This is a genomic window from Bacillus sp. ok061, from assembly GCF_900108285.1.
GTDB classification, from domain to species: Bacteria; Bacillota; Bacilli; order Bacillales; family Bacillaceae_G; genus Bacillus_A; species Bacillus_A thuringiensis_S.
This window is the reverse complement of the sequence record NZ_FNUW01000014.1, coordinates 1-115,343: the sequence shown is the minus strand read 5'-3', so window position 1 is coordinate 115,343 and position 115,343 is coordinate 1. Positions and strand designations below refer to the sequence as shown.

Below are 115,343 nucleotides of genomic sequence, written 5' to 3'. Positions count from 1 at the left end.
TCGTTAAAGTAATCGTTTCGGCACTTATTATCGGCGTTATCACTGAAGTCGCTAAACACTACAGTACGATAGGTGGCTTTATTGCTGCCCTTCCTCTCGTGAGTTTACTTAGTCTATTTTGGATTTCATTCGAAGGCGGAAATAAACAAGAATTGAGTCAATTTGCTTTAGGGGTATTATATGGATTCCCCGCATCAGCACTACTATTATTTATCGTCTATATTGGTTTGAAAAATTCATTTACACTTAGTACCTCTGTCTTACTCGGTATAGGTGTTTGGTGTATCGTTTTTGCTTTTCAAAAATTATTTCAAGCTTAGGAGGAATTAACATTCATAAATTTGTAGAAATAATGGGGCGAAATATAGAAGTACATATAAAAGGAAGTGGTAAACAAACTGTAGTCATTCAAACCGGAATGAGTTGCTCATTTTATGATTGGTTTCCTATTATAGAAAAGCTTTCAGAGCACTTTACAGTCGTTTCATACCATCGCCCAGGTTACGGAAAAAGTGATTTAGGCAATCAGCCGCGTACAATAAGGCAAGTTACAAAAGAGCTATATATGTTAATAAACAAACTAGCTATTCAAGAGCCACTTATTCTAATCGGTCATTCCTATGGAGGATTATGTGCACAACATTTTGCGATGTTACATGAAGATAAGCTGCAAGCACTTATTTTAGTTGATTCTACTTCGATGAACTTACACCGTTTAGATGAACTTCATTTACCAATTTCTGATCAAACTGATTCTGATGATGTTTGGTTTCAAAAATATAATATATATTCCAAAATGGATGTAGACACACTTTATAATGAACTAAAACCTATTCTCACCGATCAATCAAAACAGCAAATTGAATTCTCTACCTCGCCTTCATTATATAAAGCGACAGCTTCTGAACTATCGGAGTGGAAAAACTGTGCTCTCTCACTAAAAGAGCTATGTAAAACATTAGAAATACCATTAATCGTTATCGGTAGAGATCCTCAATATTCTATTACTCAATTGACTAATGGCGGCATGCCAAAAGAGGAAGCAACACAACTTGAAGCAATGTGGCAAGAACTAATTCACGAACAATTACACCTCTCAACTAACAACCAATATATTCTTGCCGAACATGCTAGTCACGGTATAGAAAATGATCGACCAGATATTATTATTGAGGCAATTCATTTCTTACAAATAAAAAAAGGAAGCAACTAAAGCTGCTTCCTTACTTATCTATTCATAATCTTCTTCATCATCGATTTCTTCGTAATATGAACTTCCATTACTTACATATATAGGGCCATTCGCAACATCAATACGTAGTACCCACGCCCATGGCACAGCTAAACGTTTATGTATCGCTCGCCAAAAGCTCATTGATTTTCTTTCGTACTCCTGGAACTCCTGAAGTAACTCTTTGTAGGAGGAACCGTCTAACTGAATATTTGCTTCTAACAAACGAGAATGGGCATAGTACTGTAACTCTAGTTCAGCAGCAATTTCCATTTCTTCTTCCGTTGCCATACCAATAATTGTTCCATCTTCTGGTGCAATTTCATATACGTTTTGAACTTCAATAAGCCCTTCTTTCTCTTTCTCAAACATGTAAACAGCCTCCTTTAACATATATTTTTTATGTTACAAAGTCATACTTCTACAATAACTTCTCTCTTTCCTCTTTTTTTGATAAACTTTTACAAAATATTTAACCGATGACCTGTTTTCTCTATTCTTTCAGCAGAAATGAAACGATTTTTATCAAAATTTAATTGATACACATCAGGCATATGAAGTGTTTTCCAAAACTCAAAGTCATATTTCGAATTAAAATAATTCATGAGTAATACCATAATATTTCCATGCGTACCTATTACAATATTCTTACCTTCATATTGTTTTAATATATTTTGCATACATATTACAGCGCGCCTTTGTGCGACATCATTCGATTCTCCGCCTTCGTATGCAAAACTCCAATCTTCCCACACATTCTGCATAGCATCATTAAAATTTGATACCGGCTCTGTGCTCAATAATCTTTCACGCAAATCTTCTTCTGTTTGTATTGATAATTTATATGTATGCGCAATTCCTTGTACAGTTTGGATTGCTCTTTTATACGGGCTAGAAATCACAACCTCAATATGTTTATCTTTTAATAAGCGTGTTACATTCTCTGCATCTAAGTACCCTTTTTCAGATAAAGGTCGCTCCCGTTCTTCTTTTGTATAGGTAGAATGGGCATGGCGAACGAAATAGATTGTTGTCATTTTTCAACCTTCTTTCTTATTTTCAATTTATATTCAATAACAAGATTGGAAAATCCTGTATTAAAAAAGAGCACTTTGCATAAGCGCTCTTTTGTTTACATAATAAAATTATTTCATTATAATTTATTTCTGAATTCCTCACTTATGGCAATATCTCGAATAAAGTAATCCATATTACTTAGAAGTTTTTCAAATGCTTTTTCACTCAAATTGTTCATCATAAAGACAATCTCAATCTTATTCCCTTTTTTATCAGTACCATAGAAACTATTTGTTAATACAAATGCCGTAGAACCACCTTTCTGTCCAGCAAATTCGAACATACCCTCTCCTACGGTTCCTTTAAATATATTCTCAATCTCACCTTGCATTTGTGGTGTAAAATAATTTCTGCTATTTATCTTTTCCAGTAAACTCATGTAATCCTTCGCATTTGCACCTATAAACCGATCTGACCAAATACGTTGAAAGTCCATATCGGCTTTTAACGATATCTCGCGTTTTGTCCATTCTTTCTCGTCTTTCATCCATTCATGTATTTGCCATACATGCTTAACATATTCATCATTAGACATATTACGTAGCTTGTCCAATGCTTTATTTTGAGGAATATGCAGTTCTTTTTCAACATAGCCCCTCATATATAATGCCCCTGTATACGTTGGATAAAATTCATCGTGACTATTTAAGCCTAACTCTTTCAAACTTTCATTTATCCGCGCTGCTCCAAGCTTGTCCAATAAATATGATGTATTCGCATTCGAACTATAATGGATCATTCCTTTCACTACTTCTTCTAAAGAAGTTTGACCACCCTTCACTAACTCTTTAACTTTTACATCATCTAGCCATGCAGGGTGTGCACCACCATCAGTATTTTTCACATAGTATTTTTCTAATTCTTTCAATGAAATTTGCTCGTCTTTTCTTATTTTCCCTTCAGCTACTTGCTTAGCATATTCAATTGCTATAACGATTTTCGACATACTTGCTAGCGGTAGTTTTTCTTTTTCATTTATTGATGTCAATGTTTCACCATTTCTTTTAACAATTAAAGAAGTTGTTTTATCATCCTTATGTTCTTTTATGTAATTTAGCACATAATTAGAGTCTTCTTTGGAATTGACATATTCCTTCACTGAAAAGAAAGCTATACAGCCTACTATAGTAATTCCAGCTATAATTCCAACAACTTTTAATCCCCTCATGATACTCCCCCTAAAATAAACATATTATATATTATACTAAATAAATTTCCCTTTTTAAGTAATAATTAGATTATTTATACAAAAAAACACTTCTTTTCTTAAACAACAAAAAAACATGCTTTCATGATGAGAGCATGTTTTGTGATATTATTCACATTGTTTAGTTGAAAAATTTTACTTACCATGATGTAACATTAAATCACTAAGTTCTTCTTCAATGTGATTTAATTTCGCAACGCCTTCTTTCCATTTATGAATATAACGTGAGACCCCAACGAAAAACAAAACAATAATTGTGGAAAGAATAATACCATATACGATTGCTACAGTACTCATAGTTACACTTCCTTATAATTAGTAATGTGGTTATTAGTTATATTTTTATTATAAACCTTTTTCTTTTAAAATACTTCAATTTCAACTTTTTGTAACAAAATTGATTTTTCTAACATTTCGTTCGTAAAAATGGCATATTTTTCACAAATTATACAAAACTTCACCATATGTACTATTACCATATGAGTTATATTATTAAATAGAATAAAGGGGATGATATACTATGACGACTTGGTTTATTGTGATGTTAGTTGTATTTGGAGCATTTAAAATTATCGTTTCTAGCCTTCCTAACACTGTTATTGAATCCATTATTAGCAAGTACGAAACACATCCACAACTTGACGAAGAGAATGTGACTATTACAATTCACGGAAATAACGTAGAAGGCGAAAAGAAATCAAAAATTATTCATGATTTTAACGAAGGTTTATTTTTAGATCGCTATTATGCACCACCCCATAATGAAGGCACTCCTTTAATTATCAATGCAAAACGTGGTAAAAAAGATTTCACATTTTATATTTACAGTCATGAAGAGCATGTTGATGTTGTAAAACAATATAAAAAGAAGGTAGTTGCTTATAGTTTACGCTCTAAAAATCTTCAAAACAGTGATATGTTCGTATCAGCTGATTTGTATAGTGATAATAAAGTTATTGAATTTTGACTAAAAAAGATAAGAGCCTTACTACATTCTATATGCAGCAAGGCTCTTTAAAGTTGTTTCAAATTATATCCATCTGCTTATGTAATGCTTAAAAAATGAATAATAAAGTTGTTTACTTCTTATTAAACTAACGCCCCCGTTAGTTTAAGTGTAACTCTTCACAATTATTTGATATTATATAGATAAATAGAAATATAAATCAGAATTTAGTTTATAGTTATAAAAATAAGTTATTTATACCCTTATAATTCTTCAGAAAGGAGAGTGTATGAAAAAGACTATTGTTTTTGTATTAACGATATTTATATTATTCTCAGGATTCGCAACACAAAGTTATGCGTTGTCAGATTCGAAATCTGTGGCAATACAAGCATTGCTAGATGATGCCTGTCGTACGTCAGGTGTGCCTGGAATGTCACTCTCAATACTTGCTGATGGTGAAGTGTTCTACTTTTCTTCTGGGTATGCAGATCTTGAAAAGGGACTGTCTGCAAGTGAAAATACACTCTATGAGTTGGCCTCGGTGAGTAAAGCTTTTACTGGTATGGGGATTTTGCTATTGGAAGAGCAAGGGCTGCTATCAATGACTGACCCTATCCAAAAATATTTACCTTGGTTTACGTTAAAGTATCAAGGTAAACCTGTTGATATGCAAAACCTTACACTAAATAACTTTCTTCACCATACCAGCGGCCTAACAAATATTAGACATCTTCAAAATATTCCACAAGGTAATACGCCTGATATGTTGCAAAAGACCGTGGAAACGCTGGTAGATGCAGAATTGGCGTTCTCTCCCGGTGAACAATATAACTATGGAACCGTTAATTATGACGTATTGGGTTTGGTTATTGAGATTGTATCACGACAAAGCTATGAAGACTTTATGAAGGAGCAGGTATTTATACCCTTAGGTCTTCACCAGACGTATGTTTATAAAGAAGATGCTCAAGCCACTGGACAGTTAGCACAGGGCTACCGTTCTTCCTTTTTTATAACAACTCCATTTAACGCTCCGGATTATGCTGGGAATAAACCTGCCGGCTATATCATTTCTAATACAAAAGATATGGCGCGTTGGATGGGCATACAGATGGGTATTGTGCAGGACATACCCGAAATATTTCACAGGGCTATCGAAAAATCACATAGGGGTGATATGTCTGTTTCGGCTGTCAATGATATGTATTATGCGGCAGGTTGGTCGGTAAACGCCGAACAAACGTTTATAGAACACACTGGGGGTAATCCAAATTTTAGTACCAAAGTAGCCATACTGCCAAATGAAAGAACAGCCATCTGCTTACTGAGCAACGGCGCAAATACCAATATAAACCTGGTACTAAAAGTTAAAAATATATTAAACGGCAATCTAACTCAGTCATATGAGATAAGCGGCACACAGCTTTTGGACATCATTTTGTCGTCTACCACAATTATTCTTTGCCTATTAGCCGTTCTGTTATTTTTCTTAGGATTAAGAAAAAGGAAAACGAATGAGCAGCAGCCAATGACAAAAAAGAGAACAATCGTAACAATTATTTTCCTAATCGCTACGATTGCCCAGTGTATAATGTTTTTTGCCCTCGATTGGTCAACGATACTTATTTGGCAAACATATAGTGTTCTTACAGCTTTAATTTCGTCAACATTATTAACAGCAAGCATTACTTGGTTTGTATATACTCACCGATTAGATGCCTCGGTCCGAAAATAAGTATAATGTTAAGTAAATAAATCCTAATTTATCGATATTTTTAATTTAAAAAACAGAAGACACCTCGGTGTCTTCTTTAATGTCATCGACACTTCTCCTAGTTAAACCCACTTGCTATTTCTTCCACTAACCTGCCTCGTTAGTAGAAGAAGGATTTTTAAACAACTATATTATTTTTTAAATGACTTTATTGTAAATTAAACAACTTTATTATCTCTGTACATGATTTAGCTTAATACTCATATATAAAAAGGAATCCACGAAATATGGATTCCTTTTTTCTCATTTACTGAAAAATAAGCTCTGTCTTTAAACTATCTTTCGGTAACAACCAGTCTTTTTTCTCTAAACTCCCCATTAATAATTCCCTTTGTTTTGTCGCAATACTTTCTTCATTTGTTTTAAATGACACTTCTATTACGAAGTCATCTTCTAATTTTCCGGTATTACTTAATGGCCAAATTTCAATATTTGCTTTTATGTTTTCAAACTCTCCTGTATATCGTTTCATTAATACAGGACCATAAATACGGGAATTCTTTAACATCTCTTCTCCCCAATTTGTATACAACCATTTGTTCATTTTCCCTGGTAACTTTTCTATTAACATGTTTTGAGCAGCTTGTTCATTTGGTAAATCAAGTACCCCATATCCTTTAGCACTGTAGCTTTTCTTATTTGAAATGCTTAATGTTTTCTTCTCAAATCCCCAATCTATTTCCGCCTCATAACTATCCGTATTACTATCGAATCCTTCTTTTTTAGCTACTTCTAGTGCATCTTGAATTACACCATTTTGAATAGGGTATCTTTTTTTATATGTTAGTTCAAAATCTTTACTAAGTTCTTTTTTTCGAATTCTAGCAAACCAACCTTCATCACTTAAACTTTTATTCGCAGTATCTAAAAATTGCACTTGTATTCTTTCATATTTTGTACCAACCTGGAAATGTTCTAGCACCTCTTGCTTCATCTCTTTGTTATAACCTAATACTTGTTCTGGCTTCAATAATAACTTTACTTCAAAACTAGGTTTCATTGGACTAGCAGCAAACCCTTCCTTAACGTTATAAAGAAAACAACAAAAGAAAATACTTACGAATACAAATACTTTTTTCATATACCTATCCCCTTTACATTTTAACTGACTTCTATACGTTCCATTGCAAGTGAATATACATTTTCATATCCTGCTGTACTTAGCTTTTGTTGTAATCGATCCGTATCCTCTTTCAAAGCGTGCACTAGCACCGTATGTTCCGGTAATAATGTATTTAACATCTTTTTAACGTCTCTTATACTTTGGTGAACTTTATACGAAACTCGATTCACCCTACATGTACTCCTTACATGTTCTTTCATAACTCTTTCTGCAAAACTCCCTTTAGCAATATGCCCAGTAAAAATAACGGAATTCCGTTTTTCATTCCGAAGCTGTTCATAGTATAACTGTGCTCGTTTCGTTTGCATATTCGCATCACTCATTACAACTATTCCGTAACTATTTTGCATACAAATGTCATTATCCATAACTATTATGTTTCTTTTTAGACTCTTCATAACCCATTTAAGTTCTTCATTATTTTTTATCCAATCTTTGTATACGAACATCTCTTCAAATCCAGCCAAAATTTCTTTATCTACTATAATTGGAAACTCTTTATACCTTTCATATAAATACAATACGATATCTTGTGCCCTACCAAGCGCGGGCAATGGTAGTAATGCTATTCCTTTATTTTGCACAACTCGTTCAATTTCTGCACATAGTTCGTTGACACGTTCATTTTGCGAAACATCATCTGTGTGATAAGCGGCATCTACAATTGCGACTTTTATATTGTGGCCCAATTTCTCAGGTAAATTAGCTCGTAGTATATTAGACTCTGCTGAATAGTCGCCTGAATAAAATACGTATGTATTACACATATCAACTAAAAACCAAACAGCTCCTAATACATGCCCACTATATCCCCATTGAAACCGCAATGTAGGAGTAATTTGTATCCATTCATTTGGATTACTAATCTCATCAATACATACATAATTTAAATCTTTTATATTTTGGTCGATATAAGGTAAATTCCATCCTTTCATCACATTATAGTTTCTCCATTTTTCATAATATAACGGCAGTTGCTCCTTCGTATAACGAGTCGTCCAAATTTTTTTCTTATATCCATACTTCGCTAATAAAGGTAAACCCATCGTATGATCTTCATGAATATGTGATAAAAATACCGCATCTAAAAACGGAACAGCTTCTCTCTCTATTTTTGGATAACTATTCTCATATGATCGATTAATACCACAATCAAATACTATTTTCGCCTCTTTATTTTTTACAAAATAGCAGGAGCGACCGTATTCTCCTGCTCCTCCCCATACTTCCACTCTCATCATGCTACCCCTTTTCGTTTTTGCTCCATATGTTGCAGCAGTAATAAGCATATTGTTGTAAGTCCAACAGAAACAACGGCCATCGCCATTCCTATAGATACTTCACCCTGTTCAAATTGAGCAAAAATAAATGTTGCTGACGTTTCTACTGATGGAGGTAATACGAGAAGCGATGCTACTAACTCTCTTATCGAAATTGTAAATGTCATCGCCCATCCAGCAAGAATACCCGGGATAATAAGGGGCAATATTATTTTTCTAAAAATATAAATATAATTTCCAGAAAAAATACTTCCGGCCTGCATGAGAGAATCATCAATTTGTCCAAGTGATGATTTTACATATTGCACCGTGTAAGGTAAAAACAGAACAACATACGTTACGATAACCATGATTGGTGTATTGTAAATTGACAGGGGCATATATGGTGAATTCCAAAACAAAATAAGACCTACCACCATAACGATTCCTGGTACCATATTCGGTAACATACCGCACATATCAAGCCACTTTTCAGAGGATTTTTTCCCCTTTCGAATCATAAGTGCGAAAAAGACTCCAATAATTACCGCAATAATCGCTGTTACGAGCGAAAAAAGAAAACTATTCCATAAAGCCTCTAATCCCGGAGATCCCATCGTAAACAATGCCTCATAATGGCTTGTTGTTAAGTTATTTACATGTAATCCGCCGCCTCTTAATTTTGACAAAGAAGCAATAAGTATAGAAAAGTATGGAATTCCAATTGATACGATTAATAAACCAATTACATACATCCATGCTACAACGCGCGTAAATATAGACAAAGTATATCTTTTAGATTTCACACCTTTTCCACTAACCATTGCATATGAATACTTTCGATTCAATACATTTTGCATATACCAAATGAGCATACAAGCACTAAGTAATAAAGAAGATAATGCTGTTGCACTACTAAAATCAATTGGCCAACTCGAAATAAATTTATGAATTTCTGATGTTAATACGTGAAATCCTATTCTACGTCCGAATGTAGCCGGTGTTCCAAATTCAGCAATCGTCTTTACGAAAATGAGTAAAGCACCCATTACATAACTTGATACTAATAACGGCAATATTATTTTTCTTAAACGATAGAAAAAACTTCCGCCATGAACTGCTGCAGCTTCTTCTTTACTACTCCCAATCTGAAGTAACGTATTTTTCAGCATGAAATAAAGGAATGGGAATAAATGCAGGCTCATAATTAAGACCATACCTCCTAAACTAAAAAACGATGATGAAATCGTCTTTAGCATCGGAAGAAATTGTTCAAAATAGCCGTTAGGTTGCATGAACAAAATCCAGCCCATCGATCCAATATACGGCGGTGTCATAAATGGAATCATAAAAACAATATCTAACTTACTATACTTTCCTACATCTGTTTTGCTCATAATAAACGCCAATGGAAATGCAAATATTGTAGCTCCTATTACAACGAGTACACCTAGAAGCATCGAATTTAGAAAAATCCCAGCTAATCCACCACTCTGTATCACTTCAAAAGGCTTTAAAAAATTCCAACTGCTATTTTCATATACACTAGAAAATAAAATAAGAAAAAGTGGAATGACGATTAACATCACCACAAGTAATAACGCTACCGTCATTCCAACTTGTCTTACTGATACGAATCGATTTACCATGGAATCACCATCTTATTGAAATACTTTCTTAAATTGTTTTCCTATTTCATCTTGCTCTTTCTCAACTGTTTTCCAATCAATATTTAATACTGGAATCTCTTCTACATTTGGTCTATTTTCAGCTTTTATATCTGTTCTACCAGGCAATAAATACGCTTTAGCAACTTGTTTTTGTACATCATCGGATAATAAATAATCAATAAACTCTTTTGCACCTTCAACATTTTTACTATCCTTCATAATCCCCGCTGCACGTGGGCTAATAACTGTTCCGCTTTTTGGATATACGATATCAACAGGTTCCCCCTTTGCTTTTGCGCTGTACGTCATATAATCAACACCCGCAATTACCATATCTTTCGCACCTGTTACAACTGGATCTAACGCTTCCTGATTTGCTCCTGCTACTGTAACTTCATTTTTCTTAAGCTGCTCAAATAAATTCCATCCATCTTGTCCATTCTTTTTCACGTATCCTGTTACAAAATCTAATGCTGAACCTGAAAGTGCTGGATCTGGAAGATTCGCTTTCCCTTTCCATTCTCCTTTCGTTATATCGCTCCAATCTTCAGGTGCTGTCTTCACATTTTTTGTATTGTACACAATCCCTAATGCTGAAGCACTATACCCGAAATAATGCCCTTTATCATCTGACCATTCAGAACGCAGCTTATCAGCTTGTTTCGCCTCTTTATAAGCTAACGTTTGACCCTCTTTCTTTAATCCTTCCATCGCTGGTAAGGAAGCGAGTACGACAACGTCAACGACTGGATTTTTCTTTTCAGCTTCCATTCTCGCTAAAATTTTACCAGTTGTCCCTTGAAACATTTCTACCTTTATACCAGTTTTCTTTTCAAAGTCTTTTTGAATTTTTTCTGCTAACCCTTTTGGCCCTGCACTATATACAACAATTTTCTTTTCATTCGTATTTGTACTTTTTGCATCTGCATTACCTGTCTTTGAACTACAACCTGTTACTACAGTAGAAAATAGTAAAGTACATACAAATAAAGACTTAAGCGAACTGAATTTCTTCATACGATTCTCCCCCTATATGATGAATACATTTTTTTGGTACATATAACGATACTGGTTTCCCGATGCTTAGCTTACTATTGTTATAGGCTGTCCAGATGCCTAAATTCCCCATATTTATTTTCACTTCATAACGTTCCCCTACATATGTAACGTGCTTAATTTCACCTGTATACATTTCGCACACTTCATTTTTCGTCCAGCTTACATGCTCTGGACGAACCATTTTTTTACCCTCTACAAGCCAATTCGCCTTACCAACAAATTTGGCAACAAATTCATGAGACGGTTTCACATAAATATCTTCCGGTGTTCCTTTTTGTAATACTTCTCCTTGTTTCATGACAATAATTTGGTCTGACATTGACATTGCTTCTGTTTGGTCGTGAGTGACATACAGTGCAGTTAAACCAATGGAATGAACGATATCCATAAGCTCTATTCTCATTTCTTCTCGCAAAATTGCATCGAGTGCACTTAGTGGTTCATCAAACAAAATAAAATGAGGTTTTGTTACAATTGCTCTAGCGAATGCGACACGTTGTTGCTGTCCACCAGAAAGTTCGTGTGGATACCTTTTCTCCATACCTTGCAAGCGAACTCGCTTTATCGCATCTTCTACTTTTTCTCGTAAATGATTCGTTTGCTTTGTAGCCCTTAAACCAAATGCAACATTTTCAAAAACAGTCATGTGCGGCCATAAAGCAAAATCTTGAAATACCATACCGATATTCCGTTCATGAGGAGATGTCTTTATCTTTTTTGTAGCAGAATACATGCACTGGTCTCCAAAATATATTTCTCCCTTATCCGGTTCTTCAAGCCCTGCTATCATTCTAAGTAAAGTCGTTTTCCCACACCCCGAAGGCCCTAAAAGTGTAGTGAATTCCCCTTGTTTCATTACAATCTGCAACGGCTTTAACGCCTGTGTTTTTCCAAATGTCTTTTCTAATCCACTAATTGTAATATCCATTGCTTCACCTCTCTCCCCTCATTCTTAACCTGCTTTCATTCTATATGGAAGATTTATACTGAATGTTAATGTACTGTAAAGATTAAATTAAAAAACTTCTAATAAACTATTTATTTCTATAGATTTTTTCTATAGTTAAAATAAAAAAGGCGGCAATTCATAATGAATCTCTTAAAATTAGAAATTGTAGTACTTATTAAGAAATACAAAAAGCTTACAATCGTTGCAGAAAAACTTGGCGTTAAACAACCAACTATTACATTTCATATAAAAAGCTTAGAAGAAGAACTCGGTGTGTCTTTATTCGAATTACGTTCTGGAAGGTATTTCTTAACAGAAGCTGGTGAGGCTTTGCATCATTATGCTTCTAAAATAGATGCACTTATGAAAGAAGCTAGACGTGTCACGCAAGAGTTTAAAGATTTTCATAAAGGTGCTATAACAATCGGCGCTAGTTATGTACCAGCGACTTATCTTTTGCCAGAAGTCGTTCATGAATTTCAATGTGAATTTCCCAATATAAAAATAACGCTACTAGTTAAAACAGCCCCTGAAATTCGAATGATGCTACAAAATCACGAAATCGATCTTGGGATAATTTCCGCTGCTCCATTTGATGAACCACTTTTAAAACAAACGAATATAATACCTGATACACTTGTTCTTGCCTTTTCCAAAGAACATCATTTTTCAAAGAAAGAAAATGTATCGTTACAAAATATCGAAAAGGAACGCATACTATTGCATCGTAATCCATCTACAACGAGAGATTTACTTACAAAATGGATGTCAGTTCATAACATTACATTCCAATCAGAAATTGAATTAGACTCATTAGAAACGATGAAACAAATTTTAAAATATGGTAATGGAATTGCCTTTATTTCTAAACTTGCTATTGAGCAAGAAATACAACGAAATGAGCTATGCTATATACCAATCCCAGAATTTGAATTTCAGCGTAATATTTATACGATTCATCATGAGGACAGATGGAATTCTAAAATCATTTCTTTTTTACTACAGAGCATCCATTCATTTGCAACAAAAAATTAAAAGGCTGTCGTTATGCACGACAGCCTTTTACACTATAAATCTATTTATTTTTCTTTGCCTCAATTTTTGCTTGCGCCTCTTCAGCCTTATCTAATGCTTCTGATACTTTCTTCTCTTTTTCTTTCACTTCATCTATACTATCGACAGCTTTAATAATTTTATCGATTCCTTCTTCTTCTACCTTTCTACGCTTTGCTACTCTTTCATTCACTTTCTCTTCTACATCTTTTGCTTTTTGAAGCATATTCTCTGCATTTGATGTTACAGCTTTTTCAAGTGCATCATCTTTTTTCTTTTGTAACACTTCATTTGCAATGTCTTTCGCTTCTAAATACTTACCGTCTTTTAATGCTGTTGCCCCGTGATCCATTTTCTCAGCAACTTCTTTATATGATTTCGCTTCATTTCCTGATTTCTCTTTTTCTGCTTTTTCGAACCACATTGTTGCATCACTATACTTTTCATCTTTCAATGATTGCATACCTGTTTCAATATATGTGTCATAATTGCTACATCCAGCCATTACGATTAATAGAAAAAGCATAACAAAACTTAATTTTTTCATGCTGTTGTCTCCTTTTCTTTGCAAGCTCACTTTACTTTAACATACATGAAAAAGAGTTTCAAAAACTAAAATACCAATTTAGTCATTTTTATAATAATAAGTCAAATTTTTATTATTTTCTTATTTTTAAGCGGACACATCTACTTGTTTTTTCGCCATATGTTGCTTTACTCCAACTAATACAACTAACAATAAACCTCCGCCTATTGTCATCATAACAATGCTAGTCGGCAACATATCTAATAGTAGTCCATATACAATCATACCAAGTGGTGCGATTGCAGTCGCAATTGTTTCAAGTAGGCCAAACACACGCCCTAGGTAGCTCGGGTCTGTCGTTTTTTGCATATGTACTTGCATTGGAATGTTTACAATCATAATTGCTATACCAGTTAACATCATAAAAGCAATATAGTAAATAAAACTTGCTAATTTTGGAATGATAACTAACAACGGAAAGACTGTACATAAACTTAAACCTGCAAACAAAAACAGTCCAGTATAAATAGAACGAAACGGATTATTCACTTCTTTACGCACTGATAAAGCAATCGCTCCCATTAGCATCCCGACTGCTAACATTCCCTCTACAGTACCGAGTTGCTTTGAAGATAAATGCAATGTATGGACGATAATGTATGGAAGTGCAACTGTTAGACCACACGCAAAAAAGTTTACCCACAATGCTATTTTCATTAAACCATATATTTCACGTTGTCTTTTTACATATAAAAAACCTTCTTTTATACTCGTCAAGAAATGCTCTGTACTCTCAACCACTTCTTTTTTATATAAATCAAATACGATAAATAATTGCAAAATAACTGCTAAAAAGAACGTAATACTATTTAATAGGAAAAACGATTTAATTGAAAAGAAACCATATACAACTCCGCCAATAATCGGCCCTAAAATATTTGATAAAGAAGCCGCCGTTTGATTTAAAGCACTCGCTTTTTGAATACGTCCTTCATCTACTAAACTCGGAATAGACGAAGTTAATGCAACGGAATAAAAACTTGCACAAATTGATAATAATGCTGCTGAAATATAAATAAAAAGAAGTGATGGTCCAAATATAGTAGCAAGAATAAACATACTAAGCATCGTTAAACTACTTAATAAATCAGTACCAATGACAAGCCATTTTCGATTCACACGGTCTGCTACAGCACCAGCAATTGGACCACAGATCATCCTTGGAAGTGATCCGCAAACGAGCGTAATTGCAAACCCCATCCCTGAACCAGTAGTCTTTAATACGTATAATCCCATTGCAAACGTATAAATACCCGCTCCTAACAAGGACGTCATTTTTCCAATCATCATTAAAATAATATTTCTCGTTGCAATCTTCATTTTCCAATCATTTTGACCTATATTTACATCCCCCATTATGACACTCTCCCCTTAAAAGTTAAATTGTGTTAAACTTATTATATAATTAACTTTCCAATTTTTACAACAAAAAGTTTAATTGTATTTAACTTCAAAATTATAAAGGAGCATATAATGGCTACTCTCGGTGCAAAAATTAAAACGTTACGAAAAGAAAAAAAGCTTACTCAAACTGATTTAGCAGGTTCAGTACTAACAAAAAGTATGCTTAGTCAAATTGAAAATGGAAAAGCTACGCCTTCCATGAAAACATTACAATATATTGCTGAAAAACTTGGATGTGAAACGAGTTTTTTATTAGAAGAAGATGATGTAGAAATTGTAGCACTCATTCAAAAAATGGAGCCATTAATAAAAGCAAATAAATGCGATGAAGTATATGAAACTTTACTACCTATCGTTCAAAAAGAACTACCCCTTACTTTAAACACAGCACGTTTATATAAACAGTTCATAACTGGAGCGGCCATTATGAACGATTACAATATTGAATATTACGTTGAAACAGCTGTTTCTATATTTGAAAAATATACTTTGTATCGTGAAAGTACTGAAACGAAACTACTGTTTTACTATATGCTCTACAAACGGAAAAAATATAAAGAATGTTTACAGTTGATTAGCAGAATTCGCGATGAATATAAAACGAAGAATTTAGAAATGGATCTTATTACACATATACAATTATATTTAAAAGAAGCAATTATTTTACTCGCATATGGTAATTATGAAAAATGTGAAAAAATCATTTTAGATGCACTTGCATTTTCAAAAAAACATCAAGTGTATTATAAAACAGATGAATTTTACCGTATTTTATCTTATCAAAAAATCATTACAACCGATAAAGAACGATATTTATATTACATAAAAAAATCGGAGCAATTTGCCATTTTTACAGAAGATACTTTATCCGCTGCAAATATAGATATATTAAAAGCTTATTACTACAATACCGTTACGAATGAATATACAATTGCATTAGAACATTTAGAACAATTCCGAGAAAAACTAAAAGATGTACCGATTTTTCAAGACGATGGATTGTATTATCTTGAAAAAGGAAAATCTCTGTATGGTTTAAAACGTTACGAGGAAGCTTTGGAAACATTAAAACGTGCTAACATTCCAGATTATATGAGTCATCCACTTGATCAGTCATGGTTATTAACAGCTGGATCATATCGTGCCCTGTGTCATATAGAACTTCAAGATAAAACGGCTGCTCTGAAAGAAGCAAAAGAAGCAGTTCAAACGATGGATGGTTATCCTAATTCCATCTTTTCTTCATTTATTAAAGAAACATTACAAATAATACAAAAACTTTAAGAATATCTCTAAATGGTATATTATTCCTCTTTTTTAGCAAAGATAATAATGATGGGAGGAATATAAATGAATATACAACGTGCAATAGAGCTTTCTGTGTCAGCGGAACAAGCCAATGTCAGTTTTCAAGGCATGCCTGTTATGATTCAACACGTCGATGAAAGCAATGAAACCGCCCGCATATATGAAGTAAAAAACCCAGGACGCGAATTAACTGTTCCAGTTAATAGCTTAGAGGAAATATAAGAAATGCCACTTCTCTTTTGAAGTGGCATTTTTCTTATGAATCAAAAATACAACTATTATTTCTTCTAATTTTTTAAGCTTATAATAAGAAAATGTAAATTTTATACTCTAAACCTATATTTTGTGATATTGTACAATCTGAAAATAATTAAATCTTTATAGATGAATAACATAAAGTTTTTTCTATTTCCAACTCTATACATAAAGGAGGAATTGTATGAGCCTCTCTATATACGAAGGTTTAGGTATTATTTTTTTCGTAATCATTATTACTTACGCCCTTGCACACAAATATTTATGGTCAAAAAAATTACTTATTATTCTATTTCTCATTTGTAATGCTATTTATCTTATTTGGCGAACTTTTTATTCGTTACCAACTATTAATCTCATAAGTATTATCGCTGGTATTATATTGTTAATTACAGAATGGGCTGGTTACTTACAATCTATCGTTTTTAGCATTGTTTCATGGAAACCATATAAACGGAAAGAAGTACCATTATCCACTTTTGAAAAACTACCTACTGTCGACATATTTATTGCCACTTACAATGAACCGATCGATTTGTTAAAACGTACTGTAGTTGGTTGTACGTTGATTACTTATCCGAAAGAGTTACTAAACATTTATATTTGTGACGACGGGCGCCGTGAAAGTGTAAAGCAACTTGCGGCAGATTTTTCTGTTCATCACATAACTCGCACCGAAAACAAGCATGCAAAAGCTGGAAATTTAAATCATGCGATGCTTCATTCAAAAGGTGATATTATCGTAACAATGGATGCCGATATGATACCACGAGCTAACTTTTTAGAGCGAACGATTGGTTATTTTTCTAAAAATAATGTTGTATTCGTTCAAGCACCACAAGTTTTTTATAATGCTGATCCTTTCCAATATAATTTGTTTTTTGAAGATAACATCGCCAATGAACAAGATTTCTTTATGCGCCAGTTAGAAGAAGGGAAAGATCGCTTTAATGCTACGATGTATGTTGGTAGTAACGCCCTATTTCGCCGCACCGCGCTTGAAGAAATTGGAGGATTTGCGACTGGAGTTATTACTGAAGATATGGCAACTGGTATGCTACTACAAGCTAACAAATGGGAAACTATATTTGTCAATGAAACACTAGCTGTTGGATTATCCCCAGAAACATTTAGTGATTTATTAAAACAACGGGACCGCTGGTGTAGAGGGAACATTCAAGTCGTAAAAAAATGGAATCCTTTCACTATAAAAGGATTATCTTTTATGCAGCGTCTTTTATATGCAGATGGAATTCATTATTGGTTTTTCGGTGTTTATAAAATGATATTTTTACTAGCACCGCTATTATTTTTAGTATTTGATATTTATAGTTTAGAAATTAATTTCATGCACTTATTTATGTTCTGGGCACCTGCCTTTTTAACATCACAGCTTATTTTCAAAGCTGTTTCTAATAAAAAACGAACAACTACGTGGAGTCATGTGTACGAAGTTGCTATGGCTCCTTATATGGGATTTGCTATTTTATCAGAAACTTTCTTACATAAGAAGTTTCAATTTCATGTGACAAGAAAGGGAGTTCAAAATAATACAAGGCATTTTTTATGGATTGCAAGCATGCCTCATCTCATATTACTCATTTTAACAATTATTGCACTTATTCGAGCAACACTTATGCTCTTATACCCTGAGCAATATCATATTGAAAGAGAGAGCTTATATATTAATATTTTCTGGGTACTATACAACGGGATAGCTATTGTCACTTCACTATTTGTAGCATTTGAAAGACCGCGTTTTCGAAATTCAGAACGTTTCGTAGTAAATTTACCAGGTACTTTATATGCCGAAGATATGATCATTTCTTGCAATGTCCTTGATATTAGTGAAACGGGGGCACGTTTTGAATTAGATTCCTCCATTCCATTTGAAACTTTATCAAGTCTATCTTCCTATATGCTATCTTTTGGCGAGGTAGAAAAGATTCATAGTACAAAAAAATGGATTCGGAGACAAGAAAATTCTGTACAAGTTGGTGTATCATTTGATGATGTATCCCATGAGCAATATTGTAAACTTATTCTTCATCTATTTAGTAAACCGGTTAATGACCGGGTGGAAAAGGTGTACGATAAAGCATTTCTTACACTAGCAATTGCATCTTTCATAAAAAACACAAAAAAAGCACCAAGACAATTTCGCAGACAACATATACGTGAGCAACTGATGTCCCCTGGAATATTGCATATGAATGGGATGCCAATTGAAGCGACCATTATCGACTATAGTACAGGTGGGTGCCAAGTACAAACGAACATCCCACTTGTAATTGACCAAATTATACAAGTAACAATGGAAGAGCGTAATATTCAAAAGAGAAATGCACAAGTGTGTTGGATTCAAAAAAAGGGTCGTAAAATATATGCTGGATTAAAATTCACAGCGTAAAAAAGAAAAGAAGCGTCATGCTTCTTTTCTTTTTTTTACATGCTAAAATACTTATTAAAGGGGGAATTTATATGGAAAATGCTTCACAAAAGGCGAATCATTATTATGCCGTGATATTCACTTCTAATTTATCAAATGATACAACAGACTATAATACCGTTGCCGAAAAAATGGAGGAGCTTGCAAAGCAACAACCTGGATTTTTAGGTGTAGAAAGTGCACGAGGTAATTCTGGGCTCGGAATAACAATTTCTTATTGGGAATCACTTGATGCAATTGAAAATTGGAAGAAGAACGCCTTACATAAAGAAGCGAAAAAAAGAGGTCGTGAGCAATGGTATGAAAACTTCCATCTGCGTATTTGCCTTGTTGAGAAAGAATTTAAGTTTCAAAGAGGCACAATATAACTATGAAGGAAAAATTAGCTCTCGTTATTGTTCATGAAATATATGGTGTGAACGACCATATGCATCATGTTACCCAGCACTTTACTTCATCTCATATAGACGTATTCTGTCCTAATCTTCTACACTTACAACATGCATTTCATTATCGTGATGAAGAAAAAGCATATCAACATTTTGTAAATCATATTGGATTTGATTATGGAAAAAAGCAAATTGAAGAATTCATTTCTCATCTTTCTAGTAGTTATACACATATTGGACTTATCGGCTTTAGTGTTGGAGCTACCATCTCATGGCTATGTAGTAACAATCCGAAAATAGATTTTATTATCGGATGTTACGGTTCTCGTATACGCGACTATGTTCACATAAAGCCTACATGCGCTACACTACTTATATTTCCTGAAAAAGAAGTTAGTTTTTCAGTATCCTCTTTAATTCAAACATTGCAGCAACAAAAAAATCATTTACTAGAAATACAACAACTACACGGTGAACATGGATTTCTAAATCCGTACACTGAAAAATATAGCGAGAACTCTACAAAACAAGCATACAATGTAATAGATTCATTTCTTGTAAAGTGAAACTTTATTAGTTTTTTATTTGGGTTATTTTTGTTAATTCTTTCGGGGATGTAATAGAAGAAGGAAGAAAAGCCAACTTTCACCTTTTCTTCCTTCTATGTTTACCTTTAGCTTTCACTGTCACTGATTCACAAGGTGTATAATATATTTGAGGTGTCGCCCTATCAACAAACATCATAAATGTAATAAAGCCGATAATAAAGAAAATAAATAACGTTAATAATATTGCTCCTATCGTTAAAAGTATCATAACACCACCCCTATACAATTTATATTATTATACCTTTCGCTATTATATGAACGTAATCCTTTTTAGAAAAAGAAACGTAACAAAATAATCACAACCACTCCCGTTAATACTGTACCTAATAAACTACGAGTATATATTGCAACAAGAAATGTTGGAATTGCTGCGATAAGGTAATCCCACTGCATCGTCTCATGCATAAATAAAACTTGTGCTAAAAGCGCTGCTAATATCGCAATTGGTATGTAATTTAACCATTTTAAACCCCAGTCAGGAATTTGTAGTTTGCTAAATACGAGTAGAGGTAAAATACGTGGCACGAGTGTAACAGCTCCTGCTGCTAGTAAAAGTAATAATACATCTAATCTCATTTCCATTTTTCAATCACCACTCCAATCGTCGCAGCTAGTAAGGTTGCGATAATAACCGCTATACTATCTGGCATAAATAGGTGTGAAACGTATGCGATGATAATCGCTACAATTGCAACACTTAAATGAATTGCTAGTTTTGGTTTACTACTTATGAGCTGAAGAACAAATAATCCAATAAACATCGCTGGTAATGCATAATCCATCCCGTATGTATGTGGATCTGGTATCCACTCACCAAACAGCCCACCAATAATAGTAGCAAGAATCCAATTTAAATACGCTGTTACGTTAAGCCCGATCATCCATCTTTCACCTAAATATCCTTTTTGCGCCGCGTGTTGCACTGCAACGCCGAAAGTTTCATCTGTAATTTGCGAACCGATGATTAAGTTTTTAAATAGAGGAATTTTCGTAAAGTACGGCGCGAGTGCAGCACTCATAAGAAGGTGGCGCAAGTTAACAAAAAATACAGTAAAAATAATTGCGGAAGCAGGAGCACCGGCTGCATACATACCAGCTAATATAAATTGGGCAGAACCTGCATAAATTAAAGTGGACATAAATGCAATTTCAATGATAGAAAAACCTGCTGTTTTTGCAATTACACCAGCTGCTATACCGATGCTCAAGTAACCAAATACAGTTGGTAAACAATCTTTTACTCCTTGCTGAAATGTATCATCGCTCTGCAAAGCTACATGTGCCTGAGCTTTACTCATCTCTATCATCCTCCATTCCTTCTAAAGTTCGTTTTCCTGTTACGACATGAACTAAATCTATATTTTCACGCCATAACGTATCTAACTTATCAGCCCCAAATTCCTTCGTGATTTCTTCAACCATAATATCGTGCCGCACATACTCTGTAGCAACGAGAACTAGCGCTGGGTCATACGTTGTAACGGCCCATGAAGTGCTATCATTTGAGAAGTTCGCAATTAATACTTCCTCTCCATCACGCGCAATAACAGTTAAATGACCACCCATTCTCTTTTCAACAACGTGAGGCGTCATATAATTATGGTGAAACGTCGCTCCTATTTTTGTTTCTGGAGCTCCAAATAAGATTGAAAATATATGTACGCCTTCCTCTTCCTTTTGATGAATGTATGGCTCAATTTCATGCACTTGGTCTTCCCATACAGAAATCCATAATTCTTCCTTTGCCCTATTAATTATATTGCATATTTCTTTTAAAACACGATCATTTGAGCGAATATGTGAAATTACATCAATCTGTCTTTCTTGTTCTAAACAATTTAATTTCTCATCTAAAAATTCAAAGGACTTTTCAAAGTCTTTTCGCATTCGATTCATTAATTCGGTAGCTGGTACTGATACATATTTAACTGGTTCAGAAGGTACAATATGCACCGCTCCTTTATCCATTAACTTACCGAGTACCTCGTAAATCATAGAACGAGGTACTCCTGTTTGTTTACTCACTTCATAGCCAGTTACTGGGGAATGTTTTAACAATCCAATATACGCTTTACATTCATATTGGGAAAATCCTAACTTTTGTAATTCCTTTATAATTTCATCCATCGGTAACCCCTCACAATCTAAATCGCTCTTACTTCAAAACGACGATTTTGCTTCCCTTTACTTTTTACTTTATCAATAACAAGTGTTCCTATTTCACTTGTGCTTTTCACATGTGTGCCTCCACAAGCTTGTTCGTCTAAGTTTTCAATTGTAACAATGCGGATTTCTTGGATAGTAGTTGGCAGGAGATTTATTGCTGTTTTAATCATTCCTACAGCATTTTCTGCTTCTTCGCGGCTCATATAACGAGTGGAAATTTCTTTATTTTGCTTAATAAGTTTATTCACTTCCTCAACAATTTCTTCTACTTCCACGCTCGATAACTCTTGTAACTCATTAAAATCGATACGTGCTTTATCAGGATAAATTTGATTTCCGGTGCATAGAGCTCCATACTTTTCATAAACAACAGCTCCGATAAGATGCAGTAAAGAGTGATGACGCATTAAATTATGACGTCTTTCCCAATTAATCTCTAATTTAACTGGACCTAATTTTACTTGAGCTTCATCTTTTATATAGTGAACTATTTCTCCCTGCTCCTTCTTTACTTTTTCAACTTCAAATACAGACCCATCTTGTACAATGACACCCGTATCACATTCCTGTCCTCCACCAGTTGGATAAAAAACTGTTTCTTTTACAAATACTTTATTCCCTTCCACTCTTATCACTTCTGTCTCGCAACTTGTTTTGTATGCATCTTCTAAATATAATGCCGTTTTCATACTCTCACCTCTTTAGTAGTTATAGTTATACCTACTAATATAAAAAATAATATTCATACAGTCAACTTATATTTCAGAATTTTTAATTTCAAACAAAAAAAGCCTTTTATAATAAGGCTTTTTTCTACATGCTATTATTTATTTTAACTGTAAAGTATTTAATATGTTTCCCTCCAAATGCTCCCGTAAAGTAGAACCTGTATACTCTTCCCTAAATGCCCCTGCCTTCACAAATAAAGGAATGACTTCACTAAAGAATAGATTTAGTGACTTGGGAGGTCCTCCTGGAATAGCAATAAATCCATCTAACGCTCCGGCCTCAAACCTATCCATAATTTGCTTCGCAACGTCTTTTGGTGTACCAACCGCAACCCAATGAGCCGATCCAACAACTTCTGGTCGCTCTAGTATTTGTTCAACTGTTGGTTCATTTTTAATAATGAAATGCCGTAATAATTCTGCATGTGTTTTACTACGTACAGTTTGATCCCGACTTGGCAGCATCTCTTCGGTAATTTTACTTTCTAGCGGAATCCCCCTCGCATCTAATCCGAGAACCATTTCAAGTAACGCATATCTCTTCTCTTTTGTGAGATGTTGATGAGCTTGCCTATGCATTTCTAGCGCCTCTTCATATGTATCACCTATAAAGAAATATAATCCAGGTAATACGCGTATAGCATCTTGCTTTCGGCCATGCTGTTCTGCTCTTCTTCTTAAATCTTGACGAAGTTCAATTCCTGACTCTACATCTGGCGTTGCGGCAAAAATTGCATCAGCAACAGAAGCAGCAAAATTCCGACCAGACTCTGAAGCACCAGCTTGAAATAATGGCATTTCTCCTGATATATGCTGCGGAATATTAAGTGGACCTTTTACCTCAAAATATTCACCGCTATGTTCAATTGGCTTAGCCATCTCTCTAATAACTTCAGTGTTATCTATTTTCAACACTTCATAAGGATGGCTCCTCCAAAGTTTTCTTACTAACTCTGTACATTCTGCCGCTTTCGCGTATCGTTCCTCAGATGATGGCATCTCTTCCTCACCAAAGTTTTCAGCACCGTCAATGGATGTAACAATATTCCACCCTACTCGGCCGTTACTAATCCAGTGTAACGATTGTAATTGCCTTGCTAATATATATGGTGGATAAAACGAAGTTGAAGCAGTTGTAACGACTCCAATTTTTTCTGTCGCATAAGCAATAGCAGTAAACAGTAACGTCGGGTCTAAAATGACATTCCCTTTATTACGAGCAATTAAATCTGGGTGCGCCACTAAATAATCGGCTTTAAAAACAAAATCTAACTTAGCCTTTTCTGCCTGTAGTGCCAACTCTACTTGTTCATCAATTCCGGAATTAAACTCATTCTCTTGTTCTTTCTTTCTAGAAATTAAACATAATCCAATGCAAAGTTGATTCTTTGTAGACATATATACACCATCCCCTTGTTTTTAATTCACTTAGTTAAACAAATATTGCTGTCATTATGAAATTCTGTTCTTATGAAAATAGATAAAATGATATTGATAATCATTATCATTTTATGATGTAACTGTAATAAAAGCAATAACAAAAAAGACTCCCACTTTTGGAAGTCCTTTATCTCAATATTTCATTCGCTTCTTTTTCATAAATTTTATCAAATGACGTCATAACGCGCTGTGATGCTTGAATCATCTTTTGATCCGTCATAAGATCGGCCATCTCTTTCGTCATATCTACATTTGAATTTTCTAGCATATGATTTTTTACTATTCCTGTTCCGTTCGGTAAATTAGCAATGTTTCCTTCTGCTAGTGTAAAGCTTTTATTTTCACGTTGCACGAGACGAGCATTCGTTTCTGCATCTACTGTTTTTGTTTGCAAACGAGCAATATTATTTTGTGTTACTTCATCATATAATGTACCGTCTGCTTGTACAGCAACCTTTGCTCCTTCCGGAATACGAATACGCTCATTATTCTCTCCCATTACGAAAGCACCTGAAGATGTTTGTAAATAACGATCACTATTTAATGTGAAACTACCATCTCTCGTTAAAAACGTTTCATCATTTTTAGAAGTAACGAAAAATGATGTTGTGCCGGCTGCGCCGTCATCTAAAAAGAAATCTGTAGCGCTATTTGTCATTTGTATATTTCCTTGTACTAAATTCACATGTGTTGCAGCTGGTACTACAGCATAATCGACCAAACCGATATTTGTTACCGCCCCATCTCCGCGGCGATATGTGTCTTGTACATCAAATACTTTAGACGTCATATTTTCTGCTTTAAATCCTGTCGTTTGAGCATTTGCAACGTTATTCGAATGAACATTAATTCGCTGCATGTAGTTCATCATACCCATAGAACCTATATAAAGACCGTTCATATTCGTTTGAATAAGGCAAGCGCCTTATTCTTCACCTCTTTTCTACGATGTTTGTAACATTTGTTTCGCTAAATGTTCAGCTGTAGCGATATGTATATTTTTCCTTATGTCTTGGCCGTCTGTCATTAATACAATAGGAGCTGATGATACTGCTGGAATTTTCAACAATTCACCACTACTTGCTGTTTCATCAAATTTTGTAAACACAATACCATCTATATGAATATCTTTAAAGTTTGTAATGATTTCAATCATATCTTTACTTTTCATCGAAGCTGATAACGTTAAACAAATATAATCTGGCTCTACTTGTCCCATCGTTTCAATCATTTCTTCTACTGTTTCTGTCGTACGATAATTTTTTCCGGCTGTATCAATTAAAATATAATCGACGCGCGCTTCTTCTTTAAAATACGTAAGCGCTCTTGTCATTGCAGCTTCATCACGCACAGCAATTACTTCCGATCCAATTATCTTTACGTTATCTTGCAATTGCTGCACTGTCCCTATGCGCGAATGATCTGTCGTTATAAAACCAACTGTTTTGTTCTTACCGTGAAATTGCCATGCCATTTTCGCAAGCGTCGTCGTTTTACCAACACCAGTTGGACCGATTAATGCAATTGTTTGTACTTCTTTTTCAAAGACGTTTTCCGTATTGAAATGAGATTTCATATCTTCCAATATGTACCTAATAACTTCTTCTTCCGTAATCATCGTTGCATTTTCAAACTTTATTTTTAACTTTTCAGCATATGCATAAATGAAATATTGTTCCACATCGTTTTGTTCTAGCATCCGAATTACCTTTTGAATAATAAACGGTACAGATTCTTGACTTTCTTTCTTTGGAACTACTTCTTCTTTCTTTACCGGAACGACTTGTTTCACAACTTTTTTCTTTTTCGGTACTTCCGTTTCTTTCGTCTGTTTCACCACGACAATTCCTTTTTCAAACAGCTTTAATAGTTTTTCTTTTTTTCTTGCCCATTCTTCACTATTTCCTGTTTGCATTGCCGCGTATGACATAGGAGTCGTTACGTTTTCTAAATTGTGCAGTACTGATTGAATTCCATTCGCCTTCACAATTTGTTCTGAAGGATCATTCACAACATCCATTAACTGTTCATGAAATTGAGCTGTACCTTCATTCACTTCTTCCTGTTTTTCTTCTGGAAAAGCAACTAACATTTCATAATCCTTTTTCCAGAAAAACGGTATATTTCGTTTTACACTTTCATCGACAACGTAATAATAATCTGTACCATATTGGTCAAATAACTTTCGATACAATTCATTTTTCGAAGCTGCTTTTATTCGCATTAACGCTTCTTTCTTTTCTGTACTTTCCATTACTTCACCCCCTACTATTCAATATAGGCAATTTGATCCACAACAATTTCTGGTGCTAATTCGCTAATACAAAGTACTTGTGCTTCTACTTGATAACGTTCTAGCAGTCTTACAATTGCAAATCTAAAATCTTTTCTACGTGTTAATAACACTGGTTCTCTTCCCATTAAACGTGCTTGCTTAAAGACGCGCTGCACTTGCTCAACGACACGTGTTTCTAAATCTAAATCCCAGTTTAACAAGTAACCTTGATATGAATTATTCACAACATCCGCATCTAACTCAATTGAATCAGAGAAGAGCGCTGCATAAATTTTTCCGTCCGGATTTTTCGCATTTTCACAAATAACTTTTGAAATACATTCACGAACAAATGATGTCACACCATCAACGTGATTTTGATTCACTTCTTTTCCGTCAATAATACCTTCAATAATTGTTGGTAAATCACGAATAGAAATACCTTCTTTTAGAAGTTGTTTAATAACATTTTGAACGAGTGATAAATCAATTTCTTTCTTCTTAATCTCTTCTAATAGAACGCCATTATCATTTTCAAGCGAGTTAATTAAGTCTTTTACATGTTGGCGCTGAATTAATTCATGCAGATTACGCCTTACGACAACATCTAAATGTGTAATTAATATGCTAAGTGGCTCTAACACTTGATAGCCTTTCATTTGTGCATCTTGCACCATATGCTCTAAAATCCAATATCCATCTTCGCCGAAAATTGGATCTTTCGCTGGTTCTGCATCTAAATCAGCCATTACGTTCGGTGTTTTTAGTGCTAATAAATAACCTGATTTTAAAACACCTTCAGCCGCCTTCGCACCTTTAATACGAATAATGTAACGACCACGTGGTCTAAAGCTCGTATTATCTTTAAAGTTAATTCCAGGAACGTTAATACCAAGGTCAGTAATAATCGACTTCCGCATAAGAACAACTTTATCACGAGCTGTTTCCCCGTTAATTTTCTGCTTTACAAGTGCTGCTAAATCTAAACCGAGTTCTACAATAATCGGATATTTATCCGTAAATACTCCGAATGAATCTTCCACTTGTTGCAGTTGCTCATCTTCACCTTGAATCATTTCTAATTCTTTTTGAAGCTCGTCTTCTTTTTCTTTCTTTATTCGATTTTTATTACGAATGCCTAAGAAGATAATCGTTCCACCAACGAGTGCGAATGGTAAAAACGGTAGCGGAGTAAAAATACCCATTGCAATAAATAAACCACCTAGTGCATATACAACGACTTCATGCGCTAATAACTCTTTAAAGATACCTTCTGTTACTGTATCCGGTGAGCCGTCAAATACACGCGTTACGATAATACCTGTTGAAATTGCAAGCATTAATGAACCGATTTGGTTTACGATTCCGTCACCGACAGTTAACTGTGTATAATGAAGAGCTGCATCTGCAAAGCTCATTCTTTGCTGCATCATGCCGACAATTAAACCGAAAATAATGTTTACGAATAAAATGACAATCCCGAAAATAACGTCCCCTTTAATGAACTTTCCGGCACCATCCATCGCCCCGTAAAACTCTGTTTCCATATTTAATTTTTTTCGTTTTGCCTGTGCATCTTTTTCTGAAATAATACGCTGGTTTAAATCAGCATCGATAGACATTTGTTTCCCCGGTAAAGAATCAAGTGTAAAACGAGCTGCTACTTCAGCTGTACGAGATGCACCGTTTGCAACGATAAACTGAAATATGATTAATACTGTAAAAATAACGATACCAATTAATAAGTTTCCGCCAATTACGAACTGGCCGAACTCTTCAATAACATGACCGGCATTTCCATCTGTCAAAATCGCTCGCGTCGTCGAAACGTTAATCGATACGCGGAAAATCCCGATTAATAACAACATCGTCGGAAATGACTTTAATTCATCCCACTCGTTAATACTTGTCGCTCGCATATAAATAAGTACTGACATACTTAGTAGAAAAACGATAATGATATCAAGTATAAATGGTGGAAGTGGAATTAAGAGCGCCACTACGAATGACGCTGCTAAAAAGATAGAAAAATAGGTTCTTGCAGAATCTATCTTAAACAAAGAGATCTCCTCCAAACGCGCTATTATACTTCAAGTTCATTCGTCTGAATTAAATAGCGCATAACTTCAATTACAGCTACGTATAAATCTTCAGGAATCGTCTCATCTTCCTCGACTTGATAATATAAAGAACGAGCAAGCGGACGGTTTTCCACCATTGGTATTTCTTGTTCACGGGCAAGTGTTCGTATATATAATGCGAGCTCATCTTCCCCTTTTGCAACGACAATTGGTGCTGCATCAACGTGTTTATTGTAACGAAGTACGACCGAAATATGAGTCGGGTTGTTGACAATAAACGTTGCGCCATCCATCTTCTTCGCAATTGTTCCTTGCAAGATCGCATGCATAAAGTTTTTTCGTTTCCCTTTTACTTGCGGGTCCCCTTCATTATCTTTATGCTCCCTTTTTACTTCTTCTTTTTTCATCTTAATATCTTGTTCGTACTCCCATTTTTGATAAATGAAATCAATAATGGAAAGAATGATTAAAATAATTAAAATGGCTAAAAAGATAAATTTAATTTGGCTAATAATTTCAGTAAGTGACGCTGTCCAGTTAAATCCAATCATACTAACAATCTTCTCTAAATTCTTTTTAAAGAGAACGTACGAAACGTAACCGATTAATCCCATATAAAACAGTGATTTCAAAATATCTACTAAACTTTTACGACTAAACAATCTCGTAAAATAGTTTTTCGGATTAATACGTGACGCTTTCGGTTTAATGACTTTAGAAGAAAATAGGAAGCCGACTTGAATCATATAATTGAATAAATGAAAAGCATATACGAGTATTAATATCGGAGCCGATACTTTCAGTAATAAAATCCCCATTAAATAAAAATACTCGGTTGAATCTGTATTTTTTCCAATTTGATCAAACAGCACCGCTACGGAATTTGCAATCTCATAACCTAGCCAATCCCCGAAGAAATAAACGACAACTGCTAATACGAGAATGGAAAATAAATTATTTAAATCTTTACTCCGGGCAATATTCCCTTCTTCACGCGATTTTTTACGCTTCTGCGGGGTGGCCTTTTCTGTTTTATTATCCTTTGCCATGCGCGTCCCCCTACTTCGTTAAGAAAAAGTTAAATAGTTTCGTATACTCTTCAAGTAATACATCCGTCATATTTTTAAACACATAACCGAGCATCGGTACACTCATCGCAATAAACAAAATACCGCACGTAATTTTAATTACGTATGCATTCATAAAAACGTTTAATTGCGGAGCATTTTTTGCAATTAAAATTAGAACAAAGTTAATGATGAATAAACTTCCCATAAGCGGCAGAGCAATTTCAACCGCTGATGTGATCGCAAATAATAACGTTGCGAGTAGACTATCTAAAAAACTAGTCGTCAACAATTTTGAAATCGCCTCTGTATATTGAAACGACTTTAAAATAGTGGCAACGAAATAGTTAATGCCGCCAAGTGAAATAAAAATAATGAGAAAAAATATATCAAAAATGGTTGATAGTAAAGTAGACTGTGAGCCCGCATTTACATCAAACAAACTTGCTTGTGATAAACCGATATCAAAGTCTAAAATATGCCCTGCCATTTTCGGAATGTTCCACAGCATCTCTACAATTTTTGAAAGTGATAAACCAATTACAATTTGCGTTGCTGCATAAGCTGCAACGTCCCAAACTGTCTTGATGTGAGAGACATCCACTTGATCGGCCACTGTAATTGAAAGAGCAAGTCCAACTGTAACCTTCGCCATTGCTGGAATGGATCGGCCTGAGAAAAACGGTAAAAAATATAAAAATGAAGTAATGCGACAAAACGCAAAAAACGTCGCCGCCCATAATTCCATATTCATTTCAGTTCACCTATCTTAGTACGAACGCAATAGCGATGGGATTTTATCAAATAAATCTAAAATAAGCATCGTTAACTCTTGGAACATCCACGGACCTAAAATGATAATAACGAGCACAATACTCGCCATTTTCGGTAAAAACGTCAGCGTTTGCTCTTGAATTTGCATCATTGCCATAATAACCGCGATAATAATAACGACAATCAGACTTACAACGGCAATCGGCATTAAAATCATAACCCCTTTATAAAAAAAGGTTTGGAAAATATCTATAATTGGTGACGTATTCATTTATATGACTCCTATCACATAGCATCAAGCGCTTCAGGCGACCGTCTTAAACATAATATCGACGATTTTTGTATATCCACCTAAATATACGAAAACGAGTATTTTAAACGGTAAACTTAAAATCATCGGCGGTACCATCATCATCCCGAGGTACATTAAAAGTGTACTAATAATCAAATCTATAAATACAAACGCTAAATAAATGAACATCCCTGTTAGTAAACCTTTTTGAATTTGCGTTAACGTAAAGGATGGTACAAGTGTAAATAAGGAAAGATCTTTCAAATCTTTCGGCAACTCTTCTCCGCGTACTTTCAGCATCATTTTCAAATCATGCTTATACGTATGCTTTGACATATATTCTTTCATAATAGGAGCTGTCGTTTCCGCAGCTTGACTTACTGTTATTTTCTCTTTTGTCATCGGATCCCACACATCGCTCTTCAGTTGCCCGAGTACAGGCTGCATCGTAAAGAGTGATAAAAATAATGCAAGTCCAACAAGCACTTGGTTTGGTGGTAAATTCATTACCCCAAGTCCTTGACGTGTAATCCCAAGAACGATCATAAAATAAGTAAAATGTGTAAATAATAGAACGATAGAAGAAGATAATGATAAAAGGGTGACGAGCGCAAATAGTTGTACACTTGAATTACTCGTAAACTCTTTTCCATTTTCGAAATTAATAAAACCGTTCGGGGCCGCATACGCTGGATTTACAAAAATAATTGAAAAAACGATAGAAAATACGAAAATAACGGCTAATAATGATAACTGTTTCTTTATTCTCATGATGGATCCTCTACTTTTTTCGTTTCAGTCTTCACCGCGTCTTCTAGTGCTTGTTGAAACTGATTTCCTGTTCCGGTTAATTGCACAGACTGTACACCGTTATTACTAATAACAGTGAACACTTGCTTTCCGTCCACTTCAAATAAAAAGGCACTCGTTTGATGATTTAAATACACGCCGTCTTTTACTTGAATATGGCCATTTTCACCCTGCTTAAAAAACTGCTGTTTGCGCGTCTTTTTTGTCATATAATATGCACCGTAACCGAGCGCACCAAACAGTAAAACGACTTGAAATAAGGTCGTCATATACGACATATGACTCCTCCTCTACTCTTTATCTTGCATTTGACTTTGCGCTTTCATAAGCGCCGCTTGTTTCTTATCAGCTTCAATTTCAGAAATGATAATACCGAATTTCTCGTCCATTACGATTGCTTCACCGATGCCGACTTTCATATTACTTAAATACACATCTACTTTATGTCCTAAGTTTTTTTCTACTTCAAGAACATCGCCAACTTTTAACTGCTTTACATCACCAAGCGTAATAGATGACTTTCCAAGCTTTACACCAAGTTCAATCGAAATATCTGAAACAGTATCAATATGTGCTTTGCCTGCTTCATTTCGCTTTCCTGCAAAATCTTCTAATCCCATTAATGACACAGGAGATACTTCATGCTTCATATGGATCCTCCTACTCTACAAAACTTTTAAATAGGAGCGCCTTACGCGTTCCGTCTTTTCCAATAAAACAATTAAATTTATGCTTTCCATCTACATAACCAAGTAATTCATCCGAAACTTTCGTATGAAGCGGAATAATATCGCCTTCTTCAATTTGTTCAATCTCACTCATTGTCATTTTCTGCTCACCAATTGCAACGTGAACAGGTTTGTACACTTGATTTACTTTCACTTCCACTTCAGACGTATACTTCCTACGTTTATCCGAAGAATGTTCGACAATATTTTCAGACGTTAACTTATCCATAATTTCTTCAACAGATAAGAACGGAATCCCGATACGCACCGTCGTATTCCAAAAATCTGTTTTCATATTTACATTAAGTAATGAAATGATATCGCTCGCTGTCGTAATCTTTAATGCATTCGGATCTGTTTCCGTCGTTACAAATTTCGGTTCAATCGCAACAACACTTTCAAATGATTGCTCTAAATTTTTACAAAGAAGCAAGAATATATTATCAAGCGTTAAAAACTCAAATGCTGTTAACGGTCTACGCATCGTAAAGTTACGCTTACTATCTCCGCCAAGCCAACATTCATGAATATAAATAACGAATGCTAAATCAATCTCAATAACAATTTCTCCAAGCTCTGGTAAACCGAGATCAATTACGCAATATAAATAATAATCTTTCGGCATTTTCTCCACATACTCACTCGTAAATGGAACTTGTTCAACTGTTGAAGGCTCTAGTTCAATTGGAATACGCATACGCGCTGATAACGTCTGTGACGTCTGTTTTCCAAACGTAGAAGCAATCGCTTGCAAACTACGTAAATGCTCAACACCGAACTTCTCTGGTCTATTAAAATCATACTCTTGAAATTTCTCTTGCTTTCCTGCTTCTTGTGCGAAAGCTGGCATTTCCTCGCCTTCATTTACCGCCTTCAGCAGGGCATCAATTTGCTCTTGGCTTAATTTTTCGCCACTCATGACAATCCCCTTCCCTACCTTTTCAATTCAACGATTTCAACGTACATCTTTCCATTCTTCGTCAAAATCTTTCCGGTTCCAATCTCTTCATTCTCAAGCATAAGACGCACCGTATTTTTCGTTGAATTTTCAAGACGATACAATGTACCTTTCGTAATATGAAGCAGATCTTCAATTTTCTTTTTCGTATTTCCGATTTCAAAATAAATTGTTAACGGAATATCATCTTGTAATTTCAAATCTAGCCAACTCCCATATCATGTTCACGAAAATTTCATGTTCTCTCTATATATGAAACTTCTTATTTTGAAACGTCGATATTTAATATTTTTTTAATATATCCTTGCGTTTCTTTAAATGGCGGTACGCCTCCGTACTTCCTCACATTCCCAGGACCAGCATTATAAGAAGCAAGCGCCAATACTAAGTCGCCGTTATTTTTCTTTAAATAACCGCTTAACTCTTTTACGCCACCTTCAATACTTTCAGCTGGTGAAAAGGGATTCTTCACACCCATCTCCTTCACATTCGCTGGCATAAGCTGCATAAGACCCATCGCACCTGCATGTGACACCGTTTTCGGATTAAAATTAGACTCTACTTCAATCATTTTTTGAATTAACGTTTTCGGAATTCCGTATGTACGACTTACACGATCAATAATATCCTCATACTTCCCTTCATTGGAAGAACGTATTTTTTGAATATTATACTTCTTCGTTAATTCCCACGTATCAACAGCCTCATTTTTCGTTTCTGGGAAACGTCGTTCAAACTCTTTTTGCGCAACTTGCACTTCATCTGCTTTCTTCGTTTCAGCCTTTTCTTCAGGCTTACTCGCTTCCTCTACTTTATTAATAGTTTCTACCGGTTTATTAACAACCGCTTCTATTTTCGTAGATTGTACCGGCTGACTCATATCTTCTACTTTTGCCGGCTGCGTAGTAGCCTTGGTCTCCTTCGCAGGTTCACTCTGCAACTTCTCTTGAAAACGACTACTAACGAATGCTTGTGGACTACTTAGCTTTTGCTGAATTTGCCCTTTCTTATATGCAAGCACTTCTTTTACTATATTTCCAACTATCATAATATCACCTTTTCGGTAAACAAAGATAATCTAATATTAGAGTTTTTTTTTAAAGTTTGCAATAATCCTTTTAATAATTATGTAATAAAAAAATGAATATATTGTTAAACTGTTATTTTTTTATATTTATTAATTCGAATTTTTAGTTGACACCCGTTGTGGCAAGGATTACAATAAATCTCGAAATTGATTTTTTCGCATATTACCGTTTTTCAATTTGCAGAAAAGTCAATATAAAAAAATGGGGGTTTCTTAACATGAGAATTAATACAAACATTAACAGCATGCGTACACAAGAGTACATGCGCCAAAACCAAACAAAAATGAGCAATGCTATGGACCGTTTATCAAGTGGTAAACGTATCAACAACGCTTCTGACGATGCAGCAGGTCTTGCAATTGCAACTCGTATGCGTTCACGTGAAGGTGGCTTAAACGTTGCAGCTCGTAATACAGAAGACGGCATGTCTTTAATTCGTACAGCTGACTCAGCTTTAAACTCTGTATCAAACATCTTACTTCGTATGCGTGACCTTGCAAACCAATCTGCAAGTGAGACTAATACTAGTAAAAACCAAGCTGCAATGCAAAAAGAATTTGATCAATTAAAAGAACAAATTCAATACATTGCGGACAACACTGAGTTTAACGACAAAAAATTATTAGACGGATCTAATAGTACTATTAATATCCAAACTCTTGACTCACATGATAAAAATAAACAAATTACAATTTCACTTGATTCTGCATCACTTAAAAACTTAGATATTACAGATTTAGCTATTGGCTCAAACACAGTTAACAAAAATGATCTTGATACACTTAATAATTCTATGAAACGACTAGAAACTGCAGCTGCAGATGCAGCTGTACAAGCTCAAGACGTTACAGATGCAAAAAATGCTTTTAATAAAGTCAAATCAGGTTATACACCAGCAGAAGTAGAGAAAATGGAAGATGCTTTCAAAGCTTATGATAAAGTAGTAGCTGATCCAGCTAAAACTGATGCTCTTCTCAAAGCTGCTGCAGAAAAGATTAATACAGAATTTAAAACACTAACAGCACCTACGGCAACAGCATTCGATCCATCTTCTTCTGTTGAAAAAATCGACAAAGCAATAGAAACAATTGCTTCTAGCCGTGCTACTTTAGGTGCTACATTAAACCGCCTTGACTTTAACGTAACAAACCTTAAAAGCCAAGAAAACTCTATGGCAGCTTCTGCTTCTCAAATCGAAGACGCTGACATGGCGAAAGAAATGTCTGAAATGACTAAGTTCAAAATCTTGAACGAAGCTGGTATCAGCATGCTTTCTCAAGCAAACCAAACTCCACAAATGGTTTCTAAATTATTACAATAAGCCATTTGAGTTAGTTTCCTGAATAAACCTCTCTGCTTGCGGAGAGGTTTATTTTTTCTATATAGATAGATTGAAAGATTTTTTAACTTAAAGAGAAGCTCTAATCATATTTAGTAGCGGTCAGGGCCTGTTTTATCCTCGTTCCGTGTATGAAAACAAAAAGATATAGTGAGCATACGCCCCTTTTTCTTTTCATAACCGTTTATTAGCTTTAGAACACTAACTATATCAATCTATAAGGAGTGTCTATTATGCGTATTGGTACGAATGTTTTAAGTATGAATGCTAGGCAGTCGTTGTATGAGAATGAGAAGCGTATGAATGTTGCAATGGAGCATTTGGCGACTGGTAAGAAGTTGAACAACGCTTCGGATAATCCCGCTAATATTGCAATTGTGACTCGTATGCATGCGAGAGCAAGTGGTATGCGCGTGGCGATTCGTAATAATGAGGATGCAATATCGATGCTTCGCACGGCAGAAGCTGCCCTTCAAACTGTGACGAATATTTTGCAGCGTATGCGTGATTTAGCTGTTCAATCTGCGAACGGTACAGATTCAAATAAAAACCGTCATTCGCTGAATAAAGAGTTTCAGTCTTTAACAGAACAAATTGGCTATATTGGCGAGATGACTGAGTTTAATGATTTATCCGTATTTGACGGTCAAAACCGCCCTTTTACATTAGACGATATCGGTCATACAATAAATATGACGAAACATATTTCCCCTTCCCCTACACAACATGACATCAAGATTTCAACAGAACAAGAAGCAAGAGCGGCAATTCGTAAAATCGAAGAGGCTTTGCAAAGTGTGTCACTTCATCGTGCCGATCTTGGAGCTATGATAAATCGTTTACAGCTCAATATTGAAAATTTAAATAGCCAAAGTATGGCGTTAACAGATGCTGCATCTCAAGTTGAAGATGCAGACATGGCGCAGGAAATGAGCGATTTTTTAAAGTTTAAATTGCTAACTGAAGTTGCACTTAGTATGGTTTCACAAGCAAACCAAATTCCGCAAATGGTTTCTAAGTTACTGCAATCGTAAAAATTCATCTTCCTTCTTTAGAACGATTCCATACAAAATAAAAGGGAAATACATATAAACTATGTATCTCCCTTTTATTTTGTACCCAAATTTTATTACTGTGTTACGGTCATAACTTGTCCGCTACGATCAACCATAATTTTCATTTTACCGTCTTGTGCATTATATAGCCCTAGTTTATGTAATTCCATTTTACAATCTTGTACGAAAGTTGGTAATTTACGAATTTGATCGATATCAGAACTTGTAATGAAATGAATTAAAAGCTGCGTCATGCCTTTAATATCTTGTACAAGCTCTTCTTTCTCTCGTTTTAACCTTTCATTTTCTAGTTGTAACGACTGCAATTCACCTTCTAGACTACGTATATTCTTTACTTCTCTAGAACGCCCTGCTGCCATGCTAGAAAGCTTATAAATACCTTCCATAAACTGATGTAGTTCGTCTTCTTTCCTTTCACTACATTGATTAATTGTTTCAAAGTTATCAACGATACCAGATATAACTGTTACAAGATTTTTTTCATCCTCTTTATGCTGAATCTCTTCTTTTAATTTGTACTCGTTTTCTTGTTTTCTTGCAACGATTGTCTCTTTTACTGGTATATATTTTCGCTTTCGTCCTGGTTTTTGTTTTTCAATATTTTCAAACGGCATTTCACGTTTTTTCAATTTATAATACGTATTTTGCAATTGACTTTCTGTTTTTGGAAAAAGATTTAGTTCATTTTTACTTACGTATTTTGAAATATTTAAAATGTTTAAACCGTGACGTTGACAAAATTGATACACTTCATACAGTAGCTCTAGTTCAGACTTCAGCCATGTAATTGCTGATTTTTCATATGCTCGCATCCCGCCATTTTTTTCTATATCTATTTGAAATAATACCATTCTATTATGTAAATCAACTAATTCTTCATACTTTACTTGGAATTCTTTTTCTATTTTTTTAAATTCCACCTTTAGTTGCATATCGTTCATTTTATTATTTGACATGTTTTGTAAAAGACCTAATACATTAATTGCTGTGTGGTGATACATAATCTGTGCCACTCCCCCTCATCCTTTCACAATTCTCATCTGACTCCCATGTCTTTTAAGAAAATAGCAATTTTTACATATCCATATTATAACAGTTCGAAATTATCTGTCAAATAATAAACATACAAAAATGTATAGAAAGTATAAAAATTTGGAAAATGTTTTTTATTAATATGCAAAATTGCATATTAATTACATTTAATTATATTATATGGTATTTTGAATATTTTTTCACCGAAAAAATTTGCGTTACCACGAAATATTAATAAAATAACCATCGAAAATACGTTCTTTTATATTTTTAAATCAAAAATCTTCAAATGAAGAATTTTCATACATACAGCACCAAACACTCCAGAAAACTTTCATTTTTCTACCAGCTTAAAATATAGAATACCAAAAAGGAATTAGCCATATGTAGCATTGGCTAATTCCTTCCTCTCTCTAACAGAATAGAGTTATAAACCCAGTCTTCAAATTCTCAATCGAAGTCTCACTTCTTCTTACCTAAAACTACTTCATACCTCTGAACTCACATCGCATAAGACTCTATTAAGCACTGAAAACTTCCTTACATAAGTAGTTCCTCTATTCCTACTAAATAGAAAAATGTTATACACCAGCTCTTCTACTTACCTATAACCACTCCATATGTCTGGTCTCAACATCACATAGGGCTCTATTAAGCACTGACCGCTCAACACTTGGCTAGCGTTTCTATTCCGGCTAAATAGAAACTTTTAAAGTACTAACTTATCAACTAAACCAATTAGCTCTTGAATATCTGGCTTACTTACTTGAGCATTTGCTCCTACAGCTTCACCTTTATGGAATAATTCATTTGTAATTAATGAAGAGAAAATAATGACTGGTAAACGATTCATTACTTCACTATCCTTAACCACTTTCGTTAAATGATGTCCATCCATTTTTGGCATTTCAATATCCGTAATTAGCAAGTGAATATGTTCAAACATTTTTTCGCCTTGCTCTTTCGCTAATTTTTCAATTTGCGCTAACGCTTCTGCACCATTGCTGAAGAAGTTCATTTTCGTATATCCAGCTGATGATAATGTTTCTTCTAATATTTGGCGTAGCATCGCTGAATCTTCTGCAATATAAATTACTTTTTCAGCTCGATCTGTTTTTTGTTCTAACCCTGCAATTGATTTATTGTCATAACCAGTGCCGCTAATTTCACATACAATTTTTTCATAATCTAATAGTAAAATGATTTTGCCATCTAGTTTTACAATACCAGATGTCGTTTCTTCTAGTCCCATAGATAATGAAGCTGGTTCATCAATTTGTTCCCACGAAATACGTTGAATACGATGCACTTCATCAACGCGGAAAATAACTTTCATTTGGTTTAATTCTGAAATGATAAATTTCGTTTGATCAAGTGGCTTTGTTGACTTTAAATTAAGAGCCATTGCCAAGTTAATAACAGGTAAAATTTCACCACGTACTTGAACAACACCTTCAACTGCATAATGAGATTCTGGCACAGTTGTAACAGGGAATGGATTAATGATTTCACGTACTTTCATTACATTAATACTGAATAGGTTTTCACCAACAGTGTACGTAACAATCTCTAATTCATTTGTTCCGCTTTCTAATAAAATACTTTGTGCTTGTGACATAAAGGTGTCGCTCCCCTTCCATTAATTCCGTATATCTAATTATTAAGCTTTATAAAAGCGAAAAAGTCAACTACCTATATAAAAAATATAGATAGTCGAACGATTCATTTTATAAAAAAACAATTAATCTTGTATAAACGAAGCAAGTGCCTCTAATAACACTTCTTGTGCTCCTACAACTTCCGTCGGCATTGCTTCCCATTTTTTCGAAAGCTCGGTCTCTACTCTTATTCTCAGCTCAGAATTCATTTCTGCTAGCACATATTCTTTCGTTGCTATATCAACATCCAGTAGCGCGAGTGCATATAATTCCGGGTCATTTATTTTTTCGAATAATCGTTTTAATACTACTGGTGCTATATGTTTTAATTTTTCAATATGAATTTCCTTATCCGAAAATAGTAACTCATACTGAATAAACGTAACATTTTCTTTAATCACTTTAAAATAACAATTATTTTTTTTATCATTCACAAAATAACCGTTTGGATCTGCAATAATACTCTCTACTTTACGAATTAAATCTGGCAAACTATTCGCCGCCATTACAGTCCGCTGCTCAACCTCACTCGGCGAAATGAATGTAACGCGATACTTATTTTGCGCCATCCTCCTCACCTCTCCTTTTATAGAAATTCAGTCTAATTGTATACTACAACTACCTTAAATTAACTTAAAACTATTTTATATTACCACTTCTTACACTACCACACTACTCTAGTAACGCTACATATCTCTGGTCTTACACATCGGTCGGGACTCTATTAGGCACTAACCGCTCCAAAACATCGCCAGGTCCTCTCTCAAAACCTAAAAAGTGCTTTTAAGAACCTTTCAATAACTCTATGTTATTAAACCAAAACGCTATCTGCTGATCCGTAATATTTGGCAACATAACAAAAAACTCACGACACTTCATCTCATCCTTAAACAGTTGATACTTCCAAACGCTATCGCTACCAACACTTATGAAATAAAACTCATGGATACGGCCAATGATTGCTTGTTTTTCGCCAAATGAATACGGAGGCACTTGCTTAATTTCAAATTGATCTGGTAAATATACATGCTCTTCTCGTTCTATTTTTAATACTTGCTCGGCAAGTTCACGTTTATTTTCGAAAAAAGGCAATTGTAAAATTCGCTCTTGTCTTGTCATACGAATAAAAAACCCTTTCTACTCCATTACATTTTTTCATTACGATATATTATCGAATTAAGTTTACAACTTCATTTAATACTTCATCTGAAACTTTAATTACTTTCGCATTTCCTTGGAATCCGCGTTGGTATAACATTAAGTCAACGAACTCTACAGATAAATCTACGTTTGCACCTTCTTGTGCACCACCACGTACTTTACCCGCACCGTTTTGACCAGATGCACCAAGAGCTAAAATACCTGTTGTATTCGTCGCTGTATAGTTACCATTACCTGTTTTCATTAGTCCGCCTTCGTTCGGGAACATCGCAACAGCTAATTGACCTGCAGATTTCATACTTCCATCAGAATATTTTACCATCACATATCCACCGTCAGCAATGAAGCAATCTTTAACCGTCGCTGCTGCTCTACCATCTACGTCTGTTACTGATAATGTTTTATCTGTTGGATGGTTTGTTAAATGACTTAAGTCTAATTTTATAGAGCCACCGTCAAATGGAATATTTGCTCCTTGCTCTTTCGGATTTGGATTTCCAACAGCATCAAATGTCATATTACCACCTGCACCTGGAACATCCTTAAACTCTGTTTCTTTTTTCGAGTCATTACGCATTTGTACTTTATATGTATAATTATGTTCACTCGTTTGTTTAAACTCTACACGCATTGTCCATGTATTCCCTGCATTATCATATACAGGTAAATCTTGTGTAATTTGTTTTTCACCAGTTGGAATATTCCCTTTAATTGTCCCTTTCGATGTTCGAATACCACCAATTGCTGTTCCCATTGGAATTTGCAACGGTCCTGGAATTCCAGATAAATCAACTTCACCGGTTGCCTCATTTGCAGGGTATGCAAATACGTATTGACCTTCAGTATTCGTAATATAGTAATCTGAAGATATCCCAAACGTACCTTTACGAGTAAATTCCATATTTCCGCCTTTTGAATCACCTACAACGAAGAAACCATTACCTTCCATTGCGGCTTGTGTTTTGCCACCTGTTAACGTAATTGTACCATCACTATAATCCGTAACCGTACCACTCATTTTCACACCGTTACCAATACTTTTCGGATTCGTTCCTGCATATTTACCGTCACCTTTTGCACCAATCGAATTGTTATATAGTAAATCATCAAACATTGCTTTTTGTTTTTTATAACCTACTGTTTGTGCATTGGCAATATTATTTGAAGTTACACTTAATGCATTTTGTGTTGCATTCATCCCTGTAATACTTGTATATAACGCTTTAATCATAACGTATGGACACTCCTTATGAATTTGTATTTTTTACTTCTTCAGTTACTTTTTGATCGTCTTTCTTTGCGTCTTCTGGATTTGTTTCTCCAATCGGTTTATCAGACACTCTCTCAACGAAACGAAGAGATACAACTTTATTGTTAATAACGAGCTGTACATCGTTATTTTCCGCAAGGCGAACCGTTTCTACTTGACCGGTTACTTTGTTTCCGTCACCGTCAACACCTCTTACATATTTACCTAAAAACTTCATTCCACCATCAAGTGCTGTTGAATACATCGTTGATTGCAGCTTATCTACTGCTTTCGTCATATTCTGTACTTGTTCCATAAGAGATAACTGTGCTGTCTGATTCATCATTTGATTCATATCCATCGCATTAAATGGATCTTGATGTTGAAAACTTGATAAAAACAATTTTAGGAAATCATCTTTCCCCATTACCCCAGGAGTCTTTTGCGCTCCTGCCGAAACTCCATTACTTTGTTGCACTGGCGATTGTACACCATTAACAGGTACATTACTTTTTTGCGCTCCTGCTTGTAACGGAATATGATTTGTACTCGTTGTATTTAACCCAACTGTTGGCACGCTTTATTCCTCCAATAATCCCGCAAATTCTGTTGATTGTTGTTTTTCATGATTTGTATTTGCTAATTTCTGTTTTTGCCTTTGCTCTTGTTCTCGCTGTTCTTTACGATTTTCATCTTTATCTGAATAGCTAATTTGAATATTGATTTCTTTTTCTTTTAACTTTAATTTCAATTCATCAAAAATGATTTCAACACGTTTTTTCGCATCGTGTTTTTCCATTTCTACGTGAACGTCAATTTGATCTCCGTGTTTTTTCATAAACACTGTTAATGTACCAAGTTTTTCTGGATTTAACTGGAATAAAACACGTTCTTGTTTCACTACAAATTTTTGCAGCGCTTCTACTTGCGCTTCCATTTTCTTTCCTAAGTCAGGTAATGAAACTTTCTCAGCACCACTATTTGATTTCCCTATTTGTTCGGTACTCGTCGTTTTATTTAATAACTCTGCACCTGCAGAGCTCGAATCATTTAATGCATCAACCTCTGGCAACTCTACCTTTGCATCATCGCTCTCAAGTTTTGGAAGATCTACCTCTTTAGACTCTTCTTGTTCCTTTGCAATATTACAAGTTTCGGTTTCTACAACTTTCAATGCTTGCATCGTTTGCTCTGGCATCTTCATTTTGTTTAATACCATTTGCATTGTATCTTCTAAACATATAGCATTTTTGATATTCATATTTGAAAGAAGTTCTTGTAATTGTTGTAATTCAGCTGCAGGTAATTCATTAAGTTTAATATTGCCATATTCTTTATATAGCTCTTGTATTTTTTGTATGTATTGATATAACAATTCCGGCTGCACATGTAATTGCTCAATTGCAACCATTTGCTCAGATACAGCTAATAACAACTGTTCTGTCTCTTTTTTTTCTTCTTTCTTTACATTTGGTTCTTCTTTTGTTACCGATTTTTTAGAAAGAATATAATCTTTTTTCTCTTCTGGTGGTGCTTCTTCTCGTTTCGTTTTCTCCGTTTGCGGCTGTTTTTTATTTTCCATTCTCATCGTACGATCGAATGAAGAATCTTCATTTTTTGATTGTACTTCTAGCCCTTTTTCTTTTTGCGGAGGTAAACTTTGTTGCACCGGTAATACAGACTGTATCACTACATTCACCTCATCCATTCATACACATTTTCAAATCCAGAAGCATTTTTTCTTCCAGCTTTTCTTGTGCTTTCGCAAGCTTTTTACAATTTTCTTGATACATCTCATCAATGACACGTTCTTTTTCTTTTACTTGCTCTAAAAGGCTTTCATTTTTTTGAATAAAACCTTCCGTTTTTTTAATTTTTCGATTCCATTCTTCTATTCTTTCAGGTGAAAACGTATGTGAAGAAAGCATGCCCGCCATAATACGTTGCCCAGTTTGTACGACTTTACTACGCGATTTCACAACATATAAATCATATTCTTTTTTTTGTTCTATTTTTCTTTTTTCAGCTGTTAATTCATACACTTCTTTTAAAATATGTTCTTTTTCTTGATTTATTTGCAATTTTATTGTGTCGTACTGCTGTTTATCCACCTGTTTTCATAGCCCCTTCCTATTATAACGTTCTCTTTTTCTATTATATAGTTTTTTTCCAAAAAAATCTGTGAAATATTAAAAAACAAAAAAATAAGACCTCTTAGGCAGAGGCCTTATACTATATGGTGTATCGCTTGAACGATATCATCAAATTGGAAACTATCCGATCGACCTTGCTTTAAAAATGTATTTATACCTTCTACTTTATTTTTACATTCAAAAATATAAGCATTTTCTTCATTTTCTTGAATCGTTCCTAACTTAAAATACAATTCATTTTCTTTATAAATTGATAAAATTTTCCTCATTTCATTTGCAAGTTGCCAATGATGTGGCGACACGATTTCTTCCATAATCCTACTTACTGAATCTAATACTGAAATTGCAGGATAATGACTAAGCGTTGCAAGCTCACGCTTTAATACAATATGTCCATCTAAAATACCACGTGCTAAATCTGGTACAGGGCCATTTAAATCGTCCCCATCAACAAGCACCGTATAAATACCTGTTATAGATCCCTTTTGTGTTTTCCCGGACCGTTCTAACAGCTTCTTCATATAACTTTCCATTAACAGTGTTTTACCACCAATCGGTAACTCTTTAACAGCAATATCAACACTTCTTCGTGCATCGGCAAAACGAGTAACAGAGTCCATCATAAGTAATACGTTATTGCCTTGGTCACGGAAGTATTCAGCAATAGACGTTGCGAGTTTCGCGGCACGAAGTTGCATAAGATGACTTTCATCTGACGTCGCTACAACAACGACGCTTTTTCGCATACCTTCCTCGCCTAACTCTTTTCGAATAAAGTCTTTTACTTCCCGGCCACGTTCTCCTACTAAACTAATAACGTTTATATCAGCTTTTGCATTTTTTGCTATCATTCCAAGTAAAGTAGATTTACCAACACCTGACCCAGCAAAAATACCAATCTTTTGACCGATACCAATTGTTAGCATAGAATCAATTGATTTTATTCCTGTTTCAAATACATCGGTAATCTCTTCACGTTCAAATGCATGTATAGGCGGTGCATCTAGTTTAATTTTCTGTAATGGAATGTTTTCAGCTTCCTCATTTAACACTTCACCATTTGCACTTAACACTTTTCCGAGCAAGTGATTACCACGTGGTACAACAACATCTTCTGAAATTAAAGTCACTGAATCTCCATAACATACTTTTTCTGTCTGTTCAAATGGAAGTAGCATATTATTTTCTTTTTCAATGGCAATCACTTCACATAAGACCTTATGCTCTCCAACGAAGCAAACATCTCCGATCTTCGCTTTCGGCCCTTTTGCTACGAAAAACTGTTCTTGTACACTATGAACTTTGCCTACTTTCGTATACAGCGGTGTTTCAATGAACTTATTCCATTTTTCGTTCTCATTCATTAACAGACGGCTCATACATTTTGCTCCTCAAATAACTTCTCTTCTTCCCATTTCTGACGAAGTTTCGCAAATATAGGTGCAAATTTAAATTCAAAGAACTCTTTCTCTTCTTCCAGAACAAATTCACCAAACTGCAGGGAGAAATCATATTTCCATTCTACTAATTGTAGTAACCAATATTCTTTCGTATTTTCCTTCTCTTCTTGAATACGTTCAAACGTTTCTGGATGTACTGTAATGATTAATTTTTCAAACGAAGTTGGCAATGTTTGCACGATGCCAGTTAAAATAGGTAACACATCAAGCGATCGTGAATCTACCGCTTGATTCACGATTTTTTCTGCTAGATGAAAAGATTGATCCCATAATAACTCTGTCCATTCATATGCTGTTTCTTGTTGTTCTTTTTGAAACTGCACACGCGCTGCTTCCATCTGTTCCATTTGTTCATGAATATGCATTTGAAATTGTTCTTTATCTTGTAATAACTGCTGCCGCTCTCGTTCTAGCATTTGCTTCTCTTGCCTTAGCTGATTCATTTCCATATGTAACGATTCTTGCTGGGCGCGAAGTTCTGCATGATCAGCTTGTAATTCTTCCTCTTCTATTTGAACTGAAGCTGGTTTTGGAAATTGTAATTCATACGTTTCTTCAGAAAAAGAAACAGAATTCTTCGGAATTCTGTTTTTAAATAAGGACATCCTCTTCACCTCTTTGAACGATAATTCTTCCTTCTTTTTCTAGCTTTTTCACTGTACCAGTGATCGTTTGCTGCGCTTTTTCAGCATCCGTCATCTTAAGCGGTCCTAAGCCATCTAATTCTTCTAGAATCATCTCTTTACGGTTTGAAGACATACATGTAAATAATTTCTCTTTAATTTCTTCTTTTGCAATTTTAAGTGCTTTCGCAAGAACACCGTTATCTGTAATTTCTTCTAATACACGGCGAAGCGCAAGATCTTCAAGACCAAGTAAGTCTTCAAAGACGAACATATTTTCTTTAATTTTCTCAGATAACTCATAATCGACTTCATCCAGCTTTTGAAAGACTGTTTTTTCAACACCACGTGAAACATTATTTAAAATGTTTACGATTGTTTTCAAGCCATCAGTTTTATTAATTGCACTGAATGCCATATTATTTAATTTCGATTTTAACAACTCACCAATTTGATTAATTAATTCACCATCAACTTGTTCTAACTTCGCAATACCCATTACCGTCTCTACTCGTTTATGATCTGGCAATCTCTCAATTAATTGAGACGCAAGCTGCGGTTTAATATAAGAAGCGATAATTGCAATTGTTTGTGGTGATTCATCATTAAGCACTGTAAGAAGTGGCTCTAAATCTGTAAGTGAATTTAAGAATTCAAATGGATTATCTTTGTTATACCAAAGGTCTTCCAATAATTTTTCCAGTTCGTCTTCTGGCATGTTTTTAAATATGCGACGAATGTATTCTTTATCTGGAGTGACTAAGTTCAATTCTTTTACATTTAGTTCATATAAGAACTCTCCTAGTACATTTTCTAACGTTTCTGGTTTATATACACGAAACTTCGCGATTTCACGAAGTAATACTTCTTTTTCCTCAGCTGTCATATATTCAATGACTTTTGCTGCCACCCCTTCTTCTAATGTACGAATAAGGATGGCAGCTTTTTCTTTGGAGGAGATTTCATCTAACATCGTTGTTCCTCCCTTACTGTCCGTTTAGCCATTTTTTAATTACTTTTGCAGTACCTTCTACATGTTCTTTCGTAGCATCCTGCACTTGTTCATCTAACGTTGGTTCTTTCGGTTCTTCTGGTTCAGGTTTTGGCTCTGGCACTATTTTTTCTTCAGGAATTTCCAAGATACTTTCATTACTTGCAGCAATTTCATCTTCTGCTAAGTATTCTTCATATTCCTCTTCTTCTTCTTTCTTTCTCTTACGTCTTGCTAATAAGAACCATACTAGACCACCGATCGCTAATAAGCCAGCTGTAATTCCACCGAATAACCACCAGTTCATGCCACTTTTTTCTGGCTCTTTCTCTTTTTCGACTTTCGGCTGATCGAACTGAACAGTTACAACGTTAACTTGACCATTTATAAAGTTACCGTTTGGATCAGCTTGAAGTCCTGCCGCTGTTCCGATTGCTTCTTTAAAAGTTGTCATATCCATTCTACGTTTTACTAGCGTATCATTATCTACCCATACAACAACATTTGTTTTCGTTAATTCTGGGTGTTTCTTAATTGTTTCAACTGTTTTATCTATTTCATAGTTTTCAATTTTGTTACCATTTTTATTATCATAGACAACTTTACCATTTTGATTATTGTTCGTACCGTAGTTTGGCACTTCACCGTTCGCTGTAATACCAGCACCTTGCTTCGTATCTGTCCCTTCTTGCGCAGTAGAACTTTCCTCTTGCTCTTGTTTACTACGAAGTACACCTTTATCACCATACTTTTCTGACTGACGTGTAACTTCATCGTAGTTTACAGATACTTTCGTATTCACTTTATATTCATTCGGTTTAAACATCGTCATTAACGTTGCATCAATATCTTGCTTTAATTTACCTTCAAGTTGATGCTGCATCTCTACTTCTTTCTCATAAGAAGAAGAACTACTAGAATGTGCTTCATCTGTCCCTTTTGAGATAACACCTTTTTTACTATCAATAACGCTTACTTCTTCTGCCTTTACACCAGGAACTGCTGCACTTATCATTTGCTGTATACCTGCAACTTGATCAGCTGTTAACAATTGGCCACGCTTCACTCCAACCGTAATCGCCGCTGTTCCTTTTGCTTTTTCTTCATCAAAAATTGTCTCTTTTTCAGGCAATGTAATTTGAACATTTGCCGTTTCAACTGTCGCAAAGTTTCTTACAATATCTTGCTCCAATTGCTTCTTCGTACCGACAATTTGCTTCATTTTTTTATCTTGCTCACTTGAACCGAGCGAGCTTTCTAATAAAATTTCCTCACCGCTTTTAGAATTAAACGGTAAGCCCATCCCATTCATTTCTTTTCGAACCCATGGAGCATCATTCTTTTGCACACGAATCGAACCATCGGCCGCTAATTGATAATCGACACCTAACTTGGATAATTCTGCTGTAATCTCTTGTTTATCTGTATCATTTAAATTTTGATATACAACAACATATTTATCTGGCAAGGTGAAGTATAAAAGTGCTCCTGTTACAATCGCTAAAAGCGCAGCACCAATTACTAACTTATGCCACGTTTTTAACGATTGGATAACATTTTTCATCTTTTCCATTTAAACACACCCGTCCACTTTCCTAAATTTGCATATTAATTAGTGACTTATAATTTTCAATAAGATTATCACGTACGAGAGCAGCTGTTTTCATTTGAGACTCAGCTTTCTTTTGCTGAATTAAAACGTCATGTGTTTCTCCTACCCCTTTAGTTAGTAAATCATATACTGCTGTTTGCGCATTGTTTTGCGTTTGATTCATATCTTCCAATAAATCAATAAACTTTTTCCCCTCAACTACAGATGTTTGAGAAGTTTTCGGTGCACCAATTGACTGAATTGCTCCAAATGGTTGTGTATGTAACATTGGTTGGATTTTCATATTACTATCTTCCCCCTTATCCTCGGCCGATTTCTAAATCTTTATCAAGCATTTTTTTATTTGCATTTAATACACTCGTATTTGCTTCATACATTTTTTGAGCAACCATAACATTCGTCATTTCAGCAGTTACATCAATATTTGGATAACGTACATATCCTTCTTCATTTGCATGCGGATGCGTCGGATCATACACTAAATTTTCCGTTTTGTCTGCTTCAATACTTTTTATTTTTACTCCGTTAGTAGGAGCCCCATCTAGCATACTTGCAAAACTATTGTTTGATTCTAGCACCACACTACGACGCTCATATAAATCTGCCCCCGGAGCCGCCGTCGTATTTGCATTTACAATATTGTTAGAAGTAACTTCCATCCACTTTCTCGCTGTCGTTAGCCCTGAGCCACTTGCATTAATTGCCTGAAACATCCGTTGTCTCTCCTTCTACTTTTAACGTCCGCGTGCCGCTTGGTTAATTGCATATTGTGTATTAATTGCGTTAACTGAAATACCGTATAACTGATTTGTTTTCATTAAATCTAGCATTTCTGTCGTTACATCCACACTATTTCCGTCTTTATTCGTTTGCATTGATTTTGTTTGAATCTTTGCATATGTATTTTTCGTATTTACTGTCGGCAAGTGCATTTCATTCGTTTGATATAAATCTGGATTGCTCTTTAAATCAGCCGCATTGTTTTTATATAATGCACTACTTTTATTCATCTGCTCAGCAAATGTTACATCTTGTGCTTTATAGCCAGGTGTATTCGCATTTGCAATATTACTAGAAACAGTATTTCGTTTCGTCACTAAATAATTCATATAATGGCTTACATCACTCACTAAATCTGGCATATTCCACACCCTTTCTTTTCTAACGTAATGATCCACTGATAGAAGTTTCACTTCATTATTTATTTTCTTATATGCGTTTATTAAAATATTTACTATTATGTACCCTTACATATTTTATTCCATTTTTTCATTGTTGTCTTTAGAAAAATACAAAAATATAAAAAAGAATGCAAAAAAACTGTATACCATAGTAATCTAAAGAACATTTCAATATATGAACTATAAACTAAAATCCGTTTTTCTATTATTTAGATTACTATTTTTTTCATCACAGTCATAAAATGAAACCTCAATCAGCGGATTTCTTTATTTAAACGAAGGAATAGACCCCCTTTTAAAAGGGGAATCTGTTTCCAAACGTTATTATTAATATTTACCGTAAAATGAATTAGCCTTCATTCGCCCATCATTTGTCATAATCATTTCTTCCAAAATCTTTTGCTTATCCCGAATATGCTGAGCTGCCTTAATAATGAACGGGCTTACTTCTGCTGCAACTTGCGTACGTTTTTCTTCATCTAGTGTCATCATCCAACGATTTAACATCTCACTCTTCTCAGCAAACTCTTCATCTGACACTTGCAATTCACCGATTTCATTAAAACAGCTGACAAACGTCCGATAAATATCATTGTTCATTTTCAAGTGCTCCGCGGTAACCGTCTATTAAATCTTGTAACACTTTCACAATTGCATCAATATCTTTCGCTTCACGCGTTACTTTCATCGTTTGAATTTGAATGCTAATCCAATCGTATAAACCATATAAGCTATCATATAAATCTTTCGTAATTTCAGGATTTAATTGAAGCTTTAGTTCTTCAAAAATACGTTCTAGTTTTTCAAGAAGTGCGTCCCCTTCTTGTAGATTAAAAGTATGTAAAAGTTCTTCTAAATTACGAAACTCTACAATACATCTTTCATAAATAAAAATTGTATTTTTAATCGGATTACTCGTCATAATATCATTTTGCATATAACGTTGCCATGCTTGCATACAATCACTTCCTTAGATTTCATTAATCATCACTTTTTTGTTTTGTCATTGCTTTAATTGTTTTTAGTTGGCTATCAAGCGCTGCTAATGTACTTTCTAGTTTTTGATACTTTTTCACAATTTCATCTTGTTTTTGTTTATTTTGCATATCAATATCGCTAATTTTTCTATCTAAATCACTTACACGCGAATCTATACTCTTTACTCGTTCCCCAACGACACCTTTATCACCGAAAAGCTTTTCAAGCGGGGCTTCCATCATTTTTCCTAAACCATTTGAGCTAAAGAAAAATTGTTTAGCTGTATCTGGCTTTTCTTTTAATGCCTTTGTTAGAGTTTCATCATCGACTTCTAATGTCCCATCCTGCTTTATTTGGATACCAAAAGTAAATAAATAATTATCATCTTGAGAAAATGTTACAACACTATTCATTACTTGGCGTATACTTTGCATAATTACTTGTCCCTGGAAGGCTCCATCTTTTCCAGCAAAAAGATCTACTGTAGAAACCGCTTTATTATAATCTGCCACCATTTTTTTTATAAGGTTGGATGCTTCTGTTACGTTTGAATCACTTACTGTAAATTTTAAATCTATTCCTTTTGTGTCTGTACCAGTTCCACCGTCCGATACCTTCGATTCAGTTACTTTTAATAACTCCACTTTTACACCAGGGAGTGTTTCAATTGTATTACTAGCACTTTTTCCTTCAATGCCATTAATACTGTATATTGCATCCTGTGCTTCATTAACGACGTTCACTGCTTTACCATCCACTGTAGATAAGCCCATTTTTTGGAACAAATCAGATTTTTCACTTGTAAACTTAATTTCGCCTCCCATTCCCTCTTTTTTAGCAGACATAAATACTTTGCCACCAAGCGTATATGCAGAAACACCATAGTCACCATCATTAATTTTATTAATTAAGTCCTTATAAGTCATTTCCGTTGTTACTTTAAGTAGTTTCCCATTAATTTCCAATGTTTCTTCTGCAGGTAATTTTTCATCAATTTTAATATCATTTGAAGCAATTTGATGGCGTTGCGCAAGTTGCTTAATTGTCATATTGAATGTTCCTGAGATTGCTCCGCCATCAGCTATTACATTAATATAGCCATCCTGTGTTGTTGTAACTTTTTTTTCATTCCCTTTAAATGATGCTAAGTTTTTAAATGTTTGTGTAAAAGAACTAAATTCTGTTTTTAAACTTGTATATAATTGTTTATCTTGTGTAAGTTGTTGTTTTTCCGTTGTATACGGTGTTTTTTTCATATTTAATGCTTGCAATTCTAGTTCTACAAGATTAGAAGTATCAATCATATTATTTCCTAGGTTCCAAATTTGTTGTCTGCCGCCAATACCTGTTAATGTTCCTGCCATGTTGTATCACTCCTTATTCGTTTACATATAATCTAAAATGCTCGTTTTACTCATCGTACTAACTGCTTTAAGCGTCGCTTCATACGTTGCATTTATATATGCTAAGTCAGAAATTGCGACCGCTAAATCGACATCCTCAATTTCTTTACGGTTTTCTTGAAGCGCTAAATTTTGCTCGCTTAAAATTGTTTTAAATGTTTCCATTGTGTTCATTGTTGAACCAACTTCAGTTGTACGGTTAATGATACCATCTAAGTTTTTCTTATTTTCTCCTAATAACGGTTGTAATGCTTTTTGGTCACCTTTTTGCATCGCTTCGCTCATCTGTTTTAACGTTTTTATAACTGGTGATAATAACGCTTCTCCGTTACGGAACGCTTTGAATTCATAACCGTCATTTAGTTGCCAGTTCACATCATTTTGTCCACCTTGATACGTACCATCTTCTGTAAATGGTGGCTTCTCTGCACTATCCCCACCGAAAATATAACGGCCTTGCTCTTTCGTATTTGCTAAATATACAACTTGTTTTAAAATTTGATCAATCTCTGCACCGATGGCTTTCAATTCTTTTTCACCATTTTGTTCACTTAATGCTTGTACTGTTAATTGATCTGCTCTTGTTAAAGATTTCAAAACACCTTGTAAAGTATTTTCAGTTTGTGTTAATACATTTTTCGAATCCGCTATATCTTTTTGCATTTGCTCCATATTCGCCAATGAATGTTGAATCGCAAATGACTTACTTGCCGCAAGTGGATCTTCACTCATAAGAAGGTTTTTCTTCCCTGAAGTTACTTGATTTCGATGATATTGCTGTTGCACGTTCAAATCCATTAACTGATTCTTTGCCCAGTTTGCATTTTGAAATGTAGATACTCTCATTTCTATCTCCTCCTTATATATTTTCAATCAATTACTATCACTTATCGAATAATCGAAAATAGACTATCAAACACTTCATTCATCGTAGTAATAGCTTTAGAGTTCGCCACGAAATATTTTTGGAAGGCCATTAAATTTACCATTTCCTCTTCCATATTTACCCCTTCAACGCTCATCTTTTCTTGCTGAATGCCTTCTAATAAGTCCCCATGAATTTTTTGATAAGCATTTACTGCACTTTTATCAGATGCAACACGAACTATAAATTGGTCTAATGCTTGTTTATAAGAAAGACCTTCTTTATAATCTCCATCTGTAATTGCTGCTAGTTTATTTGCTGTTTCAGCAGATATTTTCATTTTCGAAATATCTTTTTGAAATTCTGGATTTAACTTCATATCTTTCGCATGATCTCCAACGAAGAAATCTTTTCCCATCACTGTATTCACTTGATTTTTCACTGAACTCATTAAGTCTTCAAGATTTTTTTTATAATCAACAATCTTCGCTTTCGTGTCAATCGCTGATTTTATCGCTCCGCTAGTTACATTGATTTCTGAACCGTAAATCTCAACTGACATTGGGTCTTTTTCTTTATTTAATTGAAGTGGATATGTATCTTGTCCATTTACTGTTAAAATACCATTCATTCTAACACTCGCGATATTAGGATTCATAGATTCATAAGATACTTCTATATTTGCATACTTAGACATCTCTGTAACGATGCGATCTCGTTCGTCTAAAAGTTGATTCGGCACTTGTGTACCTGCTTGTCCAATTTTATGATTCGCTTCTGCTAAACTAGCAGCAAGACGATTAAATTCATTAACATGCGCTTCAATATCTTCTGCCGTCTGTGCTTCCACTGTATCTAAGTTTTTCGCAAGACGATTCACTTGACTTGTGAACTTCCCAGTTTCAGAAATTAATGTATCGTAGTAGTTTGGTTGTTCTGGATTTTTCGCCACTTCACGAAAGGCATTAAAGAAACCGTCCATTAAACTAGATAATGAATTCTTTCCTGTCGTTCCAACCATAGACTCTACACGTGATAAAGTCGAATTCATGTAGTTATAGTAAGAGAGCTGAGATAATTGATCATTAAACTGCTTCGTCTTTACCTCATCAGTAATACGGTCAACACCTAGCGTTTGTACACCGTAACCAATTCTCTGTTCTGGCGTATGACCATTGCTTGCTCCAACAGATCCGTAATTCACCATTTGACGCACATAACCCGGTGTATGAATGTTAGACAAGTTTTGTTTCGTTGTTTGTAACCCCATTTGAGCCGCTAACATGCCTGATAGCGGTGTATTATAATCAGATAATCTCATAAAGCTTCACTTCTCCTTTACAATAGTTCGTTCATAAAGATTTGCGAATTATTGTTTCGCTCTAAGTTATATTCAGAAACAGAATCCACAATACTTTCTGTAGTTTTTAATAGTACGTTTAAGTAATATTGATTTTTCAAAAGAATCATTTTTACATTCTCTTCTAATTCAGTTACGTTTTTTTGTAATTCTTCCATTTTTTCAATTTCTTCTTGAGAAAAATACGAAAATAACGCACTTACACGAAACGATTCAACTCCTTGTTCTTTACAGAAATGAACAACCATTTCTTCAAATGAGCTTGATAACCCTTTTAAACCATCAATGTACTGCAATTGCTCTACTTGTAACTTTTGAACTGCATTTACATTTTTATTTTTTAAATTCTCATATATTTGCTCTCCAAGCGCTTGAATATTTTCATACGCTTTTTGAATAATAACGAGTTTTTCATATAATTGTATGTACATATAGCTTCCTTCCTTTTACAAGACTAAATTCACAATTAAACCATGGATTTCTCCAATTTGATTTAACATTTCTAAATGTCCTGTTTTCGTATTAATTAAATTCATCACATCTTCTAATTCATTCAATCCCATTTCTGCCTGTTTCACAATCGTCATTTTCTGTGAATATCCGTAACGCGGGTGACGAGACATGACATCTTTATACTGCAATACATTATCAACGTAGAAATTCAAAAATGATTTTACTGTATTTTTGTATTCCATTACATTATCAAGCGTTAATTCCATTTCAATTTTCTCTTTAATTTCTCCAATATTATCGACAAACGCTTCCATTTGTTCTAGTAATTTATCTTTTTTCGGATCTGCATGCAAATTATCCGAAAATGCAAGTCCTGTCCTGACATTTGCTTCTTTCGGCATTTGAGTAGCAGGCGGTATATGCGATAAAATTGGATTATGCGAGATAGAACGTAGCATATATATCACCTATTTATTTTTTTATTTCTTCCTAAACTTAATCGTAAAATCCAGTTATTTATAATTATACTCTGAACAGTAATATTTTGCAGTTATTTTTTATAAAAGATATGTTACAATTTAGCATGAGGTGGCACAATTCTATGAATATTTTCCTTTGTGGTTCAAATCAATTAACAGCATTAGATCAAGAAGAAATTAAAAAATTTTTAACTGACTATGCTCACAAACATAAAATTTACATATTATGTTATAAATCTATTGAAAATGAGGTTCTTCGTTTTTTCGTTGAGAATGAAAGACTCGCTCAAAATTTATGCCTTTACACGCTGCAACCATTGCAAGCAATAACAGATGAATTTCAAGAAGTCGTTGATTACTTAAAAAAACACGGAGCCGAATATGTTGCTTTCGATCATCCTTCTGACTCCATTTACCGATCAGATTATATGTTTTTTGTTAAACAAATTATTGAAGACACTGATTTAGTTCTCTGTTTTTATAATGGGGACAAACATACATCTGTCATCCCTGTCGATGTTGCAAAAGAAGCAGGTATTGATGCTGTCATTTATGATTTACCAGGATTACATGAAAAGCAAATGAAAAAAAGCTTTGAACAAAAAATTCGTATGATGTAAAGGGGGAGGCACAATATCATTATTGTGCCCATTGTAAATATGATAATTGAACAAGATTATGATCATTTTATCGCGAGTTTTAAACAACAATTCAATATGGACATCGCTTCATATAAACAAGATAGAATGCGCCGTAGAATCGATGCTTTCATTTCGAGAAAAGGCTTCGAAAACTACACTAATTTTTTAAACAAATTACGCGCTGATCAAAATTTATTCTTAAATTTTATTGACTATATTACAATTAACGTTTCAGAGTTTTTTAGAAATAAAGAACGCTGGCAAACTTTAGAGTCGAAAGCACTACCAAAATTACTCGAACAAAATAGCGGAAAATTAAAGGTATGGAGTGCCGCTTGCGCTGCTGGTGAAGAACCGTACACACTCTCTTTAATTTTATCAAAGCATCTAGCTCCATTTCGTTTTGAAATTCAAGCAACAGATCTTGATTTTCATATTTTAGAAACCGCAAAACGCGGTCAATATACAGAACGTTCTCTGAAGGAATTACCTAATGATTTGAAAGAACGTCATTTCACAAAAGAGAATGATATATATTCATTGCATCAAAACATTAAACAAAACGTTACGTTCAAACAGCACGACCTTTTAATGCAGTCGTTCGATACAAATTATGATTTGATTATTTGTCGTAACGTAATGATTTATTTTACAGAAGAAGCAAGAGTAAAACTTTATGAAAAATTTAGTCGTTCTTTACGAAAAGGCGGTGTACTATTTGTTGGTAGTACGGAACAAATTTTAACACCCGAACGTTACAATCTTCAGCGATTTGATACATTCTTCTACGAAAAAATATAAAAGAAGTCGTCACAATATAGTGACGACCTTTTTACATAACTCGAATTAAAATAATACCGACAATCCATATAAAGAGAAAAAGAAACGTCATAGACCATTTATGTTCTTGCACCGTATGTTTCAACACCTGTGACAATTGTGTCATGTTCATTTCCGCAAGCGCTCTCCATACACTTACATCCCGATCTTTAGCAATGCGGTCTGTAACGCTAATTAAAATTGTTTCGTTAGACAATTTCGTTATATAAGCAGTAATAACCGTTACCATCAAATTTATATTTCCTTCTGAAGAATCACTTTCCACTCTAGAGATAAGTGCACTCACATCTAATAACGGAATATGTACTTTTCTACCAAATGATAGTTGTACTTCAGCGAAATCATATGTTCCATCTAACAAAGGAAGTTCTTTTATATGCGCCTGCTTAATAAGTCCTTGCAGGCTTCTAATTACTTGTTCAAATACTTTTTCTGATTGCTTTCCTTCTCCAGATAACGTGTGTAACTTTTTAAAAAGTTGTAACACTGTATCCATCTCTTTAGAAAGCATTTCCTTCATAATCTTTCCATCACTTAAACTTGCAAGTAAAATACCTATTTCATTATTTTTCGAAATAATTTTAGACTGTCCAGTAAAGACTAAATTGCTACGCTTTCGTTCTTTCTGGATTTCATGCTCCGAAATAGCTGCAGGCTGTTTTAATGGTTGTAACGCCTTATCTTCAATTGTCGTACGTTTAATCTCCATTTAAGCGCCTCCACTACTATGAAATAATTAGCCCCATTCTTTATTACTCTTTAAAACTAAAAACAGTACGAATAAACCTGACATGATAGTAAACACATCAGAAGCTTGCACTCCCTGTTCACCTTTTTCTTCTTTCTTGTCTTTCGGTTCTTCTTTTTGTTCTTTCTTTTTAGAGGCAACTTGTTTGTTATTTTTCTCTTTTCGGTCCTTCGCCTTATGTACTTCCTTGTTGTCTTCGAACGGCTCTTTTATAACGTAAGTAAATTCCTCTTTCTCTTTCAACGGTTCTTTTATAAACTTATTTACTATCTCATCTTGCTTCGGAATTTGAACAACTGGCAAATTTTCTTCTGGAAGCGGGTTTTTGACTTTCGGAATTTCTTGCTTCTCATTTTCTTTCTTATCTTCTAATTCATTTTCTAGTTTATTATCTAATTTTTCTTCTTTCTCTTTCTCTTTCTCTTTCTCTTCTATCTTTTTATCATCTTCGTTTTTTGGCGCCAAAACAGAAATGGTATATTCACTTTCCTCAACAAGTTTATTACCTGCTGCATCTATTATCTCTACAAGTAATTCATATGGCCCAGCCGGCAATGCTTCTGTTATTTCAAATACTTTTTGCCAATCCATATCATGCTTGTTGTAGTCTAATAAAAAGGAAAGCTCTTTATTTTCTTTCCCTTTTAATGTAACGCGCACTTCTTTTACAACTGATTCTATATCCGACGCTTTTACTCGTATATGTATAGAATCTCCCTGTTTTCGTTCAACTAAGTTCTCCTTTACTTCATCAATAGTAACTTTCTGTAACTTTGGCAATTCTTTATCTATAGTTGGCGTTTCATTTTTAATACGAATGAGCGGGACTTTCACTTCATTTTTTATGAGCTCTTCTTTCTCATTCTCTTTGTAACTTTGAACGAGCTGAAGATTCCAATCACCTTGCAAATCAAAATCCCCTGCTTTATAGTTAGCAACCCAGCTCTTCGTTTCTTCATCATACTCAAAAGATAACATTCTTTCTTGCGCATATTGCTCGCCATTTTTTTGTAACTGCAATATACCTTTCATACTTTGAATGTTTTTCCCATTTGGTTCTACAGCAATTCGCACCTCTTCGCCAACTTTAAGCTCCAGCTTATTTACTGTAATAATTCCCTGTTCTGTTTCTATCTTTCTTTCACTCAATTGTTTATTTGCTACTTCTTGTTGTTCTGCTTCTTTTTGTTTCTCTTCTTTTTGTTTCTCTTCATCTTGTCTCGTTTCCACTTGCTCTGGCGGTTCTTGAGATTCCTTATTTTCTTCTTGTACATTCACTTCATTTATTTTTTGATCTGGCTCAATTTGTTCCTCAGCCTGACTTTGCAAGGGGAAGAACAAGCACACATGTATGCATAGCCAACTCATTAGAAAAAACTTTACGTTTTTCATCTACTAGTTCAAACTCCTATTTCAATGCCTTATAGTGATTTCGTCAATTTTACTCCGAAAAATCCATCTACATTTACAAGTTCACCATACGCCACTAATACATCATTTACATAAATACGAATTGGTTCATCAATATCCTCATCTAGTACAACTGCTTCATTTTCTTGTAAACTTAATATATCTTGAATCGTTTTCACTGTACTTCCAAATACAAATTTCACGTTCATTTCTACATTTTGTAGAATGGATGTGTCCATATATACTGGTTCCATTTGTTTTACTTCTTTAAATTCAATTGGTTGCACAACTGGTTCTACAATTTTTTCTTCTTTAATTTCTTCTGTTGCAATCTCTTCTTCTTCCACCATTGGATACAGAAGTCGCCTTACCATTTCTTTCGCTTCAGAAATCGGCAAAATTTGATACATTTTCGATTGAAGCAGATCGCCAATTTCAAGATTGAACGTAATTTGAACGAGTTCGTCCACTTCCATTGACTCTCCCAAATACTCCATTTCTTCTTTTAACGTTACAAATTTAACATTTGGCGGCGTCATGTCCATTTTTTCTTGGAACATTTCTGACATCGCCGTAGCAGCGTGCCCCATCATTTGGTTCATAATTTCTTTAATACCGCTCAGTTCTAATTCAGTAAGCTCTTTTTCCGGATTAACTTCCCCTGTTCCCATCATCATTAAATCTACCATTGTTAAGGCGACATCTTTCGTAAATACGAATACATTCTCATTCTTTAGCCCTTCAACAAAGTCAACATTTAAAATAACAAATGGCACTGGTACTCCATCATAATGACGAACATTGATTGCTTCCACATTTGGTGTACTAATTGTAACTGGCTGATTTAAAAGCGTTGACAATACTGTTGAAGCGGAACCAATTGAAATATTTGCAATTTCACCAAGCACATCTTTCTCTTCTTGTGTTAAATGCTCTTTTTCAACTTCTTCTACAATCTCAGTTTCCACTACTTCTGCTGTCTCGTCTTTTTCTTCTACTCCACCAGATAATTGCATTAATTTATTGACCATTTGTTTCGCATGCTCAACTGAAACAATTTGTACAAGTTTAGAGTTTACAAGATTATCTATCTTTAAATCAAACGACACTTTAACAATCGTATGATTCCCATCGATTTCAGAGATTTTCTCCATTTCTTCTGATAACTTTACAACATTAATCGTCGGCGGAGACATATCTACTGTATCTTGGAAGAATTCCGACATAGATGTAGCTGCGAATCCCATCATTTGATTCATCGCTTCTTGTACAGCACTTAGCTCTAATTCACCAAGTTCTTTTCCGTCCTCCACTTCACCTGTTCCCATCATCATTAAATCAGCGATGGACAATGCAACATCTTGCTTAAGGACAAGAAGGTTTTCCATATCTAATCCTTTTGTAAAATGAATGTTTAATACAACATGTGGAACTTCGACATCTCTTGAATCATATAAATCTACCAACTCTATGCGAGGAGCAGTAATGCTTACTTGCCTATTTAGAATCGTTGATAATACAGTCGAAGCTGAACCAAATGATATATTTGCAATTTCGCCAAGAATATCGCATTCTTGAGGCGTTAAATGCTCATTTTCTTTTTCTAGCACAATCGTGCTCGTATCCCCTTTTGTGTGTTGCTCAGGCATTTTCCCTGCCTCCTCATTTCTGTTTTTCTATCAAATAATATAAACTCTCATTTGATTTTAGCAAACTTATTATATAAAAAATTAATATGTATGTATTCCCATTATTAGATTAGTAACGATTAGCCAAAAAGCTCCCCAATTGTATACAAGTGGGGAGCTTTCCTTCATTCCTATTATAAACCTTCTGGGTTTAAAATGAGGACCACTCGTCCATCACCGAGAATCGTCGCACCAGAGAAATAGTTAGAACTCTCTGCAAAGAAGTCACCTAATGACTTTAAGACTATTTCTCTTTGACCGATAATTGTGTTTACAATAAGTCCATAGCTGCGATGTGTATTACGAACAATTAACACAGGAACCATTTGACCATCATATGACGCAAACGCCTCATCTACTGTTTTTTCACCAAATACAGTACTTAAATGTTTCACTTCAATAATTTGATTACGATAATTTAACACATCTTTTCCTTGTAAGGATTGGATGTCTTCTCTCTTAATTCGAATTGCTTCAACGATATTTCCAAGAGGTAAAGCATAACGCTTATCATTCGTTTGAACAAGCATAGATTGAATAATAGACAACGTTAACGGAAGTTCAATTCTAAATGTACTTCCCTTTCCTTCCTCAGAATCAATAATTAAATGTCCACCTAAACTATGAATCGTATGTTTTACAACATCTAATCCGACACCGCGTCCAGAAAGATCTGATACAACTTCAGCTGTACTAAATCCTGGTTGGAAAATAAGATCAAACACTTCACGATCTGTTAATCTATTCGCATCTGCTTCAGTTACAACGCCATTTTTAATCGCTTTTTCTAATACTTTCCCTTTATTAATACCGTTTCCATCATCCGTAATTTGAATAACGACATGATTTCCACTATGAAAGGCTTCTAATTTAATAGTACCTGTCTCATTTTTACCTGCATCACGTCGTTTTTCAACAGTTTCAACACCGTGATCGATTGCATTTCGAATTAAATGAACGAGCGGATCACCGATTTCATCAATAACAATTTTATCTACTTCAGTATCTTCACCTGTAATTTGTAAATCGATTTTTTTCCCTAAATCTTTCGCTAACATACGTACCATACGTGGGAAACGATTGAACACAGTTTCAATCGGCACCATACGCATATTTAATAGTACGTTTTGAATATCTTTTGAAATATCGCCTAATCGATTTAAATGTTCAATTAACTCCTTGTTTTGAATCGTTTGAGCCAATTCATCAATGCGCCCACGTTCAATTACACTTTCTTCAAACATATTCATTAATCTTTCGATTTTCTCTAATTGAACACGAATTGAACGATTCTCCACTTTAGCATTTTTCGTTTTTGTAGTACTTTTAGCTGGTATAGCACTTTTAGGTTGATTCGTTGCCACTATCGGTGATTCTACCTGCGTAGCCACAGCTGGTTGTAGCGTTCCTTCTACTTGCACAACTTCTTGTGTAACGACTTTTTTAGAAGCTACTTCCCTCGATATAGGTTCTCCTTGCTTTACTTCCACTTTCTCAATTTCAGAAACATGAAGTACTACTTGTTTCAATTCTTCTATACTACAATCAGTATCCATAAATACTGTAAATTCAAATCCGAAAGCATCTGCTTCAATTTCTTCAATACTCGGAGCTGTTTTTTGTATATTCCCTACATTCTGCAATGCTTCAATACACATAATGGCACGTACTGCTTTTAAAATTGCTTGCTGTTCAACTGTTATATGCACTTCATGCGAAACTGCATCATCGTTGTCTATATGATTTTGCTCTATATGTTCCGTAGGAGTTTCTACATTGCCGTTCAATAATGCTTCTAATTTCTGTTTAGTTGAGACTACATCAATATTGCCCATTCCACCCTGTTGCACATCTGCAACCATCTTCTCCAAATTATCAATGCACTCAAAAATCACATCAATAATATCCGCATTTACAACTATATTTCCATGACGAATTTCATCTAACACATTTTCCATCTTATGCGTTAAATCAGCCATCTCTGTAAATTCCATACTCGCAGACATACCTTTGAATGTATGAGCGGAGCGGAATATTTCTCCTACAACATCCATATCAGCAGGATTTTGCTCTAACACTAGCACATTTTCATTTAGCGACTGTAAATGTTCTTCTGACTCTTCGAAAAATATATTTAATAGATCTGTTTGCATTTTTATCCCCTACCTGTCTAACAAACATTTCATTTATGTATAACAATTTAGTGTTTTATAATGAGAAAAAAGGGGGCCACACGTCGATCCGCTATCACTGTTTTGATTCCTTGTGGCACCCCTTCTATATTAACTATTTGCTACTTTTGTTAAAGCTTCAATTACACGATCCGCTTGGAATGGCTTTACAATAAAGTCTTTTGCCCCGCCCTTAATTGCATCTAATACCATACCTTGTTGTCCCATTGCAGAACAAATAACAACCTTTGCACTTGAATCAATTTTAATAATTTCTTTTAATGCTTCAAGCCCGTCCATTTCTGGCATAGTAATATCTAATGTTACAATATCAGGTTGAAGTTCTTTATACTTTTGAATTGCTTCTACCCCATTCTCTGCTTCGCCGATAACTTCAAATTCAGCATTACTTTTTAATAAGTTTTTAATCATCGTTCGCATAAACATCGCATCGTCTACTACTAAAATTTTATGTGCCATTCTTTTTAATTCTCTCCTTCTATGTATAAATATATCTTAATATTTCACCTTATCATTCTCACTCATTATACAAAATAAAATGATAAAATTTAATATTTTTTTAAAAGAATTTTCGTATTTTTATTATTTTATTATTAAAATAATAATATACTACTCTTTTATATAAATAACAACGCGACGGTTTTTTTCCCAGTTTTGCGGTGAATCATTTGGTACAACTGGCTTTGTGTCTGCATATCCTACCGCAGCTAGCCTTTTATCATCCACATTATACACTTCAATTAAATGGTGAATCATATTTGCCGCTCGTGCTGAAGATAACTCCCAATTAGAAGGGAATTTCTCGTTATGAATAGGTCTACTATCTGTATGTCCCTCTACAACAATTGGGTTAGGTACGGATTGAAAAAATCCAACTAATTGACTTATTATCCCTTTCGCTTCAGGCTTAACGTTCGCATCGCCTGTATCAAATATTAAATTATCTACTATAACGACGCTTACCCCTGTATCCTCTCGATATACATTCACTTGACTAATACCGTTACTATCTACATACGATTTTAACTTCTTATATAATTCGTCCATTCTCTTTTTTGAGATCATTTTTTCATCATTTTTTTCATGTGAAATATCCGGTATTGTATTTTCCATTACTTTTGCATCTACTTGCCCCGTATCACTAAACTTTTCAAGCATCTTTGACAATTTTACTGCATCTTGCTTTGATGTAGCAACTAGTAATACGAAGAAAGTTAATAATAACATCGTTAAATCTGTAAAAGTCGTCATCCAACGAGGCGATCCCTTTTGCGGTCCTTTACTCATCATACCACTCCTTGAAATATTAGGCTGCTCCTTTTACCTTTTTTACCTTTGTTTCGTATACGTATGTATCCAGTTTCAACTTTAATTTAGAAGGGATTTGTCCACGATACAATTCTGAAATTGCTTCTATTACAAACTTCTTCTCTGTATATAAATCTTCAATACCACGATATACTTTTTCCGAAAGAGGGATTGCAATCATATTCGCAAGTACAGACCCATATAATGTCGTTAACATCGCAACTGCCATCCCTGTACCAATTTGCGATGTATCTTGTAAGTTTTGGAGCATAATGATAAGACCGATTAACGTACCAATCATTCCCCAAGCTGGAGCAAAATCACCAATTTTATCTAATAATGCTGCTCCTTTTCTTAACTCATACACTTCCGTTTCAATATCTTTCAATAACACTTCTTTTAATTCATCTTCATCGTAACCGCTTAACATTAATCGAATTCCTTTTTGAATAAAAGGATTGTCTACTTGCTCTCCATCAACCTCTAAAGAAAGCAAGCCATTCTTTTTAGACTTTTTAGAAAAATTAACAAACAAATCCGTTAACTGTTCTAAATCTTCTTCTCTTCTATGTAAAACAGTGAAAATACTTTTCGTATATTTTTTTATTTCTCCAAATCGATATGCCACAACAATTGTCGCTGTCGTTCCCCCTATGACAATTAAAATAGATGAAATATCTAAAAAGTTTTTGAAAGCTTTTATTCCACCGCCACCAAGCATAATCGCCGCTATCACTATGATGAAACCTACTATGATGCCCACTGGGCTAGAAATATCAAACTTCCTTTTTCTTCTTTGTGGTCTAGCTAATACTTGATTTTTTTCTCCCATATTTCTGCCCTTTCCTTTCCATTTTCATATAACATTTTTTTATTTTAATAATACGTTTTCACATATAACATGTATTATACGCTTATCATCTGTTTATCGCAATATACTCATGAAATTGACACATTTCATTTCTATATTAGAATTATGGTATAAAAACATGAGGAGGCTCACGATGGAACACAACATTTTACAAGTCATTGCATTAGCAGAAAAATTAAAATATGAAATGCGACACAGCTGGCTTTCCAACGGACGTCAAGAAAGTGTTGCCGAGCATACATGGCGTATGTCTCTAATGGCCATTTTAGTTGAACCTTATTTGGATCAAAAAGTAAATATTGAGAAATTACTTAAGATGGTTATTATTCACGACATAGTCGAAGCCGAAGCTGGTGATATCCCTGCTTTTGATACAATGAATAGTCACGAATTACAACTACAAAAACAAAAAAATGAACTAGAAGCTATTTTAAATATTAAACAAACATTAACAGGTTCTCTCGGCGAAGAATTATATGACTTATGGATGGAGTTTGAAGCGAAAGAAACGTACGAAGCAAAAGTTGCTAATGCACTCGATAAACTTGAGGTGAAAATCCAACATAACGAAGCTGATATTGATACGTGGTTACCAATTGAACATAAAATGACATTCCAAGTAGCAAAGCATACAAACTTTGATTCTTTCCTATCTAAATTACAAAAAATTATTGAGCAAGTTGGAGAAAAGAAGTTAATTGCTGCCGGTATTGATGTTGAGGCATGCAAGCAATAATGAAATAAGACACTCAACAAGAGTGTCTTATTTCATTATTGTTGATATAGCCTGCTTATAAATAAGCTGTTGTTTTCCATCCACTAATATTAAAACTGTAAATTTATCTACTCCAACAACTTCTCCTACTATTCTAACGCCACTCTTTAAGAAAATTGTAACTGTACCTTTTTCTTCTTTTATTTGTTTATACAATTCTTCCTGTAAATGTTCCAATTACTGTCCTCTCCTTCCCGTGAAACATCTTAATATAAAAAACTATAAATTTTTTATTTATGCACTTTGTCTTTTCCATTCATAAACTTATTAATTAGTATATCTAAATCTCGGCTAAATAACAAAACTTTATCATGATCCAATCCGTGCCTCGCAACAAGTTGAATTAACTCTTTCTTTTTGCTTTCTATTTTATTTTGTAATTGTCCCATCTCCATCTCTATACTAAAACTCCCTTTTCCCATAATATTACTTGTAAAATTATAGTACATATTCTCTCATAAAAAAATAAAAAAATGGTTTTTTTTACAATTTTTTATTTTTTTATGCCTAAATTACGAATCACGTAAAGGTTCATTTACAAATCACTAACATACAATCCTAATGAATCTACAGGCATTTGTCTAATTATAAATGAGACTGGCTCGTTTTCTGTACAAAAAACATACTGTATATAGTAGTCCATGAACCATATAGATTAACTTACTAAAAAGGAGGAAAACATATGAGTTATGGTGGAAGTTGCGCTGGTTTCGGCGGTGGATTTGCTTTGCTTATCGTACTATTCATCCTTCTAATCATCATCGGATGTAGCTGTTGGGGTGGCGGCGGATACGGATATTAATATATCCTATCCTTGACAAATGAACTAAAAACTATAGAAAAACAGCTCATATTTGAGCTGTTTTTTTCATACTTTCGTATGAATTTATATCCCTCTTATTTGCGATTTCAACTAACAAAATATCGTTTAATATGGAATAAGAAACATTTTTCACTGATATAAAAGATGGTTATACATACATACATATTACAAACAAAAATTATTTTAACATTAATTCTTGTCGGCATTTCATGGGGCATTATTGGAGGCGCTTATCAGCTATTCCTAACGATCTATGCCGAGAGAATTTTCCACACTAACATTGGAATTTTATATACAGTTCAAGGCATTGGGCTTATGATTGGAAGCCTCCTCGTTAATCTTTATATGTCTCATAATAAAGAAAAAATGAAAAAAGTATTCGGTTGAGCCTACTTATTTCAAGGAATTTTCTTTCTCGGATTCATTCTATCCGATCAACTTATTATCGGTATCGTTACTTTATTCTGTATGCGCATAGCAGGAGGAATCCTCGTTCCACTTGATACGACATTACTTCAAACTTACACACACGAAAATATGATGGGTAAAGTTTTTCATTCCATTATTCCGTTTACGGATCTCTTATTCAGTTATCTATGTTTTTTACAGGAGGGCTGTTAGAAATTCTTTCTCCTCAAATGATTGGCAGTTTATTAGCTACATGCTGTATTTTTGTAAATTTTATATGGCTTTTCTTATTTATCGCGGGGATCTCAGTGAATAATCTAATGATAATCAATAGATTTTAATCCCATTCATTATTTGTTTCCCAATAATAAAATTGTTTAAAAATATCAGTCTGATTTTTTAGTTAATGACCCTTATATGGCAACACTATTTGAGAAAAAACTAGATATTTATGTTAAAATATAAATAAGTTTGTGAAAGTTTGCACTTAAATAAGAGACTTCAACTAGTTAAACTTGATTAAAGAGGAGGGCTGTTTTGGGTGTTACATTCATTTTCATATGTATTATATTAGTGGCTTCTATTCTGCAAGCAAGTACAGGTTTTGGCTTTTCCATAATGGCAACCCCTTTCTTACTTATGTTATTTCTACCACAAGAAGCTATACAAATAAACATTATTTTATCTTTAATTATCTCCATTTCACTCATTTGGAAAATAAGAATGGACGTTGATTTTGTTCTACTGAAAAGGTTTATTTTGGGAAGTATAGTTGGTGTACCTTTTGGTATTTTAATCTTCATTTCCGTTAACATAAACACTTTTAAATTAGCAGTTAGCATCCTACTCTTACTATTAACATTGTTGCTAATATGCAACGTTAAGGTTAGATCAACACAATCTAGAGATTTCATAGTTGGTGGATTATCTGGTCTTTTAACGACAAGTATCGGTATGCCAGGACCACCCCTGTTACTTTACTTTACAGGAACTGATACGAAAAAAGAGAAATTGAGAGCAACTACTTTAGCTTTTTATCTATTTATATATTTCATTAGCCTACTAACTCAAATACTCTTTACTGGCACAAACAAAACAATTTGGGAATCAAGTTTTTACGCTATTCCAATCGTATTTCTAGGTTTGTATATAGGGCAAATTATTTTCAAATGGCTTAATCAACGGATTTTCAAAATATTTACGTACATCCTTTTAAGTTGCACGGGTATGTATCTTCTTATTGAAAGTTTGCATTTATTATAAGTAAGTTTTTCAAAATACAAAATCATAAATAAAATACTAACCAAACGATAAAAAGCGGCTATTATGCCGCTTTTTATTTTCACATTAAATATTTTAAAACTAGAAGCCCAGCTATCGCTATTACAAACACATTGAAAAAAATCATCCAACTTTTTTCGAAATCTTTATATCTCTCTTCTTTCACTCCACATTGTTTTAGCTTTCCAATTAAAACTGCTAATTCTTGATTATACTCTTTACTTCCTAATTGTATATAATTGTTATTTATTTTAATTCCATATACATTTTTCATTTTTTTATGTTGCGAAACTGCTTGAATTGAGTTTACTAATACACTGTATTCATTTAACTTTTTAAAATAACAATCTAACGCTATAATTTGTAACCTTGTATTAGTTAAAACAATGTAATAATAAAATGTAGCACCTGTGGTTAATATATTAGGTATAACTTTAGAATTTACAAGACTTCCTTCTTCCACTAATATTTCACATTGTATTTCCTCTCCTTCTTGCAACTCTTTCCGAACTGATTCTTCCAACATTTGCACCGTTAATTTCTTCAATAACTCCCCGTTTTTCACATAATACTTATCTATATTTATAGATTCATTCGCTTCTTTCTCTAAACGTGCAATTTCTTCTTCTGAATATTGGAGCTCATTTAACATCGATAATAATCTTTTATCCATATTACACACTCCCTTTCCACAGTTTTGAAGTTTTTTCTTCCCACGAGAAATTCGATTGTATATATAATCCGCCGTTACTTTTAATTCTTTTGCGATATCGTCAATGGAATATCCATCAATATACCTCTTTAAATATATATATCGATCTTTCTTATTTAAATCTTGAACTATTTCCATAATCTCTTCTTCTTGTTCTATTTCATACCTATCATGGACACCTGTATCTATTTCTACGTCTTTATCGATTATATTCTCTTTATATACTTTCTTTTTATATTCCAATGCCTTCAATTTACTAATACCAATCATCCAAGATTTTAAGTTTCCCTTTTCTGTATCAAATTGGTCGATATTAAACCAAATGACAGTAAATACATCGTTATAACAATCATCCACATATTGTTTTTCAATAGGGGTACTTAATGATTTATGAATAATGTACAAAATTAATTTTCCATATTGATCAATCACTTCTTTCAAAACATCTTGATCATGTTTTTTCATAGCTATAATTAAATCCTCTTCAGAATTGAAAATCATAAGCATCTTCCTTCCTCAGTTCCCCTTTAGCAGCTGCTTTTACTTACTATTGGCATTTCATTCTCTTTTTCTATCACTTTTGTAAAAAATTATTAATTTTTATTTCTATGTATATGATAACAAACAAAATACCTAAGTTCAGAAAGAATAAAGAACTTAGGTATTTCTCCTTCCAAAAAAGGCAAACCCACATCACAGGTTTGCCTCTTTACTCACTTCTTATTTAAACCTTTTTCACTTAAAAACTCTTTCATATGCATTCTTTTTTCTTTGGACATAAATGAACTCATTGATTCCGTCCACGTTACGTTTTTTTGATTTGATGATCTTTCTTTGTAATACGCGCTCATCGTTTCATCATATTCATTTAGTAATTCATCATATTTCTGTTCATTATATCCATTTTCATGAAGAACTGCTGCTACTGGTAAACGTGGTTTAACTCCATGTTCTTCATCTGGTACACCGACTGTCATTCCGAATACAGGATATACTTTATCCGGTAAATGAAGCAATTCGCTCACTTCTCTCGGATTATTACGAATACCACCAATATAACAAATACCGTAGCCTAATGACTCTGCCGCTAGTGCTAAGTTTTGCGCAAAAAGTGAAGCATCTACCGTCGCAACGATAAAGTCTTCTACTCCCTCATGCTTTATCTCTGTACCATGTTTTTCACATGCAATTTCAAGTCGTTTTAAATCTGCACAACAAATAAAAAATGCTGCACATTCTTTCACATGGCGATTTCCGGATAGCTCTGCTAGTTTAGCTTTTAATTCCTGATCTGTTACATATATAACAGAATACGCCTGTACAAAATGTGATGAAGCTGCATGTTGTGCAGCGTGCACCATCTTTTCTACTACATCTTTCGGAATTGATTCTTCTTTATATTTACGAACTGAAACATGTTGCTCCATCTTATGTATTATCTCATTCATGAAAATCACTCCTTTTTCTCTTCATAATGAAAAATTAACACATCTTTTTCAATATTCACAACTTATAAGCACAAAAAGAGCAATTCTTTTTTGAATTGCTCTTTTTTTAAAACGTCTATGAATACGGTAAATGAAATTATATTAACGGTAATTTAAATGAAATTTTTTCTTGTCTTATTACGCCGTTTTCAAAACTTTAATACCTTTTACGATATTCCAAATGAAGTAGTAAATTCCTACAAGAATGAACACTGCATATGTGATAATCATTCCAATTCCAGCACCGTCAGATTGATTGAAACCTAAACCGTACATGCCTGATACTGCTAGTCCTCCAAATAAGATTGCGTATGGGAAAACATGTGACCAAAATGCTTTTTTCGCGTGATACTTCACTTCATCTTCTGCAACAAAGTACACGATAATTGGTAGTAAAAATGGTGCAAAAAAGATACTAAAGTAACATAACGAAGATAAAATATTATTTCCTTTCATCCGATTCACCTCTAAATAGTTTTTGTTACCTTCATTATGTCAGGAAACCATTCTAGAAACTATCGCTTTACCTTTCACTAACGTGACATATTTGTAAGATTTTCCTCTAAAATAATCCCGCCTGAAATTTCAGGCGGGATTATTTTCTCTATATTCGATTCATAAACCAATATTGTGTAATTGCTAAATATTCTCGTACATTCGATGGAATGATGATTGGTTTCGGTGTTTTTGCCGGAAGACCTTCTAATTGTAAACCTTGTTTGGCCGCTATTTTTTTTGCTCTAAACATATGAAAATCGTTTGTTACGATCATACCTTTTTTCATATCGGCTGGTATTAACGGTTTTGAGAATGTAATGTTCTCATCTGTGCTCGTAGATTTGTCCTCCATTATAATACGGTCTTCTGCGATGTTTTGTTTTATTAATCCTTGTTTCATTGCTAATGCTTCTGAAATGTCTTCACCTTTTCCTTGTCCGCCAGATACAATAGCAATTGTTTTCTCATGTGATTTTAAATATTCAGCTGCTTTATCAATACGATATTGCAATGAATAAGATGGTTTCGTCCCATTTACTTTCGATCCTAGTACAATTATGTAGTCAGCATCGTAGGTTGCATTCATATGCCCATGCTTATAAATGTGATATTGTAAAAACCCCATATACACGGCGCAAATCATTATGACAACTAAAATGCACTTCATTATTTTCTTCTTTCTCATATTCATATACTCCTATTTTCTTTTACTTCCTTCATGATAATATCCATTTATTTGTTTGTATACAGACAGATTTCAATAAACCCTAATTTCTCCTCTGAAAGGTAATATTTATATTACTTTCGGGAACAGTAAGTACAACTTTGCACGAAGGAGTGTCTCTATTGCTTCTCTTTTTATGTAACGTATCGTTCTTTTTTATCTTATTTTTATTATCACTTAAGATGCTCGGTAAGTCTGCTTTAGCACAACTAACTCCTCATGATTTTGGGGCTATAATTTTTTTATCTTATTTAGCTTTCCAGGCCATACCCGTCTCTGGTGCTTTACAAGCATTTCTCGGTATGGTTGTTATTACATGTTTACATTTACTCCTTACAAAATTAAGCCTATTCAACAAACTAAATCGTTTTATTCTCGGACACCCTATCATTTTAATTAAACATGGTGATATTATTTTTGAGAACTTACAAAAAAGTAGATATCCCATTGCCGAACTACTTTCTAATCTTCGCGTTGCAGGATATCCAAGTGTTCATGAAATTGAATACGCCATTTTAGAAGCGAACGGAGCTATTAGTATTTTACCAAAAAGAGAACTTGTACCATTAACTCCAAAAGATTTAAACATAGATGTTAAGTATGCTGGATTACCAATTGCACTTATCGTCGATTCACAAATTCAATACGATAACTTAAAGTTAATCCATAAAAATAAAAAATGGTTATATAAAGAATTAAAAGAAAAAGGAATTACACATATTAAAAACGTTGCTTTCGCTTCTGTTCAAGAAACAGATGGATCTTTTGCGATTAGTTTAAAGGAATAAAAAACCCCCTTAATTGCTTAAGGGGATTTTCTTCATCATATCGCTTCTTTCTCTCCTGCTATATTTAATGGAACAGGATGTTTCATACGATTCATCGTAAATACGATAATCGCAGTCATTACTTCCGCAACTGGCATAACGAGCCAAATTCCGTTTATCCCAAATAATTTTGGCATAATCCATAACAATGGAAGAATAAATAGTAACCCTCGGCTCATTATAATCAGTACTGATTCCTTCGTTTGTCGCACTGATTGGAAGTACTCTCCATACACGATGTTATAGCCTAAAAATACGTATTGAATAAAGAATAAGCTAATACCCGTTAATGTTAACTCCAATAATTCTGGAGATTGGACATCAAATAGACCAATGATATATTTCCCGAAGAATAATCCGACAATTATCGCAATGCCCCCAAGTACAACAGCAATTTTCACAGCAAACTGCAATCCTTCACGCAATCTTTCTGATAAGTTTGCACCATAATGGAAACTAGCAATCGGTTGCAATGCAGCACCTACACCGAAGAATAATAGTAATGCCATTGCATGAATACTATTCACCATCGCATAGGAAGCTACTCCTACTTCTCCTGCATATTGGACGAATGCGATATTAAAACCAATCGTTACGATTGCAACCGTACTTTCTGCTGTAAAACTTGGGAAACCAATCACCATAATTTGTTTGACAGTATCCCATTCAAAATGGAATTTCGTCCATTTTAAAATGCTACTTTTTCTAAAGAAATGGGTTAATAATACAAGGAAACCAATCGCTGCCGAAAGAATAGTCGCTGAAGCAGCACCTGTTACGCCCCATCCAAAAATAAAAATAAAGATATAGTCAAACACTATGTTTAATACAGCCGTTACAACAAGACCTGCCATTGCTAAATTAGGATTTCCATCATTTCGAATAAATGTACTTAAAATATTTTCTAAAACGTATATCATTCCAAATGTTAATAATACGTGTAAATAGTCTAATGCATACGGTAAAATCACTTCATTTGCACCAAATAAGTATGCTAAATCTTCTATTCTCCATAAGCAAATAGCTGCTAAAACACCTACAATAACAACTGCTACTGTCATGGATTGAGTAAAAATAGACCTTGCTCTTTCTCGCTTATTTTCACCTAATGCAATTGAATATAACGTTGCCCCGCCCATTCCAATCCATAATGAAATAGAGAAGAAAATCGAAAACGCTGGAATAGCCACGTTTACTCCTGCTAATCCATTTGCTCCAACTCCCCGACTAATCATTACCGCATCAATTACAATATTAACTGACATTAATACCATTCCGAGGACGGCTGGTATTAAATATGAAATAAATAAGCTTTTTATCGGTTTTTCTCTTAACTTTTCTGTTGCTTCCATACTCTAATATGCTCCTTTTTTTCAACTCTCTTTTCTTAGTTTAAACCTTCAAGTAACTTGAAGGTCAATAGAGAATTAAAAAATAAGTAACTTAATTATCGTGTTTGATCCTCATTTGTAATTATACGAGTCCTACAACTTATTGCTTTATTTTTTCATTATAGGAATTTGAATTTCTGTTACTTGCTCCTCTGGATTTTCTGTTACAGACCAATCGATTAATGCAATCTCAATCGCATCTCCACTTACTTCGTACCCTTCTTGATCAATATATTTCATTAACCTCTTATATGTTTCATCAGTTTCTTCATACGGTCCATGATGATATACACAGGCAAACATACCTTCTTTAATTTCATCTGAGCTATGCACTTGAAAGGGCATGTAATCCAAAAGAATGAAAACACTGCTATATGCTTGAAACTCATTTTGCATTAATCCTTTTTTCGCAACAGTTACACCAATATCTCCAGAAAATAAACTATCATCCATTTGCCTCATATTTTTTTGCAACGAATGGATGTAGTACTCAAACATATCATCCGTCGTATTTGGAGCAACCGCAATTGCTGTAATTTTTCGCTGCGGGATCTCTTTAATTACCATTTGTTCAGCTTTTGCTTTTGTTGCTTCCTTAATTAAATGAATTCTATGCTCCATTTTCGCCAAAGCATACTCAATTTCTCTTTGTTTTTTCAACATCATTTCTTGTTGTTTTTCCAGTAAATTGAGTGCGTATGCTGGATTTCTTTCATCAATATATTTCTTAATTTCCTTTAACGGAATATTTAACTGGCGTAAAAATTTAATCGTATCTAACAGTGAAAATTGATCGATTGTATAATAACGATAATTCGTTTGAGGATCAACAATGGACGGATGAAAAATTCCTTTTTCATCATAATACCTTAATGTAGATTCTGCGATATTATGCATTTTTGCCATTTCTCCAATTGTAAAACGTTTATTTAATAACATGTTTCCTTCTCCAATTCATTAAAAATGTTGCCTTATTTCTTCTTATTATATAGCCATTCCCTTCATACCTAAATCAAATTCCATCATGAAAATCTGCTATTTTTTCATTGATTTTTAATAAATTTTATTATATATTAATTACAGGTTCAAATTACGAGTTCAAAAGAACTTGTAATCAGACCCTTTTGTTTAATGGGTTTTACATATTTTCATTAGGCAAATTCCGAGAAATCGTATGATAAAACTAAAAATGACGAGGAGAGGATCAGATGGAATTCGAATTTTTCTTTCAAATTGCACTTATTTTATTAAGTACAAAGCTTGCTGGTGATCTTAGTGTTAGATTAGGTCAACCTTCTGTGCTAGGTAAATTAATTGTCGGTATCGTTATCGGCCCAGCTATATTAGGTTGGATTGAAAATTCAGAGCTTCTAACACAATTAAGTAATGTCGGTGTTATTCTTTTAATGTTTATGGCAGGACTTGAAACAGACTTAGATGAATTAAACGCAAATCGTAATTCTTCTTTAGCAGTTGCACTCGGGGGTATCATTCTTCCATTCGTAGGTGGTTACGTTTCCGGTCTTGTTATGGGAATGGAACAAGGAAACGCTGTATTCTTAGGATTACTTCTATGTGCGACAAGTGTTAGTATTTCCGTTCAAACACTTCGCGATTTAGGAAAGATGAAGACACGTGAAAGTACAACTATGCTGGGCGCAGCTGTATTTGATGATATTCTTGTTGTTATTTTATTAGCATTCGCAATGAGCTTCTTAGGCACTGATGATGTTAACTTAACAATGATTATCTTGAAGAAGGTTGTATTCTTCGCTTCTATTATTTTAATCGGTTGGAAAGGTGTTCCTGCGATTATGCGTTGGTTATCACCACTACGCGTATCTGAGTCTATCGTGAGCGCGGCTCTTATCATCTGTTTCTCATTCGCATATTTCGGCGAATTATTAGGAATTGCCGGTATTATCGGTGCTTTCGCTGCTGGTATTGCAATTTCTCAAACGAACTACAAACATGAAGTAGAAAAGAAAGTAGAACCAATTGCTTATGCTATGTTCGTTCCAGTATTCTTCGTTAGTATCGGTATGAATATTACATTTGACGGTATCGGCAATCAAATTTGGTTCATCTTAGCATTAACTGTTATCGCTGTATTAACGAAATTAATCGGCTGTGGATTCGGTGCACGCATGACTGGATTTGATGCAAAGTCTTCTGCAATTATCGGTGCTGGAATGGTTTCTCGTGGTGAAGTTGCACTTATCATCGCAGGAACAGGACTTTCTTCAGGTCTATTGGCACAAGATTACTTTACAGCAATCGTTATTGTCGTTATTTTAACTACAATGATTACACCACCAATGTTAAAATATACTTTTGGTGCAAAAGATAAAGCAATGAAAGCAAGTAAATAAGTTTACTATAATAAAAGGAGATTGCTATCTTATAAGATAGCAATCTCCTTTTTGTTTTATCTTTAAACAATCCCGTTCTTTTTTAACCATTTTTCAAAAATAATTCGTGCTTCATCATCATCATCGATATCATACTAAATGAATACACCTTAATACCATAATCATCTATATATTCGCCTAGTTTCATTTCCTCCACTTTCTTATAAAAACCGTCTGCCTCATAGTGCGGAAGATAAGCATCCCAAACTGGTTCATTTATTCTTTTGTACGCCGTCACTTCTAAATCATATCCATCTTCATAATATCCGATGTGATAATGTTTGTTCGGATCATATTTCTCCATTAAAAGTCCCCTCCTACTAAACAAAAGCGAGCCTTATATTACAGCTCGCTCCTCTCTCTATTTATTAAATACGTTCCATCGCCGTCTTCAACGTTCCAACAACAAAGGCAATTTCTTCACTTGAAATAATAAGCGGCGGTGCTAATGTTAAGACGTTATTATATCCTGCTGTCGTCATACCGTTTCGTCCTATAATAAGCCCTTTTTCTTTACAAGCATTTACGACACTTGCGATTTTGTCGTTATCAATTGGCTCTTTCGTCTCTTTATCATTTACTAATTCAATTCCAACTAATAGACCTTTTCCTCTAATATCCCCAACAAGCGGATGTTCCCCAATTTCATCTTTTAGTTGCTCTAATAAAAGGGAACCCATTTGCGCAGATCGCTCAATTAAATTTTCATTTTCCATAATCTCTAAGTTTTTAAGGGCTAATGCACAAGCTGCTGGATTTCCACCAAATGTATTAATATGTCGGAAGAATTCATACTCTCCCTTCCCTTTAAATGCTTCATATATTTCTTTTTTCACAGCTGTTGCAGATAATGGTAAATATGCGCTCGTAATCCCTTTTGCCATCGTAATAATATCTGGCTTCACATCATAATTCATAAATCCAAATGCTTTTCCTGTACGTCCGAAACCGCAAATTACTTCATCACTAATAAGCAAGGCACCGTGTTTTTGACACGTTTCATGAACAGCTTTCATATAGTCTTGTGGTGGCATTAATATGCCCCCGCCTGTAATAATTGGTTCCATAATAAAAGCGGCAATTGTTTCACTTAATTCCCACGTCATAACACGATCGACTTCTTTCACACATTCTACATCATAAATATGCTGCCCTTCAATTTCAGGCATACGGTAACAATCCGGTGGTGTTACGTGTAAAAAACCTGAAGCAAACGGTTCATATTGATATCTACGCTGCGCTTGTCCCGTCGCTGCCATTGTCGCCATTGTATTCCCGTGATACCCACGATAACGTGACATAAATTTATAACGATGTGGTTCACCTTTTTGCGCATAGTATTGTCTTGCTATTTTAAAAGCTGTTTCGTTCGCTTCTGAACCACTATTTGAGAAGAAAATAACATACTCTCCCCCAAGCCACTCATTTAATTTTTCAGCAAGCTTTATAGCTGGTTCATGAGATTGTGACATTGGAAAGTATGATAATGTTTGTAATTGCTTATAAGCCGCTTCTGCGAGCTCCTTTCTTCCATATCCACTATTCACACACCAAAGACCACTCATACCATCTAAATATCTTTTTCCTTGTATATCTTCAACCCAGCACCCTTCAGCTTTTGCCCCTACCATTGTACTATTTGGACTAAAGGGACGCATTCCGTGCCAAACATATTGCTCATCTTTTGCTAATAATTCATCAGTTTGCTTCGTTTTCATCATTACTTCCACCTTCCATAACAACTTATTTTTCACAAAAGCTGCGCTGGTGCCATGATGACTTAAATTTCTCCCTGCTATTTTCATTCCACAAAATTAAGACAAATCCTACTTACAAATCAGTAATATTTACAAGAAAATGACAAAAGAAAAAAGAGCTTTTCTTATCTATCGAAAAGCTCCTCTTTTATTTAATGTGAAGACGCATCACTAATACCGTGACCAGTATTAGATTTCACAAGAATTTCATCAAATTTCGCTGCATCTTCTTTCTTACTAGATAAAACAGTTCCTAAATATGCTGCAAGAAATCCGAGCGGAATTGAAATAATTCCTGGTGTCGTATATGGGAATATCGCTTCCCCAACAAAAATAGCTTTTCCAGCTACAGGGTTCCAAACATTCGGACTCAACGCTACGAGAACAATTGCTGATACGAGCCCTACAATCATACCGGAAATAGCACCCGTTGTATTAAAACGCTTCCAATATATTGTAAATAAAATCACTGGTAGATTTGCACTCGCTGCAACTGCAAATGCTAATGATACTAAAAATGCTACGTTTAATGTTTGGGCAAATAATGCAAGTATGATAGATAATATCGCTACTCCAATAGATGCATACCGAGCCATAGATACTTGCTCTTTTTCCGATGATTTCCCTTTGCGAATGATCTCATTATAAAAATCATGAGCGAATGCTGATGCTGCCGTTAATACGAGACCTGCCACTACAGCCAAAATTGTTGCAAAAGCAATTGCTGATACGAAAGCAAATAAGAAGTCTCCACCTAACGCTTTGGCTAATAAAGGTGCTGCCATATTACCCGCTGGGTTCGCTTTAATAATCGCTTCATTTCCTACAAACGCTGCCGCACCAAATCCTAAGAAAATCGTCATAATATAAAATGCACCAATTAACCATGTCGCATATACGACAGATTGACGTGCAGTTTTTGCATCACGTACTGTAAAAAAGCGGACAAGTATATGTGGTAATCCAGCTGTACCAAGTACTAGTCCTAAATTTAAAGAAAGTGTATCAAGGCCATCCTTATACTTTACACCTGGATTTAAAAATGAATCTTTTAATGGTGTAGCTGTTTTCATTTGGGCAAACATTTCAGTCACGCTGAAGTTGAATTTTGCGAAAACGATAACAGAAATAATAAACGTACCGGCCATAAGTAATACAGCCTTTACAATTTGTACCCAGCTCGTTGCTGTCATACCACCAAAAATAACATACACCGTCATAAGTGTTCCAACGATTAATACAGATGTCGTATATTCAATCCCTAATAATAATTTAATAAGTGCACCCGCGCCAACTAATTGTGCAATCATATAAAAGATAGAAATCGTCATCGTATTAAGAGCTGCAACTCCGCGAACTTTTTTCGCGTCAAAGCGTGCTGCAATCATATCCGCCAAAGTGTACTTTCCTAAATTTCTAAGCGGTTCTGCAACAAGATATAGTACAACTAAATAAGCAACTAAAAAACCGATACTATAAAAGAATCCATCAAACCCAGTTAATGCGATTGCCCCGGCTATACCAAGAAATGAAGCAGCAGACATGTAATCTCCAGCAATGGCCAGACCATTTTGCCAACCAGTTAATCCCCCTCCAGCCGTATAAAATTCACTCGCATTTTTCGTTTTTTTCGATGCAAAATAGGTTATGACAAGCGTACCAAGAACAATAATTAAAAATAGTGCAAACGCAGTAGTATTCAAGTTCAGCCCCTCCCTTTTTGCATATCTTGCAGAATTTTTTGGGAGATTTCATCAAATAATTCTGCTTTTTTACTATAAATCATACATAGTGCCCATGTCATGATAAATTGGGAAAAAGCAAATACCCACGCCCATGTAACGTCACCAAATGCAGGTGTATTGAGCACCTTTGAATACGATGTTAAAATAGGTAATGCGATAAAAAAACTAAAAAAGAAAATACTCATTGGAATGATAAACTTCTTTTTCGTATTTAATAACAATTGAAACTCTTCCGACTGAACGACCTCTGTATAATTCACCTCATTTTGCAACTTACGTGCTGATGTATCATCTCGTTTCATTAACCGATCCCCTCTCTTACTTAAAATGCACTTCCCCCTTGCATACATAAAGACTAAATTTTATAAATATTCAGAAACTTATACTTATTGTAGACAATCCATGCATTCATGCAAAGATTTTTTGATAGACATTTTTCGGCAATTTCCCCTAAATTTTTAATATACTTTTTCAACATAAAGTGACACCTTACTTATTTTTTCCTCATTAAGACAAAAGCAGTGCTTAACGCACTACTTTTGTCTTTTTTTCCTTTTCTAAATTACGAGCTGTTTCGCTTAACTCAACCTCTTTTCCGTCTTTAAGTGTTCCAAATATAAAATCGAATACTGGATTTGAAACACCGAACCAAAACTTTTCGTTTTTATAATGGTGTAATATATGTTGTTTTTTTAGCCATCTTCCAAACTTAGTGACGGGACGAATCGGTCTATGGGCAATATAATGTTTCCATTCGTAAACGAGCAGCATAATAATCATTCCGATTCCAAATGAAAGTGTAATAGTAACACTTTTTGTAATACCATATGCTATAAGTAAATATATAGTAAAACTAGGTATACTAAACCATACAGGTAAAAACAAAAGTTTTAAATCATCTGGATATACGTGGTGATCATAATGTAATCTTCTTAACATTTTTAATAGAAATGTGTTTTTAGGTGGCTTTATATGAAATAAAAAACGATGTGTCATATATTCATTAAGTGTATAGAAAACAATCCCAAACATACATGCTAACATGCCAACCCAAGAGAAAAATTGCATTTTTAAAATAATAATGAAAATAAATAGAATGCTATACATAATAACGATATCATGTTGTAAAAAGAACTCTTTCCCCACTTTCTTCATCTTGTTTTCCCCTTTTCCCAAAAAACAGCCGCAACATATCGTTACGACTATTTCTTTTCTATTCACTTTACAAATTTGCCTGCTGTTCTATTGTCGAGAAAAAATTGTTTGGTCCAAATATATTTTGCTTCGGAATAATATGTTCCACTGCAAACACTGTTACTTCTCCTCTTTGCACTTCTCCAATAATGAGACCAAATATTTCATGATTTACTGCAAACGTCGGTTGCTTTGTTTGTAGCAATCTTGCAGCATTATGAAATACCGCTTCATATAGTGGATTTCTATCAATAATTTCTTTTCGGATTTTTGGCGCTAACGTAATGATAATTTCTTTTCCGTCAATAGTGGTTCGATACATAAAAATCTCCCCTTCAATCTTATGTGAACAACTGTAAAGCTTTGTATGCAAAATGTATAGAGTAACCTACTAAAATAATACCTGCTCCGGCTGTTATGTAGCCAAGTGCTTTTGGTTTTAATAAAGTTCTTCCAAAATGTACAGAAAAAGCAATATTTAAATTCCATAAAATAATACCAGCAATAATGCAAAGACTGTACAAAAAAGCTTCTTGTTTCGTTACCTTCGTAAGTAATGAGCTAAGTGTACTTCCGTATATACCAAACCAAAAAACAAGATTTAATGGATTGGATATCGCAATTAAAAATCCTGCCATAAACGATTGCTTAAGGCCACCTACCTCTTCTTTTTTATATTCCATATTCGAGTGGAAAATTCCTTGTTTTACACTTTGAAATCCTAAATAAAATAACAAGAAAAAACCCGTGCAATACATGAAGGCTTGTACATATGTATACATAAACACAGAAGATAAACCGAAATAAATGAGAAGCATAAATAAAACATCTGCAGTCATTCCACCAATTCCAACAACCCAAGCATGCCAAAACCCACGTTCAATTCCTCGTTTTAACATTTCAATATTAATCGGCCCTACTGGCGCAGCTAATGAAATACCTAATACGATTTGCTGTATAATTGCTCCAAACATCGCTCTATCCTTTCTAATCTCTTTACTACTAGTTAATGATGTAATTTGAAAAAATAGACTAGCTTTCATAATAAAATACCCTTTTTTATCCAAAATATACAAAAGAGCCATCTAGGTGATGGCTCTTACTTTTCTATCCTATGAAGAAAAGGACATTTCCCTTTTATTGGTTCTACATCGTCTCCTATGAAATATTGTTTCCATTCACGATGCTCTGGGTCACCATAATGACTAATGTTAGGATGTTTCGGCAATTGATCCCACTTTTCAACTCGCTCACGGACCATTTGTCTTGAATATGCTCCTTTAGGACGATCCCCCTCTAATCCATCAAAAATAGTGCGTGGCTGAAACCCAATAACGAGAGAATTCCCTAAATGTCTAGTTTTTCGTTGTTTATAAGCTGGCGCGTTTCCAAATGCGAATATTGGCTCACCACCAAATGAAAATTCCCATAAATAATGGTCTGGATCTTCAGGAATTTGCTTTGGCCATGCTTGATTATCGTTTTCATGTAAATACTGTAACACTTTCCAAAAGGAATCACGGTAATATTCGAGTGATTGTTCTTCACATTGCGGTTCTACAAAAAGGAAAAAGCCCCTTCTTACAATCGGCCTCTCTTTCATTAACTCTAAAAAAGATAACATTGTATGCGGCAAATGACTCCAATCATTATGAGAAAGAAATGAATAACGAAGTTCATTCTTTTTCAAAGCAGTTAAACCGAAATAACATGGAAAAGTTGGTTCTAACACGACACTTGAAAAAATCTCAAATTCTTTTGCAACCCAATTCGGTATGTCAGTTCTCGTTCTCATTCCTTCATTATCTAATAAGTAAGACTTATTCATTCTTTCACCTCGTTATGTATAGCATTCAATTAAGAATATTACATACTCGGCCTGTCCTATACCTATTTAAAATTTGATTGGAAAATTATTTAAAAATATAAAAAAATAAAACCGCTTACTTGACTAAATTCTCCCAATTCGTGTATATTTAAATTAATCATTTAGCAGAATATTCAAGAATATAGCATTTTTAGTTTATATTATTTCTTTAAATGAATTTCACTAAATGAAAATAGTAAACGCTTTTAGGAGGAATTGTAACATGCAAGGAAAAGTAAAATGGTTTAACAACGAAAAAGGTTTTGGATTTATCGAAATGGAAGGCGCTGACGATGTATTCGTACATTTCTCTGCTATTCAAGGAGACGGCTACAAAGCTTTAGAAGAAGGTCAAGAAGTATCTTTCGACATTACTGAAGGTAACCGTGGACCTCAAGCTGCTAACGTAGTAAAACTTTAATCCTACATATAACAGGAGGTTACCTTACTTGGTAACCTTCTTTGTTATTCCTTTGTATATTTCCGTTTTACAGAGCAAAAACTATGTAAAATGCGCACTATACAAAGGAGGAATTATTAATGGGATCAGAAGTAAATGATTTTGAAGAAGTAAAATTCCGTGTAGAAACAGCACAAAAGATGGTAGGTTCTGCAACAATTTCAATGGATCCAGACACATTAGAGCATGCCACTACTGCAGTAGAAGCAGCTCGCTCACAGCTTGAAATTATGAAATCTGTTGCAGTAGATTTAGATGAACCATTTTTAATGAACGAGGAAAAGAAACTAAGCAAATGCGAGCAGCAATTAAAAGAAGCAAAGCACTAAAAAAACATCCAGAGAATTTTCTCTGGATGTTTTTTTATGACAACTGTTCTCCATACTTTTTCAATGTTTCTCCAACTGTACACTGTCTTATACAAAATGAATGTGCATAATATTTACTATTTGTCTTTCGATTATGTTCTCGCAAGAAACATCCTTCACAATATGTTTCTAATAAGTCATTTACCTCTGTAATGAGTTGCTTTTTATCCACCTTTGCACCTCTCTATTCGGTTATTTCTTTATGACTATCAATAACTGTTCCTTCTAATGCTTGCGTTGCTAATTGATGTGCTTCTTTATTTTGTTTTCTAGATATCGGCTCACATACAAGTTTTAATTTCATTTGCTTCGCCTTTTGTTCAATTTGATCTAAATAATGATTTAAATGTTCATCATAACAAGGCCATTCTCCGGCTAATTGCTGCAGTACCACTTGTGAGTCTCCGCGAAGTGTAACTGCTTCATACTTAATCCCTAGTTCCTCGAGTATATTCATACCGTATAATAGTGATGCATATTCCGCTTCATTATTATCATCTATACCTTCTATATATGCATTGCGGCGAATGCGGTAGTTTGTATTTCCTTTTTTATAGTACACACATATACCAACGCCAGCTTCTTTCGTTTGCACATCATACCCCCCATCAAAATAAACGAGTATTTCTTGGGGCTCTTCCTCTACTTGTTTACTCAGTTTTTTCATTTCCTTTAATGACCATTCTGCATCCATTTCATCGTAAAATAAAAGTTCCTTAGCTCTTCCTGTTTTCTCAAAATCCTCTGCAAATTGAAGTATTTCTTCTATGTTCATATAATCTGTTGTTAATTCCGTCTGCAATCCTCGCTTCGTTTTATACAACCAATGAATTTTATATTTCATACTAGATTCCCCTTATGTAAGACTTCTTATATGTAGCCAGCTAATGAAAGCCTCACTTTATTTTATTATATTTTATCAAGAGTCACAGCATTATATTCAATATGATTACATACAAAAAGAGCTATCCCTATAGGAATAGCTCTTTCATCTATTACATAAATCTTTCAAATTGTACTCGCTTATTAATCCAGTACATTACAGGCATACCGATCGCCATGACAACAAATTCACCGATTGCACACGTTAACCAAGACAACATAAATGGTAAATCCAATGCAAGATGAAGTTCAATTGCAATCATAAACATTGTAATCGTAAAGATAACTGTATTAAAAATCATACGAGCCCAAACACCTTTAATAAATCGCATAGAAATAATCGTTGCAACTAACGCAAGAATAGATTGCCCTACTCCAAATACTAAATCGTAAGCGATCATAGGTGAGAAAAAGAGATTCGTTAAAAATACACCTAATACAATTCCGTAAATTGCTTTCTTGTTAAATACAACGAGATGATTAAACATCTCTGAAATACGAAATTGTACATTCGTAAAGCCAAATGGCTGAATAAGCATAGAAACAGCAATATATAATGCCGCTAAAATACCATTACCGACTAAAGTTCTAATATTCATGACAAAATCTCCTTAGTTTTTTTACGTGGGATGGTTTCGAACCACGTTATTCGTTTTTTAAGCAACAAGATTATATTTTACGTGGTAGCCCCTCTTTCGTCAATAGATTCCTATCATAAACTACCTTTTTCCTTTTAGACAACGTATAATGAAACATATGAAAGATTTAGGAGGTTTCACTTCATGACAGCAACAATCCAAAATGAAAAAGTGATCGTTTCCATTTCTGACAAAGGTGCAGAATTACAAAGCGTTCGCTTAAAAGAAGACAACACAGAATATTTATGGCAAGGTGATTCTACATATTGGGGACGTCGCGCACCAATTTTGTTCCCAATTGTCGGCCGATTAGTAGATAATACATACTACGTAGACGGTAAACCATATTCATTAACACAACACGGTTTCGCTCGTGATCTTACTTTCTCTGTGAAAGAACAAAGTGAAACAAAGATCACTTATATCGTTACTAGTAATGAAGAAACGTTAAAAAAATACCCATACAAATTCGAATTACTCGTTTCTTATGAGCTAGAAGGACAAAACGTTCATGTAACATATGAAGTAAACAATCCTACTTCTAAAGAGATGTTCTTCTCAATCGGAGCACATCCTGGATTCAACTTCCCTTTATTGGACGGTGAATCATTTACAGATTATCACTTATCGTTTAATGGTTCGGAACGCTTAGAAACAAGCGTATTAGAAGGACCTTATCTTTCAAACAAAAAGCAATTAATCGCTGAAAATACGACTGAATTGCCACTTACATATGATTTATTCAAAAATGATGCACTTATTTTTGAAAATATGAATACAAATGAAATTTCGATTCGTTCTCATAAACATAATAAATTTGTAAAAGTAGAATTTGATGGGTTCCCATTTGTCGGCGTATGGACACCAGGGGATAACGCACCTTTCTTATGTATTGAACCTTGGTATGGAATCGCTGATGAAGTAAAACCAGCAAAAGATTTCAAGGACAAAAAGGGAATTCAATCTTTACAAGCGAATGAAACATTTACATGTCGTTACAGCATCACAATCGGATAACTACTCTATCCCCTACTTCAAAAAATATTTAAGTAGGGGATCATCTTATAATTTGGAGGTTTCTCATTTTGATTGAAGTATATATTGATGGTGCATCAAAAGGAAATCCTGGTCCTTCTGGTGCAGGGGTGTTTATTAAAGGCGTTCAACCAGCTGTACAATTATCATTGCCCCTTGGGACAATGTCCAATCATGAAGCAGAATACCACGCTTTACTTGCGGCATTAAAATATTGCACGGAGCATAATTATAACATTGTCTCTTTTCGTACAGATTCACAACTTGTCGAGCGAGCTGTCGAAAAAGAATACGCAAAAAATAAAATGTTCGCACCACTATTAGAGGAAGCACTACAGTACATAAAAAGTTTCGATCTCTTTTTTATTAAGTGGATTCCAAGTAGTCAAAATAAAGTAGCTGATGAATTAGCTAGAAAAGCTATCTTACAAAATTAACGGGGGTATGAGTGTGAAAAAAGAGTGGATTGCTCCTCTTGCTTTATTATTTGTCTCTTTTATTTGGGGAGCTACGTTTGTTGTCGTTCAAAACGCTATATCTTTCGTTGGTCCATTTACTTTTAATGGTATTCGCTTTTTATTCGCTGGAATTATTTTATTATTCGTTCAAATGATTTTCTCAAAAAACACTTCAAAACAAGATATAAAACAGAGTAGCCTCGCTGGATTAATCGTTGGGTTCTTTTTATGTGTTGGCTATGTATTACAAACATTCGGCTTACTTTATACAACTTCTTCAAAAGCAGGCTTCTTAACAGGGCTTAGTATCGTTATGGTACCAATTCTATCTTTTATCTTTTTAAAACAAAAAGCTACCATTTTCATTGTACTTGGTATTGCTGTAGCTACAACAGGTTTATACTTATTAACAGCTGCTGATTCTTTCCAATTAAATATAGGAGATATACTTGTTCTCGGTTGTGCAATCGCTTTCGCTGCCCATATTCTTATTAACGGCTTCTTTTCTAAGAAAATATCACCTTTATTATTAAGCACATCTCAAGTATTAGCTGTTGGTATATTTTCTTCTATTTGCGCTTTCTTGTTTGAAGATTGGGAAAAATTATTTTCAGTATCACTATGGACGAATCAATCTTTTTTATTCGCACTCTTTCTAACTGCCCTGTTTGCAACATCTATTGCTTTTTTCATTCAAACATCGGCCCAAAAGCACACTTCTCCAACGAGAGTAGCAATTATTTTCGCAATGGAACCCGTTTTTGCTGCATTAACAGGCGTTCTCGTTGCAAATGAACAACTTTCTATTTCTGCTATTATCGGATGTCTATGTATTTTCCTGGGCATGATTTTTGTTGAATTGCCTTCCAAAACAAAAAAAGAAGCGCAGGCTGCGTGAAGTTACGCTTGTAACTTCCGCATAAAAGCCTTAGCGCTTTTTTTATCTGTAATTTCTTCCTCTTTCAATCGTTCTAATAACGCAACGAAATAACTACCATCAAACTGCAATTGATGTTTAATTGTCGCTTCTATTGCTGCATTCACAATCCCATCAGACGCACCAGTATATCCTTGTCCAAACATAATAAACCCTTGTGCTTCCTCTGATAATTTAAATCCTTTCGTATGTAAGAATGAAAGATAATCTTCTACTGTTTGCATGTTATTCCCACCTACTCAAAAATTCTCCATCTCCTATCATACATGTTTTTACACGCTATGAGAATGAAATTTCTTTGACAACTTTGTAAATCAATCTTCTAATTCGCTTGCAATGGAGGATTTCCTAACAATCTGAAGGAATATGTACAGTGGAACTTATTTCATATTAAAGGGGAGACACGATGAAACAAGCACTACTAATTATCGACGCTCAGCAAGAATTAATTGATGGAAATGAGCAAGAAAATGAAGTTTTTCGTAAAACCGAGCTATTATCTACACTAAATACAGCCATGCAGAAAGCAATAGATTCCAATGTTCTTATTGTTTTCGTAAGAGATGTCGATGTTGCTTCTGGTAGTGGCGAAGGATTTGAAGTACATAATCAAATTCAAGTACCTCAGTCTGCAATCTTTATTAATAAAGCAGCAACCAATTCATTCTACGGCACTTCTTTACTTGAACTTTTAAAAGAAGAAAACATTAAGCATATTGTTATAGGCGGCTGTAAAACAGAACATTGCATTGATACTGCCGTTAGGACAGCCACTGTACAAGGATTTGACGTTACATTAATTAAAAACGGTCATTCAACAACTGATTCTAACGTATTGTCTGCAGAGCAAATTATTGCTCATCACAATAAAACTTTACACGGTCATTATAACGTTGATCATTTTTCTATGGTGAGAGATATCGAGGAAGACCTCTTTCAGCCAACTCATGACCAATATCGTGATTAAATTAGCTCAAAAAAGAATCCTTCATTTAAAAGGATTCTTTTTTATCCAAAAATTTGTGCTGCAATACTATATAGTTCACTATTTCTTTTTAATAACCGATTACTATTTTTCATCATAATTGGTGGTGTATTCACCTTTTTAAAACCAGCAATCTCTAATTCTTTCATGAAATCTTTCTTTCCTTCTGGTACATCCATTCTTAATTTTCCATTATGCCCTCTTACTAAATCATGTACTATTCTCATTGCCATCGCATTATTTTTAGCAACGACTGGTCCAATTATTTTATTTTCTGGCGTTTGTATACATATACCGTATCCTACTACATTTTCTTTCGTATCCTTTACAACGACACACCGCTCACTTTGCATAATTCTTTGTTTTAAAAACTCGTTTCGGCTTGTCCCAAATGCGCCTTCATCTATTTTTATTATTCCTTCTAGATCACCCTCTTTATAAACCACCATATATTCTTCATTTTCTGCACATTTATGATTCGCATTGTACGAGTTACAAATATATTTAGAAACATAACTTACTACCCTAAATCCTAATTTTTCATATAAGGGCTTCCCTTCATCCGTAGCAATAAGCATAAATGGAGTTTGAGCTGATACGCTATTCATGCATGAATTCGTTATCATCTTTCCAATTCCTCTTCCCTTATAATCTGGATGTACAATTACCATTCCGATAGATGCCAACACCTCCCCATATAATATTATTGCTGCGCTAGCAATAAGTTCCTTACGCTCATTCTAGACGCCGTATACAATACCTAAGTTAAAAACTGTTTCAATTTCTTCTCTGTTATAATCCCAGCCAATATAAGAAGATAATGCTACAATATCGCCTATTTGTTCTTTCCTAAGACGCTCCATCCTAATTTCCAATTCAATCATACTCCATCCCCTTATCTAGACATTTAAATCATTATTACTAAATCAACTTGTACATGTTTCCATTTATTTGTCACATACATATGTTATTTTGACCAAGACTATATTGTAAATGAGGTGACAACATGCCCATTACGAATCGATTTTCTACCACCACTAATGGCGCACTCGCTATTACAGGTAATACTTTAGGCTTAAGTAAAATTAGTAATCAAAACCGTGCTGGTACAATCGGGGCAATTGGTGCATTCGCAACTACGAATACTGCTTTACAAGTACCTACTTTTCCTGCTGGTACAACGTTAAACTATACACAAAATAGTTCTACCGCTATTTTAAATATCCCTGCTGGTAGTACTATTCTTTACGCAGAACTCGTTTGGGGTGGAAACTATTTATCTCGTGATCAAAACATTACGAGTGTATTAGGAAACCCAGTTTCTTTTACAACACCTGTTTCAACATACTCGATTACTCCTTCAGCTGTTACGGCTTCAAACCAAACATTCGTTTCAAACTCTATTACATTTGGCTTTTACACTCGTTCAGCAGACGTAACAACCCTTATTCAAGCGGGAGGTTCTGGTTCCTATACTACAGGTGCGGTTCCTGGACTTGTAGATCCTATAGATGCTTCTAATGGAACAATTAATTCGGCTGGATGGACGCTTATCGTCGCTTATCAAAACGGGACATTGCCAGCAAGAAACTTAACCATTTATGTAGCGGGTAACCGTGTTTCTGCTGATACCGGTAGTGCAGATGTAGCTGTTTCTGGATTTTTAACACCTTCAGGAGGACCTGTAAGCGGGAGATTATTTTTAAGTTCTATTGAAGGAGATGCAGATTTAATAGGGGATCAAGCATTATTTGGACCAAATTTCAGTTCATTAAATGCTTTATCTGGGCCAAATAATGCTGTAAATAATTTCTTCGGTTCTCAAGTTAATAATGCTGCAGGAAACTTAGATACAACTGGAACATTTGGAACGCGAAATCAAAGTGCTTCTACAGGTACAAACATCTCCGCTGGAAGACAGGGCTGGGATATTACTTCTATTGATATTTCTCCTTATTTAACAAACTCACAAGTATCCGCCGCAATCCGTTTAACTACTAACGGAGATGCATATATGTTAAATACAGTCGGCTTACAAATTAATATAAACTCCCCAAATATACAAGCAACGAAAAGCGTAAATAAAAGTGTTGCTGCAATTGGAGATATTCTCACTTATACAGTTACTATCCCTAACACCGGGCTTCTTCCTGCCAATAACGCTATTTTTATAGATAGCCTCCCTAACGGTACTTCTTTTATACCAGGCACTGTAACAGTAGATAACGTACCACAAACAAATGCAAATCCTGCAGCTGGTATATCTCTTGGAACAATTAATAATGGTACTTCTCGCACAGTAACTTTCCAAGCTACTGTCGTTTCTCTTCCAAGTCAAAATCCTATCTCTAACACTGCTAATATTACATTTCAATATACACCCATCGCTGGAGGAACAACCTTTAACGGTCTTGCAACAAGCAACTCTGCTGGAACACAAATTAACCTGGCAGATATTAATGGAACAAAATCAGTTAACAAACTTTTTACAGATATTGGTGAAACATTAACTTACAGTATTGCCTTAACTAATATAGGAAATATCGCTGCAACAAACGTTATATATACGGATCCGATTCCTAGCGGGACTACTTTCATTCCAGGAAGTGTAACTGTTAACGGAGTTACTCAAGCTGGTGCAAATCCCGCTAATGGTATATCAATTGGATCAATTGCCGCAAATTCTACTACTACTATTTCATTTCAAGTATTCGTTCCTGCTATCCCCCAAACAAATCCAATATTAAATAGTGGTACAACAACATATCAATACATTCCTGTGCCAAATCAACCTGCAGTAAGTGGGACTGATACGACCAATATCGTATCTACTCAAGTGAATAACGCTACTGTAACAATGGTAAAAGCAGTAGATAAAAATTTTGCAGATATTGGTGATACACTAACGTACACCGTTTCTTTTACAGGAACAGGTAATACAAATGCGAACAATGTTATTTTTACAGATGTCATTCCTACTGGAACAACTTTTGTTCTAAACAGTTTAACAATAGATGGCACTACACAAGTGGGCGCAAATCCCGCTAACGGCGTGAACATTGGATCCATCCCAAGCGGCACAACAAAAAATATTACATTTCAAGTAGTAGTAAACACAATACCCGCGTCAAATGTCGTATCTAATGGATCAAGTGCTTCTTATCAATATACCGTCAATCCTAGCCAATCACCCGTTACAAAAAACATTTCTTCTAATCTCGTTTCCACTCAAATTAACAATGCGAATGTAACATTAACAAAATCAGCTAACAAACAATTTGCCACAATTGGTGAAACGATAGGTTATACAATCCTTATTACAAACAGTGGAAATACAGCCGCTAATAACGTACAACTAACAGATCCACTTCCAAATGGAACGATATTAACATTAGGTTCGGTAACGCTCAACGGCGTTTTGCAAAATGTAGATTCTCTCGTTGCTTTACCTATTGGCACAATTCCTGCTGGAGCTACTTTTACCCTCTCTTTCCAAGTAACAGTTATTAATATTACTTCACAAAATCCTATCCTTAATAACGCTTTTGCCTCTTACATTTACACTGTAAATCCAAGTCTGCCACCAACTTCAAAAACAGCAAATTCTAATTCTGTTACATCAACAATTAGACTAGCAAATCTCCATGCTAATAAATCTGTAGATAAAACGTTTGCGGAAGTTGGCGATGTATTAACTTACACCTTTGCTCTTACTAACGATGGAAATGTTGCAGCGAACAATGTATTACTATCCGATTCAATCGCGAATGGAACCGCCTTTGTACCAAATAGCATTATAGTTAACGGTGTTACTCAGCCAGGCGTTACACCAACTAGCATCAATATTGGTAGTATCAATGCTAATACTACAATTACAGCTTCATTCCAAGTAGTAATAACTAGCATTCCAAATCCAAACCCTATTTCAAATAGCGCTTCCATTTCCTATAACTTTATCGTTGATCCAAACACTTCACCTGTAAGTAAGAACACTACTTCAACCACTACATTTACTCAAGTAAACGATGCAAATGTCATTTCAGCCAAAACAGTGGATCGAGCGTTCGCTACCGTAGGAGATATATTAACTTATACTGTTACTTTGACAAATGCAGGAAGTGTTTCTGCTGATAGTCCTACTTTCGTAGATACGAATCCAGACGGTACTACCTTTATTCCAAACACTTTTCTTATTAATGGTGTACTCCAAAATAACGCAGATCCAAATATAGGTGTTCCGCTACCTTCCATTGCTGCTAACGGTTCACTTACCGTCTCTTATCAAGTAACCGTCACCTCTTTACCAACACAAAATCCAACATTAAATTCATCTAGTACACAGTATAGCTTTATTCTAAATCCGGGCGATCCACCAACTATAGAAACATCTGTAAGTAACACTGTAAGTACACAAATTAATTTAGCAAATGTCATTATTGTCAAAGAAGTAGATTTAACTATCGCCGACGTCGGGCAACCAATCACATATACAATTTCTATAGCTAATCTTGGCAATACTACAGCAAATAATGTTATCGTTACCGATATAATCCCTAATGGCACCACTATCGTACCAAATAGTATTTTTATAGGTGGTGCTTTACAACTAGGTGCAGACCCTAGTACCGGTCTTCAAGTCGGCTCCATTCCTTCGGGTGGTTTTACAACGATTGTTTTTCAAATAAGTGCAAATGGGCTACCTTCACCAAACCCAATTCAAAACAGCGCTTCACTTCAATATAGCTTTATCGCTGATCCAAACTTACCTGCTCTTGTTAGAAACGCCGCTAGCAATATAGTAACTACACAACTTAATACTGCTAATATCGTTGCTACAAAACTAACGAGTACAAACTTCGCTGATGTTGGTGATGTCATATTATATGCGACTATTTTAACAAATAACGGGAATATCCCTGCTGCTAATGTAACATTTACAGATATCATTCCAACGGGTACCCTCTTCATTCCTAATACTGTAACGATTAATAATGTCCCTATAGCTAATGCAAATCCTGCTAACGGCATTTCGATTGGTACGATAGGAGCGAATTCATCACGTACCGTTGCATTCCAAGTTTTTGTACCAACTATCCCTGCTGTAAACCCAATTACAAATCAATCAGGCACAACATTCCAATATACGTATGATCCATCCAAACCAGCTGTAATGCAGATGGTTGCTTCTAACACTGTACAGACAACTATTAATAACGCCTCAATTGCCGCTACTAAATCGGCAGATAAACAGTTTGCTAACGTAAATGATATTATTACGTACACGACTACTTTAACGAATAACGGGAACACACTTGCGTCAAATGTAATATTTACAGATGTAATTCCAAACGGGACATCGTTTATTCCTAATAGTGTTACTGTAAACGGGAATACACTGCCTAATGTAAATCCAGCAAGCGGAATTGCAATCGACCCAATAAATCCGAATGCAAATACGATCATCTCGTTCCAAGTACAAGTAAATTCTATCCCGAATCCAAATCCAATCCCGAACCAAAGCAATACAACGTACCAGTACGTCGTAGATCCTAACTTACCTTCAGCATCCGCCAATACGTTAAGTAACGTAATAACAACTCAAATTAATAACGCTACTATTGTTGCTACTAAGTCTGTGAATACGCCGACAGCTGCCATTGGTGATATCGTTACCTATACGATTGCAGTAACAAATACAGGTAATATCCCTGCTAGTGCCACTGTTTTAACAGATGGGCTTGGCGCAGGAGCTTCATTTATCCAAAACTCCGTAACGATCAATAATGTTCCACAACCAGGATTAGATCCATCACTTGGTGTTCACTTGGCAGATATTTCGCCAGGAGATACTGTATTCATTACTTTTCAAGCACAAATTTTAGCGATACCACCTAGTGGCACATTAACAAATAATGCTCTTGTAAATTATGAATATACCGTGAATCCAAACCAATCTCCTGCTGTTAATAGTACAATTACGAATACAACGGTTACTCCAATTATTGATGCTACTCTTTCTATAAATAAAACTGTCAATTCAACATTCGCTACTATTGGAGATACACTTACTTTCACTTCTACCATTACTAATTCCGGTAATACTACCGCAAACAATGTTATTTTTACAGATGTAATTCCAAATGGTACAACGTTTATTCTAAATAGTTTTACGGTAAATGGAACAACTATTCCTAATGCAAATCCACAAAATGGTATCAATATTGGCAACATAAATTCAAATGCATCCGTTATACTCAGTTTTCAAGTAAACATTACAACGATTCCAAATCCTAATCCAATCCCTAACAAATCATCGCTTCAATATAGCTTTATTGTAGATATAAATGAACCGCCTGTTTCACGAACAGTTCAATCCAATAAAACTTTTACGCAAGTAAATTCGGCTTCCGTTATCGCAACGAAAACTGCGAGCAGTGCATTTGCCGCTGTTGGAGATACAATTACGTATACAACTACTCTCACTAATAGCGGAAATACTACCGCAAACACACCTGTTTTTATCGATATATTACCACCTGAACTTTCATTCATTCCCGATAGCGTACAAATTAATACCATCCCACAACTTGGATTTAGACCAGATAGCGGGCTCTCTTTAGACTCAATTCCAGTTGGAGGAACGACAACAATTAGCTTTCAAGTAATTGTTGGCTCAATACCAGCTACAAACCCAACGTTGAACCAATCTAGCACAACATACTCGATTATTGTGGATCCTACCCAGCCGCCGGTGACAGAAACAGCTACAAGTAATCCAACTTTAGTTCAAATTAACGAAGCAATTATTCAAGCAACGAAAAGTGTGGATCGACTATTTTCTGACGTAGCACCTGGAAATTCATTTTTAACGTATACAGTTTTATTAGAAAATGAAGGGAACACGACTGCTACGAATATCATTTTTACAGATCCAATTCCAAATAACACAATATTTATAACAGATAGTGTTCGAGTAGGCGGGGTCTTATTACCTGGGGTAAATCCAGCGAATGGGATACAGATTGGGGATATTATTGCAGGAGATTTTATAAACGTTACCTTCCGTGTGCAAGTAGTTAGCATTCCAAATCCAATTTTCACAATTGGACCTGGGGGTCCAAACTCACCTGTTGTAAACGGAGCTTCCATTGATTATCAATTTATGACAGGACCTAATTTACCACTCGTTTCAAGAAATACGACATCTAATCCCGTTTCGACACAAATAAATTCTGGGGAAATTGTGGCAATCAAATCTGTAGATAAAACTTTCGCAACGATTGGCGATACAATTTCTTATACAATTACATTAAGTAACCCTGGAAATGTCACTTCACAAAATATAATTTTCACAGATATTTTACCTAACGGAACGACATTCATATCTGGCACTCTTACAAACGATTCTGGTACACAGCAAATCGGAAATCCAGCTAGCGGGATACAGATTGGAAATATAAACCCAAATGGAACGGCCGTTATTTCTCTCAACGTACTTGTTACAAACATTCCAAGTATAAATCCTATCTCTAATTTTAGTTCCATACAATTTGAACATGTGATTGATCCTAGCCAACCTTCTGCATTACAAACAGCTGTATCTAATGCGGTTTCGACAACAATTAACAGTGCGATATTAAATACAACAAAAACTGTTGATAAATCTATCATTTCCGTCGGAGATACACTTACGTATACAACGACTATTACGAATACAGGAAATACACCAGCTACAAATATAACTTTTACAAGTGCGATTCCTTCTAGTACTACTTTTGTACCAGATTCGGTCACTATAAATGGCATCCAGCAGCTTGGTGCACAGCCAGCACTCGGAGTAAATATACCAAATATCGCTCCTGGTGAAACAGTAACCGTTACTTTCCAAGTAAATGTTATTTCTGTTCCCCCTTCAAGCTCAATTATGGGTAACGATACAATTTTATATTCTTATACTGTTGATCCAAGTGCCGCTCCTATTACAACTTCTACTTCAACGAATATCGTTACAAACCCGGTACTAGATGCTATGATAACGATGGTAAAATCGGTCGATCAAACAATTGTAACACTAGGTGATACCATTACCTATACAACCATTTTAACGAATAATGGCAATACAAATGCAACGAATATTACTTTCACTGATCTTATTCCAGACGGCACAACGTTCATTCCGAATAGTGTCACAATCAATGGCAGTACACACATCGGACTCGATCCTAATACAGGTATAACAATCGGATCAATTGCTCCTAACAACTCAATATCTATAGCATTTCAAGTTACCGCTACTTCTACTCCCGTTCAAAATCCTATTGCCAATTCGGCTAGTGCTTCTTACACATTTATCACTGACCCTAATGCCCCTATTGTTTCAAGGAATGTTACTTCAAACACAGTGTTCACTACAATTAACACAGCTAGCATTCTTTCATTAAAACAAGTCGATAAATCCTTTAGCCGTATTGGAGACACACTCACCTATACTGTTACTTTAACAAACAATGGAAACTCATCCGCACAAAATGTTATATTTACAGATACCATGCCAAGCGGAACTACATTTATTGCAAACACATTTTCTATTAATGGAGTTCCTCAAAGTGGAGCGGATCCAACAAACGGTGTAAATATTGGGCCCATAACAGCTGGGACTACAGTAACAGTTTCGTTCCAAGTTACTGTAACGTCATTACCAACTGAAAACCCCATTGTAAATTTCTCATCAACATCGTACCAATTAGTCTCACCACCTGATGCAGAAACTTCAATTAGTAATCCTGTTTCAACGCAAATTAAAGAAGCCATATTATCCATGACGAAAAATGAAAATGTATCCTTTGCAGATATCGGGCAAACTGCTTTTTATACTACTTCTATTACCAATGTAGGCAATACCGATGCAACTAATATTGTATTCACAGATGCATTACCAAGTGGACTCACATTTGTTCCTAACACATTAACTGTCGATGGCGTTTTACAACCTAACGCGGATCCAAATACAGGTGTATTACTTGCAACACTTCCACCAAATGAAATATATAGTATCGTCTTTCAAGTTACAGTGAACAGCATCCCACCTATTAATCCTGCACCAAATACAGCATCAACGACGTATGAGTTTACTGTTGATCCTGTTAATCCTCCTGTTTCAAGTGCAGCTACTTCCAACACTACACTTCTTCAAATAAACAACGTAACTATTATTAGCACAAAAACAGCAGATCTTACTTTCGCGGATATTGGTAATACAATAACATTTACACTTAACCTCCCTAATACCGGGAATGTGACTGCAACTGATGTAACTATTATTGACATTCTTGATAGTAATTTAAGTTTCGTTCCAAATAGTTTCACAGTTAATGGGCAAACCATTCCAAACGCTGATTTACCTACTGGTGTAAATATTGGTTCCATTAATGGTGGTAATGCGGCAATCGTTACATTCCAAGCAACTGTTATTACACTTCCAACACTTAATCCCATTTCTAACTCTGCTTCTACCACCTATCATTATGTCGTTGATCCTAGCCAGCCACCTGTTACAACTTCCAATCAATCTAATACAACGACAACACAAATTAATAACGCTACCCTTACTGCACAAAAAAATTCAAATGTATCTACGGTAGATATCGGGCAGGATATTACCTACACCGTTACAATTACAAATAGCGGAAATGTTAGTGCAACGAATGTTATTTTTACCGACCTTATTCCAGACGGAACTTCCTTTGAACCGAATAGTTTTACACTGAACGGAACTAGCATCCCAAATGCAAATATCATTACAGGCGTTCCAATTGGTGATATCGGGCCAAACCAGTCTGTAATCGTAGCATTTCACATTATCGCAAATGAAATTCCACCTATAAATCCAATTACCAATCAAGCTAACGTTAGCTTCCAGCATATCGTTAATCCAGCTAATCCTCCCGTTTCAAAAAACATTACTTCTAACAACGTTACAACAAAAATTGAAAGTGCTATTTTAAACACGATTAAAATAGGAGATAAAACATTTGCAACGATTGGTGATACGATTACGTATACAACGACTATTACGAACACAGGCAATATTCCTGCTAACAACGCTATATTCTCAGACCCTTTACCATCGTGGACACAATTTGTTGCAGGATCAGTTATTGTTGATGGCACTCCATTACCATCCGCTTCCATTATTAACGGTGTTGGCATAAATACAATTACTCCAAATCAAACTGTAACAATCATATTCCAAGTACAAATCGTAAGTAATCCAACAACGTTCACACCTGAACTCCAAAACTTAGGATTTGTTAACTTCCAATATAATGTAGGCAATGCATTACAGGCTCAGCCTGGCAATGTGGAAACGAACGTCTTCGTTACTTCTATTAATTCAGCAATACTTTCAGCTGTAAAAACTGCTAATACAGCTTTTGCAAATATCGGAGACACGATCACTTATACAGTTTTGATTCAAAATAGCGGCAATACAAACGCTACGAATGTAAATTTCTCAGACATGGTTCCAGCAGGAACAACCTTTGTTGAAAATAGTTTTGCTGTAAATGCAAGTACCATTCCAGGTGCAAATCCAAATAACGGAGTGAATATCGGAACAGTTAGCACGGGTAGTTCCTTAACCGTTACTTTCCGAGTCATAGTTACATCCACTCCACCTTCAAATCCAATTACAAACGTAGCATCTATTCAATACGCATTCATCGTTGATCCGGCCTCTCCTCCTGTTACAGGCACGATAAATTCTAATAGCGCTTCAACACAAATTAATAACGCGACTGTTACAACTGTTTTACAAGCAAATCGAACAATCGTATCTATCGGAGATGTAATTACGTATACAGCAACATTAACGAATACTGGAAACTTCCCCGCAAACTCTGTATTACTCATTAACGGAGTTCCTGAAGGAGCATTATTTGTTCCAAATAGTGTTACGCTCAACGGGATTTCACTTCCAGATGCAAGTCCAACTCTTGGTATTCCAGTTGGTATTATCGCACCAGGTGATTCCGCTACTATTACGTTCCAATTTCTTGCAAGTTCTATTCCACCGCAAGGAGCGATTATAAATCAAGCACTTACAAGTTACACGTATATTGTCGATCCAAGTCAACCTCCTGTTACAGCAACATCCTCGTCTAATACGGTTAATACAGCTGTTGTTGATGCATCGTTATCCGCAATTAAAAGTACAGATTCTCTCGTACAATCTACTGACGGTACAATCACTTACACAGTAGTCGTTCAAAACAACGGAAATACTACTGCAAATACAGTTACTTTAACAGATTTGGTCCCAGAAGGAACTGCATTTATTCCTAATAGCGTAACTATTAATAGCGTTTCCGTTCCAGGTGCTGACCCTAACGTAGGAATACCATTAAACTCCATCGCACCGTCAGAAATCGTCACTGTAACATTCCAGGTTATCGTTCAATCTATTCCAAGCGTGAACCCAATTTCTAATACAGTCCGTATTGACTATACTTTTATCGCCGATCCAACTGCTCCTATCATCTCTCGAACAATTACGTCTAATCCTGCTTTCACACAAATTTCAGATGCGACTATCCTTTCTTTAAAAGGAGTCAATGCACAACAAGCAACAACAGGTGATATTTTGACTTATACGATAACACTAGAAAATACCGGAAATATTCCAGCTACTAATCTCACATTTTCAGACACTATCTCCCAAGATACTACATTCGTAGAAAATAGTTTTACACTTAACGGAACAGCTATACTTGGTGCCAATCCAAATGTAGGTGTTACTTTGCCTAACCTAGCTGCAAACGCTACGCACCTTATTTCGTTCCAAATTCTTATTACCGATTCATTCTCGCAAGAATCGATTACAAATCAATCCAATACAACATATACAATTCAACCAGACCCAGGGCAACCGCCTATTACTGAAACATCTACTAGTAATATCGTCATTACAAATTTCGTGCAAGCGCAATTGACAATTACTAAAACATCCAATCCAACAACTGTAGATATCGGTGGAACTATACTTTATATTTCTGAAGTGAAAAATACTGGTAATGTTGACGCAATAAATATTAATTTCACAGATTCTATTCCATCTGGGACTACATTCGTTCCCGATAGTGTCACAATTAACGGTGTCCTTCAGCCAGGTGTAAATCCAGAAAACGGAATACCGATTGGAACAATTCCAGCAAACAGTTCCAAAACGATACTATTTCAAGTGCAAACAAATAATCCACCTACTGAAACCGAAATTGTAAATCAATCTTCAGCAACTTACCAATATGTAAGTATCCCTACAGCCCCACCAGTAAATCGCTCTGCAAATTCTAACATTGTTACAACATCACTTCAAAACGCAAATATTATTTCTGTTAAAAGCGCGGATGTAGCTTTCGTATCAATCGGGCAAATTATTACCTACACAAATACACTACAAAATATAGGAACCGTTCCAGCTAACAATACCGTGTTCATTGATAACATTCCGGAAGGTACTATATTCATTGAAGATAGCTTAGCAATAAATAATGTCATCCAGCCTGGTGCGAACCCAGAGAATGGCGTAACTCTCGGCACGATACAACCAGATGAAACAGTCACTCTTTCATTCCAAGTACAACTTACAAATATACCAGAGGGCAATACAGTCATTAATATTTCAGACACTTCGTACGAATACCAAATTGACCCTAGTTCTCCAATTATTCAGCGTAGATCGTTATCAAATGCAGTAAATACTGAAGTGCGGACGGCAAATGTTAGTGCCATTAAATCCGCCAATAGATCCATTACACGCATTGGTCAAATCATCACATATACAGTCGCAGTTACAAACGCCGGTACAGTACCTATTACAAATACTCTCCTAATTGACGCAATTGCAGCTGGGACCACATTCGTTCCAAATAGCATTCTTGTAGATGGCGTACCAAGACCTAACGAAAATCCAATTACCGGTATCAATCTTGATATAATTCTTCCAAATAATACGATTATTGTTACGTTCCAAGTAAGCGTAGTCTCTATACCGCCACAAAATAACATTAATAATATCGCCGTCATTCACTATGAGTATCGACCGGACCCAAGCGCACCACCAATTTCAGAAACGACCTCTTCCAATAGTACAAATATACAATTTATTGATGCTATTCTTATTGCTACAAAATCCGCTAATACTGTATTAGCTAACATTGATGAAACCATTGAATATACAGTATTCATTCAAAATAATGGATCTACTACAACTAACTCCATCTTTTTTACAGATACTATAGCGGATGGAACAGTATTTATTCCAGGAAGTGTAATAGTTAACAATACTGTACTTCCTGCAGCAGATCCGAATATCGGCTTTTCCATTCCTAATGTCGCAGCAGATCAAATGGCTACAGTAACATTCCAAGTTTCCGTTACGAATTTACCTGTTGTAAATCCAACACCTAATACTGCAAACATCGTCTACGACTTTATTTTCAATCCTGACTTTGCACCAATTCAAAAATCTACTACTTCCAATACTACTTTCGTTCAAATTAATGATGCTGATATCGTTTCACTTAAAACTGTTGATTTGACCTCTGTAACAATTGGTGACATTTTAACTTATACGACAACTTTAACGAATACAGGGAATACGGATGCCACTGCTGTTGTATTTACAGACAATATACCTGATGGAACAACTTTTATTGACGGTAGCGTTTTAGTAAATAACATTCCTCAGCTTAACGCCAATCCAAGTGCAGGTATACTTGTAGGAACGATTGCTCCTAATATTTCTATCCCAGTCACATTTTCTGTTACCGTCGTAGCTCTTCCTGCTAGCGGCCATGTTCAAAATCAATCAACTTCTCGTTATACAATAAACGTGGAAGAACAAATATCGACTAGCAATATTACCTTCACTGAAGTTATTTCTGCTAATGTAATTGCGACAAAAACAACGCCTATCCAATATGCTGACTTACAAACTATCATCCCTTATACAATTTCCATCATAAATAACGGAAATATACAAGTCGAAAACATTATTGTTACAGATATCATCCCAGCAAATACGAGCTTTATAGAGAATAGTGTTATCGTGAACGGCAATGCTCGGCCAAATGACAACCCTCTTAACGGTATACAAATTGATAACATTCCGCCTAATACGACAGCAACTATTCTATTCCAAGTACGGGTTACTTCGATTCCACAAACAAATCCAATCTCTAACACGAGTACAATTGAATATGAATACACGGTACCAGATCGACCACCTATTACCGAAACTATTATTTCATCAGCTGCCGCAACAGAAATTAATCACGCGAATTTGAATAGTAATAAAGCTGTTGACCTTGCATTTGCAACGGTTGGTGATACGTTAACGTATACGATTACACTAAATCAAACCGGTAATGTTGCAACAAATGATGTAATCATTCAAGATATTATTCCTCAAGGTACTACGTTTATAGAAAATAGCGTCATTGTAAACGGAGAAGCTCTTCCAGGAGTGAATCCAGTAAGCGGCATACCAATTGGCACTATAATTGTTGGTGGAGATGCTATCGTTTCATTCCAAGTAACTGTGACTTCTATTCCAACACCAAATGAACTAAACAACAAAGCAATTACTACTTTTAACTATATAGTCAACCCAAATAACGTACCCGTTACAAATACGACTACAACAAATACCGTCACAACTACTGTCCAAAATGATAATGTCATTGCCATAAAATCTATTGATGTAACGAGTGCCTTACCTGGTCAAACTTTAACGTATACAATTACGATTACGAATAGCGGTAATGTAACGATTGAAGACCTTCTTGCCATAGACACCGTACCAATAGATACGACTTTTGTTGCTGATAGTGTTACGATTAACGGAATCAATCAGCCTAATGAAAATCCTGAAAATGGTATTACGTTAGGAAATCTTGCTCCTAATGAATCTGTTATTATTACGTTCCAAGTGACAATATCTTCTTCTACTCTTCAATCTACAATTAATAATGATGCTTCTGTTTCCTATACCGTTATCATTGATCCAACAAAACCACCTATTACAATTACAAAACAAACAAATACCGTTACAACGACAGTCATTGATCCGATGGTTCGCATTGAAAAAACAGCTGACAAATCTATTGTCGTTATAGGAGATATCATTACATTCACATTAGCGGTATTTAATCACTCCCCAATTCCGACAATCAGTACTTCTGTTATAGACACAATTCCAGCTGGTACAACATTTATAGAAAACAGCGTAACAATTAACGGTACTTCGGTTCAAAATGTTCGTCCAGACACTGGTATTAATATTGGTTCTTTATCTGCAGATACAGTAGCAACTATAACATTTCAAGTTCTCGTAACTTCTATTCCTTCAAACAGTACAATTATAAATTCTGCAACAGTTACCGCTGCTTTTCAATTGACACCACAGGATCCAATTATTACTTTCATTGTTAATTCAAATATTGTTCGTATACCAGTTCAATTTGTAACTGCAACAGTCACGAAAAACGCTTCCGTCAGCTCCGCTTATTTAAACCAATATTTTGATTATACGGTGCGTATTACAAATACTTCCGAAATTTCACTCTCAAATATTTCTTTACAAGATACCATTCCAGCAGGTTTACAATTTATAAACGGCACTGTCTTTATTAACGGTGAACGCTCTCCACTAGCGAATCCGAATATCGGTTTCCTAGTTGCCACTAATTTAGAGCCAAACGAAACAATTATCGTGTTATTCACAGTACAAGTAATAAGTCCACCTGTTAATAATCAATTTAAAAATACGGCCAATATTTCGTTACAACTTCAAGTCTCGCCTACCGATCCACCAATTACAGTAACCGTTACAAGTAACGAAAACATCGTCACCTTTGTTCCAGAAAATCCAGACGAAACACTTCCAAATTTAAATTGCTTCTTTGACGGTGAACGCTTCATACGGATTACTCCCCGAAATGCAAGAAATTACCTTTGGACTTGGATTTGGTGGAATTAAATTAAAAAAGAGATTGTAGTTTGGTTGAAACCAAATTACAATCTCTTTTTCATTACCTTTATCACACTACGTTATAACTCGTCCAAGGATATACAATTAAGCATCACCTCAAGTTATTTTAGTCGTAATAAGTTGGCCAGCTTCATTAATAGTAACTCTCCAGTTCACTCCACTAGCTGTCTTCATGATTATGCCTTTACTTGCCTCTATTTCAATATCTCCAAACATTCTTCCACCAGTTGTAGCTAACCAAGCATTCCCATTTTCCATAGAAGACCTTGCAAAGATGCGATTAATTCGAAAACGCTTATGATCTTGAGAATAACCACTTAATGTAATTCTTACTTTATATAGTTGATTCGCCTTCATATTCGATATAATTGTATCGCCTACATTTAATGGAACATCCGATGCGATAACCCAATTTCCAGTTGCGCCTAATGCATATTCAATTTTAATTTTTTTCGGGCTTTCTCCCCATCCAAAATACATTCCAAAACAATTTAACATTTGTATTGGTTTTTTCGTAAAATCCAGTTCAATGACAACTGGATTACTATCTGGAACGTCAATATAGTTTACACTTTGTTCATCTATTAAATTAAAGCAATTTGCGAGATTTCCCCCGTACGGTACTTTCCCACTTACTTGCTTAACAATATACTTCTGCTGAGCATTTACTAAAATATCATCTTGATTCCCTATTAAATGCGGTCTATTTAACGTCAACGGTAACTGAATTCGTAGGGATTCTTCATAAGTAGACTTACAAACATTGTATTGTCCTTTATCTACAATAATTGTCGAAAGCAGATTTGAAAAAAGGTAGTTTCGATGAGAATTAGAAGAAAATTCAATGACAATTTGTTCACTACTCATCCGGTACGTATCCCAAATCATACAATCAAATGTATTATACGCACCTGAGCAACGAATTGCTTTTTTCGTTTGTTGTCTACATTGCACTTGAATATCATGAAACGTATTTCCTGAACTTTCATTTAGCAAATCACTATTTCCATCTACTTCAATCCCATACCCACATCCATCAATAAATATAGATTGAAATACATTGGCGTTAATCCAGCAAGGTGTATTGATATCATTTATATATTCTGTCTTCAAATGTATTGCAGTTTGAAAATTTTTAATTTGAATAAATTTAACTTGAAAGAAACTAATAAAATCCCATGCCTTTTGACAATAAAAATATATAGCTTTTCCTTTATACGATGGAGTTGCATTTACTATATTTATATTTGATATAACAGATTGATTAGGTACTTCGATTTGTTGTGAACCAGAAACATAAATAACAGCAGATTGAAACAATGGATTTATAACTTGAATAGTACCACCAATTATCGAAGCGTTACTTTGTAGCTCAAATGCATTAAAATCCCCATCAATTTGCAGCGTTACAGTAGGATCTAACTCTAATCTTACATTTGATTTAATAACAATGGGCTTTACAATTTTGTACGTATTTACTCCTGTAATTCTTACCGTCGAAATTCGGTTAGCTACACAATAATCAATAGCTTGTTGAATTGCTAATGAACTATCATTTCCCGAGTTCGGAACTGCGCCAAAACAATTAATATTAACGCTACTTTCTGGCACACAACCTTCTTGGGAAGAAATATATTCTGACAAAATAAATTCACTCCTCATATTACCTTTTTCATATAATATGTGAGTTCTCTCTTAAAAGTTTCTATAATAAAAAAAACAAACGACCTACCCGGTCATTTGTTTAATTCATATATATTTTTCGTTTCTTCTATCATTTTAGTTAACGAGAAATACCTCACTACTTTCTCTCGTGCTTCGAGTCTAATAGCATTTACCTTTTCTTCATTCCCTTGTAGTTCCTCAAGCGCACTTGCGAATTCATATTCACAATATTCAGATATTAAAATGCCTGATTCTCCATCTATTACCGCTTCATTTATTCCGCCAACATCTATTGAAACAATTGGTGTCCCTGTAGCCATCGCTTCAATTACTACCATTGGAAACACTTCACGAAAAGATAATAAAAGTAAGGCATCCATATTCCCTATAAACTCATGCGGCTCTGAAATATTCCCTAGCATCTTCACACTTTGCTGCAATCCATATTTTTCTATTTCTTTCATAATCGATTCTTTCTCTGGTCCATCACCAGCAATATAAAACATAAAATCATTTCTCTTTTTCAACACATTTGCAATTTTGACAAATAGTTGATGGTTTTTCTCTTTGGATAATCTAGCTAATATCCCTATTTTATATGTAGATTCTTTCTTTTTCTGCTGGAATAAAAACTTTTCAATATCGACACCGTTATAAATTGTATTTATTTTTTCTTCTGCTACATGAATTGAAATTAAATTATTCTTTTCAAACTCACTTACTGTAATAATATTGTTCACATATTTATTCATGAAATAACGAAAAAGCGTTGGCATTTTCTTTTCTAATATCGTTACATTATGTTTCGTATAAACAATTTTCATCTTTTTTTTAATAAACTTTTGAAGTAGAAAAGCATATAATACCATTCGCAAACTATTTGCATGAATAAGTTCTATCTTTCGTTTACAAATTTCGTTTCGTAAATAATAAATATTTCTCAAATGATTCCATCGACTAAGTAATATAAAATTTTCTTTTCTAGTAAGAGATTCATATAGTTCTCCATCACCTGCAGCTGTATAAATCTTAAAATCCTCATAACGCAAATTACTTTCCAATTTACAGAAATAGCTCTCGGCTCCGCCAGTTATTAGTTTATCTGTCATCAACAGTATATTCATAATTGCGTCTTCCCAACTACATTGATTTTATTTTTTTTATAAGCATGATAAGCATACTTACTAAAATAGTAAAAAATTTGCACCGAATTCAGTCGTTCTTGTTCCCTTAACAATTTCCAATACCGGAAAGCTGCTCTAATTTTATTTCTAGAAACAGAATTTGTAACAATTCTATATTTTGCTAATACTTGCTGTATCCCTTTTGCTTCATACCCTTCATGTAATAAGTTCAGCCATAACGCTGTATCTTCCGGCTGTATACTAGGCATTTCCACATACGGAATTTTTTCACGATCAATCATCACTGTTAAACACCCGATAATTGTATTCCCTGCTAAATAATGATAGTCAACAGATTTTGGTACACTCACTTCGCGATTTAGTTCATTACCATTTTCATCAATTAAACTATACGACGCATATGAAAAAGCAATATTCATTTCTTCCATAAATAACAATTGTGTCTTCAATTTATGCGGCAACCATATATCATCACTATCTAAAAAGGCAATGTACCTTCCTCTCGCCTCTTGAATCGCTAAATTCCGAGCTTTAGCAGCACCGACATTTTCTTTTAATGATAATAACCTAATTCGTGAGTCTCCTTCTATTATCTCTTTAATTTTTGCGGCAGATTGGTCGGTTGAACAGTCATCAACGATAATCATTTCCCAGTTTTCATACGATTGATTCTGTACAGATAAAATTGTCTCACCTATAAATCGTATACTATTATAAGAAGGTGTTATTACAGAAACATAAGGCGGCTCGTTATGTGCTGATAGACATTTTACCATCTATCTTTCCCCTTCCTTCATATATTGAAATATACTTCACAACAACTGCTAAAAATAAAAAGAACGCTTCGTTAATAATAAGTGACAATGACATCATCTGAAATAAAAATGCAATCATAGTCAATAGAAGGTATGGCCTTTCACGAAACAAAGTATGCTGCGCTAGCTTGAACATTAATATGAATAAAAACGTGCTATATAGAAGAAAACCAATTGTACCCGATTCAGACAAAATTTCTAAAAATGTATTGTGTACATATAATTTTTCATTAAATTGATACTCATAATAATTCGAAAAGTTAAAAGCACCGATTCCGATATATGGATTGGATAAATAATATTTAAAAGCAGCTTCCCATAATGTAAATCTACCACTTCCATTATCATGGGAAAAATCAGAAATTCGTTTATTTAATATGTCATCTAATTGGCCCCCCATTACACTATTCGATAAACTAAAAATAACTACACTAAACAATACTAAACTCATAATTATTTTTATTTTTTTAGCGAAACTAGACATACATATATATACAAAAACGACCAGTACAAGCGCTAATATACCGCCCCTTGAAAAGGTTAATAGACTCGTCGTAACACATAAAATCAACCCTAACATGTTAGTAATATTTTGCAAATTCGTCATATAGTACATAAAAAATATTGTATTATAGAAAATAAAAATGTTAGGATCATCTAGCAATCCAATTAACCGTGGATATCCTCTATCAACTAATAACCCGGCAAAAATTTCTCTCTCTTCTCCACCGTATAAACTAAAGTATTGTAAACCGATTATATAGAGTATTAGACTTACAACATTAAATACTACTCCTACATAAGCAATAGATGATTCAAGTACCACTATTTCAGTATTCCCCAATAAATTCCTCATTATAAAATAGCATCCTAAAACGAGTAGCACGCCAAAAATCATACGAATACTGGCATTTAAATACATAGAAAGAATTCCACTTAAACAATAAATGAAATAAAACAGTAAAAATATAACTTCATGAAAATATAACTTTTGAATATGAAAGTCTTTAATTGTTAAACAAAAATATATGACTAAAAAAATCATATATATCTTCAATGAAAATCCAATATATAAATTGTATTTACTTAACATAACAAATAATATTAGAAGAATAATCCATCCCATCGATACTTTCATATTATTTTCCATAGGCTATATCCCCTGTTTCGTAATATAATCCTTTTTGCGTATTTTTCTTATAAAAGAAAGAAGAAGTTTTTTTAGCTCATAATCATATAGGAATATGGCAGCTACTACAATTAGTATATTAAGAACAAGCGCAATCAAATGATATGTATGCACTATATATTGCACTCCAATAAAGGTTACACCAAAATAAATTGTATACGGTATTACAATTTGGAATACAATTTTTTTCTTCACTACACTTACCGCTATATATCCCACTAAAGCGACAATTTCAAATAAAACCATAGCGTATGCCGCTCCTATCACTCCACCAATACTACTAAAGCTATAAAGCATAACCCCACCTATCACCAATGCTACACACTGCACAACAGTTCTCTTATTTTGACATCCACTTGTCGTTAAACCGTCAGCAATGGCAATATTTAAACTTTGTAGCACAATAAGAAATGATAATATTTGGAGTGGTTCTACTGCATTGCTCCATTCTTCATGAAAAAATATAGAAATAAAGTATGGCGCTAAATGATATAAACCGATCGTCATACATATTCCTACAATCGCCATTGATTTAATTTGAAGCAAATTTAATTTCGTATGCTCTTCTAAATTATTCTGGTTATAATGCTTAAAGAGCACTGGAAAAAATGCACCTGCAATTACCCCCGGTACTTGATATAAAGCTGCCGGCATCCGGTACGCCACTGCAAAAACACCTACCATACTTAATGGCAATGTATAGTTAAGCAAGATAGGCGCTAATTGTGGCGTACTCATTATTAAAAAACCGCTAATAATAAAAGGAGTTAATTGCCAAAATAACGCTTTATGAATGACGACTTTCATATTCATTTTCGTCTTTCTTCTCATGATATATATACTGAATAAACCACCGATCATATACCCAAAAGCATATAAGCGAGCCGTTACATACACCGGTAACTCTCCGAAAATACAAAAACATGTAATTATAATGACAACCGATGATGATACAACTTTAATGAGCGCTATATACTTCATACGTTCCGTCAGTTGAAAATAGGCAATCCCTATGTTTTGCCAAGTTAACCCTATTAACATGAAAAACATTACGTTTATCGTCATATAAATTAAATTTTTATCCGCATACATATAATGAATAGAAATATAACCGATGATAGAAATAAAAATAAGTAGAATCATTCTTATTTTTACATACGATGATAAAATCTTCTCTAAATCTGCTCCATCCTTTGCCCCTTCTCGAAGAAACGTATTACTAAGTCCTAAGTCTGTAAAAAATAACATAACAAACGTCACTGCTATGGCAACACTAAACATCCCATAATGTTGTGCATTAAAAAAGTTTGCTAAAGCAATTAAACTGACAGCCTGAAGAAGGTTAGCTAAAATCGTGCTATAAAATAGATGGATAATATTATTTAAAATAGATCTACCCATACCAGTTCTCCTTTGCAAGTAACCTACTTACATATGTTGTTTGTTTACATATATATTTATCTTGCACCATTACCGTTCAATACAATTAAAACGGTCTTACATAAAATACGGATGTCCATCCGAATCGTTTTCATTTCAATATACTCCATGTCTAACCTCAACTTTTCCTTTGGATCAAGATTATACCCTCCATTTATTTGTGCCCATCCTGTTAAGCCTGGTTTTACCATTAAACGATCCTTAAATTCTGGAATATACGCATCAAATTCATTATAAAAAAACTCTCTCTCTGGTCTAGGACCTACAAAAGACATATCTCCTCTTAAAATATTTAAGAGTTGTGGTAATTCATCAATTCTCGTTTTTCTTATAAACAATCCAACTTTTGTAATTCTTTGATCATGTTCTTTTGCCCATTGTGGTCCGTTCATTTCAGCATCCTTTACCATCGACCTTAATTTAAATACATTAAACTTCTTCCCGTTTATACCTAAACGTTCTTGAAAGTAAATTGGAGCCCCTGATGTTTCTAAAGTAATCATAATACAAAAGAACAACATAATTGGTATCGTTAATAGTAACAATATGATTGAAAATATAATATCAAACAAGCGTTTTACACTTCGATTCAATATGCTAGGCTTTTCTTGAGCCGGAATCGTATACAACTTGGCTTGATTTGTTTCACGAATCATGGATCGTTACCCCCACATTCAAGAATATAAAATTATACCTATTAATTCACATTCTTTCCTCTTTATATCCGCTATTACTTTTTGCACTGTACGTAGTGAATCTTTTCGCTTTTTAACTGCTAAAACCACTCCATCGCACTTCCCTGCAATAATGTGCGTAGCAGGAAGGTCAAATACTTCAGAGGAATAAAAGAAAATGTAATCAAAATCTTCTTTCCACTTAGCAATCGCATTATCAAATTCATCCATAGCAACTAAGGGTGTCCCTGTGTGTACTGTTTTTTTTGCAGGAATACAATATAAGTATTTAGACAAATTACTAGAAAAAGATTCATAATTGCAGGGGGAAGAACTTATTATATCGTTTACTGTTATCATGTGATTACTTTGTAATAATACATGTAGTTTAGGGTCAGAAAAATTCACATCAATAAGTAACACCTTTTTCTTCATTTCCGCAAACACTAGACCCATATTTACTATAAGCGAGGCAACAACACCTCTGTCCTTCGTTGAACTAACTGTGAATAGTTGTTTTCCAGATTTTTTCAGCTCGTGATATACCGTATAAAACTGCTCTTTCATCAGATCATCATGCATATTGAATGGCAGCTGTTTCTTTGTCCTAAACATCGACATGTTCACCTCGATATATAGATGATTGTTTATCAACCTCTGTAGGTTTCTTTTTTCTATTCGGTTTCATATTTATGTAACCAATAACAGAAACTGTTGTTATTTTCTCTAAATCCTGTTCCACGTATATACGTTCATCAAAATAATCTCGAAATACAGCTAAACCTATACCAACAAAAAAACTAACAATTAAAGAAATAGGAATGATCAGTTGAAATTTCGGAAACAATTTTTCGGCCTGTTCCTGTAACTCAGGATCAGTTAATACTTTCACTCCTTGTACATTTGTGTACTGTTGAAAGCTTTTTTGTGATTGCTCTGCCAATGTCTTTACTATGTCTTTCACGACTTTCGGATTGGAATCTTTTACTGTAACAGTTACAATTTGTGAGTTGTCCGTATTTACCACCGAGATTTTTTGTGCTAATTCATAACTTGATTGCTCTAATTTCAAAGTTTTTTTAACTGTTGAAATAATTAATGGGCTTTTTAAAATATCGACATACGATGTTACTAGTTGCTTATTTTCTTGTGTTTTATTTGTTGAATTTTCCTTATTAAACTCATCTAAATTCCCAACAAGAATTTGCGTTGAATATTGATATGACGGCTTTAAAACATACATAGAGATAAGAACTAAAGAAGCGGTTAAACAACACATCGTTAAAATAATCGTTACGAATCTTCTTTTCAATAATTGTTGAAAATCTTTTATACTCATTTCTTGCTTCAATTATTTCACCGCCCTTTTCTGAATAACATCCTGCAAGTCACTCTTTACAGATAACCCTTTCTCCTTTCTATCCACTTGTTTTGTTACATACTTTCCAACTCTGAATGCAAATTTTTCTACATATATATACGAAAGCATTGCAAATATAAACGAAAAAACAAGTGAAAAAATTAAAATAATAGGCAACGGTAATATTTTATGGAGCATGTATATAAGGGAAAATAACGATATAATATGATATAAATAAAGACTGTAAGAAATCTTCCCCAAATATAACAAGTATTTATTACGTAGTAAGGACGACAAAGTTGATATTGACAAGCTTAATATGACAAATAGACATGCACTTATCGCCACTATGTAGTCTCGAAATATAAAATTATTGAGCACTTTAATTTCTCCAATAAGCCCTTCATACATAAAAAGTAAAATTGCAAATAAAAACCATGCAATTTTCGTGTTTTTAGTACAATTACTATAAAAAACTATTAAATTATTTTTATACTTCGCAACTAGTGCTCCTAGTAAAAACAACACCGTGTAATGCAACGTTAATGCATAGCTTGTTAATGTTAAGCTCGAACGGAACAAAAATAATATCATGACAGAACATATACTAAAACTAAACAATAATAGTAATGAACACCTCAACGTTTTTCGTAAGCAAATCATCAAAATTAACGGGAAAATTATTGATATTCGCATTTCATGGACAAGCGACCAAATCACACCGTTATATGCATCTGTATTATATTTCCCAACCAATAAAATATGTTGTGCGATTAAACTTGAAGAACTTTCAATCGTCCATGAGCGATTAAACCATTCACTTAAATAAGAAATACCATATTCACTAATTGTAGTCTGGCATATAATAGCTATAATTATTGCCACAATATAAGGAATGTATATTCTACATATACGTTTTAAAAGGTATGACCCATAGCTACTATAGTTTTTTTGAATAGATTCATACAAAACAAATCCGCTCAAAACAAAAAAGATAATAACAGATTCGTTACCACTACTAAAAATTAGACGAGCAGGCGTTTCTTTTAATAGATACACAACAAATGGTTTATTATCTTCATAACTGTAATTTTGAAATGCTGAAAAAATCATTAAATGATGACCAATCATTACTACTAATGAAGAAATCCCTCTTATAGAGTCCAATTCTTCGTATCTCTTCATCTTTTTACATCAACTCCTAATGAAATGATAATAATCATTTCAAAGCGACATCTTTATTCATATTCCTCTCCTTTCTTTTCATTCCAATTTTTCATATTAAAATGATTTTATAGTATAAATTTGAGTGTATTGTAACATTTTTGGTAATATTATGAATAGTAAATCTCAAAAATTGGTATATACCAATTTCAACCTCGAAAAATGAGTAATATTGATAGAAAAACACTATAAAAATATCTTGCATATTTACAAAATTAAAGAGATGAATAACGTTTTTTCAATATAAAATAAAAAAGATAGCCTATATAGGCTATCTTTTTTCAGGCTGTGGAGAAAGTCTTCTCCACAGCCTGTTTTTGTGTCTGAACCTCTTTTTATGTGTCAACACTGATAAAAAGAGGTAAAGGAGAGATTTTTTATGATGGGTGCTTTAAAAAATCATCGTGATGAACGTGTATCTGTTTCTGTAGAAGAGTTGGTTCCACAAGATCATTTCCTTCGTGCGATCGAAGCGACAATTAGTTTTGATTTTATTGAAGAGAAGTTACGCCCTTATTACTGTGAAAACAATGGACGTCCTTCAATCCATCCTATCGTTTTATTTAAAATGATGTTTATTGGATATTTT

114 protein-coding genes, 5 pseudogenes and 1 riboswitch (2 of these 120 only partly in view) are annotated in these 115,343 nt (G+C 34.5%); of the genes and pseudogenes, 29 read left to right on the top strand and 90 right to left on the bottom strand.

Annotated features, from left to right (window positions below):
* A protein-coding gene (locus C4S65_RS19035; protein WP_001059785.1) for a MarR family transcriptional regulator crosses the window boundary here: on the top strand, positions 1 to 7 show its final stretch. The gene continues 404 nt to the left of window position 1, outside the view; the window shows 7 of its 411 coding nt (coding positions 405–411); its start codon lies off the left edge, out of view; the stop codon is at positions 5 to 7.
* Positions 1 to 320 carry the 3' portion of a DUF3147 family protein gene (locus tag C4S65_RS19030; protein ID WP_000545641.1) on the top strand. Its footprint begins 10 nt before the window's first position, so the window shows 320 of its 330 coding nt (coding positions 11–330); the start codon falls outside the window, past its left edge; its stop codon occupies positions 318 to 320. The genes C4S65_RS19035 and C4S65_RS19030 overlap by 17 nt, the downstream gene beginning before the upstream one ends.
* Positions 281 to 1,213: an alpha/beta hydrolase gene (locus tag C4S65_RS19025; RefSeq protein ID WP_140337837.1), complete on the top strand. Its 933-nt coding sequence runs from the start codon at positions 281 to 283 to the stop codon at positions 1,211 to 1,213. The genes C4S65_RS19030 and C4S65_RS19025 overlap by 40 nt, the downstream gene beginning before the upstream one ends.
* An 18-nt stretch (positions 1,214 to 1,231) precedes the next feature.
* On the opposite strand, the gene C4S65_RS19020 is transcribed toward C4S65_RS19025, so the two are convergent.
* From C4S65_RS19020 to C4S65_RS19000, 5 genes are all read right to left on the bottom strand, one after another.
* Positions 1,232 to 1,603, bottom strand: a complete 372-nt coding sequence (locus C4S65_RS19020; protein ID WP_000461779.1) for a hypothetical protein — start codon at positions 1,601 to 1,603, stop codon at positions 1,232 to 1,234.
* Positions 1,604 to 1,692: 89 nt separating this feature from the next.
* Positions 1,693 to 2,268, bottom strand: a complete 576-nt coding sequence (locus tag C4S65_RS19015) for a histidine phosphatase family protein (protein ID WP_061666829.1) — start codon at positions 2,266 to 2,268, stop codon at positions 1,693 to 1,695.
* Between the two features lie 116 nt (positions 2,269 to 2,384).
* On the bottom strand, positions 2,385 to 3,476 hold the full coding sequence (locus tag C4S65_RS19010; protein WP_001214676.1) for a serine hydrolase: 1,092 nt from the start codon (positions 3,474 to 3,476) through the stop codon (positions 2,385 to 2,387).
* A 174-nt stretch (positions 3,477 to 3,650) separates the two neighbouring features.
* Entirely contained in the window at positions 3,651 to 3,812 is a 162-nt protein-coding gene (locus C4S65_RS19005; protein ID WP_000108701.1) for a hypothetical protein, read from the bottom strand.
* A 65-nt stretch (positions 3,813 to 3,877) separates the two neighbouring features.
* Positions 3,878 to 3,994 carry a hypothetical protein gene (locus C4S65_RS19000; RefSeq protein ID WP_001987133.1) on the bottom strand — a complete coding sequence of 39 codons (117 nt, stop codon included), beginning with the start codon at positions 3,992 to 3,994 and terminating at the stop codon, positions 3,878 to 3,880.
* A gap of 41 nt (positions 3,995 to 4,035) precedes the next feature.
* On the opposite strand from C4S65_RS19000, the gene C4S65_RS18995 reads away from it, so the two are divergent.
* Entirely contained in the window at positions 4,036 to 4,482 is a 447-nt protein-coding gene (locus C4S65_RS18995; protein WP_029441929.1) for a YfmQ family protein, read from the top strand.
* 268 nt (positions 4,483 to 4,750) lie between these two features.
* Entirely contained in the window at positions 4,751 to 6,199 is a 1,449-nt protein-coding gene (locus C4S65_RS18990; protein ID WP_061666830.1) for a serine hydrolase domain-containing protein, read from the top strand.
* Between the two features lie 286 nt (positions 6,200 to 6,485).
* On the opposite strand, the gene C4S65_RS18985 is transcribed toward C4S65_RS18990, so the two are convergent.
* The 5 genes from C4S65_RS18985 to C4S65_RS18965 are packed head-to-tail and all read right to left on the bottom strand — an operon-like array spanning position 6,486 to position 12,277.
* Positions 6,486 to 7,319 carry a hypothetical protein gene (locus C4S65_RS18985; protein WP_086406572.1) on the bottom strand — a complete coding sequence of 278 codons (834 nt, stop codon included), beginning with the start codon at positions 7,317 to 7,319 and terminating at the stop codon, positions 6,486 to 6,488.
* A gap of 20 nt (positions 7,320 to 7,339) precedes the next feature.
* Positions 7,340 to 8,602 (bottom strand): MBL fold metallo-hydrolase, encoded by a 1,263-nt coding sequence (locus C4S65_RS18980; RefSeq protein WP_061666832.1) that lies wholly within the window; start codon positions 8,600 to 8,602, stop codon positions 7,340 to 7,342.
* The gene (locus C4S65_RS18975; RefSeq protein ID WP_061666833.1) at positions 8,599 to 10,269 is read right to left on the bottom strand and encodes an iron ABC transporter permease; all 1,671 of its coding nucleotides are present in this window, start codon (positions 10,267 to 10,269) and stop codon (positions 8,599 to 8,601) included. Before C4S65_RS18975 ends, C4S65_RS18980 begins: the two co-directional genes overlap by 4 nt.
* A gap of 12 nt (positions 10,270 to 10,281) precedes the next feature.
* Positions 10,282 to 11,307 (bottom strand): ABC transporter substrate-binding protein, encoded by a 1,026-nt coding sequence (locus tag C4S65_RS18970; RefSeq protein ID WP_061666834.1) that lies wholly within the window; start codon positions 11,305 to 11,307, stop codon positions 10,282 to 10,284.
* On the bottom strand, positions 11,285 to 12,277 hold the full coding sequence (locus C4S65_RS18965) for an ABC transporter ATP-binding protein (RefSeq protein ID WP_098838418.1): 993 nt from the start codon (positions 12,275 to 12,277) through the stop codon (positions 11,285 to 11,287). The genes C4S65_RS18970 and C4S65_RS18965 overlap by 23 nt, the downstream gene beginning before the upstream one ends.
* 162 nt (positions 12,278 to 12,439) lie before the next feature.
* Here C4S65_RS18965 and C4S65_RS18960 point away from each other — a divergent pair, with 162 nt between their 5' ends.
* Complete coding sequence (locus C4S65_RS18960) at positions 12,440 to 13,333, top strand: LysR family transcriptional regulator (protein WP_098838417.1); 894 nt, start codon at positions 12,440 to 12,442, stop codon at positions 13,331 to 13,333.
* Between the two features lie 40 nt (positions 13,334 to 13,373).
* Here the strand turns inward: C4S65_RS18960 and C4S65_RS18955 are convergent, their stop codons facing one another.
* Together C4S65_RS18955 and C4S65_RS18950 are read right to left on the bottom strand one after the other, a co-directional pair.
* The gene (locus tag C4S65_RS18955; protein ID WP_000736417.1) at positions 13,374 to 13,898 is read right to left on the bottom strand and encodes a DUF4398 domain-containing protein; all 525 of its coding nucleotides are present in this window, start codon (positions 13,896 to 13,898) and stop codon (positions 13,374 to 13,376) included.
* Between the two features lie 126 nt (positions 13,899 to 14,024).
* Positions 14,025 to 15,293: an MFS transporter gene (locus tag C4S65_RS18950; protein WP_098285947.1), complete on the bottom strand. Its 1,269-nt coding sequence runs from the start codon at positions 15,291 to 15,293 to the stop codon at positions 14,025 to 14,027.
* A 117-nt stretch (positions 15,294 to 15,410) separates the two neighbouring features.
* On the opposite strand from C4S65_RS18950, the gene C4S65_RS18945 reads away from it, so the two are divergent.
* The 5 genes from C4S65_RS18945 (at position 15,411) to C4S65_RS18925 (ending at position 20,308) form a co-directional block, all read left to right on the top strand.
* Complete coding sequence (locus C4S65_RS18945) at positions 15,411 to 16,625, top strand: helix-turn-helix transcriptional regulator (protein WP_098285946.1); 1,215 nt, start codon at positions 15,411 to 15,413, stop codon at positions 16,623 to 16,625.
* Positions 16,626 to 16,691: 66 nt separating this feature from the next.
* Entirely contained in the window at positions 16,692 to 16,871 is a 180-nt protein-coding gene (locus tag C4S65_RS18940; RefSeq protein WP_001025734.1) for an H-type small acid-soluble spore protein, read from the top strand.
* A gap of 217 nt (positions 16,872 to 17,088) precedes the next feature.
* Entirely contained in the window at positions 17,089 to 19,314 is a 2,226-nt protein-coding gene (locus C4S65_RS18935; protein WP_098285945.1) for a glycosyltransferase, read from the top strand.
* Between the two features lie 71 nt (positions 19,315 to 19,385).
* A complete protein-coding gene (locus tag C4S65_RS18930) occupies positions 19,386 to 19,721 on the top strand; it encodes an antibiotic biosynthesis monooxygenase (RefSeq protein WP_000426495.1) in 336 nt (111 codons plus the stop codon).
* A gap of 2 nt (positions 19,722 to 19,723) precedes the next feature.
* Positions 19,724 to 20,308, top strand: a complete 585-nt coding sequence (locus tag C4S65_RS18925) for a dienelactone hydrolase family protein (protein WP_098223156.1) — start codon at positions 19,724 to 19,726, stop codon at positions 20,306 to 20,308.
* Between the two features lie 79 nt (positions 20,309 to 20,387).
* Here the strand turns inward: C4S65_RS18925 and C4S65_RS18920 are convergent, their stop codons facing one another.
* The 18 genes from C4S65_RS18920 to C4S65_RS18835 all read right to left on the bottom strand — a co-directional run bounded on the left by C4S65_RS18920 (position 20,388) and on the right by C4S65_RS18835 (position 34,717).
* A complete protein-coding gene (locus tag C4S65_RS18920) occupies positions 20,388 to 20,558 on the bottom strand; it encodes a DUF3951 domain-containing protein (RefSeq protein ID WP_086406564.1) in 171 nt (56 codons plus the stop codon).
* Positions 20,559 to 20,620: 62 nt separating this feature from the next.
* Positions 20,621 to 20,932 (bottom strand): AzlD domain-containing protein, encoded by a 312-nt coding sequence (locus C4S65_RS18915; protein ID WP_000425944.1) that lies wholly within the window; start codon positions 20,930 to 20,932, stop codon positions 20,621 to 20,623.
* The gene (locus C4S65_RS18910; protein ID WP_000030479.1) at positions 20,923 to 21,648 is read right to left on the bottom strand and encodes an AzlC family ABC transporter permease; all 726 of its coding nucleotides are present in this window, start codon (positions 21,646 to 21,648) and stop codon (positions 20,923 to 20,925) included. Before C4S65_RS18910 ends, C4S65_RS18915 begins: the two co-directional genes overlap by 10 nt.
* On the bottom strand, positions 21,641 to 22,477 hold the full coding sequence (locus tag C4S65_RS18905; RefSeq protein ID WP_000343387.1) for a helix-turn-helix domain-containing protein: 837 nt from the start codon (positions 22,475 to 22,477) through the stop codon (positions 21,641 to 21,643). Before C4S65_RS18905 ends, C4S65_RS18910 begins: the two co-directional genes overlap by 8 nt.
* 17 nt (positions 22,478 to 22,494) lie before the next feature.
* Complete coding sequence (locus tag C4S65_RS18900; RefSeq protein WP_103945388.1) at positions 22,495 to 23,205, bottom strand: alanyl-tRNA editing protein; 711 nt, start codon at positions 23,203 to 23,205, stop codon at positions 22,495 to 22,497.
* Positions 23,206 to 23,343: 138 nt separating this feature from the next.
* Positions 23,344 to 24,642: an NtaA/DmoA family FMN-dependent monooxygenase gene (locus C4S65_RS18895; protein ID WP_098838415.1), complete on the bottom strand. Its 1,299-nt coding sequence runs from the start codon at positions 24,640 to 24,642 to the stop codon at positions 23,344 to 23,346.
* 169 nt (positions 24,643 to 24,811) lie between these two features.
* Positions 24,812 to 25,585 (bottom strand): flagellar basal-body rod protein FlgG, encoded by a 774-nt coding sequence (locus tag C4S65_RS18890; RefSeq protein ID WP_098838414.1) that lies wholly within the window; start codon positions 25,583 to 25,585, stop codon positions 24,812 to 24,814.
* A 42-nt stretch (positions 25,586 to 25,627) separates the two neighbouring features.
* Positions 25,628 to 26,938 carry a flagellar biosynthesis protein FlhF gene (flhF, locus tag C4S65_RS18885; protein ID WP_098838413.1) on the bottom strand — a complete coding sequence of 437 codons (1,311 nt, stop codon included), beginning with the start codon at positions 26,936 to 26,938 and terminating at the stop codon, positions 25,628 to 25,630.
* A 14-nt stretch (positions 26,939 to 26,952) separates the two neighbouring features.
* Positions 26,953 to 29,019 (bottom strand): flagellar biosynthesis protein FlhA, encoded by a 2,067-nt coding sequence (gene flhA / locus C4S65_RS18880; RefSeq protein WP_098838412.1) that lies wholly within the window; start codon positions 29,017 to 29,019, stop codon positions 26,953 to 26,955.
* A gap of 23 nt (positions 29,020 to 29,042) precedes the next feature.
* The gene (locus C4S65_RS18875) at positions 29,043 to 30,089 is read right to left on the bottom strand and encodes a flagellar type III secretion system protein FlhB (protein WP_001040120.1); all 1,047 of its coding nucleotides are present in this window, start codon (positions 30,087 to 30,089) and stop codon (positions 29,043 to 29,045) included.
* Between the two features lie 10 nt (positions 30,090 to 30,099).
* On the bottom strand, positions 30,100 to 30,861 hold the full coding sequence (locus C4S65_RS18870) for a flagellar biosynthetic protein FliR (protein ID WP_001055717.1): 762 nt from the start codon (positions 30,859 to 30,861) through the stop codon (positions 30,100 to 30,102).
* 15 nt (positions 30,862 to 30,876) lie between these two features.
* Positions 30,877 to 31,152: a flagellar biosynthetic protein FliQ gene (locus tag C4S65_RS18865; RefSeq protein ID WP_001098080.1), complete on the bottom strand. Its 276-nt coding sequence runs from the start codon at positions 31,150 to 31,152 to the stop codon at positions 30,877 to 30,879.
* 33 nt (positions 31,153 to 31,185) lie between these two features.
* Positions 31,186 to 31,944, bottom strand: a complete 759-nt coding sequence (locus C4S65_RS18860) for a flagellar type III secretion system pore protein FliP (RefSeq protein WP_001220582.1) — start codon at positions 31,942 to 31,944, stop codon at positions 31,186 to 31,188.
* Positions 31,941 to 32,261, bottom strand: coding sequence for a hypothetical protein (locus C4S65_RS18855; RefSeq protein ID WP_000121178.1), 321 nt, complete (start codon positions 32,259 to 32,261; stop codon positions 31,941 to 31,943). The genes C4S65_RS18860 and C4S65_RS18855 overlap by 4 nt, the downstream gene beginning before the upstream one ends.
* Before the next feature lie 12 nt (positions 32,262 to 32,273).
* Positions 32,274 to 32,633: a flagellar motor switch protein FliN gene (gene fliN, locus C4S65_RS18850; protein WP_000680010.1), complete on the bottom strand. Its 360-nt coding sequence runs from the start codon at positions 32,631 to 32,633 to the stop codon at positions 32,274 to 32,276.
* A 10-nt stretch (positions 32,634 to 32,643) separates the two neighbouring features.
* Positions 32,644 to 33,630, bottom strand: a complete 987-nt coding sequence (gene fliM, locus C4S65_RS18845) for a flagellar motor switch protein FliM (protein ID WP_000012361.1) — start codon at positions 33,628 to 33,630, stop codon at positions 32,644 to 32,646.
* Positions 33,631 to 33,644: 14 nt separating this feature from the next.
* Positions 33,645 to 33,869 carry a flagellar motor switch protein FliN gene (locus C4S65_RS18840; RefSeq protein ID WP_000775712.1) on the bottom strand — a complete coding sequence of 75 codons (225 nt, stop codon included), beginning with the start codon at positions 33,867 to 33,869 and terminating at the stop codon, positions 33,645 to 33,647.
* 62 nt (positions 33,870 to 33,931) lie between these two features.
* Positions 33,932 to 34,717: a lytic transglycosylase domain-containing protein gene (locus C4S65_RS18835; protein ID WP_088349673.1), complete on the bottom strand. Its 786-nt coding sequence runs from the start codon at positions 34,715 to 34,717 to the stop codon at positions 33,932 to 33,934.
* A gap of 257 nt (positions 34,718 to 34,974) precedes the next feature.
* Here C4S65_RS18835 and C4S65_RS18830 point away from each other — a divergent pair, with 257 nt between their 5' ends.
* On the top strand, positions 34,975 to 36,078 hold the full coding sequence (locus tag C4S65_RS18830; protein WP_001222396.1) for a flagellin: 1,104 nt from the start codon (positions 34,975 to 34,977) through the stop codon (positions 36,076 to 36,078).
* A gap of 251 nt (positions 36,079 to 36,329) precedes the next feature.
* The gene (locus tag C4S65_RS18825; protein WP_098838411.1) at positions 36,330 to 37,130 is read left to right on the top strand and encodes a flagellin; all 801 of its coding nucleotides are present in this window, start codon (positions 36,330 to 36,332) and stop codon (positions 37,128 to 37,130) included.
* Positions 37,131 to 37,225: 95 nt separating this feature from the next.
* Here C4S65_RS18825 and C4S65_RS18820 read toward each other — a convergent pair whose 3' ends face one another.
* The 22 genes from C4S65_RS18820 to C4S65_RS18710 form a co-directional block, all read right to left on the bottom strand.
* Positions 37,226 to 38,173: a DNA-binding domain-containing protein gene (locus C4S65_RS18820; RefSeq protein WP_142391555.1), complete on the bottom strand. Its 948-nt coding sequence runs from the start codon at positions 38,171 to 38,173 to the stop codon at positions 37,226 to 37,228.
* A gap of 740 nt (positions 38,174 to 38,913) precedes the next feature.
* Positions 38,914 to 39,822 carry a chemotaxis protein gene (locus tag C4S65_RS18810; protein ID WP_098838409.1) on the bottom strand — a complete coding sequence of 303 codons (909 nt, stop codon included), beginning with the start codon at positions 39,820 to 39,822 and terminating at the stop codon, positions 38,914 to 38,916.
* Positions 39,823 to 39,945: 123 nt separating this feature from the next.
* A complete protein-coding gene (locus C4S65_RS18805; RefSeq protein ID WP_000068302.1) occupies positions 39,946 to 40,431 on the bottom strand; it encodes a hypothetical protein in 486 nt (161 codons plus the stop codon).
* Between the two features lie 214 nt (positions 40,432 to 40,645).
* Positions 40,646 to 40,981: a DUF3964 family protein gene (locus tag C4S65_RS18800; protein WP_000198166.1), complete on the bottom strand. Its 336-nt coding sequence runs from the start codon at positions 40,979 to 40,981 to the stop codon at positions 40,646 to 40,648.
* A 49-nt stretch (positions 40,982 to 41,030) separates the two neighbouring features.
* Positions 41,031 to 42,254, bottom strand: a complete 1,224-nt coding sequence (locus C4S65_RS18795; protein ID WP_000588320.1) for a flagellar hook protein FlgE — start codon at positions 42,252 to 42,254, stop codon at positions 41,031 to 41,033.
* Between the two features lie 16 nt (positions 42,255 to 42,270).
* Positions 42,271 to 42,849: a flagellar hook assembly protein FlgD gene (locus C4S65_RS18790; RefSeq protein WP_001143460.1), complete on the bottom strand. Its 579-nt coding sequence runs from the start codon at positions 42,847 to 42,849 to the stop codon at positions 42,271 to 42,273.
* A gap of 3 nt (positions 42,850 to 42,852) precedes the next feature.
* Positions 42,853 to 43,962 (bottom strand): flagellar hook-length control protein FliK, encoded by a 1,110-nt coding sequence (locus C4S65_RS18785; RefSeq protein WP_050844814.1) that lies wholly within the window; start codon positions 43,960 to 43,962, stop codon positions 42,853 to 42,855.
* A gap of 10 nt (positions 43,963 to 43,972) precedes the next feature.
* Entirely contained in the window at positions 43,973 to 44,383 is a 411-nt protein-coding gene (locus tag C4S65_RS18780) for a hypothetical protein (RefSeq protein WP_000360860.1), read from the bottom strand.
* Positions 44,384 to 44,499: 116 nt separating this feature from the next.
* Complete coding sequence (gene fliI / locus C4S65_RS18775; RefSeq protein WP_097981822.1) at positions 44,500 to 45,804, bottom strand: flagellar protein export ATPase FliI; 1,305 nt, start codon at positions 45,802 to 45,804, stop codon at positions 44,500 to 44,502.
* Positions 45,801 to 46,490 carry a FliH/SctL family protein gene (locus C4S65_RS18770; RefSeq protein ID WP_016082179.1) on the bottom strand — a complete coding sequence of 230 codons (690 nt, stop codon included), beginning with the start codon at positions 46,488 to 46,490 and terminating at the stop codon, positions 45,801 to 45,803. The genes fliI and C4S65_RS18770 overlap by 4 nt, the downstream gene beginning before the upstream one ends.
* Positions 46,477 to 47,481 (bottom strand): flagellar motor switch protein FliG, encoded by a 1,005-nt coding sequence (gene fliG / locus C4S65_RS18765; protein ID WP_000883364.1) that lies wholly within the window; start codon positions 47,479 to 47,481, stop codon positions 46,477 to 46,479. Before fliG ends, C4S65_RS18770 begins: the two co-directional genes overlap by 14 nt.
* A 13-nt stretch (positions 47,482 to 47,494) precedes the next feature.
* Positions 47,495 to 49,072, bottom strand: coding sequence for a flagellar M-ring protein FliF C-terminal domain-containing protein (locus C4S65_RS18760; RefSeq protein WP_098838408.1), 1,578 nt, complete (start codon positions 49,070 to 49,072; stop codon positions 47,495 to 47,497).
* 22 nt (positions 49,073 to 49,094) lie between these two features.
* A complete protein-coding gene (gene fliE / locus C4S65_RS18755; RefSeq protein ID WP_000701672.1) occupies positions 49,095 to 49,394 on the bottom strand; it encodes a flagellar hook-basal body complex protein FliE in 300 nt (99 codons plus the stop codon).
* Between the two features lie 16 nt (positions 49,395 to 49,410).
* Entirely contained in the window at positions 49,411 to 49,824 is a 414-nt protein-coding gene (gene flgC / locus C4S65_RS18750; RefSeq protein ID WP_000484680.1) for a flagellar basal body rod protein FlgC, read from the bottom strand.
* 21 nt (positions 49,825 to 49,845) lie between these two features.
* A complete protein-coding gene (gene flgB, locus C4S65_RS18745; RefSeq protein ID WP_001113110.1) occupies positions 49,846 to 50,253 on the bottom strand; it encodes a flagellar basal body rod protein FlgB in 408 nt (135 codons plus the stop codon).
* A gap of 366 nt (positions 50,254 to 50,619) precedes the next feature.
* On the bottom strand, positions 50,620 to 50,892 hold the full coding sequence (locus C4S65_RS18740) for a flagellar biosynthesis protein FlgG (RefSeq protein ID WP_141539114.1): 273 nt from the start codon (positions 50,890 to 50,892) through the stop codon (positions 50,620 to 50,622).
* Positions 50,882 to 51,250: a flagellar protein FliS gene (locus C4S65_RS18735; RefSeq protein WP_016077910.1), complete on the bottom strand. Its 369-nt coding sequence runs from the start codon at positions 51,248 to 51,250 to the stop codon at positions 50,882 to 50,884. Before C4S65_RS18735 ends, C4S65_RS18740 begins: the two co-directional genes overlap by 11 nt.
* 22 nt (positions 51,251 to 51,272) lie before the next feature.
* On the bottom strand, positions 51,273 to 52,634 hold the full coding sequence (locus C4S65_RS18730; protein WP_098838407.1) for a flagellar hook-associated protein 2: 1,362 nt from the start codon (positions 52,632 to 52,634) through the stop codon (positions 51,273 to 51,275).
* A 21-nt stretch (positions 52,635 to 52,655) separates the two neighbouring features.
* The gene (locus C4S65_RS18725; protein ID WP_098532928.1) at positions 52,656 to 53,519 is read right to left on the bottom strand and encodes a flagellar hook-associated protein 3; all 864 of its coding nucleotides are present in this window, start codon (positions 53,517 to 53,519) and stop codon (positions 52,656 to 52,658) included.
* A 41-nt stretch (positions 53,520 to 53,560) separates the two neighbouring features.
* Positions 53,561 to 54,859, bottom strand: coding sequence for a flagellar hook-associated protein FlgK (gene flgK, locus C4S65_RS18720; RefSeq protein WP_098838406.1), 1,299 nt, complete (start codon positions 54,857 to 54,859; stop codon positions 53,561 to 53,563).
* Between the two features lie 17 nt (positions 54,860 to 54,876).
* On the bottom strand, positions 54,877 to 55,329 hold the full coding sequence (locus C4S65_RS18715; protein WP_098223387.1) for a hypothetical protein: 453 nt from the start codon (positions 55,327 to 55,329) through the stop codon (positions 54,877 to 54,879).
* Positions 55,330 to 55,344: 15 nt separating this feature from the next.
* Positions 55,345 to 55,809, bottom strand: a complete 465-nt coding sequence (locus C4S65_RS18710) for a YaaR family protein (RefSeq protein ID WP_000946323.1) — start codon at positions 55,807 to 55,809, stop codon at positions 55,345 to 55,347.
* A gap of 143 nt (positions 55,810 to 55,952) precedes the next feature.
* On the opposite strand from C4S65_RS18710, the gene C4S65_RS18705 reads away from it, so the two are divergent.
* Complete coding sequence (locus C4S65_RS18705; RefSeq protein ID WP_001020110.1) at positions 55,953 to 56,450, top strand: flagellar motor switch protein FliG; 498 nt, start codon at positions 55,953 to 55,955, stop codon at positions 56,448 to 56,450.
* Positions 56,451 to 56,489: 39 nt separating this feature from the next.
* A complete protein-coding gene (cheR, locus tag C4S65_RS18700; RefSeq protein ID WP_000582875.1) occupies positions 56,490 to 57,272 on the top strand; it encodes a protein-glutamate O-methyltransferase CheR in 783 nt (260 codons plus the stop codon).
* 31 nt (positions 57,273 to 57,303) lie between these two features.
* On the opposite strand, the gene C4S65_RS18695 is transcribed toward cheR, so the two are convergent.
* The 7 genes from C4S65_RS18695 to C4S65_RS18665 form a co-directional block, all read right to left on the bottom strand.
* Positions 57,304 to 58,020 carry a hypothetical protein gene (locus C4S65_RS18695; RefSeq protein ID WP_098838405.1) on the bottom strand — a complete coding sequence of 239 codons (717 nt, stop codon included), beginning with the start codon at positions 58,018 to 58,020 and terminating at the stop codon, positions 57,304 to 57,306.
* Positions 58,021 to 58,047: 27 nt separating this feature from the next.
* Positions 58,048 to 59,451, bottom strand: coding sequence for a transglycosylase (locus C4S65_RS18690; RefSeq protein WP_103945386.1), 1,404 nt, complete (start codon positions 59,449 to 59,451; stop codon positions 58,048 to 58,050).
* Positions 59,452 to 59,480: 29 nt separating this feature from the next.
* Complete coding sequence (locus tag C4S65_RS18685) at positions 59,481 to 61,118, bottom strand: flagellar motor switch protein (RefSeq protein ID WP_098838403.1); 1,638 nt, start codon at positions 61,116 to 61,118, stop codon at positions 59,481 to 59,483.
* Between the two features lie 173 nt (positions 61,119 to 61,291).
* A complete protein-coding gene (locus tag C4S65_RS18680; protein ID WP_088114211.1) occupies positions 61,292 to 63,310 on the bottom strand; it encodes a chemotaxis protein CheA in 2,019 nt (672 codons plus the stop codon).
* 129 nt (positions 63,311 to 63,439) lie between these two features.
* Positions 63,440 to 63,808, bottom strand: coding sequence for a response regulator (locus tag C4S65_RS18675; protein WP_000940568.1), 369 nt, complete (start codon positions 63,806 to 63,808; stop codon positions 63,440 to 63,442).
* Positions 63,809 to 63,958: 150 nt separating this feature from the next.
* Positions 63,959 to 64,636 carry an OmpA family protein gene (locus C4S65_RS18670; RefSeq protein ID WP_098838402.1) on the bottom strand — a complete coding sequence of 226 codons (678 nt, stop codon included), beginning with the start codon at positions 64,634 to 64,636 and terminating at the stop codon, positions 63,959 to 63,961.
* A gap of 19 nt (positions 64,637 to 64,655) precedes the next feature.
* Entirely contained in the window at positions 64,656 to 65,489 is an 834-nt protein-coding gene (locus C4S65_RS18665; protein ID WP_098838401.1) for a MotA/TolQ/ExbB proton channel family protein, read from the bottom strand.
* Positions 65,490 to 65,661: 172 nt separating this feature from the next.
* On the opposite strand from C4S65_RS18665, the gene C4S65_RS18660 reads away from it, so the two are divergent.
* Positions 65,662 to 66,264, top strand: coding sequence for an HD domain-containing protein (locus tag C4S65_RS18660; protein ID WP_098838400.1), 603 nt, complete (start codon positions 65,662 to 65,664; stop codon positions 66,262 to 66,264).
* Positions 66,265 to 66,291: 27 nt separating this feature from the next.
* Here C4S65_RS18660 and hfq read toward each other — a convergent pair whose 3' ends face one another.
* The gene (gene hfq, locus C4S65_RS18655; RefSeq protein ID WP_000400665.1) at positions 66,292 to 66,480 is read right to left on the bottom strand and encodes an RNA chaperone Hfq; all 189 of its coding nucleotides are present in this window, start codon (positions 66,478 to 66,480) and stop codon (positions 66,292 to 66,294) included.
* Positions 66,481 to 66,533: 53 nt separating this feature from the next.
* Complete coding sequence (locus tag C4S65_RS18650) at positions 66,534 to 66,752, bottom strand: aspartyl-phosphate phosphatase Spo0E family protein (RefSeq protein ID WP_061666856.1); 219 nt, start codon at positions 66,750 to 66,752, stop codon at positions 66,534 to 66,536.
* A 233-nt stretch (positions 66,753 to 66,985) separates the two neighbouring features.
* Here C4S65_RS18650 and C4S65_RS18645 point away from each other — a divergent pair, with 233 nt between their 5' ends.
* The 3 genes and pseudogenes from C4S65_RS18645 to C4S65_RS18635 all read left to right on the top strand — a co-directional run bounded on the left by C4S65_RS18645 (position 66,986) and on the right by C4S65_RS18635 (position 68,797).
* Positions 66,986 to 67,105, top strand: a complete 120-nt coding sequence (locus C4S65_RS18645; protein ID WP_000120179.1) for a YjcZ family sporulation protein — start codon at positions 66,986 to 66,988, stop codon at positions 67,103 to 67,105.
* 146 nt (positions 67,106 to 67,251) lie between these two features.
* Positions 67,252 to 67,875: pseudogene (locus C4S65_RS18640) on the top strand (MFS transporter); the annotation flags it as partial.
* 196 nt (positions 67,876 to 68,071) lie between these two features.
* Complete coding sequence (locus C4S65_RS18635) at positions 68,072 to 68,797, top strand: sulfite exporter TauE/SafE family protein (RefSeq protein WP_000539221.1); 726 nt, start codon at positions 68,072 to 68,074, stop codon at positions 68,795 to 68,797.
* 79 nt (positions 68,798 to 68,876) lie between these two features.
* Here C4S65_RS18635 and C4S65_RS35265 read toward each other — a convergent pair whose 3' ends face one another.
* The 5 genes and pseudogenes from C4S65_RS35265 to C4S65_RS18615 all read right to left on the bottom strand — a co-directional run bounded on the left by C4S65_RS35265 (position 68,877) and on the right by C4S65_RS18615 (position 72,197).
* On the bottom strand, positions 68,877 to 69,488 hold the full coding sequence (locus tag C4S65_RS35265) for a flagellar motor switch protein FliG (protein ID WP_042973234.1): 612 nt from the start codon (positions 69,486 to 69,488) through the stop codon (positions 68,877 to 68,879).
* A gap of 24 nt (positions 69,489 to 69,512) precedes the next feature.
* Positions 69,513 to 70,034 (bottom strand): annotated as a pseudogene (locus C4S65_RS35260) (sigma-70 family RNA polymerase sigma factor); the annotation flags it as partial.
* Positions 70,035 to 70,240: 206 nt separating this feature from the next.
* Entirely contained in the window at positions 70,241 to 70,975 is a 735-nt protein-coding gene (nfsA, locus tag C4S65_RS18625) for an oxygen-insensitive NADPH nitroreductase (protein ID WP_098838398.1), read from the bottom strand.
* A gap of 177 nt (positions 70,976 to 71,152) precedes the next feature.
* Positions 71,153 to 71,470, bottom strand: a complete 318-nt coding sequence (locus C4S65_RS18620; RefSeq protein WP_000678056.1) for a DUF4870 domain-containing protein — start codon at positions 71,468 to 71,470, stop codon at positions 71,153 to 71,155.
* A gap of 148 nt (positions 71,471 to 71,618) precedes the next feature.
* The gene (locus C4S65_RS18615) at positions 71,619 to 72,197 is read right to left on the bottom strand and encodes a YdcF family protein (RefSeq protein WP_001227671.1); all 579 of its coding nucleotides are present in this window, start codon (positions 72,195 to 72,197) and stop codon (positions 71,619 to 71,621) included.
* A gap of 161 nt (positions 72,198 to 72,358) precedes the next feature.
* Here C4S65_RS18615 and C4S65_RS18610 point away from each other — a divergent pair, with 161 nt between their 5' ends.
* Positions 72,359 to 73,024, top strand: a complete 666-nt coding sequence (locus tag C4S65_RS18610; RefSeq protein ID WP_098838397.1) for a DUF421 domain-containing protein — start codon at positions 72,359 to 72,361, stop codon at positions 73,022 to 73,024.
* A gap of 35 nt (positions 73,025 to 73,059) precedes the next feature.
* Here the strand turns inward: C4S65_RS18610 and C4S65_RS18605 are convergent, their stop codons facing one another.
* Both C4S65_RS18605 and C4S65_RS18600 read right to left on the bottom strand, forming a co-directional pair.
* Positions 73,060 to 74,415, bottom strand: coding sequence for an MATE family efflux transporter (locus tag C4S65_RS18605; RefSeq protein ID WP_098838396.1), 1,356 nt, complete (start codon positions 74,413 to 74,415; stop codon positions 73,060 to 73,062).
* A gap of 147 nt (positions 74,416 to 74,562) precedes the next feature.
* A complete protein-coding gene (locus C4S65_RS18600; protein WP_000925913.1) occupies positions 74,563 to 75,393 on the bottom strand; it encodes a MerR family transcriptional regulator in 831 nt (276 codons plus the stop codon).
* Between the two features lie 269 nt (positions 75,394 to 75,662).
* On the opposite strand from C4S65_RS18600, the gene C4S65_RS18595 reads away from it, so the two are divergent.
* Positions 75,663 to 76,826 (top strand): cation:proton antiporter, encoded by a 1,164-nt coding sequence (locus C4S65_RS18595; RefSeq protein WP_061666858.1) that lies wholly within the window; start codon positions 75,663 to 75,665, stop codon positions 76,824 to 76,826.
* 62 nt (positions 76,827 to 76,888) lie between these two features.
* Here the strand turns inward: C4S65_RS18595 and C4S65_RS18590 are convergent.
* From C4S65_RS18590 to C4S65_RS18555, 8 genes and pseudogenes are all read right to left on the bottom strand, one after another.
* A pseudogene (locus C4S65_RS18590) lies at positions 76,889 to 77,169 on the bottom strand (DUF3986 family protein).
* Positions 77,170 to 77,233: 64 nt separating this feature from the next.
* Positions 77,234 to 78,583 carry an aspartate aminotransferase family protein gene (locus C4S65_RS18585; RefSeq protein ID WP_000850959.1) on the bottom strand — a complete coding sequence of 450 codons (1,350 nt, stop codon included), beginning with the start codon at positions 78,581 to 78,583 and terminating at the stop codon, positions 77,234 to 77,236.
* A 191-nt stretch (positions 78,584 to 78,774) separates the two neighbouring features.
* On the bottom strand, positions 78,775 to 80,325 hold the full coding sequence (locus C4S65_RS18580; RefSeq protein WP_001098233.1) for a sodium/solute symporter: 1,551 nt from the start codon (positions 80,323 to 80,325) through the stop codon (positions 78,775 to 78,777).
* A 2-nt stretch (positions 80,326 to 80,327) separates the two neighbouring features.
* Positions 80,328 to 80,669 (bottom strand): DUF485 domain-containing protein, encoded by a 342-nt coding sequence (locus tag C4S65_RS18575; RefSeq protein ID WP_086405894.1) that lies wholly within the window; start codon positions 80,667 to 80,669, stop codon positions 80,328 to 80,330.
* 223 nt (positions 80,670 to 80,892) lie between these two features.
* Positions 80,893 to 81,522 (bottom strand): sterol desaturase family protein, encoded by a 630-nt coding sequence (locus tag C4S65_RS18570; protein WP_000755392.1) that lies wholly within the window; start codon positions 81,520 to 81,522, stop codon positions 80,893 to 80,895.
* Positions 81,523 to 81,589: 67 nt separating this feature from the next.
* The gene (locus C4S65_RS18565) at positions 81,590 to 81,883 is read right to left on the bottom strand and encodes a hypothetical protein (protein ID WP_000286356.1); all 294 of its coding nucleotides are present in this window, start codon (positions 81,881 to 81,883) and stop codon (positions 81,590 to 81,592) included.
* A 19-nt stretch (positions 81,884 to 81,902) separates the two neighbouring features.
* Complete coding sequence (locus C4S65_RS18560; RefSeq protein WP_001196840.1) at positions 81,903 to 82,646, bottom strand: LysE family transporter; 744 nt, start codon at positions 82,644 to 82,646, stop codon at positions 81,903 to 81,905.
* Between the two features lie 14 nt (positions 82,647 to 82,660).
* A complete protein-coding gene (locus tag C4S65_RS18555) occupies positions 82,661 to 83,389 on the bottom strand; it encodes a YqcI/YcgG family protein (RefSeq protein ID WP_001043774.1) in 729 nt (242 codons plus the stop codon).
* 262 nt (positions 83,390 to 83,651) lie between these two features.
* Between C4S65_RS18555 and cspB the strand changes: the two genes are divergently transcribed.
* The gene (gene cspB / locus C4S65_RS18550) at positions 83,652 to 83,849 is read left to right on the top strand and encodes a cold shock-like protein CspB (protein WP_001161731.1); all 198 of its coding nucleotides are present in this window, start codon (positions 83,652 to 83,654) and stop codon (positions 83,847 to 83,849) included.
* 119 nt (positions 83,850 to 83,968) lie between these two features.
* Positions 83,969 to 84,217, top strand: coding sequence for a DUF2564 family protein (locus C4S65_RS18545; protein WP_000534399.1), 249 nt, complete (start codon positions 83,969 to 83,971; stop codon positions 84,215 to 84,217).
* A gap of 34 nt (positions 84,218 to 84,251) precedes the next feature.
* Here C4S65_RS18545 and C4S65_RS18540 read toward each other — a convergent pair whose 3' ends face one another.
* The 3 genes from C4S65_RS18540 to C4S65_RS18530 form a co-directional block, all read right to left on the bottom strand.
* Positions 84,252 to 84,428, bottom strand: coding sequence for a zinc-finger domain-containing protein (locus C4S65_RS18540; RefSeq protein ID WP_000358801.1), 177 nt, complete (start codon positions 84,426 to 84,428; stop codon positions 84,252 to 84,254).
* 12 nt (positions 84,429 to 84,440) lie between these two features.
* On the bottom strand, positions 84,441 to 85,100 hold the full coding sequence (locus C4S65_RS18535) for a ribonuclease H family protein (protein WP_086405893.1): 660 nt from the start codon (positions 85,098 to 85,100) through the stop codon (positions 84,441 to 84,443).
* Between the two features lie 151 nt (positions 85,101 to 85,251).
* Positions 85,252 to 85,737 (bottom strand): QueT transporter family protein, encoded by a 486-nt coding sequence (locus C4S65_RS18530; RefSeq protein WP_001026473.1) that lies wholly within the window; start codon positions 85,735 to 85,737, stop codon positions 85,252 to 85,254.
* Positions 85,738 to 85,743: 6 nt separating this feature from the next.
* Positions 85,744 to 85,788, bottom strand: a riboswitch (PreQ1 riboswitch).
* 132 nt (positions 85,789 to 85,920) lie between these two features.
* On the opposite strand from C4S65_RS18530, the gene C4S65_RS18525 reads away from it, so the two are divergent.
* From C4S65_RS18525 to C4S65_RS18515, 3 genes are all read left to right on the top strand, one after another.
* The gene (locus tag C4S65_RS18525) at positions 85,921 to 86,793 is read left to right on the top strand and encodes an aldose 1-epimerase family protein (protein ID WP_086405892.1); all 873 of its coding nucleotides are present in this window, start codon (positions 85,921 to 85,923) and stop codon (positions 86,791 to 86,793) included.
* A 68-nt stretch (positions 86,794 to 86,861) separates the two neighbouring features.
* Positions 86,862 to 87,248, top strand: a complete 387-nt coding sequence (locus C4S65_RS18520; RefSeq protein WP_000573873.1) for a reverse transcriptase-like protein — start codon at positions 86,862 to 86,864, stop codon at positions 87,246 to 87,248.
* 13 nt (positions 87,249 to 87,261) lie between these two features.
* Positions 87,262 to 88,167, top strand: coding sequence for a DMT family transporter (locus C4S65_RS18515; protein ID WP_000712598.1), 906 nt, complete (start codon positions 87,262 to 87,264; stop codon positions 88,165 to 88,167).
* Positions 88,168 to 88,169: 2 nt separating this feature from the next.
* Here C4S65_RS18515 and C4S65_RS18510 read toward each other — a convergent pair whose 3' ends face one another.
* A complete protein-coding gene (locus tag C4S65_RS18510; RefSeq protein WP_001195212.1) occupies positions 88,170 to 88,430 on the bottom strand; it encodes a DUF6123 family protein in 261 nt (86 codons plus the stop codon).
* A 182-nt stretch (positions 88,431 to 88,612) separates the two neighbouring features.
* Here C4S65_RS18510 and C4S65_RS18505 point away from each other — a divergent pair, with 182 nt between their 5' ends.
* The gene (locus C4S65_RS18505) at positions 88,613 to 89,173 is read left to right on the top strand and encodes a cysteine hydrolase family protein (protein WP_000806326.1); all 561 of its coding nucleotides are present in this window, start codon (positions 88,613 to 88,615) and stop codon (positions 89,171 to 89,173) included.
* A 41-nt stretch (positions 89,174 to 89,214) separates the two neighbouring features.
* Here C4S65_RS18505 and C4S65_RS18500 read toward each other — a convergent pair.
* Positions 89,215 to 90,075: pseudogene (locus tag C4S65_RS18500) on the bottom strand (GNAT family N-acetyltransferase).
* Positions 90,076 to 90,197: 122 nt separating this feature from the next.
* On the opposite strand from C4S65_RS18500, the gene C4S65_RS18495 reads away from it, so the two are divergent.
* On the top strand, positions 90,198 to 105,230 hold the full coding sequence (locus C4S65_RS18495) for a DUF11 domain-containing protein (protein WP_103945385.1): 15,033 nt from the start codon (positions 90,198 to 90,200) through the stop codon (positions 105,228 to 105,230).
* A 108-nt stretch (positions 105,231 to 105,338) separates the two neighbouring features.
* Here the strand turns inward: C4S65_RS18495 and C4S65_RS18490 are convergent, their stop codons facing one another.
* The 9 genes from C4S65_RS18490 to C4S65_RS18450 form a co-directional block, all read right to left on the bottom strand.
* Positions 105,339 to 106,886 carry a hypothetical protein gene (locus C4S65_RS18490; RefSeq protein ID WP_142391554.1) on the bottom strand — a complete coding sequence of 516 codons (1,548 nt, stop codon included), beginning with the start codon at positions 106,884 to 106,886 and terminating at the stop codon, positions 105,339 to 105,341.
* A 92-nt stretch (positions 106,887 to 106,978) separates the two neighbouring features.
* Positions 106,979 to 108,031 (bottom strand): glycosyltransferase family 4 protein, encoded by a 1,053-nt coding sequence (locus C4S65_RS18485; protein ID WP_086405889.1) that lies wholly within the window; start codon positions 108,029 to 108,031, stop codon positions 106,979 to 106,981.
* Positions 108,028 to 108,828, bottom strand: coding sequence for a glycosyltransferase family 2 protein (locus C4S65_RS18480; protein WP_000237677.1), 801 nt, complete (start codon positions 108,826 to 108,828; stop codon positions 108,028 to 108,030). Before C4S65_RS18480 ends, C4S65_RS18485 begins: the two co-directional genes overlap by 4 nt.
* Positions 108,803 to 110,017, bottom strand: a complete 1,215-nt coding sequence (locus C4S65_RS18475; RefSeq protein ID WP_086405888.1) for an O-antigen ligase family protein — start codon at positions 110,015 to 110,017, stop codon at positions 108,803 to 108,805. The genes C4S65_RS18480 and C4S65_RS18475 overlap by 26 nt, the downstream gene beginning before the upstream one ends.
* A 3-nt stretch (positions 110,018 to 110,020) precedes the next feature.
* Positions 110,021 to 111,457, bottom strand: coding sequence for an oligosaccharide flippase family protein (locus C4S65_RS18470; protein WP_000533722.1), 1,437 nt, complete (start codon positions 111,455 to 111,457; stop codon positions 110,021 to 110,023).
* A 56-nt stretch (positions 111,458 to 111,513) separates the two neighbouring features.
* Positions 111,514 to 112,152 (bottom strand): sugar transferase, encoded by a 639-nt coding sequence (locus C4S65_RS18465; RefSeq protein ID WP_000617647.1) that lies wholly within the window; start codon positions 112,150 to 112,152, stop codon positions 111,514 to 111,516.
* Positions 112,153 to 112,170: 18 nt separating this feature from the next.
* A complete protein-coding gene (locus C4S65_RS18460; RefSeq protein ID WP_061666871.1) occupies positions 112,171 to 112,791 on the bottom strand; it encodes a CpsD/CapB family tyrosine-protein kinase in 621 nt (206 codons plus the stop codon).
* Positions 112,778 to 113,521 (bottom strand): Wzz/FepE/Etk N-terminal domain-containing protein, encoded by a 744-nt coding sequence (locus C4S65_RS18455; protein ID WP_000807060.1) that lies wholly within the window; start codon positions 113,519 to 113,521, stop codon positions 112,778 to 112,780. The genes C4S65_RS18460 and C4S65_RS18455 overlap by 14 nt, the downstream gene beginning before the upstream one ends.
* On the bottom strand, positions 113,522 to 114,715 hold the full coding sequence (locus tag C4S65_RS18450) for an acyltransferase (RefSeq protein WP_000833050.1): 1,194 nt from the start codon (positions 114,713 to 114,715) through the stop codon (positions 113,522 to 113,524).
* 418 nt (positions 114,716 to 115,133) lie between these two features.
* On the opposite strand from C4S65_RS18450, the pseudogene C4S65_RS18445 reads away from it, so the two are divergent.
* Positions 115,134 to 115,343: pseudogene (locus C4S65_RS18445) on the top strand (IS5/IS1182 family transposase); the annotation flags it as partial.

Excerpts from the sequence above, each read along its gene's own strand:
- C4S65_RS19020 (WP_000461779.1), bottom strand. The coding sequence starts at position 1,603 with ATGTTTGAGAAAGAGAAAGAAGGGCTTATTGAAGTTCAAAACGTATAT.
- C4S65_RS19015 (WP_061666829.1), bottom strand. The coding sequence starts at position 2,268 with ATGACAACAATCTATTTCGTTCGCCATGCCCATTCTACCTATACAAAA.
- C4S65_RS19010 (WP_001214676.1), bottom strand. The coding sequence starts at position 3,476 with ATGAGGGGATTAAAAGTTGTTGGAATTATAGCTGGAATTACTATAGTA.
- C4S65_RS19005 (WP_000108701.1), bottom strand. The coding sequence starts at position 3,812 with ATGAGTACTGTAGCAATCGTATATGGTATTATTCTTTCCACAATTATT.
- C4S65_RS19000 (WP_001987133.1), bottom strand. The coding sequence starts at position 3,994 with ATGGTAATAGTACATATGGTGAAGTTTTGTATAATTTGTGAAAAATAT.
- C4S65_RS18995 (WP_029441929.1), top strand. The coding sequence starts at position 4,036 with ATGACGACTTGGTTTATTGTGATGTTAGTTGTATTTGGAGCATTTAAA.
- C4S65_RS18990 (WP_061666830.1), top strand. The coding sequence starts at position 4,751 with ATGAAAAAGACTATTGTTTTTGTATTAACGATATTTATATTATTCTCA.
- C4S65_RS18985 (WP_086406572.1), bottom strand. The coding sequence starts at position 7,319 with ATGAAAAAAGTATTTGTATTCGTAAGTATTTTCTTTTGTTGTTTTCTT.
- C4S65_RS18980 (WP_061666832.1), bottom strand. The coding sequence starts at position 8,602 with ATGATGAGAGTGGAAGTATGGGGAGGAGCAGGAGAATACGGTCGCTCC.
- C4S65_RS18975 (WP_061666833.1), bottom strand. The coding sequence starts at position 10,269 with ATGGTAAATCGATTCGTATCAGTAAGACAAGTTGGAATGACGGTAGCG.
- C4S65_RS18970 (WP_061666834.1), bottom strand. The coding sequence starts at position 11,307 with ATGAAGAAATTCAGTTCGCTTAAGTCTTTATTTGTATGTACTTTACTA.
- C4S65_RS18965 (WP_098838418.1), bottom strand. The coding sequence starts at position 12,277 with ATGGATATTACAATTAGTGGATTAGAAAAGACATTTGGAAAAACACAG.
- C4S65_RS18960 (WP_098838417.1), top strand. The coding sequence starts at position 12,440 with ATGAATCTCTTAAAATTAGAAATTGTAGTACTTATTAAGAAATACAAA.
- C4S65_RS18955 (WP_000736417.1), bottom strand. The coding sequence starts at position 13,898 with ATGAAAAAATTAAGTTTTGTTATGCTTTTTCTATTAATCGTAATGGCT.
- C4S65_RS18950 (WP_098285947.1), bottom strand. The coding sequence starts at position 15,293 with ATGGGGGATGTAAATATAGGTCAAAATGATTGGAAAATGAAGATTGCA.
- C4S65_RS18945 (WP_098285946.1), top strand. The coding sequence starts at position 15,411 with ATGGCTACTCTCGGTGCAAAAATTAAAACGTTACGAAAAGAAAAAAAG.
- C4S65_RS18940 (WP_001025734.1), top strand. The coding sequence starts at position 16,692 with ATGAATATACAACGTGCAATAGAGCTTTCTGTGTCAGCGGAACAAGCC.
- C4S65_RS18935 (WP_098285945.1), top strand. The coding sequence starts at position 17,089 with ATGAGCCTCTCTATATACGAAGGTTTAGGTATTATTTTTTTCGTAATC.
- C4S65_RS18930 (WP_000426495.1), top strand. The coding sequence starts at position 19,386 with ATGGAAAATGCTTCACAAAAGGCGAATCATTATTATGCCGTGATATTC.
- C4S65_RS18925 (WP_098223156.1), top strand. The coding sequence starts at position 19,724 with ATGAAGGAAAAATTAGCTCTCGTTATTGTTCATGAAATATATGGTGTG.
- C4S65_RS18920 (WP_086406564.1), bottom strand. The coding sequence starts at position 20,558 with ATGATACTTTTAACGATAGGAGCAATATTATTAACGTTATTTATTTTC.
- C4S65_RS18915 (WP_000425944.1), bottom strand. The coding sequence starts at position 20,932 with ATGGAAATGAGATTAGATGTATTATTACTTTTACTAGCAGCAGGAGCT.
- C4S65_RS18910 (WP_000030479.1), bottom strand. The coding sequence starts at position 21,648 with ATGAGTAAAGCTCAGGCACATGTAGCTTTGCAGAGCGATGATACATTT.
- C4S65_RS18905 (WP_000343387.1), bottom strand. The coding sequence starts at position 22,477 with ATGGATGAAATTATAAAGGAATTACAAAAGTTAGGATTTTCCCAATAT.
- C4S65_RS18900 (WP_103945388.1), bottom strand. The coding sequence starts at position 23,205 with ATGAAAACGGCATTATATTTAGAAGATGCATACAAAACAAGTTGCGAG.
- C4S65_RS18895 (WP_098838415.1), bottom strand. The coding sequence starts at position 24,642 with ATGTCTACAAAGAATCAACTTTGCATTGGATTATGTTTAATTTCTAGA.
- C4S65_RS18890 (WP_098838414.1), bottom strand. The coding sequence starts at position 25,585 with ATGAACGGTCTTTATATAGGTTCTATGGGTATGATGAACTACATGCAG.
- flhF (WP_098838413.1), bottom strand. The coding sequence starts at position 26,938 with ATGGAAAGTACAGAAAAGAAAGAAGCGTTAATGCGAATAAAAGCAGCT.
- C4S65_RS18875 (WP_001040120.1), bottom strand. The coding sequence starts at position 30,089 with ATGGCAAAGGATAATAAAACAGAAAAGGCCACCCCGCAGAAGCGTAAA.
- C4S65_RS18870 (WP_001055717.1), bottom strand. The coding sequence starts at position 30,861 with ATGAATATGGAATTATGGGCGGCGACGTTTTTTGCGTTTTGTCGCATT.
- C4S65_RS18865 (WP_001098080.1), bottom strand. The coding sequence starts at position 31,152 with ATGAATACGTCACCAATTATAGATATTTTCCAAACCTTTTTTTATAAA.
- C4S65_RS18860 (WP_001220582.1), bottom strand. The coding sequence starts at position 31,944 with ATGAGAATAAAGAAACAGTTATCATTATTAGCCGTTATTTTCGTATTT.
- C4S65_RS18855 (WP_000121178.1), bottom strand. The coding sequence starts at position 32,261 with ATGTCGTATATGACGACCTTATTTCAAGTCGTTTTACTGTTTGGTGCG.
- fliN (WP_000680010.1), bottom strand. The coding sequence starts at position 32,633 with ATGAAGCATGAAGTATCTCCTGTGTCATTAATGGGATTAGAAGATTTT.
- fliM (WP_000012361.1), bottom strand. The coding sequence starts at position 33,630 with ATGAGTGGCGAAAAATTAAGCCAAGAGCAAATTGATGCCCTGCTGAAG.
- C4S65_RS18835 (WP_088349673.1), bottom strand. The coding sequence starts at position 34,717 with ATGATAGTTGGAAATATAGTAAAAGAAGTGCTTGCATATAAGAAAGGG.
- C4S65_RS18830 (WP_001222396.1), top strand. The coding sequence starts at position 34,975 with ATGAGAATTAATACAAACATTAACAGCATGCGTACACAAGAGTACATG.
- C4S65_RS18825 (WP_098838411.1), top strand. The coding sequence starts at position 36,330 with ATGCGTATTGGTACGAATGTTTTAAGTATGAATGCTAGGCAGTCGTTG.
- C4S65_RS18820 (WP_142391555.1), bottom strand. The coding sequence starts at position 38,173 with ATGTATCACCACACAGCAATTAATGTATTAGGTCTTTTACAAAACATG.
- C4S65_RS18810 (WP_098838409.1), bottom strand. The coding sequence starts at position 39,822 with ATGTCACAAGCACAAAGTATTTTATTAGAAAGCGGAACAAATGAATTA.
- C4S65_RS18805 (WP_000068302.1), bottom strand. The coding sequence starts at position 40,431 with ATGGCGCAAAATAAGTATCGCGTTACATTCATTTCGCCGAGTGAGGTT.
- C4S65_RS18800 (WP_000198166.1), bottom strand. The coding sequence starts at position 40,981 with ATGACAAGACAAGAGCGAATTTTACAATTGCCTTTTTTCGAAAATAAA.
- C4S65_RS18795 (WP_000588320.1), bottom strand. The coding sequence starts at position 42,254 with ATGATTAAAGCGTTATATACAAGTATTACAGGGATGAATGCAACACAA.
- fliI (WP_097981822.1), bottom strand. The coding sequence starts at position 45,804 with ATGAGCCGTCTGTTAATGAATGAGAACGAAAAATGGAATAAGTTCATT.
- C4S65_RS18770 (WP_016082179.1), bottom strand. The coding sequence starts at position 46,490 with ATGTCCTTATTTAAAAACAGAATTCCGAAGAATTCTGTTTCTTTTTCT.
- fliG (WP_000883364.1), bottom strand. The coding sequence starts at position 47,481 with ATGTTAGATGAAATCTCCTCCAAAGAAAAAGCTGCCATCCTTATTCGT.
- C4S65_RS18760 (WP_098838408.1), bottom strand. The coding sequence starts at position 49,072 with ATGGAAAAGATGAAAAATGTTATCCAATCGTTAAAAACGTGGCATAAG.
- fliE (WP_000701672.1), bottom strand. The coding sequence starts at position 49,394 with ATGAAAATCCAACCAATGTTACATACACAACCATTTGGAGCAATTCAG.
- flgC (WP_000484680.1), bottom strand. The coding sequence starts at position 49,824 with ATGTTTCAGGCAATTAATGCAAGTGGCTCAGGGCTAACGACAGCGAGA.
- flgB (WP_001113110.1), bottom strand. The coding sequence starts at position 50,253 with ATGCCAGATTTAGTGAGTGATGTAAGCCATTATATGAATTATTTAGTG.
- C4S65_RS18740 (WP_141539114.1), bottom strand. The coding sequence starts at position 50,892 with ATGAACAATGATATTTATCGGACGTTTGTCAGCTGTTTTAATGAAATC.
- C4S65_RS18735 (WP_016077910.1), bottom strand. The coding sequence starts at position 51,250 with ATGCAAGCATGGCAACGTTATATGCAAAATGATATTATGACGAGTAAT.
- C4S65_RS18730 (WP_098838407.1), bottom strand. The coding sequence starts at position 52,634 with ATGGCAGGAACATTAACAGGTATTGGCGGCAGACAACAAATTTGGAAC.
- C4S65_RS18725 (WP_098532928.1), bottom strand. The coding sequence starts at position 53,519 with ATGAGAGTATCTACATTTCAAAATGCAAACTGGGCAAAGAATCAGTTA.
- flgK (WP_098838406.1), bottom strand. The coding sequence starts at position 54,859 with ATGAGATTATCTGATTATAATACACCGCTATCAGGCATGTTAGCGGCT.
- C4S65_RS18715 (WP_098223387.1), bottom strand. The coding sequence starts at position 55,329 with ATGTACATACAATTATATGAAAAACTCGTTATTATTCAAAAAGCGTAT.
- C4S65_RS18710 (WP_000946323.1), bottom strand. The coding sequence starts at position 55,809 with ATGCTACGTTCTATCTCGCATAATCCAATTTTATCGCATATACCGCCT.
- C4S65_RS18705 (WP_001020110.1), top strand. The coding sequence starts at position 55,953 with ATGAATATTTTCCTTTGTGGTTCAAATCAATTAACAGCATTAGATCAA.
- cheR (WP_000582875.1), top strand. The coding sequence starts at position 56,490 with ATGATAATTGAACAAGATTATGATCATTTTATCGCGAGTTTTAAACAA.
- C4S65_RS18695 (WP_098838405.1), bottom strand. The coding sequence starts at position 58,020 with ATGGAGATTAAACGTACGACAATTGAAGATAAGGCGTTACAACCATTA.
- C4S65_RS18690 (WP_103945386.1), bottom strand. The coding sequence starts at position 59,451 with ATGAAAAACGTAAAGTTTTTTCTAATGAGTTGGCTATGCATACATGTG.
- C4S65_RS18685 (WP_098838403.1), bottom strand. The coding sequence starts at position 61,118 with ATGCCTGAGCAACACACAAAAGGGGATACGAGCACGATTGTGCTAGAA.
- C4S65_RS18680 (WP_088114211.1), bottom strand. The coding sequence starts at position 63,310 with ATGCAAACAGATCTATTAAATATATTTTTCGAAGAGTCAGAAGAACAT.
- C4S65_RS18675 (WP_000940568.1), bottom strand. The coding sequence starts at position 63,808 with ATGGCACATAAAATTTTAGTAGTAGACGATGCGATGTTTATGCGAACG.
- C4S65_RS18670 (WP_098838402.1), bottom strand. The coding sequence starts at position 64,636 with ATGAGTAAAGGACCGCAAAAGGGATCGCCTCGTTGGATGACGACTTTT.
- C4S65_RS18665 (WP_098838401.1), bottom strand. The coding sequence starts at position 65,489 with ATGGGAGAAAAAAATCAAGTATTAGCTAGACCACAAAGAAGAAAAAGG.
- C4S65_RS18660 (WP_098838400.1), top strand. The coding sequence starts at position 65,662 with ATGGAACACAACATTTTACAAGTCATTGCATTAGCAGAAAAATTAAAA.
- C4S65_RS18650 (WP_061666856.1), bottom strand. The coding sequence starts at position 66,752 with ATGTACTATAATTTTACAAGTAATATTATGGGAAAAGGGAGTTTTAGT.
- C4S65_RS18645 (WP_000120179.1), top strand. The coding sequence starts at position 66,986 with ATGAGTTATGGTGGAAGTTGCGCTGGTTTCGGCGGTGGATTTGCTTTG.
- C4S65_RS35265 (WP_042973234.1), bottom strand. The coding sequence starts at position 69,488 with ATGGATAAAAGATTATTATCGATGTTAAATGAGCTCCAATATTCAGAA.
- nfsA (WP_098838398.1), bottom strand. The coding sequence starts at position 70,975 with ATGAATGAGATAATACATAAGATGGAGCAACATGTTTCAGTTCGTAAA.
- C4S65_RS18620 (WP_000678056.1), bottom strand. The coding sequence starts at position 71,470 with ATGAAAGGAAATAATATTTTATCTTCGTTATGTTACTTTAGTATCTTT.
- C4S65_RS18615 (WP_001227671.1), bottom strand. The coding sequence starts at position 72,197 with ATGAGAAAGAAGAAAATAATGAAGTGCATTTTAGTTGTCATAATGATT.
- C4S65_RS18605 (WP_098838396.1), bottom strand. The coding sequence starts at position 74,415 with ATGGAAGCAACAGAAAAGTTAAGAGAAAAACCGATAAAAAGCTTATTT.
- C4S65_RS18600 (WP_000925913.1), bottom strand. The coding sequence starts at position 75,393 with ATGTTATTAAATAAACGTTTTACAATTGGAGAAATGGCAAAAATGCAT.
- C4S65_RS18595 (WP_061666858.1), top strand. The coding sequence starts at position 75,663 with ATGGAATTCGAATTTTTCTTTCAAATTGCACTTATTTTATTAAGTACA.
- C4S65_RS18585 (WP_000850959.1), bottom strand. The coding sequence starts at position 78,583 with ATGAAAACGAAGCAAACTGATGAATTATTAGCAAAAGATGAGCAATAT.
- C4S65_RS18575 (WP_086405894.1), bottom strand. The coding sequence starts at position 80,669 with ATGAAACGAGATGATACATCAGCACGTAAGTTGCAAAATGAGGTGAAT.
- C4S65_RS18570 (WP_000755392.1), bottom strand. The coding sequence starts at position 81,522 with ATGAAGAAAGTGGGGAAAGAGTTCTTTTTACAACATGATATCGTTATT.
- C4S65_RS18565 (WP_000286356.1), bottom strand. The coding sequence starts at position 81,883 with ATGTATCGAACCACTATTGACGGAAAAGAAATTATCATTACGTTAGCG.
- C4S65_RS18560 (WP_001196840.1), bottom strand. The coding sequence starts at position 82,646 with ATGGCTCTTTTGTATATTTTGGATAAAAAAGGGTATTTTATTATGAAA.
- C4S65_RS18555 (WP_001043774.1), bottom strand. The coding sequence starts at position 83,389 with ATGAATAAGTCTTACTTATTAGATAATGAAGGAATGAGAACGAGAACT.
- cspB (WP_001161731.1), top strand. The coding sequence starts at position 83,652 with ATGCAAGGAAAAGTAAAATGGTTTAACAACGAAAAAGGTTTTGGATTT.
- C4S65_RS18545 (WP_000534399.1), top strand. The coding sequence starts at position 83,969 with ATGGGATCAGAAGTAAATGATTTTGAAGAAGTAAAATTCCGTGTAGAA.
- C4S65_RS18535 (WP_086405893.1), bottom strand. The coding sequence starts at position 85,100 with ATGAAATATAAAATTCATTGGTTGTATAAAACGAAGCGAGGATTGCAG.
- C4S65_RS18530 (WP_001026473.1), bottom strand. The coding sequence starts at position 85,737 with ATGAATATTAGAACTTTAGTCGGTAATGGTATTTTAGCGGCATTATAT.
- C4S65_RS18525 (WP_086405892.1), top strand. The coding sequence starts at position 85,921 with ATGACAGCAACAATCCAAAATGAAAAAGTGATCGTTTCCATTTCTGAC.
- C4S65_RS18510 (WP_001195212.1), bottom strand. The coding sequence starts at position 88,430 with ATGCAAACAGTAGAAGATTATCTTTCATTCTTACATACGAAAGGATTT.
- C4S65_RS18505 (WP_000806326.1), top strand. The coding sequence starts at position 88,613 with ATGAAACAAGCACTACTAATTATCGACGCTCAGCAAGAATTAATTGAT.
- C4S65_RS18495 (WP_103945385.1), top strand. The coding sequence starts at position 90,198 with ATGCCCATTACGAATCGATTTTCTACCACCACTAATGGCGCACTCGCT.
- C4S65_RS18485 (WP_086405889.1), bottom strand. The coding sequence starts at position 108,031 with ATGAATATACTGTTGATGACAGATAAACTAATAACTGGCGGAGCCGAG.
- C4S65_RS18480 (WP_000237677.1), bottom strand. The coding sequence starts at position 108,828 with ATGGTAAAATGTCTATCAGCACATAACGAGCCGCCTTATGTTTCTGTA.
- C4S65_RS18475 (WP_086405888.1), bottom strand. The coding sequence starts at position 110,017 with ATGGAAAATAATATGAAAGTATCGATGGGATGGATTATTCTTCTAATA.
- C4S65_RS18470 (WP_000533722.1), bottom strand. The coding sequence starts at position 111,457 with ATGGGTAGATCTATTTTAAATAATATTATCCATCTATTTTATAGCACG.
- C4S65_RS18465 (WP_000617647.1), bottom strand. The coding sequence starts at position 112,152 with ATGATTCGTGAAACAAATCAAGCCAAGTTGTATACGATTCCGGCTCAA.
- C4S65_RS18460 (WP_061666871.1), bottom strand. The coding sequence starts at position 112,791 with ATGTCGATGTTTAGGACAAAGAAACAGCTGCCATTCAATATGCATGAT.
- C4S65_RS18450 (WP_000833050.1), bottom strand. The coding sequence starts at position 114,715 with ATGAAGAGATACGAAGAATTGGACTCTATAAGAGGGATTTCTTCATTA.